Raw genomic sequence first — 115,343 nt, 5'->3', positions numbered from 1 at the left:
TGCGCACGGCCCAGCCCTCGGGCAGCCGGTGCGCGCCCAGGACGCCGTGCGGGTCGTAGGACCAGCCGTCGACGACGGCGGCCAGCGCGTCCTGGCTGACCTCCGAGCCGGCCGGCGTGGCGGCGGCCGGCACCGAGGTGCTCACCGGCGTCTGCCCGTCGGGCAGCGCCTCGACCAGCGCGGTCGAGGTGGGTTCGGGGGCCTCGTCGGGGGCCGCGGGCAGGTCGGTGACCTCGCTGGTGACCAGGTCGGCGGTGGTGACGTCGGCACCGGAGACCGCCGGGGCGGGCTCGACGGGCTCGGCCGACACCTCGGACCCGGCCGGCTGGGCGGTGTCAGCGCCCTCGGGGGAGACGTCCGGGGCCGCCGACTCGCTGCCGGCGGGCTCGGGGACGGTGTCCGGCGCGATCTCCGCGCCGGGCTCGGAGGCGGTGTCGGCAGGGGAGCTGCCGCCGGTGCCGGCGTGCTGGCCGTCGGCCGGGGCCTGCGGGGTGCTCGGCTCGGCCGGGTCCGGGCTCGGCGGCTCGGGCTGCGGTGCGGCCGGCGCTGCGGGGTTGCCCGGCTGCGCGATCGGGGCAGGGGCGACGACGGGGGTGGCGGTGACCTTCTTGGCCGCGGCCTTGCGGGTGCGCTTGGCCGGGGCGGCGGCGTCGGCCACCGTGCCCGGGGCGGCCGGGACCTTCTTGGCAGCGGCCTTGCGGGTGCGCTTGGCCGGGGCCGGCGGGGTGTCGGCCTCGCTGGCCGCGCGGACGGCCTCGGTGGTCTCCTCGACCCGGCGCATCAGCTCGTCGCGGCCGTCGGGCGCCTCGTTGGTCTCCGTGGTGGCGGCCTTCTTGGCCGGCCGGCGGGCGGCCTTCTTCGCCACCGCTGCGTCGGCCGCCGGTGCGCCGGCCGCCGGTGCGGCCTTCTTCGCCGCGCGCTTCGTGGCCTTCTTCGCCGGGGTGGGGGAGGAGTCGGCCTCGCTGGCCGCGCGCACCGCCTCGGTGGTCTCCTCGACCCGGCGCGTGAGCTCGGCCTTGTCGGCGGGCGCGGCGGGCGTCTCGGTCGGCGGCTGACCCGCGTCGTCGATGCTCATCGGTGGTCCTTCCAGGTACCTCTGGGTGTCCAGCTGATCGTCGGGTGCGGTCCTGCTGCGGAGCAGCAGGCTCCTGCGTCAGTCACCGGCGGTCAACCGGGACAGCGAGCTCAGCGGGATCATCAGCCAGTTCGGCCTGTTCCGCGCCTCGTACACACACTCGTACACGGCCTTGTCCGCCTCGAAGGCGCGCAACAGTGCCGAGTCACTGGACAGGGTGATGCCGCTGGCGGCCGAGTAACCGGCGCGGAACGCCTCCCGGTTGCGCTCGGCCCACTCCTGGGCGCGGTAGGCGCGCTGCTGGTCCTCCGGCTGCTCGACCAGCATGTGCCGCGAGGCGTAGTCGAAGGAGCGGAGCATCCCGGCGACGTCGCGCAGCGGGGTGTCCAGCTCGCGGCGGGAGACCAGCGGGCGGGCCGGCTCGCCCTCGAAGTCCAGCACGATCCAGCCGGAGGTGGTGCGCAGCACCTGACCGAGGTGGAGGTCGCCGTGGACCCGCTGGCGGACGACGGGCTCGTCGGTGGTGGCCACCGCGGCGTACAGCGCCCGCAGCGCCTCGGCGTGCTCGGCGAGACCGGGGACGATCGCCAGGGCCGCCTCGAGCCGCGTGCTCATCTGCTCGGCGACGGCGGTGTACCAGTCCCGGCCGGCGGTCTCGGTGGGCAGCACCCGGGCGAGGTCGGTGTGGACCGAGGCGGTCGCCTCACCCAGCCGCTCGCTCTCCCCGGCGAAGTCCCCGCCCACCTCGTCGGCGTGCAGGTCGGCCTCGGCGTAGAGGTCACGCACGCTGGAGGTGGCCAGCCGCCAGCCGTCGCTGGCGTTGGCCACGAAGGTCTGCAGCATCGCGACGGTGGACGGCTCCTGGCCGGGCTCGTCGATCTCGATGTGGCCCAGCAGCGGGGCGATGTGCTGGTTGTCGGTCTGGCGCAGCGCGTCGTGGATCTCCACGTCGGGGTTGAGCCCGGGCTCGAGCCGGCGGAACAGCTTGAGGATCGCGGACTCGCCGTAGACCAGCGAGGTGTTGCTCTGCTCGCCGGAGATGATGTCGCCGGGCACGCCCTCGGGGATGTAGGCCACCCCGGCCGGGTGGAAGTGCATCGGCCCGACCGTGGAGGCGGCCACGAGGTGGGTCAGCCACGGGACGGTGGCGTCGCGGTCGCGCATCGCGTCGTAGGCGTAGTTGGACCCCGAGGCGCTCGGGACGGCGCCGACGAAGGCCGACGACAGCTCCTCGGCCGGGGCGTTGCGCCACGACAGCGGGACCAGGTAGGTCTCGGTGGCCCCGTCGGTGTAGCTGACCCGGACGCGGTGGACGGACAGGGCCGGGTCGGACTGGTCGAGGAAGAAGCCCTCCTCGGTCACCCCGGCCCACTCACGGCCCTTGCTGCCGAACCACCGCTGACCGGGCATCCAGTCGGCGAGGATCTCGGTGAGCGCGCTCATTTGGTCTCCTCGCTGGCGCTCGTCGTCCGCACTCGCGGCGCTGCTGTGCACATGGATGGCCTCGCCAGCTCGCCCATCAGGCTTCTCCGTGCTTCGTGGTGGTGGTCGGGGCCTCGACGCCGAGTCCTCCGCTGCCGGCCGGGGCCTCGGTCGCGCCGACCACCCCGCTGTCGAGCAGGGACTGCGCCACGCTGCTGCTGACCGTGGTCTCCCAGCTGTCGTCCTCGGCGGCCGGGGCGGCGGGCTTGGACAGCTCGAACCAGTAGAAGCCGTGGCCGCTGAGGGTGAGCATGTAGGGCAGCACCCCGATCTGGGGGAACTGCACGCGCCCGGTCAGCTCGACCGGGGTGTAGCCCTCGAACCGCCGCAGGTCCAGCTCGACCGGCTGCGGGAAGCGGGACAGGTTGTTGACGCACAGCACCACGTCGTCGCCGAACTCGCGGACGAAGGACAGCACCGTGGGGTTGCGGGAGCTGATCTCGGCGTAGGTGCCCAGGCCGAAGGTCGGGTGCTGCTTGCGCACCGCGATCATCGTGCGGGTCCACTGCAGCAGCGAGTTGGTGTTGCGCAGCTGGCCCTCGACGTTGGTGACCTGGTAGCCGTACACCGGGTCGGCGATCAGCGGCAGGTGCATGCGCTGGGGGTCGGCGGTGGAGAACCCGCCGTTGCGGTCGGGGGTCCACTGCATCGGGGTGCGGACGCCGTCGCGGTCACCGAGCCAGATGTTGTCGCCCATGCCGATCTCGTCGCCGTAGTACATGACCGGCGAGCCGGGCAGCGACATCAGCAGCGCGGTGAACAGCTCGAGGGTGTCCAGGTCGTTGTCCAGCAGCGGGGCGAGCCGGCGGCGGATGCCGATGTTGGCCTTCATGCGGGGGTCCTGGGCGTACTCGCCCCACATGTAGTCGCGCTCCTCGTCGGTGACCATCTCCAGGGTCAGCTCGTCGTGGTTGCGCAGGAAGATGCCCCACTGGCAGTTGTCGGGGATGGCCGGCGTCTGCGCCATGATCTCCGAGATCGGGAAGCGCTGCTCCCGCCGGACGGCCATGAACAGCCGCGGCATCACCGGGAAGTGGAAGGCCATCTGGCACTCGTCGCCGTCCTCGCCGAAGTACTCGACGACGTCGGCCGGCCACTGGTTGGCCTCGCAGAGCATGACCTTGTCGGAGTAGTTCTCGTCGACGACCTTGCGGACGTGCTTGAGGAAGGCGTGGGTCTGCGGCAGGTTCTCGCCGTTGGTGCCCTCCTCCTCGAACAGGTAGGGGACGGCGTCGAGCCGGAAGCCGTCGATGCCCAGGTCCAGCCAGAAGCGCAGGGCGTCGATGATCGCCTCCTGCACCTTCGGGTTCTCGAAGTTCAGGTCGGGCTGGTGGCTGAAGAAGCGGTGCCAGAAGTACTGCTTGCGCACCGGGTCGAACGTCCAGTTCGAGCTCTCGGTGTCGACGAAGATGATCCGCGCGTCGGCGTACCGGGTGTCGTCGTCGGCCCACACGTAGAAGTCGCCGTAGGGGCCCTCGGGGTCGCTGCGGCTGGCCTGGAACCAGGGGTGCTGGTCCGAGGTGTGGTTCATGACGAAGTCGATGATCATCCGCATGCCACGGGCGTGGGTGGCCTCGATGAGCTCCTTGAAGTCGTCGATGTCGCCGAACTCCGGGAGGACCGCGGTGTAGTCGCTGACGTCGTAGCCACCGTCGCGCAGCGGCGAGGCGAAGAAGGGGGGCAGCCAGAGGCAGTCGACGCCGAGCCACTGCAGGTAGTCCAGCTTGCCGATCATGCCGCGCAGGTCACCGATGCCGTCGGCGTTGCTGTCGGCGAAGCCGCGGACCAGCACCTCGTAGAAGACGGCGCGCTTGAACCACTCGGGATCGCTGCCCGGTGCGGGCAGCGTCGACTGCTCGCCCGCGCCGGGGGTCGAGTGGGCAGGGACGGGGAGGCTCATGGGACTCGGTCCTCGTTCGTTGCTGGGGAAGCGGATCGGTGCGGCGACGGCGCCGGCCGGCGACTGGGGCCGGCGCCGTCGCGTGAGGACGTGAGTGTGTCAGCGGGTCACTGCGGGGCGACCACGGTGGGCAGGCTGCGGTGCACCGTGAACACGTGCGCCGGCTCCCGGTAGGGGTCCAGCTCCACGTAGTTGGTCTGGCCCCAGTCGTAGTGGGCGCCGGTGATCTCGTCGGTGACGGAGAACCGGTCCGACCAGTCCAGGCCCAGCGCGGGCATGTCCAGGGCCGTGGTGCCGATCTGGGTGTAGCTGCTGTTGAGCGACACGACGACCAGGACGGCGTCGTCCGAGCCCGGGTCGGTCTTGGAGAACACCAGCAGGTTCGGGTTGTCGACCGCGTGGAACCGCAGCGTGCGCAGCTGCTGCAGCGCCGGGTGGGCCCGGCGGATCTCGTTGAGCCGGCGCAGGTAGGGCGCCAGCGACCGCCCGGAGGCCTCGGCCGCGGCCCAGTCGCGGGGACGCAGCTGGAACTTCTCGGTGTCCAGGTACTCCTCGCTGCCCGGGCGCAGCCCGACGTGCTCGAAGAGCTCGTAGCCGGAGTAGACGCCCCAGGTGGGGCTCATCATCGCGGCCAGCGCAGCCCGGATCTTGAACATCGGCGGACCGCCGACCTGCAGCGTCTCGTGCAGGATGTCCGGGGTGTTGACGAAGAAGTTGGGCCGCATGTAGTGCGCGTTGGCGGCCAGCTCCTCGCCGTACTCCCGCAGCTCCCAGGCCTCGGTGCGCCAGGTGAAGTAGGTGTAGCTCTGGGTGAAGCCGACCCGGGCCAGCTGGTGCATCATCGCCGGCCGGGTGAAGGCCTCGGCGAGGAACAGCACGTCCGGGTCGGTCTTCTTGACCTCCCAGATCAGCCAGTGCCAGAAGTTCAGCGGCTTGGTGTGCGGGTTGTCCACGCGGAAGATGCGGACCCCGGCCTCGATCCATACCCGGATCACCCGCAGGCACTCGGCGTAGATGCCCTCGGGGTCGTTGTCGAAGTTGATCGGGTAGATGTCCTGGTACTTCTTCGGCGGGTTCTCCGCGTAGGCGATCGTGCCGTCGGGCTTGGTGGTGAACCACTCCGGGTGGCTGGTGACCCAGGGGTGGTCGGGCGTGGCCTGCAGCGCGAAGTCCAGCGCCACCTCCATGCCGAGGGCCTTGGTGCGCTCGACGAAGGCCACGAAGTCCTCCATCGTGCCCAGCTGCGGGTGGACGGCGTCGTGCCCGCCGTCCTCGCTGCCGATCGCCCATGGGGACCCGACGTCGTCGGGGTGCGCCACCAGGGTGTTGTTCTTGCCCTTGCGGTTGGTGTGGCCGATCGGGTGGATCGGCGGCAGGTAGACGACGTCGAAGCCCATGTCGGCGATGGCCGGCAGCCGCTCGGCGGCCTGGGCGAAGGTGCCGTGGGTGGGGGTGCCACCGACGACGGGGCCCTCGGATCGGGGGAAGAACTCGTACCAGGAGCCGTAGAGCGCCCGCGGCCGGTCGACGTAGAGCTCGTGGACCTGCGAGCCGGTGACCAGGCGCCGCACCGGGTGGGAGTGCAGCACCCCCTGCAGCGCCGGCGACAGCGCGGGGGCGATCCGGGCGGTGAGCTCGAGCGACTCGTCGCGCAGCGCGGCGGCCGCGGCGGTGAGGTCGGCGCGGTGCTCGAGGACGCCGGCGTGGTCCTCGGAGACGCCTGCGGCGACCTCCTCCAGCAGCCGGGCGCCGGTCTCGAGGTCGTTGGCGAGCTCCTCGGGACCCTGCCCCGCCGCGACCTTCACCTCGACGTCGTGGTGCCAGGTGCCCAGCGGGTCGTCCCAGGCCTCGACCTGGTAGGTCCACAGACCCTCGCGGTCGGGGACGACGGTCGCCGTCCACCGGTCGGGCTCGGGGCCGAACTTCGCCATCCGGGTGAGGACCGGGGTGGCGGACGCCCCCGGCTCGGCCGGTGGGGTGAGGACCACGGTGGCCGCGACGGCGTCATGGCCCTCGCGGAACACGGTGGCGGTGATCGGCAGGTGCTCCCCGACCACGGCGCGGGTCGAGAACGACCCGCACGACACGACGGGGGCGACATCAGAGATGCCGAGGCGGAGGTCAGCGCGGCCAGTCATCGGCGCAACGCTATCCAGATCAGGCCCTCCCCACACGTCGGCGGCCGACCGGCTCCACAGTGCGGGGGAGACGGACGCCCGGTGGACGTGACCGCCGTCTCTCCCACCGCCCTGTGCGGGCCGGTCCGGGGCTAGGGTCCGGCGCGTGCGAGCCCTCCGCCGTCTCACCGTCCGCGCCTCCCTGCCCGAGGCCCTGCTGCCGCTCTCGCAGCTTGTCACCAACCTGCGCTGGTCCTGGCACCCGGAGACCCGGGACCTGTTCGAGGCGCTGGACCCGCAGCTGTGGGACAGCTGCGGGGGCGACCCGGTCCGGGTGCTCGGCGAGGTCTCCGCCGAGCGGCTGGCCGCCCTCGCCGACGACCCGGCCTTCCTCGCCCGGCTGGAGTCGGTCACCACCGACCTGCGCACCTACCTGGAGGCGCCGCACTGGTACCAGTCGCTGGGGGAGGAGGCGCCGGCCACGGTGGCCTACTTCTCCGCGGAGTTCGGCATCACCGAGGTGCTGCCGCAGTACTCCGGCGGGCTGGGGATCCTGGCCGGTGACCACCTCAAGGCGGCCTCGGACCTCGGCGTCCCGCTGATCGGCGTCGGGCTGCTGTACCGGGCCGGCTACTTCACCCAGGGGCTGTCCGCCGACGGGTGGCAGCTGGAGCACTACCCCGCGCTGGACCCGCACGGGCTGCCGCTGAAGCTGCTGCGCGACGCCGAGGGCGCCGCGGTGGTCGTCACCGTGCCGCTGCCCGAGGCCCGCACCCTGGCCGCCCACGTCTGGCGGGCGCAGGTCGGGCGGGTGCAGCTGCTGCTGCTCGACAGCGACATCGAGGAGAACGCCCCGGCCGAGCGCGGGGTCACCGACCGGCTCTACGGCGGCGGCGAGGACCACCGGCTCCGCCAGGAGATGCTGCTGGGCATCGGGGGCGTGCGGGCGCTGCGGGCGTACTGCTCGCTGACCGGCACCCCGCAGCCGGAGGTGTTCCACGCCAACGAGGGCCATGCCGGCTTCCAGGGGCTGGAGCGGATCCGCGAGCTCACCGAGTCCCACGGGCTGACCTTCGCCGAGGCGCTGCAGGCGGTGCGCGCCGGCACCGTGTTCACCACCCACACGCCGGTGCCCGCGGGCATCGACCGTTTCCCGCGCGCGCTCATCGAGCGGTACTTCGCCGGCTTCGGCGTCCCGGTCGACCAGCTGCTGCCGCTGGGGGCCGAGCGCGACCCCGGCACCTTCAACATGGCGCACATGGGGCTGCGGCTGGGGCAGCGGGCCAACGGGGTCAGCGCCCTGCACGGCCACGTCAGCCGGGACATGTTCGGCGACCTGTGGCCCGGCTTCGACCCCGACGACGTCCCGATCGGCTCGATCACCAACGGCGTGCACGCCCCGACCTGGACGGCCCGCGAGCTGGTGGAGCTGGGCACCCAGACCGACGACCGGGACGACGCCGGGCCGGGGCCGGCGCACTTCGCCGGCGTCGACCGCATCCCGGCGCAGGAGCTGTGGGGCACCCGCCGGCTGCTGCGCGCCCGGCTGGTCGAGGAGGTCCGCCGCCGGGTGCGGGCCTCGGCGCTGTCCCGGGGGTCGACCGAGGCCGAGCTGGGCTGGACCGAGACGGTGTTCGACCCCGACGTGCTGACCGTGGGCTTCGCCCGCCGGGTGCCCTCCTACAAGCGGCTGACCCTCATGCTGCGCGACCCGGCGCGGCTGCGGGCCCTGCTCCTGGACGACGAGCGGCCGCTCCAGCTGGTGATCGCCGGCAAGAGCCACCCGGCCGACGACGGTGGCAAGCAGCTGATCCAGCAGATGGTGCGCTTCGCCGACGACCCGGCGGTCCGGCACCGGATCGTCTTCCTGCCCGACTACGACATCGGGATGGCCCGCCACCTGTACTGGGGCTGCGACGTCTGGCTGAACAACCCGCTGCGGCCGCTGGAGGCCTGCGGCACCTCGGGGATGAAGTCCGCGCTCAACGGCGGGCTGAACCTCTCCATCCGCGACGGCTGGTGGGACGAGTGGTTCGACGGCCAGAACGGCTGGGCGATCCCGACCGCCGACGGCGTGGCCGACCCCGAGCGCCGCGACGACGTCGAGGCGCAGGCGGTCTACGAGCTGCTGGAGCGCCAGGTGGTGCCCCGCTTCTACGAGCTCGGCGAGGACGGCGTCCCCTCCCGCTGGCTGGAGATGGTCCGGGCCACCCTGCGCGAGACCGGCCCGAAGGTGCTGGCCACCCGGATGGTCGGGGACTACGTGCGGACGCTGTACGTCCCGGCTGCCGGTGCCGCCCGGGCCATGGCGGCCGACGGGCACGCCGCGGCCCGCGAGCTGTCGGTCTGGCGCGCACGGCTGCTGGAGCACTGGTCCGGGGTGCGGGTCGGGCACGTGGAGGCGACCGGCGTGGGGGAGACCCCGGAGATCGGTGGCGGGATCGACCTGCGGGCCGAGGTCGACCTGCCCGGGCTCGCTCCGGCCGACGTGCTGGTCGAGGCCGTCCACGGACGGGTGGACGACGCCGACCGGCTGCACGCGGTGACCACCGTGCCGCTGCGGCACGAGGGCAGCGAGGGCTCCCGGCACTGGTTCACCGGCACCGTCCCGCTGACCCGGACCGGCCCGTTCGGCTACACGGTGCGCGTGCTGCCCCGCCACGAGCACCTCGCGGTACCGGCCGAAGTGGGCGTGGTCGTCACCGCCTGAGGAAGGACCCCCTCGCCCCCGCCACTCGCCGGCTAGTGGCGGGCCCCTGCGAGGGGGCCTGACCCTCGCCCCCGGCCCCGTCCAGTGGGTCGCCCCGGGCTCGCGAGGGTGAGGAGGACGGGGTCCTCCGGCTCGCGGCCGGCCCCTGCGGGGTCGAGGTGGACGGATGTGCGGACTGGTGACCAGCAGTGGTGACTCGAGAGCGCTCCGTGGCGTTCCGGGTGTGACGGGTGTGACCGCCGGTGCAGGTCGGGCGCGAGTGGCGCAGACAGCGGCGTGGCACGCCGACGCGCGGGCGCCGGATCGGGCCGGTGCTCATTAGGCTGGCCGTCATGCCCGACCGCTGTGAGGTGCTCCCCGGAGACTCTGTCGTCGCCCGCCGTGGCGGTGGCCTGCTGTGGGTCGACGCCCCGGGGTCGCCGGCGCTGGTCGCCGCCCTGCACGCCTGCCTGGGGGTGGCCGGTCCCGGCGCCGACCGGGTGCTGGCCGCCGTCGCCGGGCAGGTGTCCCGGCTCGCCGACGGCCCGGCGTCCTTCGCCCTGGTGCTCGCCGACACCTCCGGTGGCACCGGCGCCGGTGTCGCGCTGTGGTCGGGCAAGGGCCAGCCGGCCGTGGACGGGGTCCCGGTCTCCGGCTCCTCGGTCGACGGCTGCACCCTCGCCGCCGGCTTCTCCCTCGGCCAGACCCTCTACGTCGGTCCCGGCCAGCCCGCCGCCGCCATGCCGCCGGGCGTCGCCCTCGACCTGGTCGAGGGCACCGTGCCCGGCTCCGGCGCACTGCTGCAGCTCGCCGCCGCGGCGTCGTCCGCGGTCGTCGCGCCGCCGGCCGGCCCGCTGCCCAGCGGTGAGTCCTACACCGCCGGCTCCGACGCCGGGTTCGGCAGCTCCAGCCGCATCCCCAGCCAGGCCCCCGGTGGCGAGCAGACCGCGTTCTGGCGCCCCGAGCCGCCGGCCGCGCCGGTGCTGCGCTTCGACGACGGCATGGTCGTCACCGTCGACGAGGACCTGGTGCTCGGTCGCCGTCCCGACGGCCACGACCTGGTGACCAGCGGCAACGCCCGCCCGGTCCCGATCGCCGACACCCAGAACGTGCTCTCCTCCGCCCACGCCGCCATCCAGCGGTCCGGTCGCGAGGTCTCCCTGACCGACCTGGGCTCGCTCAACGGCACCCACGTCGCCGGCCCCGAGGCCACCGAGTGGACCCAGCTCGAGCCGGGCGTCCCGCACCCGCTCACCGACGGCGACCGGCTGCTCCTCGGCTGGACCGTCATCACCTTCGAGCAGACCCCCGAGTAGGCCCGAGGCTGCGCAGCAGGGCCCCGTTCCCGACCTCGGGAACGGGGCCCTGCTGCGTCCGGGCCCGGTCTCCGTCCGCAGTGCACGTGTTCCGTCCGCAGTGCACGCGTTGCACCACGTGCACTGCGGACGGAACGCGTGCGACGAGCCCGGCGGCCTACTCGGCGTGCGGGACCGGCGCCGGCGTCCTCAGCACCCGCAGGGCCCAGACCGACCGGCCGGGCAGCTGCGTCGCGCCCGGGGGCAGGGCGGTGGGCCGCGGGGGCAGGCCGGTGGCGTACTCGGTGGCCAGCGCCAGCTCGTAGCCGTCGCCCCAGGGCGCGCCGGGCAGGACGACGTCCACCGGCTCGGCGCCGGCGTGCAGCCAGATCAGCCAGGAGTCGTCGACGACCGGCCGGCCGCGCTGGTCACGCAGCCGCAGCCCGCGGCCGTCGAGGTACATGCCGACGGTCTGCAGCTCGTTGTCGAACCAGTCGTGGCTGGTCAGCTGCTCCCCGTTCGGGGCGAACCAGGCCAGGTCGCGGGTGCCGCCGGAGCCGGGGATCTCGCTGCCCTCGAAGAAGGCCTCCTGGCGCAGCACGGGGGAGTTGCGCCGCAACCCGACCGCATGGGAGACGAAGCTCCACAGGTCGGGGTCGATCGCGGCCCAGTCCAGCCAGGAGACCTCGTTGTCCTGGCAGTAGGCGTTGTTGTTGCCGCCCTGGGTGCGCCCCAGCTCGTCGCCGGCGGTGAGCATCGGGACACCGGTGGACAGCAGCAGCGTGGCCAGGTGGTTGCGCACCTGCCGCGCGCGCAGCTCCTGCACGCCCCTGTCGTCGCTGGGCCCCTCGACGCCGCAGTTCCAGTTCCGGTTGTGGCTCTCGCCGTCCCGGTTGTCCTCGCCGTTGGCCTCGTTGTGCTTGTCCTGGTAGGTGACCAGGTCCGCCATCGGGAAGCCGTCGTGGGCGGTGACGAAGTTGACCGAGGCGAACGGGCGCCGGCCGTCGGAGCGGTAGAGGTCGGAGGACCCGGTGAGCCGGTAGGCCAGGTCACGGACGCCGACCTTCGCGCCCGACCACACGTCGCGGACGGTGTCGCGGTACTTGCCGTTCCACTCCGTCCACGGCGGGGGGAAGTTGCCCACCTGGTAGCCGCCCTCGCCGATGTCCCAGGGCTCGGCGATCAGCTTGACGGTGCTCACCACCGGGTCCTGGTGGACGACGTCGAAGAAGGCCGACAGCCGGTCCACGTCGTGGAAGGAGCGGGCCAGGGCCGAGGCGAGGTCGAAGCGGAAGCCGTCGACGTGCATCTCGGTGACCCAGTAGCGCAGCGAGTCCATCAGCAGCGCCAGCACCGGGGGACGGCGGACGTCGAGGGTGTTCCCGCACCCGGTGTAGTCGGTGTACCGGGACGGGTCCTCACCGTTGAGCCGGTAGTAGCCGCCGTTGTCCAGGCCGCGGAAGGACAGCGTGGGCCCGGTGTGGTCGCCCTCGGCGGTGTGGTTGTAGACGACGTCGAGGATGACCTCGATGCCCGCGGCGTGCAGCGCCTTGACCATCGCCTTGAACTCGGTCACCTGGCCACCGCCGGAGCCCACCGAGCTGTAGGCGGCGTGCGGGGCGAAGTAGTTCAGGGTGTTGTAGCCCCAGTAGTTGGTCAGCCCGCGGCGCAGCAGGTGCGGCTCGCTGACGAAGGAGTGCACCGGCAGCAGCTCGACCGCGGTCACGCCGAGGGACACCAGGTGCTCGACGAACGCCGGGTGGGCGATCCCGGCGTAGGTGCCGCGCAGCGCCGGCGGCACGTCGGGGTGGGTCATCGTGGCGCCCTTGACGTGCACCTCGTAGACCACGGTGTCCGACCACGGGGTGCGCAGCAGGGTGTCGCCGTCCCAGGGGAACGAGTCGTGGATGACCACCCCGCGCGGGACGAACGGTGCGGAGTCGGTGGTGTTCGGCGACGCCGGGTCGCGCCGGTCGAACCCGAACAGGGCCTCGTCCAGGCGCAGCTCGCCGTCCACGGCGCGCGTGTAGGGGTCCAGCAGCAGCTTCGCCGGGTTGTAGCGGGCGCCCGAGGCCGGGTCGAAGTGCCCGTGCACCCGGTAGCCGTAGCGCTGGCCGGGCCCCACGCCGGGCAGCCGGCCGTGCCAGACCTGGTGGGTGGTCTCCTGCAGGCGCTGGCGGTGCTCGGTCCCGTCGGGGTCGAACAGGCACAGGTCGACCGCGCTCCCGCCGGCCGACCAGAGCGCGAAGTTGGTCCCCGTGCCGTCCCAGTGGGCCCCCAGCGGCGCCGGGACCCCGGGCCACACCTCCACCTGCCGGCCGGTCGTCGATGCGGTCACCCGGAGCATGGTGCCCGACTCGCACCGGACCCGGCGCCCGGAACACCCGGCGGGTTGGTTGGATGGGCGGTGTGTGGACACAACCGGTCGTCGAGGTCCGGGGCGTGGACGTCGTCCGAGGCACAGCGCACCTGTTGCGCGGGGTCGACTGGACCGTCCGGCCCGACGAACGGTGGGTGCTCCTGGGCCCCAACGGGGCGGGGAAGACCACGCTGCTGCAGCTCGTCGCCGCGCAGCTGCACCCCAGCGCGGGGGAGGTGTCGATCCTCGGGGAGACCCTGGGGGCGGTCGACGTCTTCGAGCTGCGGCCGCGGATCGGGCTGACCAGCGCCGCGCTGGCCCAGCGGATCGACCCCGCCGAGCGGGTCGGCGACGTCGTGGTCAGCGCCGGGTACGCCGTCGTCGGCCGCTGGCGGGAGCGCTACGACGTGCACGACCTGACCCGCGCCGCGCTGCTGATGCAGCAGTGGGGCGTGGCCCGGATGGCGCACCGGCCCTTCGGCACGCTGTCCGAGGGGGAGCGCAAGCGCGCCCAGATCGCCCGCGCGCTGATGACCGACCCGGAGCTGCTGCTGCTCGACGAGCCCGGCGCCGGGCTGGACCTTGGCGGCCGGGAGGACCTCGTGGCCCGGCTGTCGGACCTGGCGCGGGACACCCTCGCCCCGGCCCAGGTGCTGGTCACCCACCACGTGGAGGAGATCCCGCCCGGCTACACCCACGGCCTGCTGCTGCGCGGCGGCGAGGTGGTCTCGGCCGGCTCGATCGAGGAGGTGCTGACCGCGCCGCTGCTCTCCGACGCGTTCGGCATCCGGCTGGAGGTCCAGCGTGAGCGCGGCCGTTACAGCGCCCGGCGCGCTGCCTGACCCGGTCGGGTCCACCGCGGCACCGGGACGCCGCTCGCGCACGCCCGGCTGGGCCACCGTCCTGCTCGTCGTCGGCCTGGCCGTCCAGCTGGCCCCGCTGCTGCTGCTCGGGCACGTGCTCACCCAGGACGGCCCGGCCCACGTCGACAGCGCCTGGGTGCTGCTGCACCACGGCGACCCCGGCGTGGTCGGCGACGCGCTGCGGGAGCACTACCTGCTCGACCTGAGCCCGGTGCCCAACCTGCTCACCACCGGCCTGCTCGCCGCGCTGCTGCCGTTGCTGGGCCCGGACTGGGCGGAGAAGGCGGTGGTCGCCGGCTTCGTGCTGGCGCTGGTCCTCGGCCTCCGGTACGCGCTGCGCGGGGTGGACCGGCGGGCCGGCTGGCTCGCCGTGGCCGCACTGCCCTTCGCCGGCAGCCACCTGGTCGCCTACGGCTTCTACAACTTCGTCTGGGGCGTGGCCCTGTCGCTGATCGCGATGGGGGTGGCGCTGCGGGCGCGCGAGGGGTGGACGGCGGCGCGCACCGTCGCCCTCGCCCTGCTGCTGCTGCTCACCTGGTCCGCGCACCTGATGCCCGAGGTCGCCGCGGTCGGCGTGGTCGGCGCGCTGGCGGTGGGCAGGCTGCTGGCCTCCCGCCGGGAGGCCGGCTGGGGACCGGCGCTGCGCCGGCACGTGGCCGGGCCGGCGCTGGCGGTCGCCCCGACCGTGCTGCTCACCGGCTGGTACGTGGTCACCGGGGGCGGTGACCACGGCGAGGTCGTCGGCGGCCCCTCGCTGGTGCGGGTCGGCTGGCTGCTGTCGATGTACCGGCCGCTGGTCGTGGGCAGCTGGTGGGAGCTGCCGTCGGCGCTGCTGGTCGCCGGCACGCTGCTGGCCCTGCTCGTCGTCGCCGTGCGGCGGCGCGGTGCACCCGCGGACGGCGGCACCACCGACGCCGCGCTCGCCCGGTCCGACCGCGCCGTGCTGGGGCTGTCCACGGTGCTGGCCGCGCTGGCGGTGCTGGTGGTGCCCTCCCGGCTGGGGCAGGAGTACGGCTTCCTGCCCGACCGGCTGGCCTGGTTCCCGCCGCTGGTGCTGCTGCTGTTCTGCGCCACCCGGCTGCCCCGCCGGACGACGACGCACCGGCTGGTGGCCGGGCTGCTGGTGCTGGCCGCGACGGTCGCCGCGCTCGTGCGGCTGCCCACCCAGCTGGCCGACGAGCGCGCCGCCGACGAGCTGCTGTCGGTGGCCGCCGACATCCCGGCCGGGTCGACCTTCCTGGTGCTCCGGTTCGACGGGCACGAGGCGGCACTGGCCCCGCTGCCGCGCGCTCCCGACCCGCTGCGGCACGTCTCCAGCCGGCTGGCGATCGAGGCCGGCGCGGTCGACGTCGGGCACTACGAGGCGGCCTTCCCCTACTTCCAGGTGCGCTTCACCGCCGAGCCCGGGATCCGTGCCGCGATCGACCCGGAGCGCGAGGGGATCGAACGGGTGCCGCCCACCGTCGACCTCCCCGCCGCCGGCCGGGACCTGGACCACGTCGTGGTGGTGGGGCTGGACCGGGCCCCGGCCTGGGTACGATCGGACGACCGGACCTCGCGCGTGCTCGACGACCTCCGGGCCGGTTACGAGGAAGTGGCCGTCTCCGGACCGTCGGGGTACGCGTCGGTGTGGCGGTTGCGCGACACCGCGGTCGAGTAGTGCCCGCGCGGCACACTGCTCGTGGCCGGCGCCCGCGGTCCGCTGCCCGCTCCGGACCGCCTGGTCCGGGCCGCCGTCTCACCGCCCGCCCCGTCCCCGGGGTCGGCACGTCCCCTGGAGGAACCCTGTCCGAGTCGTCGAGCGCCCGTCGGGACGTCGCCGTGACCGGCGCCGGCCCGGCCGGTCCCCCCGCCGGTGTCTGAGGCCGGCCGCGGCCCGGGGCTGAGCGCCGCGGAGCGCGGGGCGACCGCCGTGGCACCGGACGCCGGGACCCCCGACGGCGCGGCCCGGGTCGGCCGCGGGGTGCTCGTCGCCGCCGTCCTGGCGGTGCTCGCCGGTGTGGTGCTGCGCTTCGTGGCGCCCCCGGCCCTGTGGCTGGACGAGGCGCAGAGCGTGGCCATCGCCCGCGGGGACCTCGACGGCCTGTTCACCGGGCTGGAGCAGGACGGCTCCCCGCCGCTGTACTACCTGCTGCTGCACGGCTGGATCGGGCTGTTCGGCGAGAGCGCCGGCTCGGTCCGCGCGCTGTCGGGGCTCTTCGGCGTGCTGGCGCTGCCGCTGGCCTGGGTGCTGGGCCGCCGGCTCGGTGGGCCCCGGGTGGCGCTGGCCTTCACCCTGCTGCTGGCCAGCTCGCCCTTCGCCATCCGCTACTCCAGCGAGACCCGCATGTACTCGCTGCTCGTGCTGCTGGCCCTGCTGGCGGCCGCGTCGGTCACCTGGGCGGTGTCCCGCCGGGGTCCGCTGCCGGTCCTGGCGGTCGGGCTGTCGTCGGCCGCGCTGCTGCTGACCCACTACTGGGCGGTGTACCTGCTGGTCGCCGCGGGGCTGGTCACGCTGGCCGCCCTGCGCGTGGACCGGGCCGCCGCCGTGCGCGTGCTGGCCGGGTTCGTGCTGGCCGGGCTGCTCTTCCTGCCCTGGGTGCCCACGCTGCGCTACCAGCTCGCGCACACCGGCACGCCCTGGGCCGCCGTCGGGGGGCTCGGCTCGATCACCACCGCGCTGGACGCCTGGCGCGGCGGGGTCGCGGTGCTGCCCCAGGTGCTCGGGCTCACCTTCGTCGTGCTGGCGGTCCTCGCCGTCGCCACCCGGCCCGCCGCCGACGGCGTCCGGCTGGGGCTGGCCCGCGGCCGTGGCCGCTGGGTGCTCGTGGCGCTCTCGCTGGGCACCCTGGTCGTGGCCGGGGTCGCCAGCCTGCTCACCGCCAGCGCGGTCTCCGGCCGGTACACCAGCGTCGCGCTGCCGGCCTTCCTCGCCCTGGTCGCCGTCGGCATCGTCGGGCTGCCCAGCCGCCGCACGGCCGCCGTGGTGCTCGCCGGCTGCGTGCTCGTCGGCCTGGGCCTGGCCGCCTCGTCGGCCCGCAACGACCGCACCCAGGCCGGCCAGGTGGCCCGGGCGCTGCAGGACGCCGCCCCGGGCGACACCGTGGTCTTCTGCCCCGACCAGCTCGGTCCCTCGGTCAGCCGGCTGGCCCCCGCCGGGCTGGACCTGGTCGTCTACCCCGACCTGCGGCCGGCCGACCGGGTCGACTGGGTCGACTACGCCGAGCGCAACGAGTCCGCCGACCCCGCGGCGGTGGCCGCGGAGCTGTCCGCCCGCGCCGGTGACGGCTCGGTCTGGCTGGTCACCAGCCGCGGCTACCGGGTGCCCTCGGACGAGGCGTGCGAGCAGGTGGGGGAGTCCCTCGAGGAGCTGCGGGGCGACGGCGGGCAGCTGCTGTTCGAGCCCCGCCGCGGCGCCGGTGAGGTCATGCGCCTCGAGCGGTTCCGCGCCCCGGTGCCGGCCGCCCCCTGAGCGGCTCGGTCGGTCCGGCCGGGTCCTAGGGTGCTGGGCATGGCAGCTGCGGAGTTCGTCACCCTGTCGGTCGCCGACGGCGTCGGCACCATCCGGCTGGACCGGCCGAAGGTCAACGCGATCGACGAGCAGCTGCACCTGGAGCTGCGCTCCGCCGCGCTGGAGGCCGGCGAGCGCGCCGACGTGCGGGCCGTCGTCCTGTACGGCGGTGAGCGGGTCTTCGCCGCCGGTGCCGACATCGCGGCGATGGCGCAGCTGGACGCCGGGCAGGTGGCCACCTGGGGCGCGGAGCTCACCGCGTCCTTCACGACCGTGGCGCGGCTGCCCAAGCCCACGATCGCCGCGGTCACCGGCTACGCGCTGGGCGGCGGGTACGAGCTGGCGCTGTGTGCCGACTTCCGGGTGCTGGGCGCCGGGGCCCGGGTGGGGCAGCCCGAGGTGCTGCTGGGGCTCATGCCCGGCGCCGGGGGCACCCAGCGGCTGGCCCGGCTGGTCGGCCCGGCGAAGGCCAAGGACCTGGTGTTCACCGGCCGGCAGGTCGGCGCGGTCGAGGCGGTGGAGATGGGCCTGGCCGACGCCGTCGTCCCCGACGCCGAGGTGTACCCGACCGCGGTCGCGATGGCCCAGAAGTTCGCCGCCGGGCCGCCGCTGGCACTGGCCGCGGCGAAGCGGGCCATCGACGAGGGGCTGGACGGCGACCTGGACACCGGGCTGGCGCTGGAGCAGCAGCTGTTCGCCGGGCTGTTCGGCACCGAGGACCAGCGCACGGGCATGGCCTCCTTCCTGACCGAGGGCCCGGGGCGGGCCACCTTCACCGGCCGCTGATGGGCGTCCCGCAGCGGCTGTCGTTCGTCACGCTGGGCGCCCGGGACGTCGGCCGGCTGCGCGCCTTCTACGCGGCGTGGGGCTGGCAGGAGCGGGACGGCGGCAGCAACGGCTTCGCCCAGTTCGACCTGGGCGGCGTCCGGCTGGCGCTGTTCCCGGTCGAGCAGCTGGCGGCCGAGGCCGCGCCCGAGGAGGCGCTGCCGGCGCCGGGTGCCTGGAGCGGCGTGACGCTGGCGGTGAACGTGGCGACCCGGGAGGACGTCGACGCGGTGATCGAGGTGGCGGTCGCGGCGGGCGCGCGGCTGGTCGCGGCCGCGGTCGACCGGGGGTGGGGCGGCCGCAGCGGGTACCTCGCCGACCCGGAGGGCACCCGCTGGGAGGTCGCCTGGCTGCCCGGGCTGGAGCTGTCGTGACCCCGCTGGGGGACCATGCCCCGGTGACCGCTGCCCGGCTGACCGCCTCCGACGTCGACCGCTCCGACCCCGGCGGACGGGCGTGGGTGGAGCGGGCGGTGGCCCTGGTCGAGGCCGACGCGCACCGGTCGGCCGACACCCACCTGCTGGTGCACCCGCTGCCCGTCGAGTGGGGGGTCGACCTCTACCTCAAGGACGAGTCGACCCACCCGACCGGCAGCCTCAAGCACCGGCTGGCCCGCTCGCTGTTCCTCTACGCGCTCTGCTCGGGGCAGCTGCACGAGGGCAGCACCGTGGTCGAGGCCTCCAGCGGCTCGACCGCGGTCAGCGAGGCCTACTTCGCCCGGATGCTCGGGCTGCCCTTCGTCGCGGTCATGCCGGCCACGACCAGTCCGGAGAAGATCGCGCTGATCGAGTTCCACGGCGGCCGCTGCCACCTGGTGCGCGACGCGGGCACCGTCTACGACGAGGCCCGCCGGATCGCCACCGACACCGGCGGGCACTACCTCGACCAGTTCACCAACGCCGAGCGGGCCACCGACTGGCGCGGCAACAACAACATCGCCGAGTCGGTCTTCGAGCAGATGGGCCGCGAGCGGCACCCGGTGCCCGAGTGGGTCGTCGTGGGCGCCGGCACCGGCGGCACGAGTGCCACCATCGGCCGCTACGTGCGCTACCGCCGGCTGCCCACCCGGCTGGCCGTCGTCGACCCGGAGGCCTCGGCCTTCTTCCCCGGCTGGCGGGACGCCGACCCGGCCACCACGGGCGCCGGGTCGCGGATCGAGGGCATCGGCCGTCCCCGGGTCGAGCCCTCGTTCGTCCCGACGATCGTCGACCGGATGATCCGCGTCCCCGACGCAGCCTCGCTCGCCGCCATGCGGCACCTGGAGCGGGTGACCGGGCGGCGGGCCGGCGCCTCGACCGGCACGAACCTGTGGGGCGCGTTCCGGCTGGTCGCCGAGATGGTCGCGGCGGGGCGCACCGGCAGCGTGGTGACCCTGCTCTGCGACGGCGGCGAGCGCTACGCCCGCACGTACTACGACGACGGCTGGGTGGCGGCCCAGGGGCTGGACCTGGTCCCGCACACCGCCGTCCTCGAGCACTTCGCCCGCACCGGGGAGTGGGTCGCCGACGGAGTGTGAGCCAGGTCGCTCCCCGTGCGTAGCCTCGGGACCGGACACGACCGACGAGCAGCCCGAGGAGGACGGCCGTGCACAGCGTGGTGCTGGTCAAGCAGGTCCCCGACCCGGCCGGTGAGCGCGAGCTGGACCGCCGCGACGCCACCGTCGCCCGGGACGCCGCCGACGCCGTCGTCGGCCCGCTGGACCTGCACGCCCTCGAGGCGGCGCTGACCCTGCGCGAGCGCGCCGGCGGCACGGTCACCGCGCTGACCGTCGGCCCCCCGCGCGCCGCCGGTGCGCTGCGCCACGCGCTGGCCACCGGCGCCGACCGGGCGGTGCACGTCGTCGACCCGGCGCTGCACGGCGCCTGCGCCCCGCAGACCAGCGCCGTCCTCGCCGCGGCGCTGCGCCGGGTCGGGTTCGACCTGGTGCTCTGCGGGGCGGCGTCCTCCGACGGGCGGCTCGGGGTGATGGCGGCGCTGCTGGGCGAGCGGCTGGGGGTGCCGCACCTGTCCGGCCTGCGCGCGCTCGCCGTGAGCGGGACGACGGTGACGGGGGAGCGGCAGACCGAGGACGGCTGGTGGGAGCTGGCGGCCGAGCTGCCGGCGGTCGTGTCCACCCACGCCCTGCCCGACCCGCCGCGGCGGCGGACCGTCGCCGGGATCCGGGCCGCCCAGCACCGGCCGGTGACCACGCTGACGCTGACCGACCTGGGCATCGACCCGGCGACCGTCGGCCTGGCCGCCGCCACCAGCCGGGTCGTCACCGCGGACGCCGGGCCCGCCCGCACCCCGGGGCGCACCGGCGACCCCGCGGAGCTCGTTCGCTTCCTGGCCGACCGTGCCCTCGTCTGAGGTGGCCGGCCCTGCGGAGGTCCTCGTCCTGGCCGAGCTCACCGCCAGTGGGGAGCCGACCCGGGCGACGCTGGAGGCGCTGACCGCGGCACGGGTCCTCGGCGCACCGGTCGCGGTCGTCCTGGGCGCCCCGGGGGCCGCCGCCGGTGCGGCCGCGGAGCTGGCCCGGTTCGGTGCCGGGCGGGTGCTGGCCGGGGAGTCCGCGGAGCTCGACGCCGCCCTGGTCGGGCCGCGGGTCGACGTGCTGGCCCGGCTGGTCGCCGACCGCGCGCCGGTCGCGGTCGTGGTGCCGGCCAGCGCCGAGGGCCGGGAGGTCGCCGCCCGGCTCGCGGTGCGCACCGGCAGCGGGTTCCTCACCGACGTCGTCGGGCTCGCCGCCGACGGCACCGCCACCCAGCTGGCCTTCGGCGGGACGACGGTGGTGCGGGCGCAGGTCACCACCGGGACCCCGGTGCACGCCTGGCGCCCCTCCTCGCTGACCCCGGTGCCCGCCCCGGTGGCCACCGTGGTCGAGCAGGTGCCGGTCGAGCTGTCGGCGACGGCGCGCGAGGCCCGCGTGGTGCGGCGGGTGGCCGGGCCCGTCGCCGGCCGGCCGGCGCTGACCGAGGCCTCGGTGGTGGTCGCGGTCGGCCGCGGGGTGACCACCGCCGCGGAGCTCGCCGCGGTCGAGGAGCTGGCCGACGCCCTCGGTGCGGCCATCGGTGCCACCCGGGCCGCGGTGGACGCCGGGGTCTGCCCGCCGTCGTGCCTGGTCGGGCAGTCCGGCGCCCGGGTGTCACCGCGGCTCTACGTCGCCGTCGGCATCTCCGGGGCGGCGCAGCACTGGTCGGGGGTGCGGGCCGCGCAGACCGTCGTCGCGGTGAACTCCGACCCCGACGCCCCGGTGTTCGCGCTGGCCGACTTCGGGGTGGTGGGCGACGTGGCCACCGTCGTCCCGGCGCTCACCGCGCAGATCACCGCCGCCCGGGGGTGAGCCCGAGCACCCTCGCCCATCGGGGGGTGGCCAGGACGGGAGGCGCGCCTACGCTGGTCGGGCCATGACCTACCTCGACCACGCGGCCACCACGCCGATGCTCCCCGTCGCGCTGGCGGCGATGACCGAGCAGCTGGCCCGGGTGGGGAACGCCTCCTCGCTGCACGCCAGTGGCCGCCAGGCCCGGCGGGTCGCCGAGCAGTCCCGCGAGCAGCTGGCCGCCGCACTGGGCGCCCGCCCCTCGGAGGTGCTGTTCACCGCCGGCGGCACCGAGGGCGACAACCTCGCCGTCAAGGGCCTGTACTGGGCGCGCCGGGCCGCCGACGACCGCCGCCGCCGGATCGTCACCAGCCCCGCCGAGCACCACGCCGTGCTCGACAGCGTCGAGTGGCTGGAGGCGCACGCCGGCGCCGAGGTCACCTGGCTGCCGGTCGACCCGACCGGCCGGGTCACCCCCGCGGCGCTCGCCGACGCCCTCGGCGACGGCTCGGACGTCGCCGTGGCCAGCGTCATGTGGGCCAACAACGAGATCGGCGCGGTCAGCGACGTGGCCGCCCTGGCCGCCGTCGCCCACGCCGTCGGCGTGCCGCTGCACACCGACGCGGTCCAGGCCGTGGGCCAGCTGCCGGTGGACTTCGCCGGCAGCGGCGTCGACGCCCTCACCCTCACCGGGCACAAGCTCGGCGGCCCGATGGGCGCCGGCGCGCTGCTGCTGCGCCGCGACGTCGAGTGCACCCCGCTGCTGCACGGCGGCGGCCAGGAGCGCGACGTCCGCTCCGGCACGCTGGACGTCGCCGCGATCGTCGGGCTGGCCGCGGCCGCCCGGGCCGCGGTCGACGACCGGGCCGAGCGCAGCGCGCGGGTGGCGGAGCTGCGCGACCGGCTGGTGGCCGGCGTGCTCGCCGAGGTCCCCGACGCGCAGCTCAACGGCCCCGCACTGGACGACGTCGTGGCCGGCGGGTCGGGGCGGCTGCCGGGCAACGCGCACCTGTCCTTCCCGGGTGCCGAGGGCGACGCGCTGCTGATGCTGCTCGACGCCCGCGGCATCGAGTGCTCCACCGGCTCGGCGTGCAGCGCCGGGGTCGCCCGGCCCAGCCACGTGCTGCTGGCCACCGGCGCCGACCCCGCGCGGGCGCGCAGCTCGCTGCGGATGAGCCTGGGCCACACCTCGACCGACGCCGACGTCGACGCGGTGCTCGCGGTGATCGCACCCGTCGTCGAGCGCGCCCGCCGGGCGGGTGCCCGGTGAGGGTCGTCGCCGCGATGAGCGGGGGAGTGGACTCCGCGGTCGCCGCCGCGCTGGCAGTCGAGGCCGGGCACGACGTGACCGGGGTGCACCTGGCGCTGTCCCCGGACCGCCAGCAGCTGCGCAGCGGCTCACGGGGCTGCTGCAGCGTGGAGGACTCCCACGACGCCCGCCGGGTGGCCGACGAGCTGGGCATCCCGTTCTACGTCTGGGACCTCGCCGACCGGTTCCGCGAGGACGTCGTCGAGGACTTCGTCGCCGAGTACGCCGCCGGCCGCACGCCCAACCCCTGCCTGCGCTGCAACGAGAAGATCAAGTTCTCCGCCGTGCTGGACCGGGCGCGGGCGCTGGGCTTCGACTCCGTCGTCACCGGCCACCACGCCCGGCTGGTCGACGGCGAGCTGCGCCGCTCGGTCGACACGGCCAAGGACCAGTCCTACGTGCTCGGCGTGCTCACGCGCCAGCAGTTGGCCCACGCGGTCTTCCCGCTGGGGGAGATGACCAAGGACCGGGTGCGCGAGATCGCCGCCGAGCGCGGCTTCGCGGTGGCCACCAAGCCCGACTCGCACGACATCTGCTTCATCTCCGACGGCGACACCCGCGGCTTCCTCGCCCGGCGGCTGGGTGAGCAGCCCGGCCCGGTGGTCGACGCCGCGACCGGGGCGACCGTGGGCACCCATGCCGGCGTCCACGGCTTCACCGTCGGCCAGCGCCGTGGCCTGGGCGTCACCGCCGGCGACCAGCGGCCGCGGTTCGTCCTCGGCATCGAGCCGGTCAGCCGCACGGTCACCATCGGCACCGCCGAGCAGGCCGAGGTCTCGGAGGTCGTCACCGCCGCGCCCAGCTGGACCGGCCCGGTGCCCGAGCTGCCCTTCCGCGGGCAGGTCCAGGTTCGCGCCCACGGGGCGGCGGTGCCCTGCGAGGTGACCGCGGCCGACGGTGGCGGCCTGCGGATCACGCTGGGGGAGCGGCAGCGCGGGGTGGCCCCGGGGCAGTCCGCAGTGCTCTACGCCCCCGACGCGCTGCGCGGTGACCGGGTGCTCGGCCAGGCGGCGGTCGCCGGCACCGCCTGACCCGGCTCAGGCGCGCCGGGTGCCGGACCGCGGCGGACCGGGCTGCGACGGCAGGCGGACCGGGGGCGCCTCGAGCAGGTCGGCGGCTCCACCCTGCTCCTGGCGGGTCCACGACGACCCCCTAGTCCCCGGAGCGTGGTCGTCGTTGCCGGCAGGTTAACGACAGTGGTCCATTCACAGCAGCCCCTTGGGCCACTCGCAGGGGGCGGTTAGCGTGCCGTGACGGATCGGTCCCGACCGGTCCACGCGCGCCCCGCCCTTCGGCGGAGCTCGTCAGCTCTGCGCAGCGGGCCGCCCTGGGGCCACCCTGCTGTCGCCTGTCCAGGAGGAATCTCCGTGCGCAGAACGCGCCTGTCCCTCGCAGCCCTGCTGATGGCGTCGTCCGCCGTCCTCGCGCTGCCCGCCGCCGCGTCGGCCGAGGTCGCGGCGGCGGCGGCGGCCGTCGTCCCGGACGTCCCCGTCCAGCTGATGACGTTCAACGACTTCCACGGCCGGATCAACCAGCCCGGGGGCAACGACGGCAAGGCGACGCTCCCCGGCGCCGACGGCGCCTACGGCACGGCCGACGACGAGAGCATCGCGGTCGGTGGCGCGGCGAGCCTGGCCGCCCACGTCGCCCGCACCCGCGAGCAGTTCGTCACCGACGGCGGCAGCGCCGACGGGTCGCTGCTCATCGGGCTCGGTGACCTGGTCGGCGCCTCGCCGTTCGAGTCCGCCGCCGTCCGCGACGAGTCGACCCTGGAGGTCATGAACGCCTTGGGCGTGGCCGTCTCCGTCGTCGGCAACCACGAGTTCGACCGCGGCACCGACGAGCTGCGGCGCATCTCCGGCGTCACCGACGGCGTCTCCACCGACGACGTCACGGCCTGCGAGGGCGTCGAGGTCGGCGTCACCGGCTGCTTCACCGACAGCACGGGCGAGCCCTTCGCCGGCACCGACTTCCCGTACCTGGCGGCCAACGTGGTCGACAAGGGCACCCGCGAGCCGATCCTCCCGCCCTACGCGGTGGTCGAGGCCGGCGGCGGCAGGTCCATCGCCTTCGTCGGCGTGGTCACCGACTCCACGCCGACGATCGTCTCCCCGACCGGGATCGCCGACGTCGACTTCCTCGACGAGGCCGAGTCGATCAACCGCTACGTCCCCGAGCTGCAGGCGCAGGGCGTCGAGGCGATCGTCGCGCTGGTCCACGAGGGCGGGGACAACACCGGGGAGGACGGTGCGGACCCGAACGGCTGCGACGAGCTCACCGGCTCCGTCGTCGACATCAACGCGGCCACCGATGCCGCGGTCGACCTGATCGTCAGTGCGCACAGCCACCAGGGCTACAACTGCATGCTCACCGACCCGGCGGGTCAGCCGCGGCTGGTCACGCAGGCCGAGTACTACGGCCGCATGATCACCGACGTCCGGCTGGTGCTGGACGGCGAGACCGGCGACGTCGACCGGCTCTGCGCGGACTACCGGGCGCAGAGCACCTACAACGTCCGCGACGCCGAGGACGCCGGGATCGCCGGCATCGTCGAGCACTGGACCGACCTGGCCGCCGAGGAGGGCGACCGGGTGGTCGGCTCCGCCACCGAGGCCATCGCGCGGCCCGGCGGTCTCGTCGACACCGACAACGACCCGAGCACCCCGCCGGTGTTCCGGGACGACCGCACGGCCGAGTCCGGCCTGGGCAACCTGGTCGCCCAGGCGCAGCTGGAGTCGGTGCAGGGCGACCCCGCCTACGGCGACCCGGTGATCGCGTTCATGAACCCCGGCGGGCTGCGGGCCGACATCGAGGCCGGCGACGTCACCTACGCCGACCTGTTCAACGTCCAGCCGTTCAGCAACACGGTCAACACGACCACGCTGACCGGTGCCGACGTCCGGGGCGTGCTGGAGCAGCAGTTCCAGCAGGTGTCGCCCGGCGCGACGACGGGGAACGGCCCGCGCAACAGCACCCTGCGCCTGGGCACCTCCGAGGGCCTCAGCTACCGCTACGACCTGAGCAAGCCCTACGGGCAGCGGATCGACCCCACGTCGATCACCGTCCTGGGCCAGCCCCTCGACCTGACCGCCGAGTACCGCGTGGCGGCCAACTCCTTCATCATCGGCGGCGGTGACGGCTTCACCGCCTTCACCAACGGCGACGAGCGCGGCATCGGGCCGGTCTCCGGCCCGGTCGACGTGGACAGCGCGGTCGCCTACTTCGAGACCAACTCCCCGGTCCCCGAGCCCGCTGCCGACCACGGGCAGGCGGCGACCTTCGACGCGCCGCCGCCGGCCGAGGGCCTGGACCAGGCCGTCGACCCGGTCGACCCGGTCGGTTCCGTGCCCGGGACCAGTGGTGCGCTCGGTGTCGCCGGTGCCGGCTTCGAGTGCCCGGTGCCCACCCCGCCGGGCGGCGAGGTGCCGCCCCCGGGTGGCCAGGTCCCGCCGCCGGTCGACCAGCCGGGCCCGCCCCCGGTCGAGCAGCCGGGCCCGCCGGTGCACCAGCCGGCACCGCCGGTGCACCAGCCCGCACCGCCGGTGCACCAGCCGGCCCCGCCGGTCGTGCACCCCGTCACGCAGCCGCGTCCGACGACCGGTGGTGGCGACCAGCTGGCCTACACCGGGGCCCCGGTCGGGTCGATGCTCGGCGTCGGTGGCGCCCTGCTGGCGGGCGGGGTCGCCCTGACGGCGGCGGGCTACCGTCGTCGCCGTGGCCTCGCCGACTGAAGAAGGACCTCGTCCTACTCACCCTTCGCAAGCTCAGGGTGAGCCTCTGAACCAGGCCGACGGGCCGGCCCCCGCAGTCTGGGGGCCGGCCTCCGGCGTCGGGTCGCTGCCCGGTACCGACCCGGTCGAGGCGGTGCGTCTGGTCGTCGGCGAGCTGCCGGAGCTCCCGCACCTGCCCGAGCTGCCCGGACGCGGCGCCGGTGCGGACATGCTGGGCCGGACGGCGGCGCTGCTGGTCGACATGGCGGTCGACCTCACGCCCGCCGGCTGGCGGCTCGTCCCGCGTCCGGGCAACGACCTGCGCCGGGCGCAGGAGATGCTCGACCGCGACCTCGACGCGCTCTTCGACGTCGCCGAGCGCTACGTGGGTCCGTTCAAGCTGCAGGTCGCCGGGCCGTGGACGCTGGCCGCCGGGCTCGAGCGCACCCGCGGCGACCGGGCCGTGGTCGACCCCGGTGCCCGACGCGACCTGGCCCAGTCGCTGGCCGAGGGCATCGCCGCGCACGTGACCGCCGTGTCCGCGCGGGTGCCGGGTGCCCGGGTCGTCGTCCAGCTCGACGAGCCGTCGGTCCCCGCCGTCCTGCAGGGCGGGCTCCCGACGATCAGCGGCTTCGGCAAGCTCTCCGCCGTCGAGTCGAACGTGGTCGAGGAGCAGCTCGCCGCACTGGTCGCCCGGGTTCCGGTGCCGGTAGCCGTGCACTGCTGCGCCAACCGGGCACCGCTGGACCTCTTCCGCGCCGCGGGCGCCGCCGGGCTCTCCTTCGACCTGGGCATGGTGCAGGACCTCGACGCCGTCGGGACCGCGGTCGAGGCCGGCACCCACCTGCTCCTCGGCGTCGTCCCCGGCACCGACACGACCCTGCCGGCGCCCAAGGCCACGGCCAGCCGGCTGCACGCCTGGTGGCGCGAGCTGGGCTTCCCCGCTGAGGACCTCCACTCCGCCGTCACGCTCACCCCGGCCTGCGGCCTGGCCGGCGCCAGCCCCGCCTACGCCCGCAAGGCGATGGCGCACGTCCGCGAGGCGGCCAGGTTCCTGCTCCCGGAGTGACCCTCATTCGAGGTGCCCGACCTCGCTGACCACTGGCGCGTTCCAGGTCGGAGCTCGCCGGCCCGTGGTCACCGCTGGGGCCGTCCGGCCGAGTGTCCGTCTCCCGGGAGGTCGATCCGGCCTGACGAGGACCTGTCAAGAGTGGCTGCACATCTGTGGACAGGTCTCTGACCTGGCCTTTCGTGTTGCCAGGACGTGTGTCGACCGGTACGGTTCGTACAGGTGTTCGAGTAGCGTCAGGGGGTGTCGTGAGCGAGTTGCGGTCGGCTCTCGACGCCCTGACGACGGAGGACCTGCACTCGCTGTCCGACGGTCAGGTGCTGAACCGGGCAGCTCTCCTGGCGCAGGTGGTCAACCGGGCCAGCGCCGAGCTGACGCGCACGGTGCGGCACGGAGAGCTGACGCAGGCCGCCGAGCACGACGGCATCAGGACGATGCGGTCGTGGCTGATCGGGCACGCCCGGCTGGCGCCCGCGGAGGCCTCGCGCATCGTGCGGTCAGGTCGCGCGTTGGAGCACTTCCCGGTGTTGGCGGCCGGGTTCGCCGACGGTGCGGTGACGGCGGCGCAGGTGGACGTGGTGGCGGCGAAGGTCGGGCCGGTGGAGCTGGCCAGGGCGGCCGAGCAGGGCATCGACCTGGCGCCGTTCGACGAGGCCTGGACGACCGTGGCGGCGGAGGCGTCGCACCAGACGCTGGTGGCGGCGGTGCAGGCGTTCGAGGCTGCGCTGGACCCGGACGGCACGGAGCCGGACCCGACCGAGGGACGCCGGCTGTCGATCGCCAGGCACGCCGATGGCAGCGTCACCGGCCGCTTCGACCTCGACGCGGTGGGCGGGGAGAAGGTGCAGGCCGCGATCGAGTCGATCGTGCAGGCCGGCCGCCCGAAGGGTGATGAGCGCACCCGCGCCCAGCAGAACGCCGACGCGCTCGTGCAGCTGTGCGACAACCAGCTGGCCACCGGTGACCTGCCGACGCTGCGCACGGTCAAGCCGCACGTCGTGGTGACCGTCGACCTGGAGGACCTGGTCGACCCCACCACCGGCCCGGACGCCGCGCGGACGGGCTTCGGCGCCACGCTGTCGGCAGCCCGGGCCCGCTGGGTGGCGTGCGACTCGACCATCACCCGGATCGTGCTCGGCCCCGACGGGCTCCCGCTGGACGTCGGCCGCACCCACCGGGTGGTCCCGCCACACCTGCGCCGGGCGGTCGAGCAGCGGGACCGGCACTGCGTGTTCGCCGGTTGTGGATCGCCGACGCACTGGTGCGACGTCCACCACCTCGTCGAGTGGGTCAACGGCGGGGAGACCAGCCTCGACAACTCGGCGTTGCTCTGCGAACGCCACCACACCAAGGTCCACCACGGGTTCCGCGTGCAACGCGACGACGCTGCGCCACCGGGGCATCGGTGGCGCACTTGGAGACCCGACGGCACCGAGATCCTGATCGGACCACCGCTGTAGCGGGCTACAGCTCGTCGCCGTCCCAGTCGGCGTCCAGGACGCGGGCGAGTGGAGTCACGTCGGGGTGCAGTCGCGCGCGTAGGCACTCGGCGTGCGTGAAGAACTGTTGCTCCGCTGCTCGGGCCCGGGCGTGCGCCAGCGCGCGACGACGATGAGCGCGCAGGGGTCGACCGGGCCGCCCTCGACCCCCCCACCGCAGAACGCGCACATCACCGACCTCGACACGGCGCGCATCGTCGCACCGGCGAGTAGCTCGCGGAGGCGGCAGACCCCGCGCGAGCGAACCGGGCTCGGGGTCCGGTTGGCTGTCGTACCTGCCGGATACCGTGCCCACCGTGACCAGCGCGGACCAGGTGGAGCAGGAAGCCGTCGGCGGACCCGACCAGCCCGCGGTCGAGGCCGCCGTCGACCGGAAGGACCTCACCGAGGTCCCCGACGACGCGCGCACCCGGCACCGCGACCTCGCCGAGGAGCTGGACCGGTACGCGTTCGCCTACTACGTGCAGGACGCGCCGCTGGTCAGCGACGGCCAGTACGACGAGCGGATGGCCGAGCTCAAGGAGCTGGAGGCCGCGCACCCGGCGCTGGTCACCCCCGACTCGCCGAGCCAGAAGGTCAACGGCGGGTTCGGTGCCACCTTCGCCCCGGTCACCCACCCCGAGCGCATGCAGAGCCTGGACAACGTCTTCAGCTCCGACGAGCTGTCGGCCTGGGCCGCCCGCGCCGAGCGGGACGGCGCCACCGGTGCCGGCTGGCTGTGCGAGCTGAAGGTCGACGGCCTGGCCATCGACCTGGTCTACGAGAACGGCCGGCTCACCGGCGCGGCCACCCGCGGCGACGGCGTCACCGGCGAGGACGTCACCGCCAACGTGCGCACCCTCGCCGTCGTCCCGCAGCAGCTCACCGGCGACGACGTCCCGGACTTCCTCGAAGTGCGGGGCGAGGTCTACTTCCCGGTCGCCGCGTTCGCCGAGGTCAACGCCGGGCTGGTCGAGGCCGGCAAGGCCCCGTTCGCCAACCCGCGCAACGCCGCCGCCGGCTCACTGCGGCAGAAGGACGCCCGCGAGACCGCCAAGCGCCCGCTGAGCATGGTCGTCCACGGCCTGGGCGCCCGCCGCGGCTTCGAGCCGGCCACCCAGTCCGCGGCCTACGAGCAGCTGGCGGCCTGGGGCCTGCCCACCAGCTCCCGCTACGAGGTGGTCGCGGACCTCCCCGCCGTCTGGGCCTACATCGAGCGCTACCGCGAGGCGCGGCACTCGGTCGAGCACGAGATCGACGGCGTCGTGGTCAAGGTCGACCAGGTCTCCCTGCAGCGCCGGCTGGGCTCCACCAGCCGCGCCCCGCGCTGGGCGATCGCCTTCAAGTACCCGCCGGAGGAGGCCACCACCAAGCTCCTCGACATCAAGGTCAACGTCGGCCGCACCGGCCGGGTGACGCCCTTCGCGTACATGGAGCCGGTCAAGGTCGCCGGCTCCACCGTGGGCCTGGCCACCCTGCACAACGCCAGCGAGGTCAAGCGCAAGGGCGTGCTGATCGGCGACACCGTCGTCATCCGCAAGGCCGGCGACGTGATCCCCGAGGTGCTCGGCCCGGTGGTCGCCGCCCGCGACGGGTCCGAGCACGAGTTCGTCTTCCCCACGCACTGCCCCGAGTGCGGCACGGAGCTGCGCCCGGAGAAGGAGGGCGACGCCGACATCCGGTGCCCCAACGCCCGGTCCTGCCCCGCCCAGCTGCGCGAGCGCGTCTTCCACGTCGCCGGCCGCGGCGCGTTCGACATCGAGGTGCTCGGCTACGAGGCGGCGATCGCCCTGCTCGCCGAGCACCTGCTCACCGACGAGGGCGACGTCTTCTCCCTCGACGAGGAGGCGCTGCGCCGCACCGCCTTCTTCACCAAGAAGGACGGCACGCTCTCCGCCAACGGCGGGCGGCTGCTGGCCAACCTGCAGACGCGCAAGGACGTGCCGCTGTGGCGGGTCCTGGTCGCGTTGTCCATCCGGCACGTCGGGCCCACCGCGGCACAGGCGCTGGCCCGGGAGTTCCGCTCCATCGACCGGCTGATGGCCGCGAGCCAGGAGGAGCTGGCCGCGGCCGAGGGCGTGGGCCCGACCATCGCCACCGCGGTCCGCGACTGGTTCGCCGTCGACTGGCACCGCGACGTGGTGGAGAAGTGGCGCCAGGCCGGCGTGCGGATGGCCGACGCCGACGTCGACGACGCCCCCGGACCGCTCACCGGCGTCACGGTCGTGGTCACCGGTTCGCTGCGCGACCACAGCCGTGACGAGGCCATCGCCGCCATCCAGGAGCGCGGCGGCAAGGTGACCAGCGGGGTGTCGAAGAAGACCGGCTTCGTCGTCGTCGGTGCCGACCCCGGCAGCAAGTACGACAAGGCCGTGCAGGTCAAGGCGCCGATCCTGGACGACGACGGCTTCACGGTCCTGCTGGACCAGGGGCCGGACGCCGCCCGGGAGGTCGCGACCATCGGCGACGGCACCGAACCGGCGGAGCCGGAGGTGGCTGCCGAGCCCACCCCGAAGCCGAAGCGGGCGCCGCGGTCGCGCACGAAGCCGCCCGCAGAGGCCGCCGAGCCGGACGCCGCCGAGCCGGTGAGTCAGGCCGACGAGCCCGCCGCGGACGAGCCGGCGCCGGAGGGCTGACGGCCCCGCTGCAGGGCCCGCCGCGAGCGTGTGAGCGGTGGGCGGCAGCGGGGTCCTCCCTCAGGCCGGTGGCAGCCGGGCGACGGTGGCGGCCAGGCCGGTGAGGTGGGCCAGCCGCAGCAGCTCCGACCGGCGGAACGCCGGACCGCCGGACCGGCCCAGCAGCACCGCGGTGCCGTCGGGGTCCAGCGGGGCGGCCATCATCTCCACGGCCATCTCCTGCCAGCGCAGCGGCACCCAGTCGGCGTCGCTGGGCAGCAGCAGGGGAGTGGTCAGCGGCAGCCAGGGCAGCGGCACGCCGTCCAGTGCGGGCGCGGCGTCGGAGGCGGCCAGCACGGTCAGGTCCGCCGACGTCCCGGCGAGCACCACCGCCCAGCCGCTGCGGAACACCCGGGGCAGCTCGGCGGCCAGCACCTTCGCCGTCCCGACCCCGGCCGGGGCGAGGGCCTCGAGCAGGTCGAGCTCGCGGTGGGTGTCCATCGGGCCGGCGAACGGGCGCAGCGACTCCACCTGGACGCCGGGCACGGCGGTCGCTGCGGTGATCAGGCTGTCGGCCACCCGGTCGAGGGGCAGCTCGACGACGATGTCGTCCACGGCCACGCCGTTGCCGCGCTCCAGGACGTCGACGGACACGATGTCGATCCCGGCGTCGCCGAGCGCGGTGGCGACGGCGCCGAGGGTGCCGGGCCGGTCGGGCACGACCAGCCGCAAGAGGTAGGACACGGATCTCCTCCGGGTGCGCCTGCTGAGCGGGCCGATCGGCGTCGATCGTGGACGGGAGGAGCCTCCCGCATCCGGGGGGCCTGTGGCGAACACCGGCGCGCGGCCGGGGCAGCGACCTGCCCCACGTACAGTTGACACGAGGTCTGCGGCGCAGGTCGCAGCAGCACGACGTCGACGAAGTGAGGTCCCCCAGCTTTGAGCAGCATCTCCCGGGACGACGTGGCGCACCTCGCCCGTCTGGCCCGTCTGGCGGTCACCGACGAGGAGCTGGACCGGTTCGCCGGGCAGCTGGACCAGGTGCTGGCCGCCGTGGCGCGGGTCGGTGAGGCCGCGGTGGCCGACGTGCCGCCGATGTCGCACGCCGTCCCGCTGACCAACGTGCTGCGCCCCGACGTGGTGACCCCGAGCCTGTCCCGCGACGTCGTGCTGGCCGGTGCCCCCGCCGCCGAGGACGACCGCTTCCGCGTGCCGCGCATCCTGGGGGACGCCGAGTGAGCAGCGCCGAGAACGACCCGCGAGCGAGCATCGCAGGGAGCGCCAGCGACCGAGGAGCGGAACGAGCGGGGAGTCGAGCAGTGGGCTCAGACCTGACGACCACCGACGTCGCGGGTCTGTCCCGGCTGCTCTCCGCCGGCGAGGTGAGCGCGGTCGAGGTGACCCGCGCGCACCTGGACCGCATCGCCGCCGAGGACGGCGCCCTGGGCGCCTACCTGCACGTCGAGGCCGAGGCTGCGCTCGCCGGTGCCACCGCGATCGACGAGGCCCGGGCCCGCGGCGACGAGCTGGGCCCGCTGGCCGGTGTGCCCGTGGCGCTCAAGGACCTCGTCGTCACCGAGGGCGTGCCGACCACCAGCGGCTCGAGGATCCTCGAGGGCTGGCGCCCGCCGTACAGCGCCACCCTCGCCACCCGGCTGGCCGAGGCCGGCACGGTCCTGCTGGGCAAGACCAACATGGACGAGTTCGCGATGGGCTCCTCCACCGAGAACTCCGCCTACCAGGTCACCCGCAACCCCTGGGACCGCGACCGGATCCCGGGCGGCTCGTCCGGCGGGTCGTCCGCCGCGGTCGCCGGGCACCTCGCGCCCTGGTCGATCGGCACCGACACCGGCGGCTCCATCCGCCAGCCGGCCGCCGTGACCGGGCTGGTCGGGCACAAGCCCACCTACGGCTCGGTGTCCCGCTACGGCCTCATCGCCTTCTCCTCCAGCCTCGACCAGGCCGGCCCGATGGCGCGCACGGTGCTCGACGCCGCGCTGATGCACGAGGTCATCGGCGGCCACGACCCGCGCGACTCCACCAGCATCGACAGCCCCCTCACCGGGCTGGCCGACGCCGCCCGGGCCGGTGCCGCGGGCGACCTGCGCGGCGTCCGGGTCGGCGTCGTCCGCGAGCTCGGCGGCGACGGGCACACCGAGGGCTACGAGGACGGCGTCCTGGCCCGCACCCGCGAGGCGGTCGAGCTGCTGGCCGGCCTGGGTGCCGAGGTCGTCGAGGTCTCCTGCCCGTCCTTCGACCTGGCGCTGCCGGCCTACTACCTGATCGCCCCCAGCGAGGCCTCGTCGAACCTGTCCCGCTACGAGGGCGTCCGGTTCGGCCTGCGGGTCGGCGACGACGGCAGCCACGACCTCGACGAGGTCATGGCCCTGACCCGCGAGCAGGGCTTCGGGCCCGAGGTCAAGCGGCGGATCATCCTGGGCACCTACGCGCTGTCCAGCGGGCTCTACGACGCCTACTACGCGCAGGCGCAGAAGGTGCGCACGCTGATCACCCGCGACTTCACCGCCGCCTTCACCGGCGTCGACGTGCTGGTCAGCCCCACCACCCCGACGGTCGCCTTCCCGATCGGCTCCCGCGTCGAGGACCCGATCGCGATGTACGCCGCCGACCTGTGCACCCTGCCGGCCAGCCTCGCCGGCCTGCCGGCCATCTCGGTGCCCAGCGGGCTGTCCGAGGGCCTGCCCGTCGGCTTCCAGGTCATGGCCCCCGCGCTCGCCGACGACCGCTGCTACCGGGTCGCCGCCGCACTCGAGGCCGCCCAGGACGCCGCCCGTGGGCACCGGCTCCTCGACGAGCTGCCCGCATGACCGGCCCGCTGAAGGCAGCCTGGGCCCTGGTCCTCTTCGTCGTCGTCGTCGGCATCGTCGGCTGGGCCACCAGCGGCCGCGCCGTCTTCGCCGTCTTCATCGTCCTCGGCGTGCTGACCGGCGGGGCGGCGCTCGTCGCCTTCCGCTCCACGCCGTCCGGCCCGTCCTCTGCTGAGGAGCGCAAGTGAGCACCGCTGACCGCCTCGTCGACTACGACGAGCTGCTGACCCGCTACGAGCCCGTCATCGGCCTGGAGACCCACGTCGAGCTGGGCACCGCCTCGAAGATGTTCTGCGGCTGCTCGACCACCTTCGGCGCCGAGCCCAACACCCAGACCTGCCCGGTGTGCCTGGGCATGCCCGGGTCGCTGCCGGTGGCCAACGCCGCCGCGGTGGAGTCGACCATCCAGATCGGCCTCGCGCTGGGCTGCAGCATCGCCAGCTGGTCGCGGTTCGCGCGGAAGAACTACTTCTACCCCGACATCCCCAAGGGCTACCAGACCAGCCAGTTCGACGAGCCGCTGTGCGTCGACGGGCACCTGGACGTCGAGGTGGACGGGAAGACCTACCGGGTCGAGGTCGAGCGGGTGCACCTGGAGGAGGACACCGGCAAGAACCTGCACGTCGGTGGCGCCACCGGCCGCATCCACGGCGCCGACCACTCGCTGGTCGACTTCAACCGGGCCGGCATTCCGCTGGTGGAGATCGTCACCCGCCCGGTGCCCGGCGCCGGCGCGCTTGCCCCCGAGGTGGCCCGCGCCTACGTCACCGAGCTGCGCGAGATCGTGCAGGCCCTCGGCGCCTCCGACGTCCGCATGGAGCAGGGCAGCCTGCGCTGCGACGTCAACATCTCGCTCAACCCCACCGGCGCCACGGAGCTCGGCACCCGCACCGAGACCAAGAACGTCAACTCGCTGCGCTCGGTCGAGCGGGCCGTGCGGTTCGAGATGCGCCGCCAGGCCGCCGTCCTCGACGAGGGCGGCCGCGTGGTGCAGGAGACGCGGCACTTCCACGAGGACACCGGCACCACCTCCTCCGGGCGCAGCAAGGAGGAGGCGACCGACTACCGGTACTTCCCCGAGCCCGACCTCGTGCCGCTGGCCCCCGACGCCGACTGGATCGAGACGCTGCGCGCCGGCCTGCCCGAGCTGCCGGCCGCCCGCCGGGCCCGGCTGCAGGAGGAGTGGGGCATCTCCGGCACCGAGATGACCTGGCTGGCCAACGCCGGTGCCCTGGGCCTGGTCGAGCAGACCGTCGCCGCCGGTGCAGCCCCGGGCGACGCCCGCAAGTGGTGGCTGGGCGACCTGGCCCGCCGCGCCAACGACACCGCCGTGGAGCTGGCCGAGCTGGCCGTCACCCCCGTGCAGGTGGCGCAGCTGTGCGGGCTGGTCAGCGCGGGCACGATCAACGACAAGCTCGCCCGGCAGGTGCTCGACGGCGTGCTGGCCGGCCAGGGCGACCCGGCGCAGGTCGTGGAGGCCCAGGGCCTGGCCGTGATGGGGGAGTCCGACGAGCTGGTGGCCGCGGTCGAGGCCGCGATCGCCGGCGCCCCCGACGTCATCGCCAAGGTGCAGTCGGGCAAGGTCGCCGCACTCGGCGCGCTCGTGGGTGCGGTCATGAAGACCACCCGCGGCAAGGCCGATGCCCCGACCGTGAAGCGGATGCTGGAGGAACGGGTGCTGGGCTCCTAGCCTGGCCCGGTGGCCCTGCCCACCGTCGTCCTGCGTCCGCTCACCCGGGCCGACCTCCCGCTGCTCGGCCGCTGGCTGGCCGAGCCGCTGGTGGCCCGGTGGTGGGCGCACGACAGCAGCCCGGAGGCGGTCGAGCGGGACTTCGGTCCCAGCCTCGACGGCGAGGACGTCACCGCGCTGTACGTCGGTGAGGTGGCCGGGCGGCCGGTCGGGCTGGTGCAGGTCTACCCGATCGAGGCCTACCCCGAGTACGTCGAGGAGCTGGCCCCGGTCTGCGAGGTGCCTCCCGGCGCGCTGAGCATCGACTACCTCCTCGGGGAACCCGACGCGCGGGGCCAGGGCATCGGGACGGCGCTGATCGCCGCGGCCGTGGCCCGGGGGTTCGCCGACCACCCGGGGGCCTCCGACGTGCTCGTGCCGGTGGCGGTGGGCAACGTCGCGTCCTGGCGGGCGCTGCAGCGAGCCGGGGCCACCTGGTACGCGGCCGGCGACATGACCCCGGACAACCCGGTCGACCCGCTCGATCACGTCGTCCACCGCTTCACCCGCCCGGCCCTCCCGTAGCGGCCGGCGGGCCCTCCTTCAGAGCGGGGAGCTGGCGCCGCCGGCCGGCGGCAGGATGCGCAGCACCCGGTCGTCGTCCTCGGCCGGGGTGCCGATGCCGTCCTCGTTGGACGTGGTGATCCACAGCGCCCCGTCGCCGCCGAGGACGACGGTGCGCAGCCGCCCGTACTGGCCCTGCAGGAACGGGGTCGGCTCGCCGACCGGGGCGCCGGTGCCGTCGAGCTCGACGACGTGCACCCGCTCCCCGTCCAGGGCGCCGAGGAAGACGTAGGGACCGGTGACGGCACAGCCGGCCAGGCCCGCGTCGGCCGCGGCGATCTCGATCACCGGGCCGGCGGTCGCGAGGTCCCGGCCGTCGGCCAGGACCTCCAGCTCGTCGGGGGCGTCGCCGTCGGGGTCGACGGCGAACACCGGGCTCACGCCGTCGGAGCACAGCGCGGTGACGTCGCGGTGCCCGCTGGTGAAGACCGGCCCGGCGCCCACCGGCTGGCCGAACACGTCGACGGCGAGCACCTTGCCGGCCAGGGACGCCGGGTCCGCGGCCAGCGCCGGGTCGCCGACGTCGCCGGTGCCCACGTACAGCGTGCCGTCGGCCCCGAACAGCAGCCCGCCGCCGTTGTGCTGCTCGCCGTGCGGGATGCCGGTCAGCACCGGGTTCGGGACGCCGCCCGCCGGGAAGCGGACCACCCGGTTGTCCGTGGCCGTGGACACGTAGGCGTAGTACAGGCCGTCCTCGGTGAACGTCGGCGAGATCGCCAGCCCGAGCAGGCCGCCGTCGCCGGCGGTGTCGATGCCCGGCACCGTCATCAGCTCGCGGGCGGGGGAGCGGTCGGGGAACACCTGCAGCAGCCGGCCGGTGTCCCGCTCCCCGACGACCGCCGTCCCGTCGGGGAGCACGACCAGCCCGGTGGGCACGGCCAGGTCGGTCGCGACCACGTTCGGGTCGCCCTCGGACTTCTCGCCGCCGGGGGAGCCGGGCGCGGGCGGTGCGGGGATGCTGTTGCCCTCCGGCGGCGGCGCCACCTGGGGCGGCTGCCCCTGCGGCAGCTCGCGGAACGGCCCGGCGGGTTCGTAGCCGTCCCCGCCGCAGCCGGCGAGCAGCAGGCAGCCCACCGCGACCGCGGCCAGCCGCCGGGCCCCGGGTGCCGTGCTCCGCCGTCCCACCGGCCCACAGTACGACGGGCGGCGCGCACCACCGGGTGCCCCGGCAGGTGGCGGGCGGCGTCCCCGCCTAGGGTCGGGAGCCGTGTCCGACGCACCCGCCGACCAGGCCCCCGCGCGCCCCGCCCCCGTCCTGGACCTCGGTCCCGAGGAGACGCTGCACGTCCTCGTCCCCTCCGGAGCGCTGGCCGAGGCGGTCGAGCAGCTGTCCCCGCGGGTGCGGGTGCACCGCTACGACCTCCGCGAGGGCCTGCCCACCGGGGAGGCCGCGCAGGCCCAGGTCCTCGTGCCGCGCGGGGAGCTGCCCGACGAGCTCCTCGACGCGCTGCCCCGGTTGCAGCTGGTCCAGCTGCGCAGCGCCGGTGCCGAGCTGTTCGCCGGGAAGCTGCCCGCGCGGGTGACGTTGTGCAACGCCCGCGGCGCGCACACCCCGGCCACCGCGGAGTGGGCGGTCACCGCGACGCTGGCCGCCCAGCGCGGCATCCCGCACTACGTCCGCGAGACCGACGCCGGCCGCTGGTCACCGGGCACGTTCGCCAGCCTGGTCGGGGCGCGGGTGCTCGTGGTCGGCGCCGGGGACATCGGCCGCACCATCGGGTCGATGATGGCCGGCTTCGACGTCGAGCTCACCTACGTCGCCCGGACCGCCCGCGAGGGCGTGCACGGCTTCGAGGAGCTGCCCGCACTGCTGCCCGACGCCGACGTCGTCGTGCTCATCGTGCCGGTGACCCCGCAGACCACCGGCATGGTCGACGCGACGTTCCTCGCGGCCATGAAGGACGGCGCCCTGCTGGTCAACGCCGCCCGTGGGGTGGTCGTGGACACCGACGCGCTGCTGGCCGAGCTGACCGCCGGGCGCCTGCGGGCGGCCCTAGACGTCACCGACCCCGAGCCGCTGCCCGAGGGCCACCCGCTGTGGACGGCGCCGGGCCTGCTGCTGACCCCGCACGTCGGCGGTGCCGTCCCCGACACCGAGGCCCGCGCCGCCGCCGCCGTCACCGACCAGCTCGAGCGGATCCTGGCGGGGGAGCCGCTGCAGAACGTCGTCACCGACTACTGACGAAGGACCCCCTCGCCCCCCACCACTCGCAGGCTCGTGGCGGGCCCCTGCGAGGGGGCCGCGGGGGCCGGCGGGGACGGGCTTCAGGAGGTGGGGGCCTCGGGGTCGGGGATGCGGCCGCCGGAGAGGGACGACAGCTGGGGGAGGTCGCGGGCGCGGAGCACCGGCAGCTTGACCTGGGTGCCGGCGGTGGTGACCAGCCACAGGTCCCGGCGCGGGCCGACCCGGATGCCGGACAGCTCCGACCACCCAACCGTGCGGGCACTGGTCAGTGAGCGCGCGGTCACCCCGGCGTCGGAGACGTCGACCCCGACCCGCACCACCCAGGCGGCCGCGGCGGCCGGCACGGCCATCAGGAGAAGCGCCCACAGCGTCACCCCCGCCAGCGGCAGGACGCAGGCGAACCCGATGACGACCGGCAGCAGCGCTGTCCGGCTCATGCGCAGACGAGCGACAGCCACACCGTGGATCTTCCCAGACCGTGGGACGGGGCGACCAGGCCCGTCATGGCCGCTCCGCACCGGCCTACCATCGCCGGTCGTGACGACCGTCGAGGACAGCCCGACCACCACCGACTCCGTCGACATCAAGCCGCGCAGCCGCGAGGTCACCGACGGGGACGCCAAGGCCCCGGCCCGGGCGATGCTCCGCGCCGTGGGGATGGGCGACGACGACTTCGCCAAGCCGCAGGTCGGCGTGGCCTCGTCGTGGAACGAGATCACCCCGTGCAACCTCTCGCTGGACCGGCTGGCCAAGTCCGCCAAGGAGGGCGTGCACGCCGCCGGCGGCTTCCCGCTGGAGTTCGGCACGATCTCGGTCTCCGACGGCATCTCCATGGGCCACGAGGGCATGCGCGCCTCGCTGGTCTCCCGCGAGGTGATCGCCGACTCCGTCGAGACCGTCGTGTTCGCCGAGCGGCTGGACGGCACCGTCCTGCTGGCCGGCTGCGACAAGTCGCTGCCCGGCATGCTGATGGCCGCCGCCCGCCTGGACCTGGCCAGCGTGTTCGTCTACTCCGGCTCGACGCTGCCGGGCAAGCTCGGCGACCGCGAGGACATGACGATCATCGACGTGTTCGAGGGCGTCGGCGCCTGCGCGGCCGGGAAGATCACCCGTGACGAGCTGACCGCGATCGAGAAGGCCGCCTGCCCCGGCATGGGCTCCTGCGGCGGCATGTACACCGCCAACACGATGGCCAGCGTCGCCGAGGCCCTCGGCATGGCGCTGCCCGGCAGCGCCGCCCCGCCGGCTCCGGACCGCCGCCGCGACGACATCGCCGTGCGGTCGGGCGAGGCCGTGGTCGAGCTGCTCCGCAAGGGCATCACCGCCCGGCAGATCATGACCAAGGAGGCGTTCGAGAACGCCATCACCGTGGCCATGGCCCTCGGTGGCTCCACCAACGTCGTCCTGCACCTGCTGGCGATCGCGCACGAGGCCGACGTCGACCTGACCCTCGACGACTTCAACCGGATCGGTGACCGGACGCCGCACCTGGCCGACGTGAAGCCTTTCGGCCGGTTCGTCATGACCGACGTCGACCGCATCGGCGGCGTCCCGGTGGTCATGCGCGCCCTGCTCGACGCCGGGCTGCTGCACGGCGACGCGCTCACCGTGACCGGGAAGACGCTGGCGGAGAACCTCGCCGAGCTGTCCCCGCCGGACCCCGACGGCGCGATCATCCACGCGATGGCCGACCCGATCCATCGCACGGGCGGGATCACGATCCTGCGCGGGTCGCTGGCACCGGAGGGGGCGGTCGTGAAGTCCGCCGGCTTCGACGCCGACGTCTTCGAGGGCACCGCCCGGGTCTTCGACGGCGAGCAGGGCGCCATGGACGCCGTCACCGAGGGCACCCTGAAGGCCAACGACGTCGTGGTCATCCGCTACGAGGGCCCCCGTGGCGGCCCGGGCATGCGCGAGATGCTCGCCGTCACCGGCGCCATCAAGGGCGCGGGGCTGGGCAAGGACGTGCTGCTGCTCACCGACGGCCGGTTCTCCGGCGGCACGACCGGTCTGTGCATCGGGCACATCGCCCCCGAGGCCGCCGACGGCGGACCGATCGCCTTCGTCCGGGACGGCGACCGCATCCGGCTCGACCTCACCGCCCGCACCATGGACCTGCTGGTCGACGAGGCCGAGCTCGCCACCCGCCGTGAGGGCTGGGCGCCGCCGGAGCCGCGCTACACCCGCGGCGTGCTCGCCAAGTACGCCAGGCTCGTCGGCTCGGCCGCCCAGGGCGCCATCACCAGCTGAGCGGTGACCAGCCCCAACGGGTGACCCGTCCCCCCGCACCCTGTGGTGCGGGGGGACATCGGTCGACAGTGCTGGGGTGGAGCCCACGCGTCGTCGGTCAGTGCCCGGGGAGCGGCGTGCCGCCCCGGCCACCGCCACCGACCAGGCGCGGCTGCGCCTGTCCGGGCGGCTGGTCCCGCAACTGGCCCTGGTCGCCGCCGCGCTCGCACTCCTCGCCGCGGCCCTGCTCGACGTCGACCTCCCGCCGGTCGCCGGCGCGGCCCTCGGCGGCTGCCTGGCGCTGACCGCCCTCCAGCGGTCCCTCGCCGCCCGGGTGCAGGCCCGCGAGTCCGCCCGGCTCCGCCGCAGCGAGGCGGTCCACCGCGCGCTGGCCACGGCCGAGGGCGACGTCGTCCTCACGCTGGACGGCGACCTGCGCATCCGGCAGGTCACCCCCGCCGTGCCCGGTCTGCCCGGCCGGCCGCTGACCGGGTGCGTGCCCGCCGAGGACGCCGCCGAGGTGCGCGCCCGGCTCCTCGGCCCGCAGCCCGCCGGCGCCCGGCACACCCTCCGGCTGCTGCCGGACACCGGCCTCCCGCGGGTGCTCGAGACCACGGTCAGCGACCTGCGCGCCGACCCCGACGTCCGGGCGCTGGTCGTGCGCGGCCGCGACGTCACCGCCCGCGACGACCGCGAGCGCGAGCTGTGCGCGCTGGCCTACACCGACCCGCTCACCGGCCTGCCCAACCGGGCGGCCCAGGAGCGGTCGGTGCACGAGGACCTGGCCGCCGGCACGGCCGGCCTGAGCCTCCTGCTGGTCGAGGTGCACGGGCTGCGGGCGGTGCACGAGGACGCCGGCCGCAGCGTCGTCGACGCTGCGCTGGTCGAGGTCGCCCGTCGGCTCCGTGCCACCGTGCGCGGCACCGACGAGGTGTCCCGCGTCGACGCCGAGCTGTTCGCCGTGCTGGCGTCGGGTACCCCCACCGAGGTCGGCCGGCTCGCCGCCCGCTGCCTGGCGGTCCTGGAGGCCCCGATCGTCACCGCGGCCGGCCTGGTCGACCTGTGCGCCGTCGTCGGGCTGGCCCCGCTGTCGCCCGGGCTGACCGCCGCGCAGGTCCAGGACCACGCCGAGCTCGCCCTCGCCGCCGCCCGGTCGGCCGGGACCGGCTCGGTGCACCGCCACCACCCCGAGCTCACCGCCGTCCGCGACCGCCGCGACCAGCTGCGCCACGACCTCGTCGGCGCCCGCGGCCGCGGGGAGCTCGAGCTCGCCTGGCTGCCGGTCGTCGACCTGACCGAGCGCCGGGTCGCCGGCGTCGAGGCGCTGATGCGCTGGCGGCACCCCGACCTCGGCGACGTCCCGCCGGAGGAGTTCCTGCCGGTGGCCGCCCGGGCCGGGCTGACCGTCGACCTGCAGCGCTGGGTGCTGCAGGAGGCCACCCGCGCGGTGGTCGGGCTGCCGCAGTCCGGGCCCGCGCTCCGCCTGGGCGTCAACGTCTCGGCCGCCCACCTGGCCGCCGGCACCCTGGTCGCCGACGTGACGCGGGCGCTGGCCGACAGCGGTCTGCCGCCCGAACGCCTGGTGGTCGAGCTCGCCGAGTCCGCACTGTCCGGGCCGCGGGTCCGCGACGACGTCTCCGCGCTCCGGCTGATGGGCGTGCACGTCGCCCTGGACGACGTCGGTCGCGGCGCGTCCTCGCTGGCGGACCTGGGCCGGCTGCCGGTCGACGTCCTCAAGCTCGACCGCACGCTGCTGGCCCGGATCGACCGGGACCCCTACGTGCGGGCCGTCTGCGCCGCGGTGGTCACCCTCGGCGCGACGCTGGGCGTCGACGTCGTCGCCGAGGGCGTGGAGACGGTCGGCCAGCTGGCCGTCCTGCACAACCTCGGCTGCGGCTTCGCCCAGGGTTTCCTGCTCTCCCGGCCGGTCGGGCTCATCGCGCTCACCGGGCTGCTGGAGGCCGACGGCGGCCGGTTGTGGCCCGGCGTGCCCGCGCCGCGGCCCGCTCCGGCGGACGGCACCGCTCCCGGTCCGGTGGCCCTCCTGTGAGCGGACCCGGCCGCCCGGTGCCGCGACGGCGGCGGACGGACGTCGTCGCGCCCCCGGTGCCCCCGCGTGCGTTCGTCGTCGGCGCCGCGCTGGCCCTCGGTGGCCTGCTGCTGCTCGGCGGCCCGGTCGCCGGGCGCCCGGTCACCGCCACCGAGGCCCTCGTGGCCGCGGTGCTGGTGCTGGTGGCGCTGGTGGCCGGCCTCGTGCCGGCGGCGCCGCCCGCCGGGCTGCCGGGACCCGGTGCCCACCTGCACGAGGACCGCACGAGCCAGCAGGAGCTGGAGCGGATGGCCTACAGCGACCACCTCACCGGGCTGCCCAACCGCGCCCGCCTGATGGCCGCCCTGGCCGGTGCGCGCAGCCGGGCCGCCCACGGGGAGCCGTGCACCGTGCTGCTGCTGGACCTCGACGGCTTCAAGGCGGTCAACGACATCGCCGGGCACGAGGCAGGGGACCTGCTGCTGGTCGAGGTCGCCGACCGGCTGCGGGTGACCGTGCGGGACGAGGACCTGGTCAGCCGGCTCGGTGGCGACGAGTTCGCCGTCGTGGTGCGCTCGGGCGTGGCCGAGGCCGCGGCGCTGGCGGAGCGGATCATCGCCGAGCTGGCCGACGTCCACCGGTCGGTGCCCACCGTCGGCACCGACCCCGACCTGGTCTTCGACGTCTCGTGCAGCATCGGCGTCGCCGAGCTGCAGCCCGCCGAGGAGGTGTCGGTGAGCCTGCGCGACGCCGACGTGGCGCTCCGCGCGGCCAAGGCCGCCGGCAAGGGCTGCGTCCGCCTGTACGGCGCGGCCGCCGACGGTGCGACCGTGCGGCGCAACCGGCTGGTCCGCGACCTGCCCGACGCGCTGGCCCACGGGCAGCTGCGGCTGGTCTACCAGCCCGTGGTCGGCACCGTCGAGCGCCGCGTCCTGGGCGTGGAGGCGCTGGTCCGCTGGGACCACCCGGTCCTGGGGGAGGTGTCGCCGTCGGAGTTCGTGCCGCTGGCCGAGGACGACGGCCTGGTCGTCCCGCTGCAGCGCTGGGTGCTCGACCAGGCCACCGCCGAGCTCGCCCGGCTGCTGGCGGAGGGGCGGGACCTGCAGCTGGGCGTCAACATCAGCGTCCGTCACCTGCGGTCGGGCAGCCTGGTGCGCGACGTGACCGCCGCGCTGGCCCGGGCCGGGCTGCCGGCCCGCCGGCTGATGCTGGAGGTCACCGAGTCGATGTTCATCGGCGAGATCGAGCGGGCCGGCGGGGACCTGCAGACCCTGCACGACATGGGCTGCGTCATCTCCCTGGACGACTTCGGCCGCGGCTACTCGACCTTCGCCCACCTGGCCCGGTTGCCGGTCGACGTGCTGAAGATGGACCGCGAGTTCCTGGCCGGGATCACCGACGACGCCCGCAGCGCCGCGCTGGTGCACAGCGTGATCGAGCTGGGCCGGCGGCTGTCCATCGACGTGGTCGCCGAGGGCGTGGAGACCCCCGGCCAGCTGGCCGCGCTGCGTGACCTGGGCTGCCGCTTCCTGCAGGGCCACCTGCTGGGCAGGCCGACGTGCCCGGCCGAGCTGGGTGCGGTGATCGACGCCTTCGACGAGCGGGTGCTCGACGCCCCGGCGCTCGGCCCCGCGCTCGCCGTCCCAGTGGGTGAGTGACCTCGTCCCATCCACTGGGACGGCCTGGTTGACGCGACCGCGCCGACAGGCGCACAGTGTCCTGGTGCCTCGCACTCGTCTGCTCGTAGCGATCCACTAGCGCGCCGGTCCACCCCGACCGACGCGCCACCCCTCCGTGCCAACGGCACGAGGGGTTTTTTGTTGGCCGGGCACCACCTGGCCGGCCAGCGACAGGCGTCCGCGCCAGCACCCCACCCGCGCCCAGGGAGATCGTCAGATGAGCACCACCGCCAGCACCGGCCGCACCTCCACCGCCCCCACCTCGCCCGCGCCGGGCGCCGGCCCGGCCCCGGCCGTGCCGACGACGCCCACGGACGCCGCCGCGCAGGCCACCCTCGGGGTCGAGACCACCGCCCGGACGATGGCCGAGTCCGCGTCCGAGCCGGCCACGGGCATCACCGGCGCGCAGAGCCTGGTCCGCTCGCTCGAGGCGGTCGGTGTCGACGTCGTCTTCGGCATCCCGGGCGGGGCGATCCTCCCGCTCTACGACCCGCTCTTCGACTCCGCGGTGCGCCACGTCCTCGTCCGCCACGAGCAGGGCGCCGGGCACGCCGCCACCGGGTACGCGCAGGCCACCGGCCGGGTCGGCGTCTGCATGGCGACCTCCGGCCCCGGTGCGACCAACCTGGTGACCCCGCTGGCCGACGCCTACATGGACTCCGTGCCCGTCGTGGCGATCACCGGTCAGGTGTCCAGCACGCTGATCGGCACCGACGGGTTCCAGGAGGCCGACATCCGCGGCATCACGATGCCGATCACCAAGCACAGCTTCCTGGTGACGTCGGCCGACGAGATCCCGCAGCGGATCGCCGAGGCCTTCCACCTGGCCAGCACCGGCCGGCCCGGCCCCGTGCTGGTCGACGTCCCCAAGGACGTCCTGCAGGCGACCACCGACTTCAGCTGGCCGCCGCGGATCGACCTGCCCGGCTACAAGCCCACCACCCGCCCGCACGGCAAGCAGGTCCGCGAGGCCGCCGCGCTCATCGCCGCCGCGCGCCAGCCGGTGCTCTACGTCGGCGGCGGCGTCCTCAAGGCCCACGCCACCGACGAGCTGGCCGAGCTGGCCGAGCTGACCGGTGCGCCGGTGGTCACCACGCTGATGGCCCGCGGCGCGTTCCCCGACAGCCACCCGCAGAACCTGGGCATGCCGGGCATGCACGGCACGGTCGCGGCCGTCACCGCCCTGCAGAAGGCCGACCTGCTGATCACCCTTGGCGCCCGCTTCGACGACCGGGTCACCGGCCAGCTGTCCAGCTTCGCCCCCGACGCGGCGGTCATCCACGCCGACATCGACCCGGCCGAGATCGGCAAGAACCGCCGCGCCGACGTCCCGATCGTGGGCGACGCCAAGGCCACCATCGCCGAGCTGGTCACCGCCGTGCGGGCCGAGCACGAGGCCGGGCGCACCCCGCAGCTGACTGCGTGGTGGGAGCAGCTGGAGGACTGGCGCACCCGCTACCCGCTGGGCTACGACCGGCCCGAGGACGGCATGCTCTCGCCGCAGTACGTGATCGAGCGCCTCGGGGCCATCGCCGGCCCGGACACGATCTACACCTCCGGCGTCGGCCAGCACCAGATGTGGGCCGCCCAGTTCATCAAGTACGAGAAGCCGGGCACCTGGCTCAACAGCGGGGGCCTGGGCACCATGGGCTACTCGGTGCCGGCCGCCATGGGCGCCAAGGTGGGCTGTCCGGACACCACGGTGTGGGCCATCGACGGCGACGGCTGCTTCCAGATGACCAACCAGGAGCTGGCCACCTGCGCCATCGAGGGCATCCCCATCAAGGTCGCCGTCATCAACAACGGCAACCTGGGCATGGTGCGCCAGTGGCAGACCCTGTTCTACGAGGGCCGCTACTCCAACACCCACCTGGCCACCCACGGCGCCAAGGACCCCGCCGCCCGGCAGGTCCGCATCCCGGACTTCGTGACCCTGGCCGAGGCGCTGGGCTGCGTCGGGCTGCGGTGCGAGACCGAGGACGACGTCGACGCGGTGATCGAGAAGGCCATGGCGATCACCGACCGGCCGGTGGTCATCGACTTCATCGTCGGCTCCGACGCCCAGGTGTGGCCGATGGTCGCCGCCGGGGCGAGCAACGACGCGATCATGGCCGCCCGGGGCCTGCGCCCCGACTTCGGCGGCGACCAGGTGTGAGGACCCTCGTGCCCCCCACCACTCGCAAGCTCGCGGCGGGCCCCTGCACGGGGGCCGAACTGCCTGATCGGAAGAGGTCCGTCTGATGCCACGGCACACGTTGTCCGTCCTGGTCGAGAACAAGTCCGGTGTGCTGGCCCGGGTGTCGGCGCTCTTCAGCCGGCGCGGGTTCAACATCGAGTCCCTCGCCGTCGGCCCGACCGAGAACCCCGACCTGTCCCGGATGACGATCGTCGCCGAGGCGGAGTCCGCGCCGCTGGAGCAGATCACCAAGCAGCTGAACAAGCTCATCGAGGTGATCAAGATCGTCGAGCTGGACGGCGAGGCGTCGGTGGAGCGGGAGCTGCTGCTGGTCAAGGTGCGTGCACCGCTGACCGACCGCGCCACCGTCCTGCAGACCGCCGAGCTGTTCCGGGCCCGGGTGGTCGACGTCAACACCGACACCGTCACCATCGAGGCGACCGGGACGCCGGAGAAGCTGCGGGCACTGCTGGCGGTGCTCGCGCCGCTGGGCATCAAGGAGATGGCCCAGTCCGGCACGGTCGCGCTCGGCCGGGGTCCGCGGTCGATGAGCGGTTCTGGCAGCCTGCGTCCCGTCGACCAGCGCTCCGCGTGACCCCACCCGCCTGAACCACCCCCTGAACCGGGCCGGCCACCGCCGGCCCACCCACCGATCCAAGGAGTGCATCACCGCATGGCCGCCGAGATCTTCTACGACGCCGACGCCGACCTCTCGATCATCCAGGGGCGCACGGTCGCCGTCCTGGGCTACGGCAGCCAGGGCCACGCCCACGCGCTGTCGCTGCGCGACTCCGGCGTCGACGTCCGCGTCGGCCTGCCCGAGGGGTCCAAGAGCCGGGCCAAGGCCGAGGCCGAGGGCCTGCGCGTCGTGACCCCGGCCGAGGCGTCCGCCGAGGCCGACCTGATCATGATCCTGGCGCCGGACCACGTGCAGCGCTCGCTGTACGCCGAGTCCGTCGAGCCCAACCTGCAGGACGGCGACGCGCTGTTCTTCGGCCACGGCTTCAACATCCGCTTCGGCTACATCAAGCCCCCGGCCGGCGTGGACGTCGCCATGGTCGCCCCCAAGGGCCCCGGCCACCTCGTGCGCCGCGAGTTCAGCGACGGCAAGGGCGTGCCCTGCCTCATCGCCGTCGAGCAGGACGCCTCCGGCTCCGCCCAGGCCCTCGCGCTGTCCTACGCCAAGGCCATCGGCGGCTCCCGCGCCGGCGTCATCAAGACGACGTTCGCCGAGGAGACCGAGACCGACCTCTTCGGCGAGCAGGCCGTGCTGTGCGGCGGCATGTCCGCCCTGGTGACCGCCGGCTTCGAGACCCTCACCGAGGCCGGCTACCAGCCCGAGATCGCCTACTTCGAGTGCCTGCACGAGCTCAAGCTGATCGTCGACCTCATGTACGAGGGCGGCATCGCCAAGCAGCGCTGGTCGGTCTCCGACACCGCCGAGTACGGCGACTACACCTCCGGCCCGAAGGTGATCGACGCCCGCGTCAAGGAGTCGATGAAGGACGTCCTCACCGCCATCCAGGACGGCTCGTGGGCCGCGGCCTTCATCGCCGACCAGGACGCCGGCGCGCCGGACTTCACGGCCAAGCGGGCCGCCGCCGAGGCGCACCCGATCGAGGCCACCGGCCGCGAGCTGCGCGGCCTGATGAGCTGGGTCAGCGCCAGCGACGACTACACCGGTACCGCCGCCCGCTGACGAAGTCGGAGGACCCCGTCCTCCCCGCCCTGAGCACGCTCAGGGCGGGACCCGGGACGGGGCCGAGCAGCCCCCGCAGCCGTGTGCTGCGGGGGCTGTCGTCGTTCAGCGGGGGGCCAGGGCCCGGCGCTGGCGGTGGATGGCGAAGTACGCGGCCGAGGGCCGCAGCAGGAGCAGCACGGCCATCGCCACGGTGCCCAGGAAGAGCAGCAGGAAGAGGACGATCCCGCCCGCCCCGCCGCCCTCGGGGGCGGTGGCCGCGCCGACGACCGCGAGGAGCAGCAGCACCGCGGTGACGGCGACCGCGATCCAGGCCCCCACCAGCAGCAGCACGCGGCTGCGCCCACGCAGTGCCAGGAAGCTGCCCCAGACCATCACCACGGCCCACACCAGGGCGACGACGCCGAACACCACCAGGACGGCCCGGAAGCCGTCGACCTCGGAGGACCCCAACGTGCCCTCGAGCGAGGGGTCGGTGTCCTCGACGGCGTCGAGGAAGTCGTCGGCGTAGGCGCCACCGATCACGAACAGCAGCGCGGTGAGCAGACCGAGGACGCCGTAGAGCAGGCCGAGCACCGCCGAGGTGATCACCGTGCCCGGTCGGCCCGGCACGGCCGGCTGCCCGGGGCCGCCGTGGGCGACGGGCTGGCCGTAGGGGGACTGCCCGTACTGCGGGCCCTGTCCGTACGGGGCCTGACCCCAGGGTGCCTGGCCGTAGGGGGACTGGCCGTACTGCGGTGCCTGGCCGTAGGGGGAGCCGTACTGCTGCCCGTAGGACTGCTGGTCGTACGGGGGCTGCTGCCCGTACGGGGGCGTCTGCACGCCGGTCCCTGAGCCGTGCTGCGGCGTCCCCCAGGACCCCTGGTCCTGCTCGGGCGACGCCCAGGACGAGTGGGGGCCCGCCGCCGTCGCCCCGGCAGCGGCCGCCGTGGCGCCGGCCGCGGGGGCGTCGTCCACCCCGCCCCGGTCCACCGCACCGGTGTCCTCCGCCGGGTGCTGAGCGCCCTCCGTGCCGGAGGGGTCCGGCTGCTGCCGGCCCTGGGCGTCGTCCCGGTCGTTGCTCATGGTCTCCTCCGCACGGGGCCGGTCGTCCCGGCGCTGCGCCGTCAGCTTGACCGTGCGTCGGGAGGCGGGCAAGCACGCCGGGCGGCGGTTCCCCCGGGAGGGCCACCACGGCGGCCGTCCACCCAGTGGGACCGGTGGGCACCGGCGCCCCGCGGGAGGTCCCGCCTCCCTAGGCTGTGGACCCGTGACAGCCACTCAGCCGGGGTCCGTGCCCGTCGTCCTCATCGCCGAAGAGCTCGCACCCAGCGTGCTGGAGGTGCTCGGCGACGACGTCGAGATCCGCCACGTCGACGGCGCCGACCGGGCCGCGCTGCTCCCGGCGCTGGCCGAGGCCTCCGCGGTGCTCATCCGGTCGGCCACCCAGATCGACGCCGAGGCGCTGGCCGCCGCACCGGACCTCAAGGTCGTCGCCCGCGCCGGGATCGGCCTGGACAACGTCGACGTCCCCGCCGCCACCGAGCGCGGGGTGCTGGTGGTCAACGCCCCCACCTCGAACATCGTCAGCGCCGCCGAGCACGCCATCGCCCTGATGCTGGCCGCCGCCCGGCACATCCCCGCCGCGGACGCCTCGCTGCGCGAGGGGACGTGGGCGCGGTCGAAGTTCACCGGCGTGGAGGTCACCGAGAAGACCGTCGGCGTCGTCGGCCTGGGCCGGATCGGTGTCCTGGTCGCCCAGCGGCTGGCCGCCTTCGGCGTCACGCTCATCGCCTACGACCCCTACATCCAGGCCGGCCGCGCCGCCCAGCTCGGCGTCCGGCTGGTCTCCCTGGACGAGCTGCTGCGGGAGTCGGACTTCATCACCGTCCACCTGCCCAAGACCCCGGAGACCCTGGGGCTCATCGGCGCCGAGGAGCTCGCCGCCACCAAGCGCGGCGTGATCATCGTCAACGCCGCCCGGGGCGGGCTGGTCGACGAGGCCGCCCTGGCCGAGGCGCTGCAGTCGGGCCAGGTCGGGGCCGCGGGCATCGACGTCTACGCCAAGGAGCCCTGCACCGACTCACCGCTGTTCGGGCTGCCCAACGTCGTGGTCACCCCGCACCTGGGCGCCTCCACCACCGAGGCCCAGGACAAGGCCGGCACCGCGGTCGCCCGCAGCGTCCGGCTGGCCCTGCAGGGGGAGTTCGTGCCCGACGCGGTCAACGTCCAGGCCGGCGGGGTCGTCGCCGAGGACGTGCGCCCGGGGCTGCCGCTGGCGGAGAAGCTCGGCCGGGTCTTCACCGCCGTCGCCGGCGGGCTGGCCCAGTCGGTGCACGTCGAGGTGCAGGGCAAGATCGCCGAGTTCGACGTCTCGGTCGTCCAGCTGGCCGTGCTGCGCGGCGTGTTCGCCGACGTCGTCTCCGAGCCGGTCACCTACGTCAACGCCCCCCTCCTGGCCGAGCAGCGCGGGCTGGACGTGAGCCTGTCCAGCAACACCGAGAGCCCGCACTACCGCAACCTGATCAGCGTCCGCGGCGCCATGGCCAACGGCGCCGAGGTCACCGTGTCGGGCACGCTCTACGGCAAGAACCAGGTGCCCAAGCTGACCGAGGTCGGCGGCTTCGAGATCGACCTCACCGCCGACGGCTACCTGCTCTTCTTCGTCTACGCCGACCGCCCCGGTGTGGTCGGCACGGTCGGTGCGGCCCTGGGGGAGGCCGGCGTGAACATCGCCGGCGCCCAGGTCAGCCGGACGACGCAGGGCGGGGAGGCGCTGATGGCCGTCACCGTCGACAGCCCGGTCAGCGGCGAGCTGCTCGACCAGATCGGTGCCCGCATCGGCGCGCGGCAGGCCCAGACCGCCGACCTCAGCCCGCTGTGACCCCCGCCTGACCTGACCCACCGGTCGGCCCCGCCGACCCCGCAGCACACCGAGGCCGCGTCGTCCCCTGGACGGCGCGGCCTCGCTGTGTACTCGTCGGGGGCACGACACCCGGCCGCCACCTCCCGGCCACCGCCGCGGTGGTTGAGAGCTGGTGCAACGTGTCGTCTGCGTCGCGGCGTTGCTCCGTTCGCCCGCACCACGCCGCTCGTGTGACCGGGGACACCGGGAGGAGACACAGCCGTGTCACGGACTCGGCAGGTGCCGATCACAGCTGGTGTCGACTGGGCCATCCGGCCTATGGCCGTTGGCCATCGCAACGGCAACCGTCTGTCATGAGTGCCTCACGGACCAGTGAGGGTCATCTCGTCCAGGTGTCTCGTCGACAGGGGTGCACGTGAGTCCCAGAAGTACTCAGTCCAACCGGGCAGGGCGTCGACACGCCCTGTCCCGCTCGGGGATCGTCGTCGTGACGGCCGCTCTGGTCACCACCGGCGGCCTCGGCAGCGCGCTGGCCGCCCCGGCCGGCGTGGCCCAGCGGGTCGCCGGACAGCCGGCGGCCATCGACCTGACCCCGGCCCAGCTGGACCAGGTCAGGTCCCAGCTGGCAGACCGGGCTGACTCCACGAGGCTGGCGGGGCTCCCGGACAGCGGTCCGGCGTCCTTCTTCCTCCGGATCGACACGCCCTCCACCTCCCAGGTCTACGCCGACGCGCTGGCCACGGGCGGGCAGGCGGAGGCCGCCGACGCGGCCCGCTCCGCGCAGCCCGCGGTCGAGGCCGCCGCCGACGACGTGGTGTCGGAGCTGCCCGCGGTCGCCTCCGGCGCCGAGGTGCTCTACACCGCCTCCACCGTGGTCTCCGGTGTGGCGGTCTCCGCGGACGCCGCCGACTACGAGGCCCTGCGCACCCTGCCCGGCGTGACGGCGGTGCTGCCGATCACGCCCAAGGAGATCAGCAACACCGGTGCCGCCGCGGTGGTCCGGGCCGTCGACGCCTGGGAGTCCCTGGGCAACACCGGCAAGGACGTGTCGATCGGCATCATCGACACCGGCATCGACTACACCCACGCCGACTTCGGCGGCAGCGGCGACGTCGCACAGTTCGACGCCCTGCAGGCCGCGGAGAAGGCGCCCGCGCCGGGGGTCTTCCCCAGCGCCAAGGTCGTCGGCGGTCACGACTTCGTCGGTGACGACTACAACGCCGACCCGTCCAGCGACGCCTACCAGCCCGTCGCGCACCCCGACGAGAACCCCCTGGACTGCAACGGGCACGGCACGCACGTCGCCGGCTCCTCCGCCGGCTACGGCGTCAACGCCGACGGCAGCACCTACACCGGCACCTACGGCGCGGGCTTCGACGCCGGCGCCCTGAAGATCGGCCCGGGCATGGCGCCCGACGCCTCCCTCTACGCCCTGAAGGTCTTCGGCTGCGAGGGTTCGACCGACGTCACCATCAAGGCCCTCGAGTGGGCCATGGACCCCAACGGCGACGGGTCGATCGACGACCACCTCGACGTCGTGAACCTGTCCCTGGGGTCGGACTACGGGCTGGCCGACGACGCCGACGCCATGGTCGCCGACGAGGCGATGGCGCACGGCATGCTCGTCGTCCTGGCCGCCGGCAACGCCGGTGACGCCTACGACATCGGTGGTTCGCCGGGCAACGCCCCGCGCGGCATCGGCGTCGCCGCCTCCAACGACGGCTACGGCGTCTTCGACGGCTGGCGGGTCGACTCGCCCGCGGGCGTCATCGACGGCGTGCGCCCGGGCCTGCGGTCGCTCGCCTACGAGGGCACCGGTGACGTCACCGGCCCGCTGGTGCTGCCGCCGGCCGGTCACGAGGACGGCTGCACCCTGCCCGCCGGGTACGCGGTGCCCGCCGGCTCGGTCCAGCTCTTCCTCGCCGACGGCTTCGCCGACTGCGGCTCGGTCGGCAAGGGCACGAACGCGGTCAGGGCCGGCGCGGCCGGGTTCATGATCGTCGGGGACGACGACCTGCTGGAGACCGGCATCACCGGTGTCGCGCAGATCCCGGGCATCCTCGTCACCGGGACCGACGGCGAGGCGGTCATCGGCGCGGTCTCGGCCGGCCAGACCGTCACCGTCACCTTCGGTGACAGCCTCAAGGACGCCTCCGTCTTCACCGCGCCCGAGCAGGTCGACCTGCTCGCCTCGTTCTCCTCGCGGGGCACGCGGCAGGCCAACGGCCTCAAGCCGGACGTCTCCGCACCCGGCGTGACGTTGTTCTCCGCCGCCGTCGGCACCGGTGACCAGGGTGTCAGCGAGTCCGGCACCTCGATGGCCACACCGACCACCGCCGGGGTCACCGCACTGGTCCGTGCGGCCCACCCGGAGTGGACGACGGAGGAGGTCAAGGCCGACCTGATGAACACCGCCGGCCACGACGTCCACACCGCCGACGGCACGGTCTACGGACCCAACCGCCAGGGCGCCGGCCGCATCGACGCCAAGGCCGCCCTGGACAACCAGGTGCTCGCCTACGCCGAGGCCGGTACCGGTGTCGTGTCGGCGTCCTTCGGGGTCGTGGAGGTGGCGGCCGAGCGGGTCCAGGCCACCAAGGTCATCACGGTGGCCAACAAGGGCACCAGCGCGGCCGTCTACCGGGTGGCCTACCAGGCGCTCGTCGAGCAGCCCGGCGTGCGCTACTCGCTGTCGGCGCAGCGCGTGACCGTGCCCCCGGGGCAGACCCGCACGGTGACCGTCACCATGACCGCCTCGCAGGACGAGCTGCGCAAGGTCGCCGACCCGACCGTGGTGGTCGACGACGGCCGCCAGTTCGTCGGTGAGGCCAGCGGTCGCGTCGTCCTGTCGCCGATCAACAAGAAGGGCGTGGACCTGCGCGTCCCGGTGCACAGCAACGCCAAGCCCGCGTCGACGCTGTCGGCGTCGGCGTCCGGCGACGGCTCGACCATCACCCTGACCGGTGGCGGCGTGGCCAACGGCGAGGCGTACGAGCCCAGCTCCTACACCTCCCTGGTCGACGCCTTCGAGCAGCTCGGCACCAGCCCGGAGATGCCCCGGTGCTCGACCACGCCGGCACCGGACTGCTACAAGTCCGAGCTGGAGCGGTCGGTCGACCTGGCCTCCGTGGGCGTCGCCTCCGACGTCCGGGCCTTCGCCGACGACCCGGGGCTGTACGTCGCCGTCGCCGCGCACGGGACCTACACCTCGCCGGAGACGGCGGTGAACTACGGGGTCTACATCGACGCCACCGGCGACGGGCAGTGGGACTACCAGGTCACCACCACGCGCATCGCCGACTACGACGTGGCCCTGGTCGTGATCACCGACCGCAACTACGACCTGCTGCCCAGCAACGACGCTCCTTACATCGGTGCGTTGAACCTGGTCGACGGGCTCGTGGACACCAACGCCCTGGACAACGACGTCCAGGTGATGGGCGTGCCGCTGTCGGCCATGCCGCTGGTGCAGGGCCGGATCTCCTTCGGCGTCCAGTCGATCAGCGCCTACGGCACGGTCGACGACCTGGGCACCGGGTCGGGGGAGGCCGGGACGGAGCTCAGCACGCCGATGAGCTTCGACCCGCTGGCGCCCGGGCTCTCGTTCACCGGACCGGGCGGTGACCCGGCACTCCTGCTGCCGGCCACCGGCGGGACCACGATCACCGTGACGCAGGACCCGGTGTCCTACGCCGCTGACGTGGCCGTGGGCGGGACCAAGGGGGCGCTGGTCGTCCTCCCGCACAACGACTCGGCCACCGGCCGGGCCCAGTCGGTGCCGGTCGCACCGGCGGCGACGGCGGTGAGCGCACCGCCGGCCGGCTGACCTCCGGCACCACCGCACGACCCGGACGCCCTCCGCAGCACGACGCGGGGGGCGTCCGGCGTGTGCGGGTGCGCGGTCCGGTACTGGCGCCCACTAACCTCTGGCCTCATGCGCCTGGCAGTGGTACCTGGAGACGGCATCGGTCCCGAGGTGGTGGCCGAGGGCCTCAAGGTCCTGGGCGCGGTCGCCCCGGACGTCGAGGCGACCCCCTACGACCTGGGGGCGGCGAGGTGGCAGCGCACCGGTGAGCTGCTGCCGGACTCCGTGCTGGAGGAGCTGCGCGGCCACGACGCGATCCTGCTCGGCGCGGTGGGCGACCCCTCGGTGCCCAGCGGCATCCTCGAGCGCGGGCTGCTGCTCAAGCTGCGCTTCGAGCTCGACCACCACGTGAACCTGCGCCCGGCCCGGCTCTTCGACGGCGTGCGCAGTCCGCTGGCCGCGCCCGGCGAGATCGACATGCTCTGCATCCGCGAGGGCACCGAGGGCCCCTACGTCGGCAACGGCGGCGTGCTGCGGCGGGACACCCCGCACGAGGTGGCCACCGAGGTCAGCCTCAACACCGCCTTCGGCGTGGAGCGCGTGGTGCGCTACGCCTTCGAACGGGCGCTGGCCCGCCCCCGCCGCCACCTGACGCTGATCCACAAGACCAACGTGCTCACCCACGCCGGGTCGCTGTGGTCGCGCACGGTCGAGGAGGTGTCCACGGAGTTCCCCGAGGTCACCGTGGCCTACTCCCACGTCGACGCCGCGGCGATGTTCTTCATCACCGACCCGGGCCGCTACGACGTCATCGTCACCGACAACCTCTTCGGCGACATCGTCACCGACGTGGCCGCCGCCGTGACCGGTGGCATCGGCCTGGCCGCCAGCGGGAACCTCGACGTCTCGGGCACCAACCCGAGCATGTTCGAGCCGGTGCACGGCTCGGCCCCCGACATCGCCGGCACCGGCGTCGCCGACCCCACGGCCACCGTGCTGTCGGTCGGCCTGCTGCTGGAGCACCTCGGCCGGCCGGAGCTGGCCAAGAAGGTCAACGCCGCGGTCGCCTTCGACCTGTCCACCCGCGACCCGAAGGCGACGATCCGCACCGCCGAGGTCGGCGACCGCCTGGCCGCGCTCGCCGGCTGACGGAGACGAAGGGCCCCCGCTGCCCCCCACCACGAGCGAGCTCGCGGCGGGGCCCGGCAGCGGGGCGTGGAACGGGGCGTCCCGCACAGTGGACGCCCCGTTCCACTCACCGGCCCGGGCGTGCTGTACTGGCCGTGATGCACACCACCGGCTCGATCATCGTCTAGCGCGCAGTCAGCACCACCGACTGCGCGCCCACCTCCCGTGCCCCGGGGGGTTTTTTCATGTCCGGGCCCGAACCGAACCCACCGGGAGACACCGTGGCCGACCAGCCCGCCACCACTCCGACCGTCGACGCCACCGGCTTCCACGGCGCCGACGCACGCTCCGCCGTCACCGACTTCCACGTCTTCGACACGACGCTGCGCGACGGCGCCCAGCGCGAGGGCGTGAGCTACTCCGTGGCCGACAAGCTCGCCGTCGCCCGGCTGCTGGACGAGATCGGGGTGGGGTTCATCGAGGGCGGCTGGCCCGGCGCCCTGCCCAAGGACACCGAGTTCTTCGCCCGCGCGCGCACCGAGCTGCAGCTGCGGCACGCCCAGCTGGTCGCCTTCGGTGCCACCCGCAAGGCCGGGGTCGCGGTCGCCGAGGACCCGCAGGTGCAGGCGCTGCTGGACGCGGGGACCCCGGTGGTCTGCCTGGTCGCCAAGTCCGACGTCCGGCACGTGCGGGAGGCGCTGCGCACCACGCCGGAGGAGAACCTGGCCATGGTCGCCGACACCGTCGCCCACCTGGTGGCCCACGGCCGGCGGGTGTTCGTCGACTGCGAGCACTTCTTCGACGGCCACGCCGCCGACCCCGACTACGGCGTGCAGGTGCTCCAGACGGCGTTCGCCGCGGGTGCGGAGGTGGGCGTCATGTGCGACACCAACGGCGGGATGCTGCCGATGGGCCTGGGCCGGGTGGTCGCCGACGTGCGCGCCCGCACCACCGGGAAGCTCGGCATCCACTGCCAGGACGACACCGGGTGCGCGGTGGCCAACAGCCTCGCCGCGGTCGAGGCCGGCGTCACGCACGTGCAGGGCACCGCCAACGGCTACGGCGAGCGGGCCGGCAACGCCGACACCTTCGCCCTGATCGGCAACCTGGTCACCAAGATGGGCCTGCCGGTCGTGCCCGCCGAGTGCCTGCCCGAGCTCAAGCGGGTCAGCCACGCCATCGCCGAGCTGGCCAACATCGCCCCCGACGACCACCAGCCCTTCGTCGGCGCCTCGGCCTTCGCGCACAAGGCGGGGCTGCACGCCAGCGCGATCAAGGTCGACCCCGAGCTGTACAACCACCTCGACCCCGCCGTGGTCGGCAACGACATGCGCATCCTGGTCACCGAGATGGCCGGGCGGGCCTCGGTCGAGCTCAAGGGCCGCGAGCTCGGCGTGGACGTCACCGGGCAGGGCGACGCGATCGGCCGGGTCGTCGACCAGGTCAAGGTGCTCGAGGCCGAGGGGTGGTCCTTCGAGGCCGCCGACGCCTCCTTCGAGCTGCTGTTGCGCGCCGAGCTGCCGGACGCCCCCGCGCCGCTGTTCCAGCTGGAGAGCTGGCGGGCCTCGGTCGAGCACGCGGCCACCGGTGCGGTGGTCAGCGAGGCCACGGTCAAGGTGCACCTGCCCAACGCCGACGGGACGACGGAGCGGGTCATCATGACCGCGGAGGGCAACGGCCCGGTCAACGCCCTGGACAACGCGCTGCGCCAGGCGCTGGTCGGCCGCCACCCGCACCTGGCCGGGGTCTCCCTGGCCGACTACAAGGTGCGCATCCTGGGCTGGAAGGGCGGCACCAGCGCCACCACCCGGGTGCTGGTCGACACCACCGACGGCGCGGGGGAGTGGACCACCGTCGGGGTGCACGACAACATCGTCGAGGCCTCCTGGCGGGCCCTGGTCGACGCGCTCACATACGCGGTGCGCCACCGCTCGTCGGGCACCCGGGACTGAGGGCGCCGGCGTGACCGCGCGGCGTTCGGCGACGGTGGTCGGCGGGGGGATCGCCGGGCTCGCTGCCGCGGTCTCCCTGCTGGGGGCCGGGTGGCGGGTGCAGGTGCTGGAGCGGTCCACGGCGTTCGACGAGGTGGGCGCCGGGCTGGCGGTCACCCGCAACGGGATGGCCGCCCTCGACGGCCTCGGGGTGGGGGAGCAGGTGCGCGCCGCCGGGCACCTGACCCGGGCGGCCGGCACCCGCGACCAGCACGGCCGGTGGCTGCTGCAGCTCCCGGGCAGCACCGACCCCGGGGCGCCGACCGTCGCCTGGGGAGTGCACCGGCAGCGGCTGCACGGGGCGCTGCTCGGTGCAGCAGCGGCGGCCGACCTGGTGACCGGCGCCCGCGTCACCGGGCTGGTGCCCGGTGCGCCGGACGGTGCGCCGGCCGTGGTCACCTGGACCGACGACGACGGGGAGCACACCGTCACCACCGACCTCGTGGTCGCCGCCGACGGCATCCGCAGCGCCGTCCGAGGGGTGCTCTTCCCCGAGGTCGCCCTCCGCTACAGCGGCTGGACGAGCTGGCGTGCGGTGGTGGACGACGACAGCACCCTCGAGGAGGGGTTCGCCCCGTCGTGGGGGCCGGCGGCCGAGTTCGGCGCCCTGCGGATCAGCGGCAGCGAGCTCTACTGGTACGGCTACGTCCGTCATCCCGAGCGGACGCCCCTCGCTGACGAGCTGGCCGCGGCGGTCGAGCTGTTCTCCGGCTGGTCGGCCGACGTCCGGGCGGTCGTGGCGGCCACCGACCCGGCCCGACTGCTCCGCCACGACGTGCACCACCTGCCGCGCGGGCTGCCCGGCTACGCGCGCGGGCGCACGGTCCTCGTCGGCGACGCCGCGCACGCGATGCTCCCGACGATGGGCCAGGGCGCCAACTCCTCGCTCGAGGACGGGGTCTGCGTGGGCCGGCTCATCGGGGAGCCGGTCGCCGCAGGGGCCCCGCTGGCCGCCGCGCTGACCGCCTTCGACCGGGCCCGCCGTCCGCGGTGCCGGCAGATGGCCCGTCGGTCGGCGCTCACCGCCCGCTTCGGTGCCCACGTGCCGGGCGGGCTGCCGCAGGTGCTCCGCAACGCCGCCCTCCGGGCGGTGCCGGCCGGACCGGCCGCGGCAGCGGGTGCAGCAGTGCTGCGCTGGGAGCCACCGGTCAGCCCAGCGGGGTGACCGTGCTGGCCAGCAGGCAGAACTCGTTGCCCTCGGGGTCGGCCAGCACGTGCCAGGTCATCTGCTCGGTCAGCGGGCCCTGACCGACGTCGACCGGGGTGGCGCCCAGGGCCAGCAGCCGCTGCAGCTCCTCGGCCTGGGAGCGGTCGGTGGCGTTGAGGTCCAGGTGCAGCCGGCGCCGGCCCGGCGTCGGGTCGGGGACCAGGACGAAGGCGACGGTCGGCACCGGGCCCTTGTCGCCCTGACCGGGCGGGCCGATCTCGGTGTAGCCGTCGTCGGCGGTCTCGACCACCTCGAACCCCAGCACCTCGCACCACCAGGCAGCCAGCTCGGCCGGGTGCGGGCTGTTGACGGTGATCGCGGTGATCCGGGCGGCCATGGGGCACCGTAGCGCCGTCGCGCGGGACCCGCCGGAGCGGCGACTAACCTCTGGACGTGCGCATCGTCCGCTTCGCCCACCCAGCCGGCATGTCCTTCGGGGTCCTCGACGGGGACGGCCAGGTCGCCCAGATCGAGGGCCACCCCTTCGGCCAGATCTCCTTCACCGGGCAGCGGTTCGCTGCCGCCGACGTCCGGCTGCTCTCCCCGATCCTCCCGAGCAAGGTCGTGTGCGTCGGCAAGAACTACGCCGACCACGTCCAGGAGATGAACACCGGCGAGGCGCCGAAGGAGCCACTGGTCTTCCTCAAGCCCTCCACCTCGGTGATCGGCCCCGGTGACGCCATCCGCATCCCGCCGGGCAGCACCAACGTCCACCACGAGGTCGAGCTCGCCGTCGTCATCGGCGCCCGCGGCGCCCGGCAGGTCACCCCGGAGCAGGCCACGGCCAGCGTCTTCGGCTACACGATCGGCAACGACGTGACCGAGCGGGACATGCAGCGCTCCGACGGGCAGTGGACCCGGGCGAAGGGCTTCGACTCCTTCTGCCCGCTGGGTCCCTGGATCGAGACCGACCTGGCCGGCGTCGGCAAGGACCCGGCCGACCTGGCGGTCACCTGCACCGTGGACGGCGAGCTGCGCCAGTCCGGCCGCACCAGCCAGCTGCTGTTCTCGGTCCCGACGATCATCAGCCACATCTCCCAGGTGATGACCCTGCTGCCCGGCGACGTGGTGCTCACCGGCACCCCGGCCGGGGTGGGCCCGATCCGTCCCGGCCAGCGCGTCGAGTGCTCGATCGAGGGCCTGGGCACGCTGACCAGCACCGTCGCCGGCGCCGACCCGACCTCCACGGCCGGTACCCGGTGACCGCCCCCGTGCGCACCCGCTTCTGCCCGTCGCCGACCGGCACCGTCCACGTCGGCGTGATGCGGGCGGCGCTCTACAACTGGGCCTACGCCCGGCACACCGGCGGCCAGTTCGTCGTCCGGATCGAGGACACCGACCCGGCCCGCAACACCCCGGAGTCCGAGCGGCACCTGCTGGACTGCCTGCGCTGGCTGGGCCTGGACTGGGACGAGGGCCCCGAGGTGGGTGGCCCGCACGGGCCGTACCGGCAGTCCGAGCGCAGCGGGGTCTACCGCGACGTCGTCGCCCGGCTGCTGGAGGCCGGGCACGCCTACGAGTCCTTCTCCACCACCGAGGAGGTCGACGCCCGTCGTCGGGCCGCCGGGCAGGACCCCAAGCTCGGCTACGACAACGCCGACCGGACGACGACCGACGCCCAGCGGGCCGCGTTCCTGGCCGAGGGCCGGGAGGCGGTCGTCCGGCTGCGGATGCCCGACACCGACCTGACCTGGGTGGACCACGTGCGCGGGGAGGTCCGCTTCGCCGCCGGCGCGGTCCCCGACTTCGCCCTCGTCCGGGGCAACGGGACGCCGCTGTACACGCTGGTCAACCCGGTCGACGACGCGCTGATGGGCATCACCGACGTGCTGCGCGGTGAGGACCTGCTGTCCTCCACGCCCCGCCAGCTCGCCCTCTACGCGGCCCTCACCGACATCGGTGTCGCCAGTGGGACGCCGCGCTTCGGGCACCTGCCCCTGGTCATGGGGGAGGGGAACAAGAAGCTGTCCAAGCGCGACCCGCAGTCGAACTTCGACGTCTACCGGGACCGTGGCTTCCTCCCCGAGGGCCTGGTCAACTACCTGGCGCTGCTGGGCTGGTCGATCGCCGACGACCGGGACGTGTTCTCGCCCGCGGAGATGGCCGCCGCCTTCGACGTCGACAGCGTCAACGCCAACTCCGCCCGCTTCGACCTGAAGAAGGCCGAGGCGATCAACGCCACGCACCTGCGGGCGCTGCCGGTCGAGGACTTCCTCACCCGGGTCACCCCGTTCCTGGCCGGTGCCGGGCTGGTCGCCGACCCGCCCACGGCCGAGCAGTCCCGGGTGCTCGCCGCGATCGCGCCGCTGGCGCAGGAGCGGATGATCGTGCTCTCCGACGCCGTCGGGCTGCTGGGCTTCCTGTTCACCGACGAGGTCGAGATCGAGCCGGCCGCCGCGGACAAGCAGCTGGGTGCCGGCGCCGGCGAGGTGCTCGACGCCGCCACCGTGGCCCTGCAGGCGCTGCCGGAGTGGACCACCGAGGCGATCGAGACCGCGCTCAAGGACGCCCTCGTCGAGGGGCTGGGGCGCAAGCCGCGGCAGGCCTTCGGTCCGGTCCGGGTCGCGGTCAGCGGCCGCACGGTGTCCCCGCCGCTGTACGAGTCGATGGAGCTGCTCGGCCGGGAGCGCACGCTCGCCCGGCTGGCGGCCGCCCGCACGGCCGCCACCGGATGAGCGCCGGCGGCTGGGGCGGGCCGCCGCCCGAGCCCTCCTACACGGGGCCGCCGCCGACCGGCCGGTACGGGGCACCGCCCCAGGTGCCGGTCGGCCCGCCGCCGTGGCTGCAGCCGGCCCCGTACCCGTTCCCCGGGTACGGGCCGGTGCCTGCACCGGTGCGGCCGCCACGGCCGGTGACCCCGCCGGGAGCGCCGCCGCACGCCGTCCGGCAGCCCTTCGAGCTGCTCATGCGCGCCCGTGACTGGGCCTGGTGGCGCCCGCTGCTGGGCCTGCTGTTGTTCACCGTCGTGTACCTGGTGGCCAGCCTCGCGGTGCTGCTGGTGTCGGCGGTGACCGGGCTGGTGCCGGACCTGGCGCTGCTGGAGGTCACCGACCCCGCCGTCCTGCTGGTCACGAACATCTCGCTGATCGTGGCCATCCCGATCGTCTGGCTGTGCTGGTACGTGACGCACGGGATGCGGATCGGCTGGTCGTCGTCGGTGCTGGGGAGGCTGCGCTGGCGGCTGCTGCTGCCCTGGACCTGGCGGGCCCTGCTCACGCTCGGCGTGGCCGTGGTGCTGGGCCTGGTCATCGGTCTGGTGGCCACCGACGTCGAGGTGACCGGTGTCACCGACTCCTTCGGCTGGCTGCTGCTGGTCGTGCTGCTCACCACCCCGCTGCAGGCCGCCGCCGAGGAGTACGTGTTCCGCGGGTACCTCGCCCAGGCCATCGCCGGCTGGGTCGGCAGACCGCGCGCCGGGGCGGTCGTGGCCGCCGTGGTGACCGCGGCGCTGTTCTCCGCCGCGCACCTCCCCCCGGACTTCGAGACGTTCCTCTACCGCTTCGCGATCGGGCTGGCCTTCTCCGCCGTCGTCTGGCTGACCGGCGGGCTCGAGGCGGCGATCGTCCTGCACGCGGTGAACAACGTGGTGATCTTCCTGCTGGCCGGTGTGCTCGGTGAGCAGGTCGCCTCCGCCGACCCCGGGGGTGCGATCGGCTGGCTGACCACGCTGCTCGGGATCGCCGGCATGGCCGGCTTCGTGGCCGCGGTCGCGCTGGCCCGCGGACGGCTCCGGACCGAGCTGCTCAGCGACGCGCTGGAGCTGCCGCCGGTGCCCGCCGGCCCGGCCTGGGGCCAGTCGGCCCCCTGGTGGGGGCCGCCGGCCCCGGCTCCGTGGGGGCAGCCGGCCTGGGGGCCGGCTCCGCCGCCCTGGGGCGCGCCCCAGGCGGGCTGGGCGCACCCGGGTGGACCGGGCTGGGGGCCACCGGCGGGACCGGGCTGGGGACAGCCGTACGGGCCCGGCTGGGGGCAGCCGTCGGCACCGGGCTGGGGGCCGTCCGGCGGGACCCAGCCGGGGCCCGACCGGCCGCAGGACTGGGCCCGGCCGCCGGCCCCGTGACGCGCCGCAGGGGGGTGGGTGGAACCCCCCTGCGGGCATCGGGTACAGTTCTCTCCCGGCGCCGAAAGGTGCTGAACGGCCTTTGGGGTATGGGGTAATTGGCAGCCCGACGGTTTCTGGTTCCGTTAGTCTAGGTTCGAGTCCTGGTACCCCAGCGAGGAAGCACCACCTCCTCAGCACCACCGCACGACAGCACCACGAGCACCATCCGGTAAGATCAGCACCACAGCGTCACCTTCTGGGGCCCCGTCGTCTAGCGGCCCAGGACGCCGCCCTCTCACGGCGGTAGCGAGGGTTCGAATCCCTTCGGGGCTACAACGCGCAGAGCCCCCGACCCACCAGGGTCGGGGGCTCTGGTCGTCTCCGGGCCCGTCCCGCCGGCCCCGATCCGTTCGGTGGGCCGTCGCCGTGGGGCGGTGCCATCATGAGCACCGCACCGGCGAGGGTGACCCGCGTCACCGTCGTCCGCCGAGTGGGTGGGCCTCGTGGCGCTGCTCACACACGGTCACCTTTTCGGTGACCAACGAAGTGGTCGGACGATCGTGCGGTGTTAGCGTCCCCGTTGCTGATCACCGCGCCGCACCACCGTGCCCCGCCCTGAACGGCAGGCAGGGACCGGCGCCGGCCAACGGCCCGGTCCGTCATCGTGACCTGGAGGGAACCCTGGTGGTCCTCGCTGCAGACGAGACACTGCGTCTCGATGCGAACGCCGTCGACTACACGCTCGTCGTCGCCTACTTCGCGGTCGTCATGCTCATCGGATTCGCCGCCCGCCGGCGGGTGTCCGACAGCCTCGACTTCTTCCTGTCCGGCCGGTCGCTGCCCGCATGGGTGACCGGTCTGGCCTTCATCTCGGCCAACCTCGGCGCCGTCGAGATCATCGGCATGTCGGCCAACGGTGCCCAGTTCGGCATGGCCACGTTCCACTACTTCTGGATCGGCGCCGTCCCGGCGATGCTCTTCCTGGGCGTCGTGATGATGCCCTTCTACTACGGCTCGAAGGTCCGCAGCGTCCCGGAGTTCATGCGCCGCCGCTTCGGCACCGGTGCCCACCTGGTCAACGCGCTGAGCTTCGCGATCGCCCAGGTGCTGATCGCCGGCATCAACCTGTACCTGCTGGCCAACATCGTCAACGCCCTGCTGGGCTGGCCGCTGTGGGTCTCGCTGATCCTGGCCGCGGTCATCGTCCTGAGCTACATCACCCTGGGCGGGTTGTCGGCGGCCATCTACAACGAGGTGCTGCAGTTCTTCGTCATCGTCGCGGCGCTGCTGCCGCTGACCCTGATCGGCCTCCACCGCGTCGGTGGTGTCGGCGGTCTGGTCGACGCCGTCCGCGGCAGCGGCAACGAGGGCGACCTCAGCTCCTGGCCCGGCACGGACCTCACCGGCATCGACAACCCGGTCCTGTCCGTCATCGGCCTGGTGTTCGGCCTGGGCTTCGTGCTGTCCTTCGGCTACTGGACGACCAACTTCGTCGAGGTCCAGCGGGCGATGGCGACCAAGTCGATGTCCGCGGCGCGCAGCGCCCCGATCATCGGTGCGTTCCCGAAGATGTTCATCCCGTTCATCGTCATCGTGCCGGGCATGATCGCCGCGGTCCTGGTCAACGACGTCACCAGCGCCAAGGCGGCGGCCGACCCGGACTTCGACTACAACAACTCGATCCTGCTGCTGATCCGCGACGTGCTGCCCAACGGCCTGCTCGGGGTGGCGATCGCCGGTCTGCTGGCCTCGTTCATGGCCGGCATGGCGGCCAACATCTCCGCCTTCAACACCGTCTTCAGCTACGACCTGTGGCAGCAGTACGTGAAGAAGGACCGGCCGGACGAGTACTACCTGAAGGTCGGCCGGCTGGCGACGGTCGGGGCGACCGTGATCGCGATCTTCACCGCGCTCATCGCCGCCGGTTACAGCAACCTGATGGACTACCTGCAGACGCTGTTCGGCTTCTTCAACGCCCCGCTGTTCGCCACGTTCATCCTGGGCATGTTCTGGAAGCGGATGACGCCGACCGCCGGCTGGACGGGCCTGGTCTCCGGCACCCTGGGCGCCGTCGTCGTCGCCGTCCTGAGCGAGGACTCCCTCGGGGGCCTGTCGACCGGTGTGCTGCCGCTGAGCGGTCAGGGGGCCAGCTTCGTGGCCGCTGCCACCGCGTTCGTCGTCGACATCGTGGTCAGCGTCGCCGTCAGCATGGTGACCCGCCCCAAGCCGGTCTCCGAGCTCGCCGGGCTGGTGTACTCCGAGACGCCCAAGGAGACGCGCACCGACCCCGAGGCGCACCTGCTGCCCTGGTACTCCTCGCCCACCAAGCTGGCCGGCATCGCCCTGGTGCTGGTCGTCGTCCTGAACCTGATCTTCCGCTGACCGTCGCCAGCGTCCCCGAGAGGAGCAGCACATGAGCACCGCATCGCACGCCTCCGACGCCGCGGGCAAGAGCGCGGCGTCCGGACAGAAGCACACGGCGGGCGCCTACGACGTCCGCACCGTGATCGCCGGCCTGATCGGCTTCTACGGCATCGTGCTGACGGTCGTCGGCATCGTCGACGACAGCGAGGCCGACCGGGCCAAGACCGGTGACGTGAACGCCAACCTGTGGGCGGGGATCGTCATGATCGTCGTCGCCCTGGTGTTCGTCGCCTGGCTGAAGCTCCGCCCGGTCGTCGTCGACCCGGCCGCGCTGGAGAAGCAGGCCGGCGAGGGCACCAGCGACGGCTCGGACCTGCCGGAGCACTGAGCCGGTACGACAGCGGCCCCGCACCCGGACCGGGTGCGGGGCCGCTGTCGTCTCACCGGGGCGGGAGCACCGTCACCGGTACGCGCTGCACGAGGGTGTTGGCCATGCCCTGCCGGTTCCACTCCTGCGCCACCGGCTGGGTCTCCCCAGTGGCGTCGGTGGCGCGCACCAGCAGCTCGGCCGTGCCGGGCTCGGTGGACCACTCGTGCGACCAGGCCCGCCACGCGAAGGGGTGCGCCTCGTCGGCCGGCGCCAGCACCGCGTCGGTCCAGGAGGTACCACCGTCGGTGCTCACCTCGACCCGGGTGACCGGCGCCCGGCCCGACCAGGCCCGCCCGGTCAGCGTCACCGGACCGGCCGGGACGAACCGCTCCCGGGTCATGAAGTCCGGCCAGCCGGGCGGGCTCATCAGCGCGCGCGGGCGGATCCGGGTCACCGGCTCGCCGGGGTCGCCGGCCTCGGTGGCGACCCGGTAGGCGACGGCGTTCTGGTAGCCGGTGAAGGGCTCGGTGAGCACCTCGATGCGGGTCAGCCACTTCACGTGGGCCATGCCGTACCAGCCCGGCACCACCAGCCGCACCGGTGCGCCGTGCTGCGGCGGCAGGGGGGCGCCGTTCATCGACCAGGCCAGCATCGTCTCCGGGCGCAGCGCCTCGGCGACCGGGAGCCCGCGGGCGTAGTCCTGCTCCACCCCGCGCTCCACGCCGTGGTCGGCGCCGGTGAACACCACGTCGACGGCGTCGGGGGAGATCCCGGCCTCGGTCAGCAGCGGGGCCAGCGGGGTGCCGCCCCACTCCGCGGTGCCGACCGCCTCGAGCAGCCAGGGCTGGCTGACCGGCCGCGGGGTGAACCGGGCGCGGCCGTTGCCGGCGCACTCGAGCAGCACCCGCGCCGAGGCGCCGCTGCGGGCCTGCAGGTCGGCCAGGGTGAGCCGCAGCGGCCGCTCGACGGCGCCGGTGACCTCCAGTGCCCAGGTGGCCGGGTCGAGCGCAGGGATGTCGAAGTGGGTGAGCACGTAGTGCAGCCCCGGCGGGGTCAGGTCCCAGCGCAGGGCCTCCAGCGGCAGGCCGTGGTTGCGGGTGGCCAGCGCCAGCTCGTCGAGCCCGACCCCCTCGCCCTCCGCAGCGACCCGCGCCCGGCCCCGGTACGTCTCCGTCTCGGTCATGGCAGCAGTGTGGCCCAACGGACCGGGGCCCTCCCACCGCGTCGCGCCCTGCTCCTGCGGTCTTCCCCCCGCTGTTGCGTCGCTGCAGGGACGCAACAGCGGGGGGAGGACCGCGAGAGCAGCCGCCTGTCGCGCGGTCCGGCGCGGTGTGCGGGAGGTGGGTTCAGCGGGCCGCGCGGGAGATGGAGACCGCGGCGTCCAGGACGGCGGCGACCACCTCGGGCCCGGGACGGCGGCCGACCCGCTCGACCGGACCGGAGATCGACACCGCGCCGAGCACGCCACCGGCCCCGTCGCGCACCGGCGCGGACAGCGAGGCGACCCCGGGCTCGCGCTCGGCGACGCTGTGCGCCCAGCCGCGGCGCCGGACGTCGAGCAGGGTCCGGGCGGTGAAGCTCGCCGCGGGCAGCAGCGGGGTCACCTCGTCGGCGGGGGCGAAGGCGAGCAGCGCGTGCGCCGCGGAGCCCGCGGTGAGCGGCAGCCGGGCGCCCACCGGGACGGTGTCGCGCAGCCCGCTGCTGCGCTCGGCGGCGGCGATGCAGACCCGGCTGCCGCCGTCGCGCACGTAGAACTGGGCGCTCTCCCCGGTGACGTCGCGCAGTGCGGCCAGCGGCCGGGCGGAGACCTCGGCGAGGTCGGCGCCGCCCCGGCCGAGCTCGGACAGCGCCGGGCCCGGTGCCCAGGTGCCGGCGGAGGTGCGGCGCAGCAGCCGGTGGCCCTCCAGCGCCGTGGCCAGCCGGTGGGCCGTCGCGCGGGGCAGCTCGGTGCGCGTGACCAGCTCGGCGAGGCTGGCCGGTTCGTCGGCCACCGCGCGGAGGATGGCCACTGCTTTGTCCAGGACGGCAACGGGGTTAGGCTGTACCACGTACTGATACTCGCATCCCACTCTGTGAGATGACAAGCGAGTGACACCCCGAGCACGTCGCAACGAGGAGGACCGGTGGGCCAGACCCTGGCGCAGAAGGTGTACGAGGAGCACGTCGTCCGGCGGACCGAGGGCGAGCCCGACCTGCTGTACATCGACCTCCACCTCGTGCACGAGGTGACCAGCCCGCAGGCCTTCGACGGGCTGCGGGCCGCGGGGCGCACCGTCCGCCGTCCCGACCTGACCATGGCGACCGAGGACCACAACGTCCCGACGCTGGACATCCTCAGCCCGATCGCGGACCCGGTCAGCCGCGCGCAGGTCGACGCGCTGCGCCGCAACGCCGCCGAGTTCGGCATCCGGCTGGCACCCATGGGCGACCGCGACCAGGGCATCGTGCACGTCATCGGCCCGCAGCTGGGGCTCACCCAGCCGGGCATGACCATCGTGTGCGGCGACAGCCACACCTCCACGCACGGCGCCTTCGGCGCGCTGGCCTTCGGCATCGGCACCAGCGAGGTCGAGCACGTGCTGGCCACCCAGACGCTGCCGCAGTACCCGGCCAAGCAGATGTCGGTGACCGTCGACGGCGAGCTGCCCCCGGGCGTGAGCGCCAAGGACGTCATCCTCGCCGTCATCGCCGAGATCGGCACCGGCGGTGGCCAGGGTCACGTCATCGAGTACCGCGGCAGCGCGATCGAGGCGCTGTCGATGGAGGCCCGGATGACGATCTGCAACATGTCGATCGAGGCCGGTGCCCGCGCCGGGCTCATCGCCCCCGACCAGACCACCTTCGACTACCTCGCCGGGCGCCCGCACGCCCCGCAGGGTGCGGACTGGGACGCCGCGGTCGCGCACTGGTCGACGCTGCGCACCGACGACGACGCCGTCTTCGACCGGGAGGTGCGCATCGACGCCGCCTCGCTCACCCCCTACGTCACCTGGGGCACCAACCCCGGCCAGGGGCTGCCGATCGGCGCCAGCGTGCCCGACCCGGCCGGCATCGCCGACGAGAGCGACCGGCTGGCCGCCGAGTCCGCGCTGGAGTACATGGGCCTGACCGCCGGCACCCCGCTGCGGGACATCTCCGTCGACACCGTCTTCCTCGGTTCCTGCACCAACGGCCGGATCGAGGACCTGCGGGTCGCCGCCGCCCTGCTCAAGGGCAAGAAGGTCGACGCCGAGACCCGCATGCTCGTCGTCCCCGGGTCGGTGGCGGTGAAGTTGCAGGCCGAGGCCGAGGGCCTGGACCAGGTCTTCACCGAGGCCGGCGCGGAGTGGCGCGGTGCGGGCTGCTCGATGTGCCTGGGCATGAACCCCGACCAGCTCAAGCCCGGCGAGCGCTCGGCCTCGACCAGCAACCGCAACTTCCAGGGCCGGCAGGGCAAGGGCGGGCGCACCCACCTGGTGTCCCCGGCCGTGGCCGCCGCCACCGCGCTGACCGGGAAGCTCACCGCCCCGGCCGACCTCGAGACCGCTGGAGTCTGACGATGGACGCGTTCACCACGCACACCGGCACCGCCGCCCCGCTGCGGCGCAGCAACGTCGACACCGACCAGATCATCCCGGCCGAGTACCTCAAGCGGATCACCCGCACCGGGTTCGAGGACGGGCTGTTCGTGGCCTGGCGGAAGAACGAGCCGGACTTCGTGCTCAACCAGCCGCAGTACGCGAACGCCTCGATCCTGGTCGCCGGCCCGGACTTCGGCACCGGCTCCTCCCGCGAGCACGCCAACTGGGCGCTGCTGGACGGCGGGTTCCGGGTGGTCATCAGCTCCCGGTTCGCCGACATCTTCCGCAACAACTCGACCAAGGCCGGGCTGCTCACCGTCGTCCTGCCCGAGGCCGACGTCGAGGCGCTGTGGGCCGCGGTCGAGGCGGACCCGGCGCTGCCGGTGACCGTGGACCTGCAGACCGAGCAGGTCACCTACGGCAGCACCACCGTGCCGTTCACGATCGACCCGTACACCCGCTGGCGGCTGCTGGAGGGCCTGGACGACGTGGGGCTGACCGAGCGGCACCTCGACGACATCACCGCCTTCGAGTCCCGCCGTCCGGCCTGGAAGCCGGCGTCGCTGCCGGCCCTGCCCACCCGCTGACCTCGGGCCAGACGGTGATCAGGTCACCTGGTCACCGTCTGGCCCACCTCAGCAGCGTCGGTGCGGGAGGACAGCCGTCGGTGAGGTGGGACGCCCGGCGTCGGCGCGGGACGGCGTCCGGGCCGGCCGAGCTCAACGCGGGGCGGAGGGGTCGGCGGAGAAGTCGCGGTAGTAGTCGGCGACGAGCCCGTCGGTCTCCTCGTCGGGCCGCCCGCCCAGCGCCCACACGCTGCCCTTGGCCGCCGGCGGGTGCAGCGCCGCGGCGCCGGCGTGCCAGCGCACGCCCAGGGCCAGCAGCACCGAGGGGATCGCACCGCCCTGGCTGCAGACCAGGGCCGGGCCGGCGCCGTCGTCGACGGCCAGCAGCTCCTCGACCAGGTCCAGGCCGGCCTGCGGGTCGAGGGCGAAGTGCTCCTCGCCGAGCTCGGGGGCCTCGCCCACCGGCAGCCCGAGCGCCTCGGCCAGCGGCGCGAGGGTCTCCCGGCAGCGCACCGGGGGCGCGGTGAGCAGCCGGGCAGGGGCGAAGACGGGCAGCAGTGCCGCCAGCCGGGCGGCCTGGTCGCGGCCGCGGCGGTCCAGCGGGCGCTCGGCGTCCGGGCCGTCCCAGGACGACCGGTCGCCGGCCGAGGCGTGCCGCACCAGCAGCACCCGCGGCGCCCGCGGCACGTCGGTGCGCGCCAGGTCGACCAGCACCGCCCGGTCGTGGTCGTGGCTGACCTGCGCCACGGCCTCGGGCACCGGCAGCCAGCGCAGCTCGTCGACCTCGTCGTTGGGCACGAACTCCCCGCCGACGACCTGCATCACCCAGTAGTCGACCCGCTTGGGGCCGTGCCGGTGCACGTAACGGGTCTGCACGCTGCGCCGCCCCACCACGACGTCCAGGCCGGTCTCCTCGACGACCTCGCGGACGGCGGCGGCCAGCGCGTGCTCCCCGGCGTCCAGCTTGCCCTTGGGCAGCGACCAGTCGTCGTACTTGTGCCGGTGCACCAGCGCGGTCTCCAGCACCCCGCCCTCGTCCAGGCGCCACAGCGCCCCCCCGGCAGCCGGGATCAGCCGAGTCTCCTCAGCCAGCGTTCTCACCCCGGGCGGCGAGCAGCTCGGCCTGGGAGTCCCGCCCGCCGGTGTGCGTCCAGGTCGCGTCGGCGGACAGCTCCCAGCTGCGGACGTCGGGGGCCATGTCCAGGTCGAACACCCGCTGCAGCTGGCGCTGGGCGGCGGCGTCGTTGACCCGCAGCAGCACCTCCACCCGGCGGTCCAGGTTGCGGTGCATGAGGTCGGAGCTGCCCAGCCACCACTCCGGCGTCCCGTCGTTGGCGAAGGCGACCACCCGCGAGTGCTCCAGGAACCGGCCGACGATCGAGCGCGCCCGGATGTTCTCGCTGAGCCCCGGCACCCCCGGGCGCAGCGCGCAGATGCCGCGGATCAGCAGCTCGACGGGCACCCCGGCGCGCGAGGCCTCGTAGAGGGCGTCGATGAGCTGCTCGTCGACGAGGGAGTTCACCTTGATCCGGATGCCGGACGGGCGGCCCTCGGCGGCGTGCCGGGCCTCCCGACGGATCTTCTCCAGCAGCCCGTTGCGGATCCCGTGCGGGGCCACCATCAGCGAGCGGTAGGTGGTCTGCCGGGAGTAGCCCGTGAGGGTGTTGAACAGGTCGGTGAGGTCGGCGCCGACCCGGGCGTCGGCAGTGAGGACGCCGAGGTCCTCGTAGACCCGGGCGGTCTTGGGGTTGTAGTTGCCGGTGCCGATGTGGCAGTAGCGGCGCAGCACGCCGTTCTCCATCCGCACCACCAGCGCGGTCTTGCAGTGGGTCTTCAGGCCCACCAGGCCGTAGACGACGTGGCAGCCGGCGCGCTCCAGCGAGCGGGCCCAGCTGATGTTGGCCTCCTCGTCGAAGCGGGCCTTGATCTCCACCAGCACCACGACCTGCTTGCCGGCCTGCGCCGCCTCGATCAGCGCCTGCACGATCGGGGAGTCACCCGAGGTGCGGTACAGCGTCTGCTTGATCGCCAGCACGTGCGGGTCGGCGGCGGCCTGCTCGATGAACCGCTGCACGCTGGTGGCGAAGGAGTCGTAGGGGTGGTGCAGCAGGACGTCGCCCTCGCGCAGGGTGGCGAACACGCTCTTGGGCGTCTCGCCGTCGCTCAGCCGCGGGTGGGTGGCCGGGACGAACGGGTCGTCCTTGAGCTCGGGCCGGTCGAGGTCGTAGAGGGCCATCAGCGCGCCCAGGTCCAGCGGGCCGGGGACGGAGACGACGTCGGCGCTGCTGATCTCCAGCTCCGACACCAGGACCTCGAGGATCTGCGGGTCCATGGTGTCGGTGACCTCCAGCCGCACCGCCGGGCCGAACCGCCGCCGGGCGAGCTCGCGCTCCAGGGCCTGCAGGAGGTCCTCGTCGCGGTCCTCCTCGACCTCCAGGTCGGCGTTGCGGGTCACCCGGAACAGGTGGTGGTCCAGCACGTCCAGGCCGGGGAACAGCGCGCTCAGGTGGGCGGCGATGAGCTCCTCCAGCAGCAGGAACACCGCGGTCTCGCCGACCGGGCCGACCGGGATGAACCGGGGCACGTTGTTGGGCACCTTGAGCCGGGCGAACTTGGGCGCACCGGTCTCGGGGTCGCGCACGGAGACGGCGAGGTTCAGCGACAGTCCGCTGATGTAGGGGAAGGGGTGCGCCGGGTCGACCGCGAGCGGGGTGAGCACCGGGAAGACCTGGTCGCGGAAGTACTCCCGCAGCCGCATCGCGTCGGCGTCGTCGAGGTCGGACCAGCCCACGATCCGGATGCCGTGCTCGGCCAGCTGCGGGACGACGTCGGTGTTGAACACCGCGGCGTGCCGGTGCACCAGGTCACGGGTGCGGTCGGTCACCCGGGTCAGCTGCTCGCGGATGGTGAGGCCGTCGGGGGAGCGGACGGCCAGGCCCGTGCTCTGCCGGCGCTTGAGCCCGGCGATGCGGACCATGAAGAACTCGTCGAGGTTGCTGGCGAAGATCGAGAGGAACTTGACCCGCTCCAGCAGGGGGGCGTCGGGGTCCTCGGCCAGTTCCAGCACCCGGGAGTTGAAGTCCAGCCAGGACAGCTCTCGGTTGAGGAAACGATCGGCGGGCAGCGGGGAGGGAGCGGCGGGCACGGGTGGATCCTGCCTCACCCCGGTGACCAGGGAGTGGCGGCCAGGAGTCGGGTGGTCCGGGGGCCCACGCCCAGGGCCCTGGCCGCCTCCAGGTCGGCGGCGGTGTCGACGTCGCGGCGCAGCCCCGGCCACTCACCGCCCAGCGCCACCGCCCCGCCCGCGGCGTGCGCGGCGGCCGACCCGGGCCCGAAGCGCGGCTCCAGCCCGCCCGCCGCGGCGCACAGCAGCGTCGTCCCGGTGCCCTCGGCGTCGGCGACGAAGCCGCGCCCGCTCACCCCGGCCAGGGCCTCGGTGAGCTCGGCCGGGCGCAGCGCCGGCAGGTCCGAGCTCATCGCCGCGACCGCCCCCGCCCCGGCGACCCGGGCGGCGGCCGCGCCGTGGGCGAGCGCGGCGTTCAGCCCGCGGTCGGGGGTGTCGGGGACCGTCCGTGCCCCCAGCGACCGCACCAGGTCCCCGACCCCCGGGTCGTCGGTCACCACGAGCACCCCGGCCACCGCCGGACTGGCCAGGGCCGCGGCCACGGTGTCGGCCAGCATCGCCAGCACCAGCTCCCGGTGCCGGGCGGGGGCGTCGTCGCCGAAGCGGCCGGTCAGCGGCGCCAGCCGGGTCTTGGCGCGGCTCAGCAGCTTGGCGGGGACGACGAGGGACCACGGCTGCACCCCCCGATGTGAGCACACCCCGGCGCAGCGCGGACCGGCCGGTGTGGTGGTCTGCTCCCGCAGCACCCGTCCCCGGCCCAGGAGCCCACCTGATGAGCAGCAGCCCCGAGCAGACCGCCGAGGTGGCCGCGGCCGCCGCCTCCTACCTGGAGTCGTGGCTGGAGCTGCAGCGCCGCAAGCTCCGCGTCCCGGGCGTGCAGGCCGCCGTCCGGGTGGGTGGCCGGCTGGTGCTGGACACCGCCCTCGGCGTCGCCGACGTGGACACCGGCGCGCCGCTGACACCCGGGCACCTGTTCCGGATCGCGTCGCACTCCAAGACCTTCACCGCCACCGCCGTCCTGCAGCTGGTCGAGGCCGGCCGGATGCGGCTGGACGACCCGATCGCCGCGCACGTGCCCGCGCTGGCCGGGACGCCGCTGGCGCCGGTCACCGTCCGCGAGCTGCTCGGCCACCAGGGCGGCGTGATCCGGGACGGCGGCGACAACGACCACTGGCAGCTGCTGCAGCCCTTCCCCGACGAGGCGCTGTTGCTGCAGATCGCCACCGCCGAGGGCGCGGTGTTCGACCGCAACGAGCACTTCAAGTACTCCAACATCGGCTACTCGCTGCTCGGCCTGGCCATCGAGGCCGTCACCGGCACCGGGTACGCCGCGCACGTGCAGGCCGCGGTGGTCGACCGGCTGGGCCTGGCCGACACCGGCCCGGAGTGGGACGCCGCCCGGGCGGGGGAGTACGCCGCCGGGCACACCGGACTGCTGGACGGCGAGGACGTCCGGCTCACGATCCCGCACGTCGACACCCGGGCGATGGCCGCCGCGACCGGCTTCTACGCCACCGCCCGCGACCTCACCGCCTTCGGTGCCGCGCACACCACCGGCGACTCCTCGCTGCTCACCGAGGCGAGCAAGCGGCTGATGCGCCGGCCGGAGTCGGTCGTCGAGGCGCACGGCAAGCCGGCGCGGCACTACGGGCTCGGGATGGACCTGCGCACCTCCGGCGACCGCACGCTGGTCGGGCACAGCGGCGGCTACCCCGGCCACATCACCCGCACCTGGATCGACCCGGACGCCCAGGTGGTCGTCAGCGTGCTCACCAACGCCGTCGACGGCCCCGCCGACGCCCTCGCCCGCGGGCTGTTCGCCCTGCTCGACCTGGCGCTGGCCGCGCCCGGCGGCCCGCAGCCGCCCACCGCGGAACTGGCCCGGCACACCGGCCGGTTCGTCAACCTCTGGGGCGTCACCGACGTCGCGCTGCTGGGCGGGCGGCTGGTGCTGCTGCACCCCGGCGCGCTCGAGCCGGCCGAGGACTTCCTGGAGCTGACCCTGGAGGCCCCGGGTGTGCTGCGCCAGGAGGCGGTGGCCGGGTTCGGCTCGGCCGGGGAGCCGGTCACCTACGACTGGGCCTCGGACGGCACGGCGGCGTCGGTCCGGCTCGGCGGCATCACCGCGTGGCCGGAGGAGGTCTTCCGCGCCCGGCGCGCCGCCCAGGTGGCCGGGTGAGCGGCCTGCTGCTGCGCCGGGCCCGGCTGGACGGCGCGGTGCACGACGTCCGGGTGGACGGCGGACGGGTCACCGCGATCGGCGCGGACCTGCCCGCCGCCGGCCAGGTGATCGACCTCGACGGCGCCGTCCTGCTGCCCGGGCTGGTCGACGCGCACGTGCACCTGGAGCAGTGGGCGGCGGCGCGGCAGCGGGTCGACGTCTCGGCCGCGCGCTCGGCCGCCGAGGCCGCCGCGCTGGTGGCCGCCGCGCCGCACGGCCCCGGGGACGCCGTGGTCGTCGGCCAGGGCTTCCGGGACGCGCTCTGGCCGGAGCCGGCCCACGCCGCGGTGCTGGACGCCGCGCTGCCCGGTGTGCCCGTCGTGCTGGTCAGCGGCGACCTGCACACCGCCTGGTGCAGCACCACCGCCGCGCGGCTGCTCGGGGTGGGCGACCCGACCGGCGTCGTCCGGGAGCACGAGGCGATGGAGGTCTTCGCCCGCGCCGGCGGGGCCGACCCGGCCGTGGTCGACCGCTGGGTCCTCGACGCCGCCGCCGCGGCCGCCGCCCGCGGGGTCACCGCCGTCACCGACTTCGAGTACGGCGACCTGGTGGCCGCGTGGGCCCGCCGGGCCGCGCTGGCACCCGGCGGCCCGCCGCTGCGGGTGCGCACCGCGGTCTGGGTCGACCGGCTGGAGGCCACGATCGCCGCCGGGCTGCGCAGCGGCGACCCGCTGCCCGGCGTGACCGACGCGGTGGCCGTTGACCGGCTGCGGGTCGGCCCGCTCAAGGTCTTCGTCGACGGGTCGCTGGGCACCCGCACCGCCTTCTGCTCCTCTCCCTACCCCGGCGCCACCGGGCCGGGGGCGCACGGTCTGCTGCGCACCCCGGCCGACGAGCTGGCGGGTCTGCTCCGCCGGGCCGCGGACGCCGGTCTCGACCGGGCCGTGCACGCCATCGGCGACCGGGCGGTGGCCACCGCCCTCGACGGGTTCGCCGCCGCCGGGGTCACCGGGCGGGTCGAGCACGCCCAGCAGGTGCACGACGCCGACCTGCCGCGCTTCGCCGCGCTCGGGGTGGTCGCCAGCGTGCAGCCCCGGCACGCCGTCGACGACCGGGACGCCGCCGACCTGCACTGGGCCGGCGCCACCGCCCGCGCCTTCCCCTACCGGGCACTGGCCGACGCCGGTGCCGAGCTGGTGCTGGGCTCCGACGCCCCGGTCGCCGCCCTGGACCCCTGGGACGGGATCGCCGCCGCCGTGCACCGGTCGCTGGACGCCCGGTCCGCCTGGCACCCCGAGCAGCACCTGGACCTCGACGTCGCGCTGGCCGCGGCCAGTGGCGGCCGCCGCGCGGTGCGGGTCGGCGACGTCGCGGACCTGGTCGTGGTGGCCGAGCCGCCGGCGGTGGTGCTGGCCCGGGACGGCGCCGCGGGCCTGCGGTCGACCGAGGTGCTCGCCACCCTGGTCGGGGGCCGCACCACCCACCGGTCGGCCGCACTGGCCTGAGCGCACCCGGGGGCGCGTGCGCGCCGCCCGGGCCCGGGGGGCACGATCAGGCGCGGGTCGGGGAGCGGCCCGACCGAGGGGAGAGGTGCCCGATGCCGCAGGACGAGTCGCCCGCCGGGGCCGGGGACACCCGCCGCCCACCGCGCCGGCAGACCCGCCGCCCGGTGCCCTTCGCGCTCGCCCTGTGCGTGGCCGTCGTGTACCCGGTCGCGTCGCTCGTGTTCTCCCTGCGCTACCGGCACGCCGAGCGGATCCCGCCCACCGGCGGGGTGCTGCTGGTGGCCAACCACGTCTCGGTGCTCGACCCGCTGGCCTCCGCCCGGCTGGTCTGGGACGCCGGGCGGGTCCCGCACTTCCTGGCCAAGGACGCCCTGTTCACCGGGCTGGCCGGCACCATCCTGCGCGGGGCCGGGCAGATCCCGGTCTCCCGTGGCACCAGCGCGGCCCGCTCCTCGGTGCACGCGGCGAAGGCCGCGCTCGACGCCGGTGACGTCGTGGTCATCTACCCGGAGGGCTCGGTCACCCGCGACCCCGACTGGTGGCCGATGCAGGCCCGCTCGGGGGTCGCCCGGCTGGCGCTGACCACCGACGTCACGGTGCTGCCGGTCGCCCAGTGGGGGCCGCAGCGGGTGCACGACTACCACGCCAAGCGGCTGCACCTGCGGCTGCGGGCGCCGGCCGAGTACCTGGTCGGCGAGCCCGTCGACCTGTCCGCCCAGCGCGCCGCGGTGCGCGCCGGTGAGCCCCTGTCGGGCGAGCTGCTGCGTGAGGTGACCGACCTGCTGATGACCCGCGTCCGTGACCAGCTCGGCGAACTGCGCGGCGAGCAGCCGCCGACGACCTTCCACCCGCGCCCGGCCGGCCGCGACCTGCCCGGGGCAGCGGCGTGACCCGCGCCGCGGTGCTGGGCGCCGGCTCCTGGGGCACCACCTTCGCCAAGGTCCTGGCCGACGCCGGGTGCAGCGTCACCCTGCACGCCCGCCGTCCCGAGCTGGTCACCGCGATCCAGGCCGGCCGGGAGAACACCGAGTACCTGCCCGGTGTCCGGCTGCCCGACGCCGTCCGGGCGACCGCCGACGCCGCCGACGCCCTCGACGGCGCCGACGTCGTCGTCCTGGCCGTGCCCAGCCAGACGCTGCGGGCCAACCTCACCGGCTGGGCGCCGCTGCTGCCGGCCGAGGCCTCGCTGCTGTCGCTGATGAAGGGCGTCGAGCTCGGGACGACGAAGCGGATGAGCGAGGTGATCTGCGAGGTCACCGGCGCCGGTGCGGACCGGGTGGCCGCGCTGTCCGGGCCGAACCTGGCCCGGGAGATCGCCGAGGAGCAGCCCTCGGCCACCGTGATCGCCTGCACCGACACCGCCCGCGCCGAGACCCTCCAGGCCGCCTGCCACACCCGCTACTTCCGCCCGTACACCAACGCCGACCTGGTGGGCTGCGAGCTGGGCGGGGCGGTCAAGAACGTCATCGCGCTGGCCTGCGGGGTCGCCGAGGGGCTGGGCTACGGCGACAACACCCGGGCCTCGCTGATCACCCGCGGCCTGGCCGAGACCGCCCGGCTGGGCATGGCGCTGGGCGCGGACCCCACCACCTTCGCCGGGCTGGCCGGGCTCGGTGACCTGGTGGCCACCTGCTCCTCCCCGCTCTCGCGCAACCGCACGTTCGGCGAGCACCTGGGCCAGGGCATGTCGGTGGCCCAGGTCGAGCAGATCACCCGGCAGACCGCCGAGGGCGTGAAGAGCTGCCGGTCGGTGCTGGACCTGGCCCGGGCGCACGGGGTCGACGTCCCGATCACCGAGGCCGTCGTCCGGGTCTGCCACGAGGGCGAGTCGGCCGGGCAGATGGTGCGGGAGATGATGTCCCGCGAGGCGAAGCCCGAGTAGGGCCGCCGCACCGAGGAGGACCACGTGAGCACTGCCGACGACCTGAGCCGCTTCGGCGACGGGACCCGCCTGGCCCACGCCGGCGACGAGCCGGTCGTGCCGGGCACGCCGCTGCGGCCCTCGCCGGTGTTCGCCGCCCCGTACCACCTGGGCGACCAGCCGCCGGGGGCGAACGGAGCCGACTCCTACGCCCGGGCCGACAACCCGACGCTGCGGGTCTTCGAGCGGGCGGTCGGCGAGCTCGACGGCGGCGACTGCCTGTCCTTCGCCACCGGCATGGCCGCGATCAGCTCCGCGGTGCTCGCGCTGGCCTCCGCCGGCGACCGGGTGGTGCTGCCCTCGGACGGCTACTACGCCAGCCGGGTGCTCGGCCGCGACGAGCTCGAGCGGCTGGGCCTGACCGTCGAGCTGGTGCCCACCCTGGAGATCGAGGCCGTCGCCGCCCGCGGTGACCTCGACGGCGCCCGGCTGGTGATGCTGGAGACCCCGAGCAACCCCCAGCTCGACGTCTGCGACATCGCCGCCGTCGCCCGGGCCACCCAGGCCGCCGGGGCCGTGCTGGTCGTCGACAACACCACGGCCACCCCGATCGGGCAGCGGCCGCTGGAGCTCGGCGCCGACGTCGTCGTCGCCGCGGACACCAAGGCGCTCACCGGGCACAGCGACGTCCTGCTCGGGCACGTCAGCACCGCGCGGACGGAGGAGGGCCGCGAGCTGTACGCCCGGGTCGCGGCGTGGCGGAAGACCACCGGCAACCCGCCCGGGCCGTTCGAGGCGTGGCTGGCGCACCGCTCGATGGGCACCCTGGACCTGCGGCTGGCCCGGCAGGCGGCCAACGCCGCGGCGCTGGTCGAGGTGCTGGCCGCCTCGCCGGCGGTGCGCGGGGTGCGCTGGCCCGGCCGCCCCGGCGACCCGTCGTACGCCCTCGCCAGCCGGCAGATGCTGCGGCACAACGGGGTCGTCTCCGCCGAGCTCGCCGACGCCGATGCCGTCGCCGCGTTCGTCCAGGCCAGCCGGTTCTTCTTCGCCGCCACCAGCTTCGGCGGCCTGCACACCACGATCGACCGGCGCGCGCAGTGGGGCGGGGACGCCGTCCCGGGCGGGTTCGTGCGCTTCTCCTGTGGCATCGAGGACACCGCCGACCTGGTCGCCGACCTCGAGCAGGCCCTGGCCGGGCTGCCGGACCTGCGCGGCTGAGCGTCCCGGGGGCCGGGTGCGGCGCGCTCGACTAGGGTCGGTGGCGATGACCGGGCAGGCACCGTGACCCCCCGGTGGGGGCCCGCCGCCGCGGCGGCGCTGCTGCTGCTCGCCGGCCCGGTCCTGGCCGGGTGCTCGGCCTCCGGCGCGGAGCCGCCCGCGGCGAGCGGCACGTCGTCTGCGGCACTGCCGACCGACGGCGCCGGCCTCGAGCCGCTGCTGCTGGACGAGGTCCCCTCGGGGCGGCCGCGGGTGCCCGACGACGAGCTGCAGCCGCCGGCGGGGGAGAAGACCATCGACGACGTCGCCCGCTACGGCGACGACGCCCAGCACCAGGAGGACGTGCTGGGCCAGTACGGCTACCAGCGCGGCTGGGAGCGGTTCTGGCGGTCGGGTGACGAGCTCACCAGCGTCTTCCTCGACCAGTTCACCGACGCCGGGGGCGCCTCGTCCTACGCGGTCGACCTGGCCGGCAACGACGCGGAGTACTACGGCGGCACCCTGGACGACGACCCCACCGGCCTGCCCGAGGACTGCACGCTGCTGCTGCGCACGACCCCGGCGCCCGAGCTGGGCATGGCCGGGCCGGCCGCGTTCACCTGGTGCCCCGCCGGGCCGTTCACCGTGTCCGTGGCCTCGGTCGCCGCCGATGTCCAGGCCGCCCGGGCCGAGGTGCTCGCGGTCACCCGCAGCCAGCTGGACCGGCTGCCCCCTTCCTGACGAAGGACCCCCGTGCCCCCCGCCACTCGCAGGCTCGCGGCGGGTCCCTGCACGGGGGCCGGGACTACTCGGCGGGTGCGGGGACCGGTTCGACGTAGGGCAGGGCGCCGGCGATGACCGGGCTCAGGGCCGTCGGGATGGCGCTGTCGCTGGTCGAGGGCACCCGCACCTCGACCGGCACAATGCGGTCGACCGTCGTCCACACGAAGAAGGCCGGGTCGGTGGTGTCGACGAACCACTCGACGCCGGAGACGGCGAAGGTCTGCGGCCCGCCCACCACGAAGCCGGCCGGCGGCGCGACGCCGCAGACCAGCACCACCGGCGGCTCGCCCCAGGCGTAGGCGTTCAAGGTGTCGGAGTCGACCTGCCGGGAGGTCTCCCCGGCGACCTCCAGCGGCAGCTGGCTCATGAGCACCGGGCAGGCGAGCTCCGCGGCCGGGGTGACGTCGGGGGTGTCGACCGGCACCGGCGGCAGGTTGCCCCGCGGGCCTGTGGTCGCTCCCGAGATGTCGGCGGGACCGCCGTCCGCGTCGTCGGCCTCGTCCCGGCCCAGCACGTTGACCAGCACGAGCAGCACGACGACCAGCGGCACCAGCACCGCCGTGGACAGCACGGCGGCGCGGCGCAGCGGGTCGGCCGGCGGCCGCCCGGGGGTCTGGCCGGCCGGGACGTCGGCGGCGGGCGTGCTCAGGGGCTCAGATGTTGACGACGGGGCAGGTCAGCGTGCGGGTGATCCCGTCCACCGACTGCACGCGGGCCACGACCAGCCGGCCGAGCTCGTCGACGCTGTTGGCCTCGGCCCGCACGATGACGTCGTAGGGGCCGGTGACGTCCTCGGCCTTGGTCACGCCGGCGATCTCGCCGATGCTCGCGGCGACCGCGGCTGCCTTGCCGACTTCGGTCTGGATCAGGATGTAGGCGTGGACCACGACGTGACCTTCCTCGGGCAGTGCGGTGACGACGACCGTCACTGGCTCGACCTGCCCGCCGAGCAGCGGACAGACCGGCAACGTACCGCAGCCCCGTGGGGCGCCCGGTGACTCGTCCCCGGCCGCTGATCCCGCGGCCCGACGCCGCCGACAGCGTCGGCGTCGTCGGGGAGTTCGGCCTCATCGCCCGGGTGGTCGCCCGCTCGGGCACCGCGGCGCTGGCCGAGGTGGGCCCCGGCGACGACGCCGCGGTCGTCCGCACCCCCGACGGGCGGGTGGTGGCCTGCACCGACGTCCTGGTGGAGGGCCGGCACTTCCGCCGCGACTGGTCCTCGGGGGAGGACGTCGGGCACAAGGCCGCCGCCGCCAACCTCGCCGACGTCGCCGCGATGGGCGCGGTCCCCACCGCGCTGCTGGTCGGGCTGGCCTGCCCCGCGGGCACCCCGGCCGCATGGCTGGAGGACGTCGCCTCCGGCATGGCCGAGGAGTGCGAGCGCTTCGGTGCCGCCGTGGTCGGCGGTGACACCTCGGCCAGCGCCCCCGACAGCTCGGCCGTCGTGCTGTCGGTGACGGCGCTGGGCGACCTGCAGGGCCGGGTGCCGGTGCTGCGCAGCGGTGCCCGGCCCGGGGACGTCGTCGCCGTCGCCGGCCGGCTGGGCTGGTCGGCGTGCGGGCTGGCCGTGCTGCGTCGCGGCTTCCACTCACCGATCGCCGCGGTCTCCGCCCACCGCCGTCCCACGCCGCCCTACGCGGCCGGGCCGGCGGCGGCCGACGCCGGGGCCACCTCGATGTGCGACACCAGCGACGGGCTGCTGGCCGACGCCGGGCACCTGGCCGCCGACAGCGGCGTGCTCCTCGACCTGGACCGCGCCGCGCTCGCCGCGGGCTTCCTGGACCCGGTGGGGCCGCTGGCGCAGGTCGCCGCCGCCCTCGGCGGGGACCCGATGGCCTGGGTGCTCACCGGCGGGGAGGACCACGCCCTGGTGGCCACCTTCCCGGCGGAGGCGGAGCTCCCGGCAGGATGGACGACGATCGGCACCGTGAGCGCGGTCCCGGCCGGCGGGGAGCCCGGCGTCCGGGTGGACGGGGTGCCCGCCGCGCGGGTCGCCGAGGACCTGGGGGAGGGGACCGGCCATGTCCACTTCGGCTGAGCGGGGGGTGACCCTGCGGCAGGTCGGCTACGCCGACCCGGTGGCCCAGCACCTCATCGAACGGGTGCAGCAGGAGTACGTGGTCCGCTACGGCGGGCGCGACGAGGCGGTCGTCGACCCGGCCGAGTTCTCCCCGCCACGGGGGCTGTTCCTGGTGGCCGAGGTCGACGGCGTGCCCGCCGGCTGCGGCGGCTGGCGGGCGCACCGCGCCGGCGAGGGGGCCGCGGAGCTCAAGCGGATGTACGTGGAGCCGGACTTCCGGCGGCGCGGGCTGTCGCGGGTCCTGCTGGCCGAGCTGGAGCGCACCGCCGCCGCGGCCGGCCACACCCGGCTGGTGCTCAACTCCGGCGACCGGCAGCCCGAGGCGCTGGCGCTCTACGCCCGCGAGGGCTACGCGCCGGTCCCCGGGTACGGCGTCTACGCCGACTCGCCCGACGCGGTGTTCCTGGGCAAGGACCTGGTCCCGGACGGGACGGCGGTGGAGGACTCGTGGGCGTCGTGACGGTGTCGGCGCCGTTCGGCTGCGGCGGGGCGGAGATCGCCCCGGCCGTCGCCGAGGCGCTCGGCCTGCCCTTCCACGACCGGGTCATCCCCGCGCAGGTGGCCGGACGGCTCGGGGTGCCCGTCGCCGAGGCCGAGGCCAACGACGAGACGATCACCCGCGGGCTGTGGCGGCTGGTCAGCTCGCTGGGCACCATGCCCGACCCGGTGGGCGGCGTGCTGCCCACCTCGTCGCTCCCGGACGAGCGCGCCTACCGCCAGCAGACCGAGCGGGTGCTGGGCGAGATCGCCGCAGGTCCCGGGGGAGTGGTGCTGGGCCGGGCGGCGGCGATGGTCCTGCGCGACCGGCCCGGCGTGCTGCACGTGCGGCTCGACGGCCCGCCGGAGCGCCGGCTGGCCGCCGCGGTGGCGCACTCGGGCCGGCCCGAGGCCGAGGTCCGGCGTGACCGGGACGCCGCCGACGCCGGCCGGGTCGCCTACGTCCGGCACTTCTACCGCGCCGACCCGGCCGACGCCCGGCACTACCACCTGGTGGTGGACAGCACCGTCGTCCCGCACGACACGGTCGTGGGGCTGGTGGTCACCGCGGCCCGGGCGCTGGGCATCGGCACGACCTGAGGCACACGCCGGAGACCCCGGAGGTCGCTGACCTCCGGGGTCTCCGGACCCGCCGGGGCGGGGATGGTGCTGAGGCGCTGGCAGTCAGCGCCCGGGTTCAGACCCGGGCGACCTTGCCGGCGCGGATACAGGACGTGCAGGCGTTGATGCGCTTCCGGCCACCGCCGGTGAGCGCAGCCCGCACGGACTGGATGTTCGGGTTCCAACGGCGCGGCGTCCGGCGGTGCGAGTGGGACACCGCCATGCCGAAACCGGGCCCCTTGCCACACACGTCGCACACGGCAGCCACGGTGATCACTCCCAGAAGATTGGTTGAGCTGAAGTCGGTTCGCGGTGCTCGCCGGGTGCCCGAGGGCACGGTCCAGCTCGGCACACGCCTGGCTCACTGTAGACGGTCGCCGGGGCGGGTGTCGGACCGCCCCGGTCCGGAGCGCCCCGCACCGGGCGCCGGACCTGCGGTCGGGGAGTCCTGTCGGCCGTCGGCGGTACCCTCCCGGACGTGCTCGAGGCGCTGGACGAGGCCGCGGTCGGCCGGTGGAGCCGCGCCGTGGTCGACACCCTTGCCCAGGCCCGGGGCCGGCTCGACGAGCTCAACGTCTTCCCGGTCCCCGACGGCGACACCGGCACCAACCTGCTGATGACCGCCGAGGCCGGGCACGCCGCCCTGGAGGCGGCCGCCGGTGCCGAGTCGGCCTGGACCGTGCTGGCCCGCGGTGCGGTCCTCGGCGCCCGGGGCAACTCCGGCGCGATCCTGGCCCAGCTGCTGCGCGGGCTGGCCGACGGCCTCGCCGGCGCCGCCCGCGTCGACGGGCGCGTGCTGGCCGAGGCGCTGTCGGCGGCCTCCCGCACCGCGTACACCGCGGTCGCCGACCCCGAGGAGGGCACCTTCCTCACCGTCGCCCGGGCCGGCGCGGAGGCCGCCGAGGCCGCGGTGTCCGGCGGCCGGGCGCTGCTGGCCGACGTCGTCCGGGCCGCCGCCGACGGCGCGCTCACCGCCCTGCAGGCAACGCCCGGCCAGCTGGCCGCCCTCCGCGACGCCGGGGTCGTCGACGCCGGCGGCGCGGGCTGGTGTCTGGTGCTCGACGCCCTGGTCGGCACGGTCACCGGCACCGCGCCGACCCGGGCCCCGCTGGGCCGCCGCCCCCTCCGGGACCGCGGCGTGCCCAGCCCGGCCCCCGCCGCGCCGGCGCCCGGGCCGGGCAGCGAGGTGCAGTTCCTGCTGGCCGACTCCGACGAGGCCGCGGTGGCGCGGCTGCGCGCCCGGCTCGCCGAGCTGGGCGACTGCCTGGTCGTGGTCGGGGTCGACACCCCCGGCGGCCGGGAGTGGAACGTGCACGTGCACGTGGCCGACGTGGGCGCCGCGGTCGAGGCCGGCATCGAGGCCGGGCGGCCGCACCGGATCTCGGTCACCGCACTGGCACCGGTCCGGGCGCCGGTCGCGGCCGCGGGCACCCGGGCGTCGGTGGCGCTCACCTGTTCCGCCGGCCTGGCCGACCTGTTCGCCGGCGAGGGGGTCGTGGTGCTCACGGCGCCGGTGGGCGAGCTCACCGAGGACGCCGTGCTGGCCGCGGTGCTGGGCACCGGTGCCGCGCAGGTCGTCGTGCTGCCCAACCACGCCGAGGTCACCGCGGTCACCGCCCGCGCCGCCGAGCGCGCCCGCGAGGACGGCCGCGACGTCGTCGTCGTCCCGACCCGGTCGGCGGTGCAGGGGCTGGCTGCCCTCGCCGTCACCGACCCGGCGCGCCGCTTCGGCGACGACGTGGTCGCCATGGCCGAGGCCGCCGCCGCCACCCGCTGGGCCGAGGTGACCGTTGCCGAGCACGACGCGCTCACCTCCGCCGGTCGCTGCGCCGCCGGCGACGTGCTGGGCAGCGCCGAGGGCGACGTGGTGGTCATCGGCGCCGACCCGGCCGCCGTGGCCCGCGACCTGCTCGACCGGCTGCTGTCGGCCGGCGGGGAGATGGTCACCGTGGTGGTGGGGGAGGACCCCGCGCTGGGCGACGCGGTCTGCGCCCACCTGGCCGCGGTGCACCCCACCGTCGACGTCGTGCGGTACGCCGGCGGTGCCGGGGCGGTGCCCCTGCTGGCCGGGGTGGAGTGACATGGCCATGACCATGGGCACCCCGCTCACCCGCGTGCTGGGCCCGAAGACGGCCAAGGTGATGGCCGAGCAGCTGTCCCTGCACACCGTCCGCGACCTGCTGCGCCACTACCCGCGGCGCTACGCCCGGCGCGGGGAGATGACCCGGCTCGACGGCCTGGAGGTCGGCGACCGGGTGACCGTGCTGGCCCAGGTCAAGAGCGTGAACACCCGGCGGATGCAGCAGCGCCGCGGCACCCTCACCGAGGTCACCGTCGGCGACGGCGCGGGCAGCATGCGGCTGGTCTTCTTCAACAACCGGCACGCCCACCTCGACGTCGGCGAGTGGGGGCTGTTCGCCGGCACGGTGGGGCTGTGGCGGGGGGAGAAGCAGTTCACCCACCCCGACTGCCACATCATCACCGGGGACGACGACGACTGGGCGCGGGCGATGGTGCCGCTGTACCCGGCGAGCAAGGACGTCTCCAGCTGGGTGGTGCAGAAGTCGGTCAAGCTGCTGATGGACGACCCGAGGTCGCTGGAGCAGATGCTCGAGGACCCGATCCCCGCAGCGGTCCGCGAGCGCCACGCGCTGGTCGACCTCCCCACCGCGCTGCGGCAGAAGCACCGCCCGGAGAGCCAGGAGCAGGTCGACGAGGCCGACGAGCGGCTGAAGTGGGACGAGGCGCTGGTCCTGCAGGCCACCCTCGCCGCCCGCCGCCGGGCCGCGGCCCTGGAGCCCGGCATCGCCCGGCCGCGCCGCAGCGGCGGCCTGCTGGACGCCGTCGACGCGGCCCTCCCGTTCTCCCTCACCGACGGTCAGCGCGAGGTCGGCGAGGAGCTGGCCGCCGAGCTCGGGCGCGAGCAGCCGATGAACCGGCTGCTGCAGGGCGAGGTGGGCTCGGGCAAGACCGTCGTGGCGCTGCGGGCGATGGCCCAGGTCGTCGACGCCGGCGGGCAGGCCGCGCTGCTGGCCCCCACCGAGGTCCTCGCCGCCCAGCACGCCCGCAGCCTGGCCGCGATCCTCGGCCCGCTGGGCCGGGCCGGTGAGGTGGACGGCGACGCGTCCGGCACCCGGGTGCAGCTGCTCACCGGGTCGCAGAAGGCCGCCGTCCGCCGGCAGGCCCGGGCCGCGGTCGCCGACGGCAGCGCCGGCATCGTCGTCGGCACCCACGCGCTGCTGCAGGAGGGCGTGGAGTTCGCCGACCTGGGGCTGGTCGTGGTGGACGAGCAGCACCGCTTCGGCGTCGAGCAGCGTGACGCGCTGCGCGCCAAGGGCAACCGCCCGCCGCACGTGCTCGTCATGACCGCCACCCCGATCCCGCGCACCGTGGCGATGACCGTCTACGGCGACCTGGAGACCTCCACGCTGCGCCAGCTGCCCGCCGGTCGCGGCGGGGTCTCCAGCTCCGTCGTCCCGGTGGGGGAGAAGCCGGCCTGGCTCGACCGCGCCTGGGCCCGGGTCCGCGAGGAGGTCGCCGCCGGCCGGCAGGCCTACGTCGTCTGCCCGCGGATCGGCGACCTCGACGACGGCGGCAAGGGCGACGACGGCCCGGACGGCGCCGACGGCGCCCCGCCGCCGGAGGAGAAGGCCGGCACGAGCGACAAGCGCCCACCGCTGGCGGTGCTCGACGTCGCCGAGGCCCTGCGCGCCGGACCGCTGTCGGCGCTGCGGGTCGAGGTGCTGCACGGCCGGATGACGCCGGAGGACAAGGAGGCCCGGATGCGGGCCTTCGCCGCTGCCGACGTCGACGTCCTGGTCGCCACGACCGTGGTCGAGGTCGGCGTCGACGTGCCGAACGCCACCGTCATGGTCGTGATGGACGCCGACCGGTTCGGGGTCAGCCAGCTGCACCAGCTGCGCGGCCGGGTGGCCCGGGGGAAGCACGCCGGGCTGTGCCTGCTGGTCAGCGAGGCGCCCAGCAGCTCGGCCACCGGGCAGCGGCTGGCCGCGGTCGCCTCGACCACCGACGGCTTCGCCCTGGCCCGGCTGGACCTGGAGACCCGGCGGGAGGGCGACGTCCTCGGCGCCGCCCAGTCCGGCCGCCGCTCCGGGGTGCGGCTGCTCTCCCTCGTCGACGACGAGGCGCTCATCGCCGAGGCGCGCGCCGAGGCGACCGCGCTGGTCGAGCAGGGCCGCGGCCTGGCCGACCACCCCGAGCTCGCCGCGGCGGTCGCCGCGATGAGCCTGGACGAGCGCGCCGACTACCTCGAGAAGGCGTGAGGGAGGACCCCCTGCCCCCCGGCCCCGTCCCGAGGCTCGCCCCGAGCCTGCGAGGGGATGAGGAGGATGGGGTCCTCCGACTCGCGGCGGGACCCTGCAGGGGGCCGGAGAACATCAGCAGGAAGAGGCGGACCGCATGACCCGACTGATCTCCGGCGTGGCCGGCGGGCGCACGCTCAAGGTGCCGCGCACCGGGGTGCGGCCCACCGGCGACCGCGCGCGGGAGGGCCTGTTCAACTCCCTGGGCTCCCTGCTGGACCTCGAGGGCGCCCGGGTGCTGGACCTGTACGCCGGCACCGGCGCCCTGGGGCTGGAGGCGCTGTCGCGCGGGGCGACCGAGGCCGTGTTCGTCGAGAACGGCGGCGGCGTGCTGCCGGTGCTGCGCGACAACATCGGCGTGGTCAAGCTGCCCGGGGCGGTCGTGCTGCCCGGCAGCGTGCCGACCGTGGTGTCCGGCCGGGCGGGCGCGGCCTTCGACCTGGTGTTCGCCGACCCGCCCTATGCGACCCCCCTCGAGGAGGTGCTGGGCGTCCTGCGGGCGCTGGTCGCCGGGGACTGGCTGGCCCCCGACGCCGTGGTCGTGGTCGAGCGCTCCGCCCGCGAGCAGGCCTTCGAGTGGCCGACACCCCTGGAGGGGGTCCGCGATCGGCGGTACGGGGAGGCCGTGCTCCGGTACGGTCGCTTCCCGTGAGGCGTGCGGTGTGTCCCGGCTCCTTCGACCCGGTCACCAACGGCCATGTCGACGTGATCACGCGCGCCGCCGCCCTGTACGACGAGCTGGTCGTGGCCGTGCTGGTCAACCCCGGCAAGGCGGGCCTGTTCGACGTCGACGAGCGCATGGAGCTGCTGCGCCTGGCGGTGGAGGCGTGCCCGAACGTGACCGTCACCAGCTTCGAGGGGCTGCTGGTCGACTGGTGCCGCAGCCACGACGTGCCGGTGATCGTCAAGGGCCTGCGCGCCGTCGGTGACTTCGAGTACGAGCTGCAGATGGCCCAGATGAACCGCGAGCTGGCCGGGATCGAGACGCTCTTCGTGCCCACCGCACCCCAGGTGGGGCACCTGTCCTCCAGCCTGGTCAAGCAGATCGCCCGCTTCGGCGGCGACGTGTCCTCGCTGGTGCCCCGGCCGGTCGACGACCGGCTGGTGGCCCGGTTCGCCGAGGGGGAGCAGTCGTGACCGAGGTCGTGTACCGGCTGTACGAGACCGTCGACGAGCTGACCACCGTCATCGAGAACGCCCGCAGCGTGCCGATGTCGGCCTCCTGCATGGTGCCGCGCGACCACCTGCTGGACCTGCTCGACGACCTGCGGGAGAACCTGCCCGACGAGGTGCAGCAGGCCGGCGCCATCGTCGAGCAGCGCACCGAGATCCTGCAGCAGGCCCAGGCCGAGGCCGAGCGCCTCACCGGCCGCACGCGCAGCGAGAGCGAGCAGGTGGTCGCCACCGCCCGCCGGCAGCGCGAGGAGCTGATCGGCACCGCCCGGCGCCAGCGCGACGAGGTGCTCGCCCAGGCCCAGGCGCAGGCCGACGACCTGCTGCGGCAGGCCGAGGCCGAGGCGGAGGCGATCATCGCCGAGGCCCGCCAGCTGCACGAGCAGCTGCTCGCCGACGCCCACGAGCAGCACGCCGAGCTGGTCGCCGCCGGCCAGGCCGAGCACGAGCGGCTGATCGCCGAGACCGAGGTGTACCGCAGCGCCGTCGACCGGGCCGACGAGCTGGGCGCCCAGACCGCCGCCGAGGTGGCCCGGATGCGGCTGGAGGTCGACGAGTACGTCGACACCCGGCTCGCCGACTTCGGGAACACGCTGGCGCACATGACCCGTTCTGTGGAGAAGGCGCGCACGAACCTGCGGCAAGCCTGACCGAGGGCGGCACCCAGCCGTCCCCGACCTGCGGCCACCGTGATGCGGCAGCTCGCGGACACCGGTACCCGCTGACCACCTCGCCGTCCTGAGGACGGCGCGACGGCGTCGGGTAGTCTCTTCCCCTGTCCGGCTGTTGCCGTGCCGCGTGCCTTCCCTGCGCGGTGCCCCGCGCCGGCGAACCCACCGACGATGACGACGAGTACTGACATGCCTGCTGCTCCCTCGCCCGCCCGCGGCGCCGCGTCCTCCGACGCCCGGCGCCCCCCTGGCGACCCCGTCGACGCCACCCCCGACACGACCCCCCGCTCCGCCGCCGACAAGGCGCGGGACAAGGCCTGGAAGATCGACCTCCGCGAGCTCGGCCGCCGCGCCGGCTCGATGCGCGAGTGGGACAAGACCATCCCCGCCCAGCCCGGCTGGGGCGTGGAGATGATCGGCGTCCCCGAGAACGCCCCGGTCCACCTGCGACTGCGCCTGGAGTCGGTGATGGAGGGCGTGCTCGTCTCCGGTCAGGTGGAGCTCCCGGTCACCGGCCAGTGCGCGCGCTGCCTGGACCCGCTGGAGGACACGCTCACCCTCGACGTCCAGGAGCTGTACGCCTACTCCGGCAGCACCACCGAGGCCACCAGCGAGGAGGACGAGGTGCGCCGCATCGACGGCGAGTCCCTCGACCTGGCCCCGCTGGTCCGGGACACCGTCGTCCTGACCCTGCCGCTGTCCCCGACCTGCACGCCCGACTGCGCAGGTCTGTGCGTGGACTGCGGCGAGCGGCTCGACGACCTGCCGGCCGACCACTCGCACGAGGTCATCGACCCCCGGTGGGCCGGGCTCGCCGCCCGTCTCGCCGACCCCGACACCACCGACAGCGCGGATCGACCCCAGCCGGGGTCCGCCAGCCGCACCAACCCAGAGGAGAACTGACGTGGCCGTTCCGAAGAGGAAGATGTCCCGGTCCAACACCCGGGCCCGTCGGTCGCAGTGGAAGGCCACTGCCCCCACGCTCGCGCCCTGCCCGAACCCGGCCTGCCGCGAGCTCAAGCCGCCGCACCAGGCGTGCCCGACCTGCGGTCAGCACGACGGTCGTCAGGTCCTCGCGGTCTGAGCCGGAGCTCCTCCAGCGTGGCGCAGTCGACCACCGCACCGGCGTCCCCGGCACCGGGCGCCCCTTCCGGGGGCTCCCGGGCCGGGCACGCCGGTGGTCGCGCGTCCGGGGACGGCGAGCACCTGGGTCGTGCCGCCGCCTGGCTCACCGACGCCCTGGGCGTCGAGCTCCCCGCTGACCTGCTCCAGCTGGCGCTGACCCACCGGTCCTACGCCTACGAGCACGGCGGCCTGCCCACCAACGAGCGCCTGGAGTTCCTCGGCGACTCGGTGCTGGGGCTGGTCGTCACCGACGAGCTCTACCGCAGCCACCCCGACCTGCCCGAGGGGCAGCTGGCGAAGCTGCGCGCCTCGGTGGTGAACATGACCTCGCTGGCCCGCGTCGCGCGGGCCCTCGGCGAGGGCGGCATCGGCCCGCACCTGCTGCTGGGTCGCGGCGAGCAGGCCACCGGCGGCCGGGAGAAGGACTCGATCCTCGCCGACGCCCTCGAGGCGCTGCTGGGCGCGGTCCACCTGGGCCAGGGCCTGGACACCGCCTCGGTGATCGTGCACCGGCTGTTCGACCCGCTGCTGGCCGAGTCCGCCACCCGCGGCGCCGGCCTGGACTGGAAGACCAGCCTGCAGGAGCTCGGTGCCTCCCTCGGCCTCGGTGCCCCGGTGTACGACGTGGCCGACGAGGGCCCCGACCACGCCAAGACCTTCACCGCCGACGTCCTGCTCGCCGGGCAGGTACGGGGCTCGGGCCGCGGCCGCACCAAGAAGGCCGCCGAGCAGGAGGCCGCCGAGGCCGCCTGGCGGGCACTGTCCGCCGTGCCCGACCCGGCCGCGCCTGCCGACGGCGGACCGACGGCGGGCTGAGCCGTGCCCGAGCTGCCCGAGGTCGAGGTCGTCCGGCGCGGTCTGGCGCAGTGGGTCACCGGCCGCACCATCGCCGAGGTCGAGGTGCGTCACCCGCGTGCGGTCCGGCGCCACCTGGAGGGCGCTGAGCACTTCGTCGCCGCCCTGACCGGGCGCACCTTCACCGCGACCCACCGGCGCGGCAAGTACCTGTGGCTGCCGCTGGCCGAGGCCGACGGCACCGCGTCGGACCGCGCGCTCGTCGCCCACCTGGGCATGAGCGGCCAGCTGCTGGTCGAGAAGCCCGACGAGCCCGACGAGGTGCACCTGCGGGCGCGCTTCCGCTTCACCGACGGCGGGCGCGAGCTGCGCTTCGTCGACCAGCGGACCTTCGGCGGCCTGGCCGTGGAGGACGCCCCGGGCGGGGACGACGTCCCGCCGCGGCTGGCGCACATCGCCATCGACCCGCTGGACCCCGGCTTCGACGTCGACGCGTTCAGCGCGGCTCTGCGCCGCCGGCACACCGAGGTCAAGCGCGCCCTGCTCGACCAGACGCTGATCGGCGGCGTCGGCAACATCTACGCCGACGAGTCGCTGTGGCGGGCCCGGCTGCACGGTGCCCGGCCCACCGACGCGCTGACCCGCGCCCAGGTCGTCGACCTGCTCGAGGGCATCCGCGACGTGCTGGGGGAGAGCCTGGCCCAGGGCGGGACGTCGTTCGACTCCCTCTACGTCGACGTCAACGGGCAGAGCGGCTACTTCTCCCGGCACCTGGCCGTCTACGGGCAGCTCGACCGGCCGTGCCCGCGCTGCGGCACGCCGATCCGCCGCGAGGCGTTCATGAACCGCTCCAGCTACTCGTGCCCGCAGTGCCAGCCCCGGCCGCGGGCCCGGCGCTCGTGAGCGCCGTCCGGGTGGTCGCCCTGGTCTCCGGGCACGTCCAGGGTGTCGGGTACCGCTGGTCGGCGCGGCAGGCCGCGACCGCCCGCGGTCTGGCCGGCTCGGCAACCAACCTCCCCGACGGGCGGGTCGAGGTCGTCCTGGAGGGACCCGAGGACGACGTCCGCGCGGTGCTGGCCGAGCTCGCCGGCCCGCGCGCGCCCGGGTCGGTCACCGGCGTCGAGACCCGGGACGAGCCGGTACGGGCGGTGACCGGCTTCACCGTGGGGTGACGAAGACGACATCTGCTCGACACGGTGAGGTCCCTCCGGTGCCGTTGACCCAGGTCGAGACGGGTGTCACCCTGAGGTCGTCAGCCCGCGCAGACCGCTCCGGCGGTGCGCCGGGACCCCTTCTGCAGTGAGAGGCCGCGCAGCCATGGCCAAGGCCCTGTTCGGTTCCGTCGTCGCCCCGCACGAGATGCGCATGGCCGCCGAGAACGCCGCACTGCGCGCCCAGGTCCGCCGCCTGGAGGCCCAGCTGGCCGTCCTGCGCGACGAGCGCGACGCCGTCATCGCCCGCGAGCTGCTGAACATGGCCGACGACTCGGCCTCCTCCGTCCTCGCCTGAACAAGTCGAAGGACCCCCTCGCCCCCCACACCTCACTCCGTTCGGCGCGGGGCCCTGCGAGGGGGCCGGTGAGCCGGTTCCGTCAGTGCTCGTAGCTAGGGTCGCTGCGTGCACCTGTCCAGCCTGACGCTCAAGGGCTTCAAGTCCTTCGCGTCGCCGACGACGCTGCGGCTGGAGCCGGGCATCACCGCCGTCGTGGGGCCCAACGGCTCGGGCAAGTCGAACGTCGTCGACGCCATCGCCTGGGTGCTGGGCGAGCAGGGCGCGAAGAGCCTGCGCGGCGGCAAGATGGAGGACGTCATCTTCGCCGGCACCGCCGGCCGCCAGGCCCTCGGCCGGGCCGAGGTGACCCTCACGATCGACAACGCCGACGGCGCGCTGCCGATCGAGTACACCGAGGTGTCGATCACCCGCCGCATGTACCGCTCCGGGGAGAGCGAGTACGAGATCAACGGCGACAAGGTGCGCCTGCTCGACGTCCAGGAGCTGCTCAGCGACTCCGGCATCGGCCGTGAGATGCACGTCATCGTCGGGCAGGGGCAGCTCGACGCGGTGCTGTCGGGCCGCCCGGAGGACCGCCGCGCCTTCGTCGAGGAGGCCGCCGGGGTCCTCAAGCACCGCAAGCGCAAGGAGAAGGCGCTCCGCAAGCTCGACGCGATGCAGGCCAACCTCGACCGGCTGGGCGACCTCACCTCGGAGCTGCGCCGCCAGCTCAAGCCGCTGGGCCGGCAGGCCGAGGTGGCCCGCCGGGCCGCCGGCGTCCAGGCCGACCTGCGCGACGCCCGGCTGCGGTTGCTCGCCGACGACCTCGTCGGCCTGCGCGACGCCCTGGACGCCGACATCGCCGACGAGACCGCCGCCCGCGCCCGCCGGGCCACCGTGGAGGCGGCGCTCGGGGTGGCCGCCCGCTCCGAGTCGGCGCTGGAGCGGCAGCTGTCCGCCGACGCCCCGGTCCTCGCCGCCGCCCAGGAGAGCTGGTACCGGCTGTCCACCCTGGCCGAGCGGTTCCGCGGCGTCGGGCAGCTGGCCGCCGAGCGGCACCGGCACCTGGCCGCCGCGCCGCCGGCCGCTCCCGGTGGCCGCGACCCCGAGCAGCTCGACGCCGAGGCCGACCGGATCGAGACCACCGAGCAGGAGCTGGCCGCCTCGCTGGCCGCCGAGCGGGAACGGCTGGCCACCGCGGTCGCCGTCCGCACCGACGTCGAGGCCGCGCTCACCGACGCCGAGCGCGCGCTGGTCGCCGCCGCCCGGGCCCTCGCCGACCGCCGCGAGCAGCTGGCCCGGCTCTCCGGCCAGGTCGCCGCCGGGCGGTCGCGCGCCGCGGCGGGGGCTGCGGAGATCGAGCGGCTGGCCGTCGCCGCGACCGAGGCCGCCGACCGCGCCCAGGTCGCCGAGGAGCGGCTGGCCGCCCGGCGCGACCAGCTCGACACCGACGCCGGCGGCGACGAGGACCTCTCGGCCGCGCACACCGCCGCCCGCGCCGCGCACACCGCCGCCGTCGCGGCGGTCACCGAGCTCATCGCCGCCGAGCGGGCCGCCGAACGCGACCGGGCCGGCTGGCAGGCCCGCCGGGACGCCCTGGCGCTCGGGCTCGCCCCCGCCGACGGAGCGGCAGCCGTGCTGGCCTCCGGGCTGCCCGGGGTGGTCGGGCCGGTGCCCGACCGGCTGACCGTCACCCCCGGCGCCGAGGTGGCGCTGGCCGCGGCCCTGGGCGGGCTCGCCGACGCCGTCGTCGTCTCCGGGGTCGCCGAGGCCGCCGAGGTGCTCGCCCACCTGGCCGGGACCGACGGCGGGCGCGCCGGGCTGCTGGTCACCGGCGGGCTCCCACCGGTGTCCCGCGACGGCTGGCCCGAGCTGCCCGACGGCGCCCGCTGGGCCCTCGACCTCGTCACGGCGCCCGCCGAGCTGGGCCCGGCGCTGGCCCGGGCGCTGGAGCGGGTGGCCGTCGTGGCCGACCTGCCGGCGGCCGTCGCGCTGGTCGGCGTCCACCCGCGGGTGCGGGCGGTCACCCGGGGCGGCGACCTGCTGGGGGCGGACTGGTCGGTGGGCGGCCAGGCCAACGCCCCCTCCGGGCTGGAGGTGCGCGCCCGGGTCGAGGAGGCCGCGGCCGGGCTCGAACAGGCCGCGGCCACCGCTGCCCGACTGGCCGAGGAGCTCGCCGAGGCCCGGGAGGTCGCCACCGCCCGGTCCGCCGACGTCGACACCGCACTGACCGCCCGCCAGGCCTCCGACCGCGCCCGGTCCGCCGCCGCCGCGGAGCTCGCCGAGCTCGGTGCGGCGGCCCGCTCCGCCCTCGCCGAGGCCGAGCGGCTCGACGCCGCCCGGGTGCGGGCCGAGCAGGCGCGGGAGCAGGCACTCACCGGGCTGGGCGAGCTGGAGGAGCGGCTGGCCGCCGCCGAGGCCGCCCCGGTGGCGGAGGAGCCCTCGACCGAGGCCCGCGACCGGCTGCGCGCCGAGGCCGCCGCCGCCCGCCAGGCCGAGACCGAGGCCCGGCTGGCCGTGCGCACCGCCGAGGAGCGGGCCCGGTCGCTGGCCGGCCGCGCCGAGTCGCTGCGCCGCCAGGCCCGGCAGGAGCGGGCGGCCCGCGAGCGCGCCGCTGCCGCCCGGGTCGCCCGCGAGCGCGGTGCCCGGGTGGCCGCCGCCGTCCATGCGGGTGCCGAGGAGGCGCTGACCCACCTCGGGACGTCGCTGGCCCGCGCCGCCGCCGAGCGGGACGCGCTGGCCGAGGCCCGAACCGGGCGGGAGGCCGAGCTGCTGGTCGTCCGCGCCCGGGTGCGGGAGCACACCGGCGAGCTCGACCGGCTCACCGACGAGGTGCACCGCGACGAGGTCGCCCGCGCCGAGCAGCGGCTGCGGATCGAGGCGCTGGAGGCCCGCGCCGCCGAGGAGTACGGCGTCGACCTGCCGACCCTGCTCGCCGAGTACGGGCCGGCCGCGCCGGTGGCGCCCACCCAGGCCCAGCTCGCCGCGGCCGAGGCGGCGGGGGAGCCCGAGCCGCAGCCGGTGCCCTACGACCGGGCCACCCAGGAGCAGCGCGCCTCTCGCGCCGAGCGCGACTTGGCCGCCCTCGGCAAGGTCAACCCGCTGGCGCTGGAGGAGTTCGCGGCGCTGGAGGAGCGGCACACCTTCCTGGCCACCCAGCTCGAGGACCTGAAGAACACCCGCCGCGACCTGCTCACCGTGGTCCGCGAGGTGGACGCCCGCATCCACGAGGTGTTCGCCGAGGCCTTCGCCGACACCCAGCGCGAGTTCGAGACGGTCTTCGCCACCCTGTTCCCGGGCGGCGAGGGCCGGATCTTCCTCACCGACCCCGAGGACCTGCTCACCACCGGCGTCGAGATCGAGGCGCGCCCCCCGGGCAAGAAGGTCAAGCGGCTGTCGCTGCTGTCCGGCGGCGAGCGCTCGCTGACCGCGGTGGCGCTGCTGGTCGCCATCTTCCGCGCCCGGCCCTCGCCGTTCTACGTGCTCGACGAGGTCGAGGCAGCCCTCGACGACGTCAACCTCGGCCGGCTGCTCACCCTCGTCGAGCAGCTGCGGGACACCTCGCAGCTGATCGTCATCACCCACCAGAAGCGCACGATGGAGATCGCCGACGCCCTCTACGGGGTGAGCATGCGCGGCGACGGCATCACCGGCGTCATCAGCCAGCGCCTCCGCGAGCTCGAGACCGCCTGACGAAGGACCCCTCGCCCCCGCGACACGCTCCGTGCGCCGGGGGCCCAGGCGAAGGGCCGCACAGCGGGCCATGGTCGCGAACATGGCCACCGGGTCAGCGGGGGGTGACCGACAGGTCGACCTGCAGGGGGTGGTGGTCGGAGACCGCCGACCCGTCCAGGACCCGGGCCGCGGTCACGGTCACGCCCGGTGGCACCCACACCTGGTCGATCCGCACCCGGGGGCGCCGCACCGGGTGGGTGCAGCCCTGCCCCCGGTGCAGCGACAGCCGCCGTGACTGGTCGCCGCGGTCGGGGGCGGCGGTCCAGGCGTCGGTGAGCCGGGCGCGCAGCGGTGCCAGCTCCGGTGCCCGGGCGTCGGCGTTGAGGTCACCCACCACGACGCCGTCCGACCCGGCCAGCTCGGCGAGCGCCGCGGCCTGGGCGGCGCGGTCAGCCCGCGACCGGTTGGCCAGGTGGGTGGTCGTGACCGCCAGCGCACCGCCGTCGACCTGCACCACCGCGCGCAGGGCGGTGCGTGGCTCCCCGGAGCCGGGCAGCCGGTGCACCTGGGCGTCCAGCAGCGGCAGCCGGGACAGCAGCGCGTTGCCGTACTGCCGCCGTCCCGGGCCGTCGGCCGGCTCGTCCAGGGAGGCGGCGAAGGCCAGCTCGCGGCCCAGCGCCCCGGCCAGCGCCCGTGCTTGGTCGGCGTGCTCGCTGCGGGCGCCGAAGTGCCGGTCGACCTCCTGCAGGCAGAGCAGGTCGGCGTCGGTGGCCGCCAGCAGCCGGGTCAGCCGGTCCAGGTCGTGCCGGCCGTCGACGCCCACGCCGTGGTGGACGTTGAAGGTCACCAGCCGGAGCCGGTTCACGACAGGCGGGTGTCCAGCACCTGGGTGAACCGGGGCGCGCCGTCGTCGTCGCGGCTGGTGGCCCACAGCAGGAACCGGGCGTTGCGGCCTTCCAGCACCAGCTCGCCGAGCTCGTTGCCGAAGAACGGGCCGGCCTGCTTGGCCCACCGCAGCTCGCTGGGCTCCACCCGGGCCAGCCGGCGCAGCCCGCCGGTCAGCGCCTGCGCCCAGCGGCTCCAGCCGACCTTGAACCCGATCTCGATCGCGTGCGGCGCCGAGTTGTGCAGCGGCGAGACGGTCAGCTGGTGCACCCGGGTGTCCAGGGCCCCGGGGTTGACCAGCTCGGCGGCGTAGGCGTGGTGGACGTCGCCGGAGAGCACCAGCGCCGTGGCCGGCGGGCGACCCAGCTCGCCGCGGCCCAGCCGCACCATCAGCGCGCCGAGCCGCTCGAAGGACTGCCCGAACGCCGCCCAGTGCTCCAGGTCCGCGGCCTGCCGGAGCTTCTCCGCCAGCCGGCCCAGCGGCTTCCCCGCGTGCCGCACCGACAGCGTCTCGTTCCACCGCTCCAGGTCGTGCACCGAGTGCGGCAGCAGCCAGGGCAGCGACGTCCCGATCAGCACGTGCTCGACGCCGTCCTCCACCGACCGGGCGACGGCGGCCTCGACCCAGTCGAACTCCTCGTCGTCGAGGATCTTCCGGTCGTCCTCGGTGAGCACCCGGCCCGCCCGGCTGTCGACCATGATCAGCCGCGCTGTGCCCCAGTGCCGGACGTAGCTCCAGCGCACCGTGTGCGGCTCGGTGTCGGCGACACGGGCCATCTCGTCCAGCAGCGGGCCGGCGTCCTCGTCGGGTGCGGCCAGGATCGCCTGCCAGGCGTCGTTCTCGGCCAGCTCGTTGGGCGAGAGGTTGCCCAGGTGCTGGTAGACCCAGTAGCTGACCAGCCCGCCGGAGATGCGCCGCTGCCACCAGTCCTGACCGGTGGTCTCCTCGCGCCAGGCGGCCGAGGTGTTCCAGTCGTCGATCATCTCGTGGTCGTCGAAGACCATCGAGGCCGGCACGGTCGACAGCAGCCAGCGCACCTGCGGGTCGCCCCAGGACTCCAGGTAGAGCCGGGAGTACTCCTCGAAGTCGGCGACCTGCGGGCCGGGCGGCACGTCGAGGTCACGGCGCGCGGCCAGCCAGTCCCGCGTCGCCGGGGTGATCTCGTCGGCGTAGACCTGGTCGCCCAGCAGCACCAGGGCGTCGGGCCACTGGTCCTCGGACACGGCGGCCAGCCGGCGGGCGTAGCTGTCGAGGGCGTCCGGCGGGATGCCGTCCCGGACGTCGACGGTCGTGGGGGTCGCGTACCGGCAGGACCCGAACGCCAGCCGGAAGGCGCCGTCGCCGCCGGTGGTGCGGATCCGGCTGGGCGGGAAGACCGAGCGCGCCGGCGGCCAGACCTGCGCGCCGTCCAGGTGCACCTGGTACGGGGTGACGCTGCCGGGCTCCAGGCCCTCGACGACCACGAGGGCGTAGTGGTGGCCGTTGACGCAGAAGGTGCGGGCCCGGTGGCCGAGCACCTCGACCTCGCACGCGCGGTCGGTCTCCACCCACAGGGTGGCCGACACCGGGTCGACATGGCGCAGGAGCGGACCCAGCAGCAGGAGCGGGCGGGTGCCGGCGGTCTCGGGCATGGACACAGCCTGCCCCATCATGCTGGGAGACTGTGGTCATGGAGTTCGTGCTGATCGCTGTCGCGATCCTCGTCGTCGCCCTCGTGCTGGGGGCGAGCCTGCTCGTCGGCCGCGGCCGGCGCACCACCCGGCTCGACACCGACGCTGCGGCGGGCACCACGCTGACCCGTCCCCGGCCCCCGGTCACGACCGCCGACCCGGCCGCCCAGGCCGGTGCGACCGCGGTGGACCCGACCTCGCTGGCCGAGGCGCCGGCCCCGACGGTCGACCTGCCGCCGGCCCAGCCCGAGCCCGGTCTGGTCTTCGACACCCCGCCGCCCTCGGCCGGCCGGCTGGTGCGGCTGCGCTCCCGGCTGGCCCGCTCGCAGTCCTCGCTGGGCCGTGGCCTGCTCACCGTGCTGTCCCGGGAGAAGCTGACCGAGGACGACTGGGAGGAGGTCGAGGAGACCCTGCTGGCCGCCGACGTCGGCCTGGCCGCCACCACCGAGATCGTGCAGCGGCTGCGCACGCAGACCCTGGTGCTGGCCACCGCCTCGGGCACCCAGCTGCGCGACCTGGTCGTGCGCGAGCTCACCGCCGTCCTGGGCCCGGACCTGGACCGCACGCTGGCCACCGAGCAGCTCGACCGCCCCGCCGTCGTCCTGGTCGTCGGGGTCAACGGCGCCGGCAAGACCACGACGGTCGGCAAGATCGCCCGCGCGCTGGTCGGTGACGGCCGCAGCGTCGTCCTCGGTGCCGCCGACACCTTCCGCGCCGCGGCCGCCGACCAGCTGGAGACCTGGGGCGAGCGGGTCGGCGTGCTCACCGTGCGCGGCCGCGAGGGCGGCGACCCGGCGTCGGTCGCCTACGAGGCGGTGCGCACCGGCATCGACGCCGGGGTCGACACGGTGCTCGTCGACACCGCCGGCCGGCTGCACACCAAGTCCGGGCTGATGGACGAGCTGGGCAAGGTCAAGCGGGTCGTGGAGAAGCTCGGTCCGGTCGACGAGGTGCTGCTGGTCCTCGACGCCACCACGGGCCAGAACGGCGTGGTGCAGGCCCGGGTGTTCACCGAGGCCGTCACCGTGACCGGTGTGGTGCTCACCAAGCTCGACGGCACCGCCAAGGGGGGCATCGTCGTCGCGGTGCAGCGCGAGCTGGGCATCCCGGTGAAGCTGGTCGGCCTGGGCGAGGGCCCCGACGACCTGGCGCCCTTCGAGCCCGAGGCCTTCGCCGAGGCGCTCGTCGGGAACGTCTGACCCGGATCCCCGTAGGGGGACCTCAGCCGTCCTGCGGGGCGACCCGCAGGACGAGCAGGGCGACGTCGTCGTCCGCCTCGGGCGCGAGCCGGCGCAGCAGCTCGTCGGCGAGGACGTCGACGGGCGCGCCGGCCAGTTCGGTGGCGGCGGCGACGAGCCGGCCCAGCCCCTCGTCGAGGTCGGAGTCGCGGCGCTCGACGAGGCCGTCGGTGTACAGCACGAGCGTGTCACCGGGGAACAGCGGCAGCACGTGGTCGGTGCGCCGGGCGTCGGGGTCGACGCCCAGCAGCAGGTTCCGCGGCCGCTCGAGCAGCAGCGGCGAGCCGGCGGCCGGCACCAGCAGCGGCGGTGGGTGCCCGGCGTTGGACCAGCGCAGCGACCGCTCCCCGTTGGTCGCCTGGACCGGGTCCTGCTCGACCCGGGCCAGCACCGCGGTGGCCAGGGTGGGGATCTGCAGGTCGTGCACCGCGCGGTCGAGGGCGCCCAGCACGCCGGCCGGTCGGCCGTCGATGGCGTGGGCGATGCCGCGCAGCAGGTTGCGCAGCTGTGCCATCCCCGCCGCGGCGGTGCGGTCGTGCCCGGTCACGTCCCCGACCACCAGGGTCGTGGCGCCGTCGCGGGAGACGAAGGCGTCGTACCAGTCGCCGCCGACCTGGGCCTCCTGGGCGGCGGGCCGGTAGCGCACCGCGATGGTCAGGTGGTCCGGTTGCGGCGGATCGGTCAGCAGCGACCGCTGCAGGCTCTCCGCGAGGCTGCGGGTGGCGCTGGCGCGGCGTCGCTCGTCCTCCAGCCGGGTGACCCGGTCGACGGCCTGGGCGCACTGGGCCGCGTAGGCCTCCAGCACCTGGACGTCGTCGTCGTCCATCGGCCGGGGGGCGGCCCAGCCGACCGTCCACGAGCCGAGCAGCCGCCCGCCGGCCCGCAGCGGCAGCGCCGCCCAGGCGCGCACGCCGGGGAGGGGGGCCGCCGTCCCGGTGCCGACCGCGTCGGCCGTCAGCACCCGGCGGCCGGTGGCGGCGACCGCCATCGGCAGCGGGGACCCGGCCGGCAGGACGCCGGTGTGCAGGCCGGTGTCGCCGTCCTGGGCCAGCCGCAGGTCCCCGCTGCCGGGCACCAGCAGGGCCACCGCCGCGGTGTCGGCGTGCAGCGCCTCGCGGCCGTGGGCGAACAGCAGCTCCAGCAGCTCCGGGACGCTCTCGGCGGCGGCCAGCGCGGAGACCGTGGTCGCCAGGCCGGCCAGGGCGCGGGCGGTCCGCTGCTCCCGCTCGACGCTGGCCCGCAGGTCCAGGTTGGCCTGCTCCAGCTCGCGGGTGCGGGCGTAGAGGTCGGACTCCACCTGCTCGACCCGGTCCTGCCCCCGGGCGGCCTCCTGCTGGGCCTCGTCGCGGGCCGTGACGTAGTCGGTGACGTCGTCCGAGCGGTGCAGCAGCAGCACGACCCGGCCCTCGGCGTCGGTGATCGGCACGTTGCGCGGCGCCCAGAAGCGCTCCTCGTAGGTGCCGTCGGGCATCGGGATGTCGTACTTCTGGATGGGCATCGTGACCGGCCGGCCGGTGTCCCGGGCCAGGGCCAGGGAGGCGCCCAGGTTGGCGATCCCGTCGGCGGCCGGGTCGTCGGGGTTGGGCGGGAAGACGTCGAACAGGTGCCGCCCGACCGTGTCGGCGAGGGTGGTCGCCGTGGCGGTCAGCCGCGCCTCGTTGGCCGAGACGATGACCAGGTCCGGGGTGAGCAGCAGGAACGGGGCCGGAGCGGCGTGGAAGACCCGCGCCCAGTCCGGCACGGGGAGCCCGGTGCCCCCGTCGTCCGACGGGTCCTGCTCGACCACGGTGTCGCCTGCCGTCCTGTTCGTCCTGTTCGTCCGGTGCGCCGCGGTCGCGGCGCTCTGCAGTGGTACCCGGCGGGTGCGCTCGGGGCAACGTGGCCGCCGACACCGACCCGCCCGGCGGTGGGCCGGGGCCCCTCAGCCGACCGTGCGGGGGTCGAACCCGAAGGGCAGCTCGAGCCGGTGGGCGGCCAGCAGCTCCCGGTCGGCGAGCAGCTCACGGGTCGCGCCGTCGGCGACGACGACCCCGCCGTCCAGCACGACCGAGCGCGGGCACAGCTGCAGGGCGTAGGGCAGGTCGTGGGTGACCATCAGCAGCGTCACCGGCAGCTGCTCCAGGACCTCGGCCAGCTCGCGGCGCCCGGCCGGGTCGAGGTTGCTGCTGGGCTCGTCGAGCACGAGCACCTCCGGCTGCATCGACAGCACGGTGGCCACCGCGACCCGGCGGCGCTGGCCGAACGACAGGTGGTGCGGCGGCCGGGTGTGCGCGTCGGCCATGTCGACGGCGGCGAGCGCGTCGGCGACCCGGCGGGCCACCTCGGGCTCGGGCAGGCCCAGGTTGCGGGGGCCGAAGGCGACGTCCTCGCCGACGGTGGGCATGAACAGCTGGTCGTCGGGGTCCTGGAACACGATGCCCACCCGGCGGCGGACCTCCTGCAGGGTGCGGTCCTCGACCGGCAGGCCGGCGACCTCCACCCGGCCGCGCCCGCCGCGCAGGATGCCGTTGAGGTGCATCACCAGCGTGGTCTTGCCCGCCCCGTTGGGCCCCAGCAGCGCCACCCGCTCACCGGGCTCCAGCCGCAGGTCGACGCCGAACAGCGCCTGGTGGCCGTCGGGGTAGGCGAACGCCAGGTCGTCGACGAGCAGCGACGGCGGGGGAGGGCTCACCCCAGCAGTGAACCCGCCGCCAGGACCGCGCCCGCAGCCAGGGGGAGGCTCAGCGCGGCCGCCCAGGACCGGCCGCCGACCACCGCGACCGGTCCGGTGGGCAGCCGGCCGGTGTAGCCGCGGGACAGCATCGCCAGGTGCACCCGCTCGCCGCGCTCGTAGGACCGGATGAACAGCGACCCGGCGGCCGGACCGAGCACCTTGAGCGCACCGACCCGACGGGCCCGGAAGCCCCGGGACTCCCGGGCGACCTTCATCCGGGCCAGCTCGCCGCCGACGACGTCGGCGTACCGGATCATGAAGGTGAGGATCTGCACCAGCACCGAGGGCAGCCGCAGCCGGTCCAGCCCGCGCAGCAGGGCCCGGGGGTCGGTGGTGGCGGCGAGCAGGGTCGCGGCCAGCACCGACAGCGTGGCCTTGGCCAGGATGCTGCCCCCGGCGGCCAGCCCGTTCTCCGACAGCGACAGGCCCAGCACCTCCACGCGCGGTCCGCGGGAGACGAAGGGCAGCAGGGCGGCGAAGAGGACGAAGGGCACCTCGACGACCAGCCCCCGCACGATCCGGCCGGGCCGGATCCGGGCGAGGGCGGCGACGCCGAGCAGCAGGAGCAGGAACCCCACGTAGGCCGCCGGCGCCCAGCCGGCGTGCACCGGCGTCAGCACCACCACGAGGGCGAAGGCCAGGACGGCGACGAGCTTGGTGTGCGGCTCCAGGCGGTGGACCGGGCTGTGCCCGGGGACGTACATCGCCGAGATGCCACCGCCGCCCGTGCCGTGCCCGGCCCCCACCTCAGTGCGTCCCGGTGGTGGTGTCGGCGGGCTCTGCCGTCGACCGACGCCGGAGCACGAGGGTGAGACCGCCGGCCAGCACCAGCACCATGAGCACACCGGTCACCCCGGCCAGGCCGCCGGACAGCCGCTCGTCGTCCACGCCGGAGGCCTGGTAGTCGGCCAGCGGGGAGCCGGCGGCGGCGCTGTCGCGCGCGGTGTCGCCGAAGCCCTGCTCCTCGGCGGTCGCCTCGAGCCCGTCGGGGGAGGAACTGGCGTAGTACGAGCCGACCCCGGCGATCAGCAGGGCGAGGACCACCCCGATCAGCACGAACGTGCGGGTGCGGGTCATCGGGCGTCGACCGGAGCGCTGGTGGGCGCGCTGACCGGGGCCACGGTGTTCGGGGCGACCGGACGGCCCGCGGACTCGGGTCGGGGCGCGAGCGCCGTGGCCCGCTGCAGGTGGCGGGCGCCGCGGACCAGGTCCGGGCGCACGGCGAGCACCGCACCGAGGACGGCCACGCTGATGGCGGCCTCGCCGAGACCGATGAGCAGGTGCACCCCGCCCATCGCGGCGGCGACCGAGGCCACCGACACGTCGGCGACGCCGCCGAGGCCGAACAGGCCGACGAAGACCAGCGCGGCGGCCGGCACGGAGAGGAAGGCGCCGACGCCGGCGGCGGCCAGCAGCCCGGTCCGGGTGGCCGGGAGCAGCGCACGCAGCAGCCGGAACGCGCCGTAGCCGACCCCGACGGCGACCAGGCCCATGAGGCCCACGTTGGTGCCCAGCGCGGTCAGCCCGCCGTCGGCGAAGACCAGCGCCTGGACCATCAGGACGACGGTCATGCACAGCGCCGCCGTCCACGGGCCGACCAGGACCGCGGTCAGCGCCCCGCCGATCAGGTGGCCGCTGGTGCCGTAGGCGACCGGGAAGTTCATCATCTGGACCGCGAAGACGAAGGCGGCGGTGAGGCCGGCCATCGGGGCGGTGCGCTCGTCGAGCTCACGGCGGGCGCCGCGCAGCGCGAGGGCCACGCCGGCGGCGGCGACGGCCGCGGTGCCGGCGGTGGTGGCGGCGTCGAGGTAGCCATCGGGGACGTGCACGCGGGACCTCCGGACCTGGGTGGCTGCAGGAGCTGGGCCCGCAACGCTCGGGGCGACCTTATTGCACAGCATTGGCAACTGCACATGCCTGGCAAGAAGGCCCGGTGAACGGGCGGTGACGTGACCCGGCCCACGACGGGCCGTGCGCACGGGGGTGTGAGGGGCGTCGGCAACACGACTGGAACACACGAGACCGACACGCGACCGCGAGTTCACGGTCGCGAAACACGTCGACGCCGTCCCCGGAAACACGGTGTCGGCACCGTCTTCCTGGAACCGCCCCCCGGGGCGGCGTTCGTCCCCCGAGGTCCCTCGGGTCCCCGCTTGCGGCCCCTGGCCGACGACACCCTCAGGAGGTTGCCGTGGTCAACACCGGCGACACCGCCTGGATCCTCACCAGCGCCGCGCTCGTGCTGCTGATGACCCCAGGCCTCGCGCTCTTCTACGGCGGCATGGTCCGCGCGAAGAGCGTGCTGAACATGATGATGATGAGCTTCGGGGCGCTGGCGCTCATCAGCGTGCTCTGGGTGCTCTACGGCTACTCGTTCGCCTTCGGCGACGACGCCGGCCTCGGGCTGATCGGTGACCCGAACCAGTACCTCGGCCTCAAGGGCCTGATGGAGGACACCACCAGCGAGGCCGGCGGCCTGCCGGCCATGGCCTTCGTCGGCTTCCAGGCCGTCTTCGCCGTGATCACCGTCGCGCTGATCTCCGGCGCCATCGCCGACCGGGCCAAGTTCAGCGCCTGGATGGTCTTCACCGGCATCTGGGCCTCGGTCGTCTACTTCCCGGTCGCCCACTGGGTCTTCGACTTCGACAACGACGACACCGGTCACGTCGGCGGCTGGATCGCCAACGACCTCGGCGCCCTGGACTTCGCCGGTGGCACCGCGGTGCACATCAACGCCGGTGCCGCGGGCCTCGCGCTCGCCCTGGTGCTCGGCAAGCGCCGTGGCTTCGGCCGCGACCCGATGCGCCCGCACAACCTGCCGCTGGTGATGCTCGGCGCCGGGCTGCTGTGGTTCGGCTGGTTCGGCTTCAACGCCGGCTCCGCCCTGGCCGCGAACAACACCGCCGCCGTCGCCTGGGTCAACACGCTGGTCGCCACCGGTGCCGCCGTGCTGGCCTGGCTGCTGGTGGAGAAGATCCGCGACGGCCACTCCACCTCCCTGGGCGGCGCCTCCGGCGTCGTCGCCGGCCTGGTGGCCATCACCCCGGCCTGTGCCGCGGTCTCGCCGATCGGCGCCATCGTCATCGGGCTGATCGCCGGTGCGCTCTGCGCCCTGGCCGTCGGGCTGAAGTTCAAGCTGGGCTACGACGACTCGCTCGACGTCGTCGGCGTCCACCTCGTCGGTGGCCTGGTCGGCACCATCCTGATCGGCTTCCTGGCCACCACGGACGCGCCGGCCGGTGCCGAGAGCGTCTTCTACGGCGGCAGCTTCGACCAGCTGTGGAAGCAGCTGATCGGGGCGGTGGCCGTGCTCGCCTACTCCTTCGTCCTGACCTACGTCATCGGCTTCGCCATCCAGAAGACGATGGGCTTCCGCCTCTCCGAGGAGGACGAGGTCACCGGCATCGACACCGTCGAGCATGCTGAGAGCGCCTACGACTTCGTCTCCCTCGGGGGCGGCAGTGGTTCGGCGACCCTGACCGGCCAGGCGCGTGCCGAGGCCCGCAACACCGAAGGAGCGACCCGCGCATGAAGCTGATCACCGCGATCGTCAAGCCGTTCAAGCTCGACGACGTCAAGAACGCCCTGGAGCTGATCGGCATCGCCGGTCTCACCGTGAGCGAGGTCCAGGGCTTCGGCCGCCAGCGCGGCCACACCGAGGTCTACCGCGGTGCGGAGTACCAGGTGGACTTCGTCCCCAAGGTCCGCATCGAGGTCGTCGTCAGCGAGACAGACGCCGCACGCGTCGTCGACGCGGTCGTCGAGTCCGCCTCCACCGGCCAGATCGGTGACGGCAAGGTGTGGGTCACGACGATCGACGAGATCGTCCGGGTCCGCACCGGTGAGCGCGGCGCCGACGCCCTCTGAGGCGCAGCGCCGTGACGCCCCGCGCGCTCGAGCGCGCGCGGTGACCTGACGTCGGCCGGGGTGGTGGGGGAGACCCGCCGCCCCGGCCGACGCCGTTCCGCCGTCGGACTCCCGGAAGGTGCCCGTGCTCGACACCGCAGCCCTGCCCGCCCTGCCCCGCGTCGAGCGGGTCCGGGTGGTCGACGACTGGCTCGCCGGCCTGCTGGCCGAGGCCCTCGCCGGCACCCCGCGCCCCGACCGACGGCGCGGCGGCCCGTCGGGCGAGCCGGCCTCGACCGGCGTCGCCCTGGTGGCCGTGGGCAGCCTCGGCCGCCGGGAGCTGCCGCCGCACGGCGACCTGGACCTGGTGCTGGTGCACGACGGTCGGCCCGAGGTCGCCGCGCTCGCCGACGCGCTCTGGTACCCCGTCTGGGACGCCGGGCTGCGCCTGGACCACTCGGTGCGGACCGTGTCCGAGGCGGTCTCGGTGGCCGCCGAGGACGTCAAGGCCGGGCTCGGTCTGCTCGACGCCCGGCACCTGGCCGGCGACCCGGCGGTCACCGCGGGGCTGCGCACCGCCACCCTCGCGTCCTGGCGGCAGCACGCCGGCCGGCTGCTGCCCCAGCTGCGCGACCTCCGCCGGGCCCGCGGCCGACAGGTCGGCGAGCTGGGCTTCCTGCTCGAGCCGGACCTCAAGGAGGCCTACGGCGGGCTCCGCGAGGGGCAGGTGCTGCGGGCGCTGGCCGCCGCCCAGCTGGCCGACGAGGCGCCGGCCGACGCGGGGGAGGCCTACGCGTTCCTGCTCGACGTCCGCGACGCCCTGCGCGCGAGCACCGGCCGGGCCAACGACGCGCTGGTGCGCCAGGAGCAGGCGCCGGTGGCCCGCGCGCTGGGCCTGGTCACCGACGGCGTCCCCGACGACGACCTGCTGCTGCGCCGGGTCAGCCTGGCCGGACGGCGGCTGGCCTTCGTCGCCGACGAGACCTGGCGCCGGGTCGACACCGCCCTGGTGCGCCGCCCCCGCGCCCGCTACCGCCGGGTGCGCCGCGAGCCGCTGGCCGAGGGGCTGGTCCGCCAGGGCGACGAGGTCGTGCTGGCCCGCGACGCCCGGCCGGCGGCCGACCCCGGCCTGGTCCTGCGCGGCGCCGCCGCCGCGGCCCGGGCGGACCTGCTGCTGTCGCCGTACACGCTCAAGGTGCTGGCCGTGCACGCCCCGCCGCTGCCCGAGCCCTGGCCGCCGGAGGTGCGCTGGTCGTTCCTGCGCCTGCTGGCCAGCGGGCGCAGCGCCGTCCCGGTGCTGGAGCAGCTGGACCAGGAGGGGCTGCTGGTCCGGATGCTGCCGGAGTGGGACCGGGTGCGGTCGCTGCCGCAGCGCCACCCCTGGCACCGGTTCACCGTCGACCGCCACCTCGTCGAGGCCGCCGCCGCGGCCTCCGAGCTCACCCGGGACGTCGACCGGCCCGACCTGCTGCTGGTCGGCGCGCTGCTGCACGACATCGGCAAGGGCTGGCCCGGCGACCACACCGACGTCGGCATGGTCGTCGTCGCCGAGATGGCCGCCCGGATGGGGTTCAGCCCCGCCGACGTCGCGACGCTGGCGGCGATGGTCGAGCACCACCTGCTGCTGCCCGACGTCGCCACCCGCCGCGACCTCGACGACCCCAAGACCGTCGACCGGGTGGTGGAGGCGATCGGGTCCGACCCGGCGCTGCTGCAGCTGCTGCACGCCCTGGCCCAGGCCGACGGGGCGGCGACCAGCACGTCGGCCTGGTCACCGTGGAAGGCGCACCTGGTCGCCGCGCTCGTCGCCCGGGTCGCGGCCCGGCTGGGCAGCGCCCCGGCGCCCGAGCCGGTCCTGGAGCCCACCGCGCCGCAGGTGACCGCGCCCGCGCCGGAGCTGGAAGGCCACACCGAGCCGGTGACGGTCGGCGTCGAGGACGTCCTCGACGGCCAGCAGGTCACCATCGGCGCCCCCGACCGGCCGGGGCTGTTCAGCCTCTGCGCCGGCGTGCTGGCGCTCAACCAGCTCGACGTGCGGGCGGCCCGGGTCAGCGTCGCAGAGGGCCACGGCACGCTGGTCTTCGCCGTGCGGCCGCGCTTCGGGCGGGCACCGGTGCCGGAGATCCTCGCCGACGGCGTGCGCGCGGCGCTGGAGGGCACCCTGCCGCTGGCCGAGCGGCTGCGCCAGCGCGAGCGCGACTACAGCCAGGACGCCGCAGGTGGCCGCCCGCCGCGGATCTCCTGGTTCGACGCCGAGGCGACCGGCGTCACCGGGCTGGTCGAGGTGCGCGCCACCGACCGTGCCGGGCTGCTGCACCGGCTCACCGCCGCCCTGGCCGAGGCCGGCCTGGACGTCACCTCCGCCACGGTCGAGACCCTCGGCGGGGACGCCGTCGACGCCTTCTACGTCAGCGACCCGGCCGGGACGGCGATCGACCCCACGCAGCGCCGGCACGCCGAGCGGGCACTGGTGGCCGCCGCCGGTGGGGACGCCCCGGACCCGGCCGGCCGGTAGCAGGACCCCCGGCCCGCGGGCGGGCGCGACACGCGGGCCGGGGGTTGGCGCGTCCTGTCGTACCCCCGTGGCACGTTGCAGGGGCCGGACGACGACCGGCGCCGAGACGAGAGGGGACGCCATGAGCGACCTGCAGACCCTGCCCTGCCCGACCTGCGGCGAGGACACCGACTTCGAGCAGCCCACCTGCGTCGACGGACACACCGCCGACGGCAGCGCCTGCCCCGACTGGGCCTGCACCGACTGCGGCACCGCGCTGGTCATCGGGTGGTCGGCCACCCCGCGCACCGAGATCGGTCACCGCGCCGCCTGAGGCAGGACCCTCCGCCCCGGCCGGGGGCTCGTGCCGAGCTCGCGCGGCACGAGGAGGACGGGGGCGTCCTCGCGGCGGGCCCCTGCACCGGGGCCGCGACCGGCTGCCCCGGTCGGGGAGCCGCGGGCGGCTGCGCCGGTCCGGAGGCCATTACCCTGGACTCAGGTGGCGTGACGGCCCCGGGGTGGCCCCGGGAGCCCGAGCCGGTCCGCCGGCCCCACGGGGCCGCAGCCGGCTGCACGCCCGAGTGCTGTGAGGACGTGCTGTGTTCGAGACCCTCTCCGACCGTCTGGACAAGGTCTTCACCGGTCTGCGCGGCAAGGGCCGGCTCTCCGACGAGGACATCGACGCCACCGCGCGCGAGATCCGGATCGCCCTGCTCGAGGCCGACGTCGCGCTGCCCGTCGTCCGCTCGTTCATCGCCTCGGTCAAGGAGCGCGCCCGCGGTGCGGAGGTCTCCGGCGCGCTGAACCCGGCGCAGCAGATGATCAAGATCGTCAACGAGGAGCTCGTCGACATCCTGGGCGGGGAGACCCGCCGCATCCGCTACGCCAAGCAGTCGCCGACGGTGATCATGCTGGCCGGCCTGCAGGGTGCCGGCAAGACCACGCTGGCCGGCAAGCTCGGCCGCTGGCTCAAGGCGCAGGGGCACACCCCGCTGCTGGTGGCGTGTGACCTGCAGCGGCCCAACGCGGTGCAGCAGCTGTCCGTGGTCGCCGGCCAGGCCGGCGTCGACGTCTTCGCCCCGGCGCCGGGCAACGGCGTGGGCGACCCGATCGCCGTGGCGCGGGACTCTATCGAGCACGCCCGGCGTACCCTGCACGACGTCGTCGTCGTCGACACCGCCGGCCGGCTGGGCATCGACGCCGAGCTGATGGCCCAGGCCGCCGGCATCCGGGACGCGGTCTCACCCGACGAGACGCTGTTCGTCGTCGACGCGATGATCGGCCAGGACGCCGTGAACACGGCGCTGGCCTTCCAGGACGGCGTCGGCTTCTCCGGTGTCGTGCTGACCAAGCTCGACGGCGACGCCCGCGGTGGCGCCGCGCTGTCGGTCCGCCACGTCACCGGCCAGCCGATCATGTTCGCCTCGACCGGCGAGAAGCTGGCCGACTTCGACGTCTTCCACCCCGAGCGGATGGCCTCGCGCATCCTCGGCATGGGCGACGTGCTGACCCTCATCGAGCAGGCCGAGCAGGCCTTCGACGCCGACCAGGCCGAGAAGATGGCCGGCAAGCTGGCCAGCCGTGAGGGCTTCACCCTCGAGGACTTCCTCGAGCAGATGCTGGCCATCCGCAAGATGGGCCCGATCGCGAACCTGCTCGGCATGCTGCCCGGCGCCGGGCAGATGAAGGAGCAGCTCAAGCAGGTCGACGACCGCGACCTGGACCGCACCGCGGCGATCATCCGGTCGATGACCCCGGCCGAGCGGGTCACCCCGAAGATCATCAACGCCTCGCGGCGGGTGCGCATCGCCAACGGCTCCGGCGTCAGCGTCACCGACGTCAACCAGCTGCTGGAGCGCTTCGGCCAGGCCCAGAAGATGATGGGCCAGATGGCCGGCAGCATGGGCATGCCCGGCATGGGCCCGATGTCGAAGAAGGCCCGCGGCCGTCAGCAGCAGGCCGCCGCCTCCCGCGGCAAGGGCAAGAAGGGCAAGGGCGGCGCCAAGAAGGCCCCGGCCCGCCGCGCCATCGGTGCCCCCGGCGCCATGGGCGGCGCCGGCTTCCCCGGGCAGCTCCCCGGCGGGATGCCCGGTGGCCTGCCGGGCCTGCCCCCGGGCCAGGCGCTGCCGGACCTGAGCAAGCTGGACTTCAGCCAGTTCAAGGACCAGGGCCGCTGAGTCGGTGACCGCCCCCGCGCTGCACCAGGCTCCCGCACTGCACCTGGCCGGCGTCGTCCTCCCCGAGGGCGAGCACCGCGACCTCTGGGTCACCGGCGGGCGGTTCACCTTCGAGCGCGTGCCGGGTGCGGAGACGGTCAGCCGGGGCGGCTACCTGCTGCCCGGCCTGGTCGACGCGCACTGCCACGTGGGCATCGCGCTCGGCGGTGCCCACGTGACCGACCTGGCCGGGCTGCGCGAGCAGGCGCTGGTCGAGCGGGCCGCCGGGGTGCTCGCGCTGCGCGACTGCGGGTCGCCGGTCGACACCCGGGCCCTCGACGACCTCGACGACCTGCCGCGGATCGTGCGGGCCGGCCGGCACCTGGCCGCCACCCGCCGGTACATCCCCGAGCTCGCGCTCGAGCTCGAGCCGGCCGACCTGGTCGAGCAGGTGCGCGTGCAGGCCCGGGCCGGCGACGGCTGGGTCAAGCTGGTGGGGGACTGGATCGACCGCGGCATCGGCGACCTGGCCCCCGAGTGGCCCGACGACGTGGTGGCCGCAGCGGTCGCCGCCGCGCACGAGGAGGGTGCCCGGGTCACCGCGCACACCTTCGGCACCGACGCCCTGCCCGCGCTCATCGCCGCCGGCATCGACTGCATCGAGCACGGCACCGGGCTGACCGAGGAGCTGGTGGGGGAGATGGCGGCGCGCGGCACCGCCGTCGTCCCGACGTTGGTCAACGTGGAGAACTTCCCCGGCTTCGCCGCGGCGGGGGAGCGCAAGTTCCCGGCGTACGCCTCCACGATGCGGCGGCTCCACGCCGGGTCGGGTGCGGTGGTGCGGGCCGCGTACGAGGCCGGGGTCCCGGTCTTCGCCGGCACCGACGCCGGCGGCGGCATCGAGCACGGCGTCATCGCCACCGAGATCCGGGCGCTGCACACCGCCGGGCTGCCCGCCGAGGCCGCGCTGGCCGCCGGGTCGTGGGCCGCGCGGGAGTGGCTGGGCCTGCCCGGCATCGTCGAGGGGGCGCCGGCCGACCTCGTCGTCTACGAGGCCGACCCGCGGCGGGACCTGGACACGCTGGCCCGGCCGCAGCGGACGGTGCTGCGCGGCGTCGTCGTCGCCTGAGCCCGTCGTGGGCGGGCGTGCCCGTCGCGGACGGGCGTCCCTGTCGCGGACGGCCGGGCGCTGGTTGACTGCTGCGATGGTGTCGCCACTGCCCGAGCCGGAGCCCCTGATCGACCCGACCACGCCCATCCCGGACGACCCGGGTGAGCTGCTGCCCGACGCACCGGAGCCGCTGCCCCCGGCACCGGTCGAGCCGACGCCCGGCGACCCGGGCGGTGACCCCGGCGGCGTGCCCGAACCGGCCTGAGCGCGGCGTCCCCGGGCGGCCCGGCAAACCCGTGGACGCACGTCCCGGGCCGCCTGGGAGACTCCACCCGTGCTCCTTCGGATGTCCTCCCTGTTCCTGCGCACCCTGCGCGACGACCCGGCCGACGCCGAGGTCCCCAGCCACCGCCTGCTCGCCCGCGGCGGCTACATCCGGCGTGCCGCGCCGGGGGGCTTCACCTGGCTGCCGCTGGGCTGGCGGGTGTTCCGGAACGTCGAGCGCATCGTCCGCGAGGAGATGGACGCGATGGGCGCGCAGGAGGTGCACTTCCCCGCGCTGCTGCCGCGTGAGCCCTACGAGGCGACCGGCCGCTGGACCGAGTACGGCGACAACCTCTTCCGCCTCAAGGACCGCCGGGGCAACGACTTCCTGCTCGGCCCCACGCACGAGGAGATGTTCACGCTCCTGGTGAAGGACCTCTACGGCTCCTACAAGGACCTGCCGGTCTCGCTCTACCAGATCCAGACCAAGTACCGGGACGAGGCGCGGCCCCGCGCCGGGCTGTTCCGCGGCCGCGAGTTCACCATGAAGGACAGCTACTCCTTCGACGTGGACGACGCCGGCCTGGACGCCTCCTACGCCGCGCACCGCGCCGCCTACATCCGGATCTTCGACCGGCTCGGGCTGGAGTACGTGATCGTCTCGGCGATGTCCGGTGCGATGGGCGGGTCCAGGAGCGAGGAGTTCCTGCACCCGACGTCGATCGGCGAGGACACCTTCGTCCGCTCGGCCGGCGGGTACGCGGCCAACGTCGAGGCCGTGCGCACCGTCGTCCCGGAGTCGATCCCGTTCGACGGGCTGCCCGCGGCCCACGTCGAGGACACCCCCGACACCCCGACCATCGCCTCGCTGGTCGCGGTGGCGAACGAGCGGTTCCCCGACGCCGGGTACACCGCCGCGCACACGCTGAAGAACGTCGTGGTCACCCTCGTGCACCCCGACGGCACGCGGGAGCCGCTGGTCATCGGCCTGCCCGGTGACCGCGAGGTCGACGCCAAGCGGCTCGAGGCCCAGGTCGCCCCGGCCGAGATCGACGTCTTCACCGACTTCGCCGCGCACCCCGCGCTGGTCAAGGGCTACATCGGGCCGCAGGTGCTCGGCGCCGACAGCGACTCGGGCATCCGCTACCTGGTCGACCCCCGCGTCGTCCCCGGCTCCCGCTGGATCACCGGCGCCAACGAGCCCGGCACGCACGTCTTCGACCTCGTCGCCGGCCGGGACTTCACCTGGGACGGCGTGATCGAGGCCGCCGAGGTGCTCGCCGGCGACCCCGCCCCGGACGGCTCCGGTCCGCTGGAGCTGGCCCGTGGCGTGG

The 115,343-nt window shown here is 75.0% G+C and carries 96 protein-coding genes and 2 tRNA genes (2 of these 98 cut by a window edge); 72 read left to right on the top strand and 26 right to left on the bottom strand.

Annotated features, from left to right (window positions below):
- The 4 genes from glgB to O2W14_RS11935 all read right to left on the bottom strand — a co-directional run.
- On the bottom strand, positions 1 to 1,075 hold the 5' portion of the coding sequence (gene glgB, locus O2W14_RS11950; protein ID WP_269176319.1) for a 1,4-alpha-glucan branching protein GlgB. 2,192 nt of this gene lie to the left of the window's left edge; the window shows 1,075 of its 3,267 coding nt (coding positions 1-1,075); its start codon is at positions 1,073 to 1,075; its stop codon lies off the left edge, out of view.
- A gap of 78 nt (positions 1,076 to 1,153) precedes the next feature.
- Positions 1,154 to 2,518, bottom strand: a complete 1,365-nt coding sequence (locus O2W14_RS11945; RefSeq protein WP_269176318.1) for a maltokinase N-terminal cap-like domain-containing protein — start codon at positions 2,516 to 2,518, stop codon at positions 1,154 to 1,156.
- Positions 2,519 to 2,594: 76 nt separating this feature from the next.
- Entirely contained in the window at positions 2,595 to 4,457 is a 1,863-nt protein-coding gene (treS, locus tag O2W14_RS11940) for a maltose alpha-D-glucosyltransferase (protein WP_269176317.1), read from the bottom strand.
- A 107-nt stretch (positions 4,458 to 4,564) separates the two neighbouring features.
- Entirely contained in the window at positions 4,565 to 6,595 is a 2,031-nt protein-coding gene (locus O2W14_RS11935; protein WP_269176316.1) for an alpha-1,4-glucan--maltose-1-phosphate maltosyltransferase, read from the bottom strand.
- 145 nt (positions 6,596 to 6,740) lie between these two features.
- Between O2W14_RS11935 and glgP the strand changes: the two genes are divergently transcribed.
- Positions 6,741 to 9,284 carry an alpha-glucan family phosphorylase gene (glgP, locus tag O2W14_RS11930; protein ID WP_269176315.1) on the top strand — a complete coding sequence of 848 codons (2,544 nt, stop codon included), beginning with the start codon at positions 6,741 to 6,743 and terminating at the stop codon, positions 9,282 to 9,284.
- A 332-nt stretch (positions 9,285 to 9,616) separates the two neighbouring features.
- Entirely contained in the window at positions 9,617 to 10,579 is a 963-nt protein-coding gene (locus O2W14_RS11925; protein WP_269176314.1) for an FHA domain-containing protein, read from the top strand.
- 157 nt (positions 10,580 to 10,736) lie between these two features.
- Here O2W14_RS11925 and glgX read toward each other — a convergent pair whose 3' ends face one another.
- Positions 10,737 to 12,896 carry a glycogen debranching protein GlgX gene (gene glgX / locus O2W14_RS11920; RefSeq protein ID WP_269176313.1) on the bottom strand — a complete coding sequence of 720 codons (2,160 nt, stop codon included), beginning with the start codon at positions 12,894 to 12,896 and terminating at the stop codon, positions 10,737 to 10,739.
- Positions 12,897 to 13,000: 104 nt separating this feature from the next.
- Here glgX and O2W14_RS11915 point away from each other — a divergent pair, with 104 nt between their 5' ends.
- From O2W14_RS11915 to O2W14_RS11855, 13 genes are all read left to right on the top strand, one after another.
- On the top strand, positions 13,001 to 13,759 hold the full coding sequence (locus tag O2W14_RS11915; protein ID WP_269176312.1) for an ABC transporter ATP-binding protein: 759 nt from the start codon (positions 13,001 to 13,003) through the stop codon (positions 13,757 to 13,759).
- Entirely contained in the window at positions 13,722 to 15,440 is a 1,719-nt protein-coding gene (locus O2W14_RS11910; protein ID WP_269176311.1) for a hypothetical protein, read from the top strand. The genes O2W14_RS11915 and O2W14_RS11910 overlap by 38 nt, the downstream gene beginning before the upstream one ends.
- Positions 15,441 to 15,635: 195 nt before the next feature.
- Positions 15,636 to 17,231, top strand: coding sequence for a glycosyltransferase family 39 protein (locus O2W14_RS11905; RefSeq protein ID WP_269176310.1), 1,596 nt, complete (start codon positions 15,636 to 15,638; stop codon positions 17,229 to 17,231).
- Between the two features lie 39 nt (positions 17,232 to 17,270).
- A complete protein-coding gene (locus O2W14_RS11900; RefSeq protein ID WP_269176309.1) occupies positions 17,271 to 18,056 on the top strand; it encodes an enoyl-CoA hydratase/isomerase family protein in 786 nt (261 codons plus the stop codon).
- A complete protein-coding gene (locus O2W14_RS11895; protein ID WP_269176308.1) occupies positions 18,056 to 18,469 on the top strand; it encodes a VOC family protein in 414 nt (137 codons plus the stop codon). The genes O2W14_RS11900 and O2W14_RS11895 overlap by 1 nt, the downstream gene beginning before the upstream one ends.
- A 23-nt stretch (positions 18,470 to 18,492) precedes the next feature.
- A complete protein-coding gene (locus tag O2W14_RS11890; protein WP_269176307.1) occupies positions 18,493 to 19,611 on the top strand; it encodes a PLP-dependent cysteine synthase family protein in 1,119 nt (372 codons plus the stop codon).
- A gap of 68 nt (positions 19,612 to 19,679) precedes the next feature.
- A complete protein-coding gene (locus O2W14_RS11885) occupies positions 19,680 to 20,444 on the top strand; it encodes an electron transfer flavoprotein subunit beta/FixA family protein (protein WP_269176306.1) in 765 nt (254 codons plus the stop codon).
- Position 20,445: 1 nt separating this feature from the next.
- A complete protein-coding gene (locus tag O2W14_RS11880) occupies positions 20,446 to 21,417 on the top strand; it encodes an electron transfer flavoprotein subunit alpha/FixB family protein (RefSeq protein ID WP_269176305.1) in 972 nt (323 codons plus the stop codon).
- Between the two features lie 64 nt (positions 21,418 to 21,481).
- Complete coding sequence (locus O2W14_RS11875) at positions 21,482 to 22,666, top strand: cysteine desulfurase family protein (RefSeq protein WP_269176304.1); 1,185 nt, start codon at positions 21,482 to 21,484, stop codon at positions 22,664 to 22,666.
- Complete coding sequence (gene mnmA / locus O2W14_RS11870; protein WP_269176303.1) at positions 22,663 to 23,736, top strand: tRNA 2-thiouridine(34) synthase MnmA; 1,074 nt, start codon at positions 22,663 to 22,665, stop codon at positions 23,734 to 23,736. The genes O2W14_RS11875 and mnmA overlap by 4 nt, the downstream gene beginning before the upstream one ends.
- A gap of 336 nt (positions 23,737 to 24,072) precedes the next feature.
- Positions 24,073 to 26,436, top strand: coding sequence for a bifunctional metallophosphatase/5'-nucleotidase (locus O2W14_RS11865; RefSeq protein ID WP_269176302.1), 2,364 nt, complete (start codon positions 24,073 to 24,075; stop codon positions 26,434 to 26,436).
- Positions 26,420 to 27,484 (top strand): methionine synthase, encoded by a 1,065-nt coding sequence (locus O2W14_RS11860; RefSeq protein ID WP_269176301.1) that lies wholly within the window; start codon positions 26,420 to 26,422, stop codon positions 27,482 to 27,484. The genes O2W14_RS11865 and O2W14_RS11860 overlap by 17 nt, the downstream gene beginning before the upstream one ends.
- 248 nt (positions 27,485 to 27,732) lie before the next feature.
- Positions 27,733 to 28,944: an HNH endonuclease signature motif containing protein gene (locus tag O2W14_RS11855; protein ID WP_269176300.1), complete on the top strand. Its 1,212-nt coding sequence runs from the start codon at positions 27,733 to 27,735 to the stop codon at positions 28,942 to 28,944.
- Between the two features lie 54 nt (positions 28,945 to 28,998).
- Here O2W14_RS11855 and O2W14_RS11850 read toward each other — a convergent pair whose 3' ends face one another.
- The gene (locus O2W14_RS11850; protein WP_269176299.1) at positions 28,999 to 29,169 is read right to left on the bottom strand and encodes a hypothetical protein; all 171 of its coding nucleotides are present in this window, start codon (positions 29,167 to 29,169) and stop codon (positions 28,999 to 29,001) included.
- 110 nt (positions 29,170 to 29,279) lie between these two features.
- Here O2W14_RS11850 and ligA point away from each other — a divergent pair, with 110 nt between their 5' ends.
- Complete coding sequence (ligA, locus tag O2W14_RS11845) at positions 29,280 to 31,598, top strand: NAD-dependent DNA ligase LigA (RefSeq protein WP_269176298.1); 2,319 nt, start codon at positions 29,280 to 29,282, stop codon at positions 31,596 to 31,598.
- A 60-nt stretch (positions 31,599 to 31,658) separates the two neighbouring features.
- On the opposite strand, the gene O2W14_RS11840 is transcribed toward ligA, so the two are convergent.
- Positions 31,659 to 32,321, bottom strand: coding sequence for an ACT domain-containing protein (locus tag O2W14_RS11840; protein WP_269176297.1), 663 nt, complete (start codon positions 32,319 to 32,321; stop codon positions 31,659 to 31,661).
- Between the two features lie 195 nt (positions 32,322 to 32,516).
- On the opposite strand from O2W14_RS11840, the gene gatC reads away from it, so the two are divergent.
- From gatC to O2W14_RS11815, 5 genes are all read left to right on the top strand, one after another.
- On the top strand, positions 32,517 to 32,816 hold the full coding sequence (gatC, locus tag O2W14_RS11835) for an Asp-tRNA(Asn)/Glu-tRNA(Gln) amidotransferase subunit GatC (RefSeq protein ID WP_269176296.1): 300 nt from the start codon (positions 32,517 to 32,519) through the stop codon (positions 32,814 to 32,816).
- An 80-nt stretch (positions 32,817 to 32,896) separates the two neighbouring features.
- A complete protein-coding gene (gene gatA / locus O2W14_RS11830; protein ID WP_269176295.1) occupies positions 32,897 to 34,405 on the top strand; it encodes an Asp-tRNA(Asn)/Glu-tRNA(Gln) amidotransferase subunit GatA in 1,509 nt (502 codons plus the stop codon).
- Positions 34,402 to 34,593 (top strand): hypothetical protein, encoded by a 192-nt coding sequence (locus O2W14_RS11825; RefSeq protein ID WP_269176294.1) that lies wholly within the window; start codon positions 34,402 to 34,404, stop codon positions 34,591 to 34,593. Before gatA ends, O2W14_RS11825 begins: the two co-directional genes overlap by 4 nt.
- Positions 34,590 to 36,095 carry an Asp-tRNA(Asn)/Glu-tRNA(Gln) amidotransferase subunit GatB gene (gene gatB, locus O2W14_RS11820; RefSeq protein WP_269176293.1) on the top strand — a complete coding sequence of 502 codons (1,506 nt, stop codon included), beginning with the start codon at positions 34,590 to 34,592 and terminating at the stop codon, positions 36,093 to 36,095. Before O2W14_RS11825 ends, gatB begins: the two co-directional genes overlap by 4 nt.
- A 9-nt stretch (positions 36,096 to 36,104) precedes the next feature.
- Complete coding sequence (locus O2W14_RS11815; protein WP_269176292.1) at positions 36,105 to 36,659, top strand: GNAT family N-acetyltransferase; 555 nt, start codon at positions 36,105 to 36,107, stop codon at positions 36,657 to 36,659.
- 18 nt (positions 36,660 to 36,677) lie between these two features.
- On the opposite strand, the gene O2W14_RS11810 is transcribed toward O2W14_RS11815, so the two are convergent.
- Complete coding sequence (locus tag O2W14_RS11810; RefSeq protein ID WP_269176291.1) at positions 36,678 to 37,823, bottom strand: PQQ-dependent sugar dehydrogenase; 1,146 nt, start codon at positions 37,821 to 37,823, stop codon at positions 36,678 to 36,680.
- Positions 37,824 to 37,905: 82 nt separating this feature from the next.
- On the opposite strand from O2W14_RS11810, the gene O2W14_RS11805 reads away from it, so the two are divergent.
- Positions 37,906 to 38,880, top strand: a complete 975-nt coding sequence (locus O2W14_RS11805) for a 2-hydroxyacid dehydrogenase (RefSeq protein WP_269176290.1) — start codon at positions 37,906 to 37,908, stop codon at positions 38,878 to 38,880.
- 83 nt (positions 38,881 to 38,963) lie between these two features.
- On the opposite strand, the gene O2W14_RS11800 is transcribed toward O2W14_RS11805, so the two are convergent.
- Positions 38,964 to 39,320: a PH domain-containing protein gene (locus O2W14_RS11800; protein ID WP_269176289.1), complete on the bottom strand. Its 357-nt coding sequence runs from the start codon at positions 39,318 to 39,320 to the stop codon at positions 38,964 to 38,966.
- Positions 39,321 to 39,420: 100 nt separating this feature from the next.
- Between O2W14_RS11800 and ilvD the strand changes: the two genes are divergently transcribed.
- The 6 genes from ilvD to ilvC all read left to right on the top strand — a co-directional run bounded on the left by ilvD (position 39,421) and on the right by ilvC (position 48,695).
- A complete protein-coding gene (gene ilvD, locus O2W14_RS11795) occupies positions 39,421 to 41,133 on the top strand; it encodes a dihydroxy-acid dehydratase (protein ID WP_269176288.1) in 1,713 nt (570 codons plus the stop codon).
- Between the two features lie 100 nt (positions 41,134 to 41,233).
- A complete protein-coding gene (locus tag O2W14_RS11790) occupies positions 41,234 to 43,162 on the top strand; it encodes a putative bifunctional diguanylate cyclase/phosphodiesterase (RefSeq protein WP_269176287.1) in 1,929 nt (642 codons plus the stop codon).
- Positions 43,163 to 43,218: 56 nt separating this feature from the next.
- Positions 43,219 to 44,799, top strand: a complete 1,581-nt coding sequence (locus tag O2W14_RS11785) for a putative bifunctional diguanylate cyclase/phosphodiesterase (protein WP_269176286.1) — start codon at positions 43,219 to 43,221, stop codon at positions 44,797 to 44,799.
- A gap of 238 nt (positions 44,800 to 45,037) precedes the next feature.
- A complete protein-coding gene (locus O2W14_RS11780; protein ID WP_269176285.1) occupies positions 45,038 to 46,975 on the top strand; it encodes an acetolactate synthase large subunit in 1,938 nt (645 codons plus the stop codon).
- A gap of 85 nt (positions 46,976 to 47,060) precedes the next feature.
- Positions 47,061 to 47,591 carry an acetolactate synthase small subunit gene (ilvN, locus tag O2W14_RS11775; RefSeq protein WP_269176284.1) on the top strand — a complete coding sequence of 177 codons (531 nt, stop codon included), beginning with the start codon at positions 47,061 to 47,063 and terminating at the stop codon, positions 47,589 to 47,591.
- 78 nt (positions 47,592 to 47,669) lie between these two features.
- Positions 47,670 to 48,695: a ketol-acid reductoisomerase gene (ilvC, locus tag O2W14_RS11770; RefSeq protein WP_269176283.1), complete on the top strand. Its 1,026-nt coding sequence runs from the start codon at positions 47,670 to 47,672 to the stop codon at positions 48,693 to 48,695.
- A 105-nt stretch (positions 48,696 to 48,800) separates the two neighbouring features.
- Here the strand turns inward: ilvC and O2W14_RS11765 are convergent, their stop codons facing one another.
- On the bottom strand, positions 48,801 to 49,760 hold the full coding sequence (locus O2W14_RS11765; protein WP_269176282.1) for a hypothetical protein: 960 nt from the start codon (positions 49,758 to 49,760) through the stop codon (positions 48,801 to 48,803).
- Between the two features lie 184 nt (positions 49,761 to 49,944).
- Between O2W14_RS11765 and serA the strand changes: the two genes are divergently transcribed.
- The 5 genes from serA (at position 49,945) to O2W14_RS11740 (ending at position 59,629) form a co-directional block, all read left to right on the top strand.
- Positions 49,945 to 51,558 (top strand): phosphoglycerate dehydrogenase, encoded by a 1,614-nt coding sequence (serA, locus tag O2W14_RS11760; RefSeq protein ID WP_269176281.1) that lies wholly within the window; start codon positions 49,945 to 49,947, stop codon positions 51,556 to 51,558.
- Between the two features lie 469 nt (positions 51,559 to 52,027).
- The gene (locus tag O2W14_RS11755) at positions 52,028 to 55,366 is read left to right on the top strand and encodes a S8 family serine peptidase (protein ID WP_269176280.1); all 3,339 of its coding nucleotides are present in this window, start codon (positions 52,028 to 52,030) and stop codon (positions 55,364 to 55,366) included.
- A 108-nt stretch (positions 55,367 to 55,474) separates the two neighbouring features.
- Positions 55,475 to 56,494, top strand: a complete 1,020-nt coding sequence (locus tag O2W14_RS11750; protein WP_269176279.1) for a 3-isopropylmalate dehydrogenase — start codon at positions 55,475 to 55,477, stop codon at positions 56,492 to 56,494.
- Between the two features lie 260 nt (positions 56,495 to 56,754).
- On the top strand, positions 56,755 to 58,425 hold the full coding sequence (gene cimA, locus O2W14_RS11745; protein WP_269176278.1) for a citramalate synthase: 1,671 nt from the start codon (positions 56,755 to 56,757) through the stop codon (positions 58,423 to 58,425).
- 10 nt (positions 58,426 to 58,435) lie between these two features.
- Entirely contained in the window at positions 58,436 to 59,629 is a 1,194-nt protein-coding gene (locus O2W14_RS11740; RefSeq protein WP_269176277.1) for an FAD-dependent monooxygenase, read from the top strand.
- On the opposite strand, the gene O2W14_RS11735 is transcribed toward O2W14_RS11740, so the two are convergent.
- Entirely contained in the window at positions 59,613 to 60,008 is a 396-nt protein-coding gene (locus O2W14_RS11735; protein WP_269176276.1) for a VOC family protein, read from the bottom strand. The genes O2W14_RS11740 and O2W14_RS11735 overlap by 17 nt on opposite strands.
- Before the next feature lie 56 nt (positions 60,009 to 60,064).
- Between O2W14_RS11735 and O2W14_RS11730 the strand changes: the two genes are divergently transcribed.
- The 7 genes from O2W14_RS11730 (at position 60,065) to O2W14_RS11700 (ending at position 66,462) form a co-directional block, all read left to right on the top strand.
- A complete protein-coding gene (locus O2W14_RS11730) occupies positions 60,065 to 60,874 on the top strand; it encodes a fumarylacetoacetate hydrolase family protein (RefSeq protein WP_269176275.1) in 810 nt (269 codons plus the stop codon).
- Positions 60,871 to 62,346, top strand: a complete 1,476-nt coding sequence (gene gltX / locus O2W14_RS11725; protein ID WP_269176274.1) for a glutamate--tRNA ligase — start codon at positions 60,871 to 60,873, stop codon at positions 62,344 to 62,346. The genes O2W14_RS11730 and gltX overlap by 4 nt, the downstream gene beginning before the upstream one ends.
- A gap of 176 nt (positions 62,347 to 62,522) precedes the next feature.
- Positions 62,523 to 63,728 carry a CPBP family intramembrane glutamic endopeptidase gene (locus tag O2W14_RS11720; protein WP_269176273.1) on the top strand — a complete coding sequence of 402 codons (1,206 nt, stop codon included), beginning with the start codon at positions 62,523 to 62,525 and terminating at the stop codon, positions 63,726 to 63,728.
- A gap of 83 nt (positions 63,729 to 63,811) precedes the next feature.
- Positions 63,812 to 63,883 (top strand) — tRNA-Gln (locus O2W14_RS11715).
- An 87-nt stretch (positions 63,884 to 63,970) separates the two neighbouring features.
- Positions 63,971 to 64,043 (top strand) — tRNA-Glu (locus O2W14_RS11710).
- A gap of 351 nt (positions 64,044 to 64,394) precedes the next feature.
- A complete protein-coding gene (locus tag O2W14_RS11705; protein ID WP_269176272.1) occupies positions 64,395 to 66,092 on the top strand; it encodes a sodium:solute symporter family protein in 1,698 nt (565 codons plus the stop codon).
- Positions 66,093 to 66,123: 31 nt separating this feature from the next.
- Positions 66,124 to 66,462 (top strand): hypothetical protein, encoded by a 339-nt coding sequence (locus O2W14_RS11700; protein WP_269176271.1) that lies wholly within the window; start codon positions 66,124 to 66,126, stop codon positions 66,460 to 66,462.
- 52 nt (positions 66,463 to 66,514) lie between these two features.
- Here O2W14_RS11700 and O2W14_RS11695 read toward each other — a convergent pair whose 3' ends face one another.
- Together O2W14_RS11695 and O2W14_RS11690 are read right to left on the bottom strand one after the other, a co-directional pair.
- A complete protein-coding gene (locus O2W14_RS11695) occupies positions 66,515 to 67,627 on the bottom strand; it encodes a sulfite oxidase (RefSeq protein ID WP_269176270.1) in 1,113 nt (370 codons plus the stop codon).
- A gap of 163 nt (positions 67,628 to 67,790) precedes the next feature.
- Positions 67,791 to 68,453 carry an IclR family transcriptional regulator gene (locus O2W14_RS11690; protein ID WP_269176269.1) on the bottom strand — a complete coding sequence of 221 codons (663 nt, stop codon included), beginning with the start codon at positions 68,451 to 68,453 and terminating at the stop codon, positions 67,791 to 67,793.
- A gap of 114 nt (positions 68,454 to 68,567) precedes the next feature.
- Here O2W14_RS11690 and leuC point away from each other — a divergent pair, with 114 nt between their 5' ends.
- Together leuC and leuD are read left to right on the top strand one after the other, a co-directional pair.
- A complete protein-coding gene (gene leuC / locus O2W14_RS11685; RefSeq protein ID WP_269176268.1) occupies positions 68,568 to 69,980 on the top strand; it encodes a 3-isopropylmalate dehydratase large subunit in 1,413 nt (470 codons plus the stop codon).
- 2 nt (positions 69,981 to 69,982) lie between these two features.
- Positions 69,983 to 70,591, top strand: coding sequence for a 3-isopropylmalate dehydratase small subunit (gene leuD, locus O2W14_RS11680; RefSeq protein WP_269176267.1), 609 nt, complete (start codon positions 69,983 to 69,985; stop codon positions 70,589 to 70,591).
- A gap of 132 nt (positions 70,592 to 70,723) precedes the next feature.
- Here leuD and O2W14_RS11675 read toward each other — a convergent pair whose 3' ends face one another.
- Genes O2W14_RS11675 through cofC form a run of 3 tightly spaced genes read right to left on the bottom strand, consistent with a single transcriptional unit; the run spans position 70,724 to position 74,374 of the window.
- Positions 70,724 to 71,671 carry an NUDIX hydrolase gene (locus O2W14_RS11675; protein WP_269176266.1) on the bottom strand — a complete coding sequence of 316 codons (948 nt, stop codon included), beginning with the start codon at positions 71,669 to 71,671 and terminating at the stop codon, positions 70,724 to 70,726.
- Positions 71,655 to 73,715, bottom strand: a complete 2,061-nt coding sequence (locus tag O2W14_RS11670) for an RNA degradosome polyphosphate kinase (protein ID WP_269176265.1) — start codon at positions 73,713 to 73,715, stop codon at positions 71,655 to 71,657. The genes O2W14_RS11675 and O2W14_RS11670 overlap by 17 nt, the downstream gene beginning before the upstream one ends.
- Before the next feature lie 14 nt (positions 73,716 to 73,729).
- Entirely contained in the window at positions 73,730 to 74,374 is a 645-nt protein-coding gene (gene cofC, locus O2W14_RS11665; protein ID WP_269176264.1) for a 2-phospho-L-lactate guanylyltransferase, read from the bottom strand.
- 92 nt (positions 74,375 to 74,466) lie between these two features.
- On the opposite strand from cofC, the gene O2W14_RS11660 reads away from it, so the two are divergent.
- From O2W14_RS11660 to O2W14_RS11635, 6 genes are all read left to right on the top strand, one after another.
- On the top strand, positions 74,467 to 75,873 hold the full coding sequence (locus tag O2W14_RS11660; RefSeq protein ID WP_269176263.1) for a serine hydrolase domain-containing protein: 1,407 nt from the start codon (positions 74,467 to 74,469) through the stop codon (positions 75,871 to 75,873).
- Positions 75,870 to 77,360: an amidohydrolase gene (locus O2W14_RS11655; RefSeq protein WP_269176262.1), complete on the top strand. Its 1,491-nt coding sequence runs from the start codon at positions 75,870 to 75,872 to the stop codon at positions 77,358 to 77,360. Before O2W14_RS11660 ends, O2W14_RS11655 begins: the two co-directional genes overlap by 4 nt.
- A gap of 92 nt (positions 77,361 to 77,452) precedes the next feature.
- Positions 77,453 to 78,250, top strand: coding sequence for a lysophospholipid acyltransferase family protein (locus tag O2W14_RS11650; protein WP_269176261.1), 798 nt, complete (start codon positions 77,453 to 77,455; stop codon positions 78,248 to 78,250).
- Positions 78,247 to 79,242 carry an NAD(P)H-dependent glycerol-3-phosphate dehydrogenase gene (locus tag O2W14_RS11645; protein WP_269176260.1) on the top strand — a complete coding sequence of 332 codons (996 nt, stop codon included), beginning with the start codon at positions 78,247 to 78,249 and terminating at the stop codon, positions 79,240 to 79,242. Before O2W14_RS11650 ends, O2W14_RS11645 begins: the two co-directional genes overlap by 4 nt.
- Positions 79,243 to 79,266: 24 nt before the next feature.
- Positions 79,267 to 80,439, top strand: coding sequence for a cystathionine gamma-lyase (locus O2W14_RS11640; RefSeq protein WP_269176259.1), 1,173 nt, complete (start codon positions 79,267 to 79,269; stop codon positions 80,437 to 80,439).
- 63 nt (positions 80,440 to 80,502) lie between these two features.
- On the top strand, positions 80,503 to 81,159 hold the full coding sequence (locus O2W14_RS11635; protein WP_269176258.1) for a hypothetical protein: 657 nt from the start codon (positions 80,503 to 80,505) through the stop codon (positions 81,157 to 81,159).
- 64 nt (positions 81,160 to 81,223) lie between these two features.
- On the opposite strand, the gene O2W14_RS11630 is transcribed toward O2W14_RS11635, so the two are convergent.
- Both O2W14_RS11630 and O2W14_RS11625 read right to left on the bottom strand, forming a co-directional pair.
- Positions 81,224 to 81,772, bottom strand: coding sequence for a DUF3515 family protein (locus O2W14_RS11630; RefSeq protein ID WP_269176257.1), 549 nt, complete (start codon positions 81,770 to 81,772; stop codon positions 81,224 to 81,226).
- An 82-nt stretch (positions 81,773 to 81,854) separates the two neighbouring features.
- Positions 81,855 to 82,130, bottom strand: coding sequence for an Lrp/AsnC ligand binding domain-containing protein (locus tag O2W14_RS11625; RefSeq protein WP_269176256.1), 276 nt, complete (start codon positions 82,128 to 82,130; stop codon positions 81,855 to 81,857).
- Positions 82,131 to 82,183: 53 nt separating this feature from the next.
- On the opposite strand from O2W14_RS11625, the gene O2W14_RS11620 reads away from it, so the two are divergent.
- From O2W14_RS11620 to O2W14_RS11610, 3 genes are read left to right on the top strand one after another with little or no spacing between them, the layout of a single operon-like run.
- Positions 82,184 to 83,239, top strand: a complete 1,056-nt coding sequence (locus O2W14_RS11620; RefSeq protein ID WP_269176255.1) for a thiamine-phosphate kinase — start codon at positions 82,184 to 82,186, stop codon at positions 83,237 to 83,239.
- Positions 83,223 to 83,741 carry a GNAT family N-acetyltransferase gene (locus tag O2W14_RS11615; RefSeq protein ID WP_269176254.1) on the top strand — a complete coding sequence of 173 codons (519 nt, stop codon included), beginning with the start codon at positions 83,223 to 83,225 and terminating at the stop codon, positions 83,739 to 83,741. The genes O2W14_RS11620 and O2W14_RS11615 overlap by 17 nt, the downstream gene beginning before the upstream one ends.
- Positions 83,729 to 84,358 (top strand): cytidylate kinase-like family protein, encoded by a 630-nt coding sequence (locus O2W14_RS11610; protein ID WP_269176253.1) that lies wholly within the window; start codon positions 83,729 to 83,731, stop codon positions 84,356 to 84,358. Before O2W14_RS11615 ends, O2W14_RS11610 begins: the two co-directional genes overlap by 13 nt.
- A gap of 97 nt (positions 84,359 to 84,455) precedes the next feature.
- Here the strand turns inward: O2W14_RS11610 and rpmB are convergent, their stop codons facing one another.
- On the bottom strand, positions 84,456 to 84,656 hold the full coding sequence (gene rpmB, locus O2W14_RS11605; RefSeq protein ID WP_442928837.1) for a 50S ribosomal protein L28: 201 nt from the start codon (positions 84,654 to 84,656) through the stop codon (positions 84,456 to 84,458).
- A gap of 201 nt (positions 84,657 to 84,857) precedes the next feature.
- Here rpmB and O2W14_RS11600 point away from each other — a divergent pair, with 201 nt between their 5' ends.
- The 12 genes from O2W14_RS11600 to smc all read left to right on the top strand — a co-directional run bounded on the left by O2W14_RS11600 (position 84,858) and on the right by smc (position 97,649).
- Positions 84,858 to 86,459: a DAK2 domain-containing protein gene (locus O2W14_RS11600; RefSeq protein WP_269176252.1), complete on the top strand. Its 1,602-nt coding sequence runs from the start codon at positions 84,858 to 84,860 to the stop codon at positions 86,457 to 86,459.
- A gap of 1 nt (position 86,460) precedes the next feature.
- Positions 86,461 to 88,662 carry an ATP-dependent DNA helicase RecG gene (gene recG / locus O2W14_RS11595; RefSeq protein WP_269176251.1) on the top strand — a complete coding sequence of 734 codons (2,202 nt, stop codon included), beginning with the start codon at positions 86,461 to 86,463 and terminating at the stop codon, positions 88,660 to 88,662.
- A gap of 136 nt (positions 88,663 to 88,798) precedes the next feature.
- Entirely contained in the window at positions 88,799 to 89,353 is a 555-nt protein-coding gene (gene rsmD / locus O2W14_RS11590) for a 16S rRNA (guanine(966)-N(2))-methyltransferase RsmD (protein WP_269176250.1), read from the top strand.
- Entirely contained in the window at positions 89,350 to 89,838 is a 489-nt protein-coding gene (coaD, locus tag O2W14_RS11585) for a pantetheine-phosphate adenylyltransferase (RefSeq protein WP_269176249.1), read from the top strand. Before rsmD ends, coaD begins: the two co-directional genes overlap by 4 nt.
- Positions 89,835 to 90,524 carry a hypothetical protein gene (locus tag O2W14_RS11580; RefSeq protein WP_269176248.1) on the top strand — a complete coding sequence of 230 codons (690 nt, stop codon included), beginning with the start codon at positions 89,835 to 89,837 and terminating at the stop codon, positions 90,522 to 90,524. Before coaD ends, O2W14_RS11580 begins: the two co-directional genes overlap by 4 nt.
- Before the next feature lie 210 nt (positions 90,525 to 90,734).
- A complete protein-coding gene (locus O2W14_RS11575) occupies positions 90,735 to 91,448 on the top strand; it encodes a YceD family protein (RefSeq protein WP_269176247.1) in 714 nt (237 codons plus the stop codon).
- A 1-nt stretch (position 91,449) separates the two neighbouring features.
- Positions 91,450 to 91,629: a 50S ribosomal protein L32 gene (gene rpmF / locus O2W14_RS11570; protein ID WP_269176246.1), complete on the top strand. Its 180-nt coding sequence runs from the start codon at positions 91,450 to 91,452 to the stop codon at positions 91,627 to 91,629.
- 17 nt (positions 91,630 to 91,646) lie between these two features.
- On the top strand, positions 91,647 to 92,486 hold the full coding sequence (rnc, locus tag O2W14_RS11565; RefSeq protein WP_269176245.1) for a ribonuclease III: 840 nt from the start codon (positions 91,647 to 91,649) through the stop codon (positions 92,484 to 92,486).
- 3 nt (positions 92,487 to 92,489) lie between these two features.
- Positions 92,490 to 93,368 (top strand): bifunctional DNA-formamidopyrimidine glycosylase/DNA-(apurinic or apyrimidinic site) lyase, encoded by an 879-nt coding sequence (gene mutM / locus O2W14_RS11560; protein WP_269176244.1) that lies wholly within the window; start codon positions 92,490 to 92,492, stop codon positions 93,366 to 93,368.
- Positions 93,365 to 93,637 carry an acylphosphatase gene (locus tag O2W14_RS11555; protein WP_269176243.1) on the top strand — a complete coding sequence of 91 codons (273 nt, stop codon included), beginning with the start codon at positions 93,365 to 93,367 and terminating at the stop codon, positions 93,635 to 93,637. The genes mutM and O2W14_RS11555 overlap by 4 nt, the downstream gene beginning before the upstream one ends.
- A gap of 145 nt (positions 93,638 to 93,782) precedes the next feature.
- Positions 93,783 to 93,974 (top strand): hypothetical protein, encoded by a 192-nt coding sequence (locus O2W14_RS11550; RefSeq protein WP_269176242.1) that lies wholly within the window; start codon positions 93,783 to 93,785, stop codon positions 93,972 to 93,974.
- 108 nt (positions 93,975 to 94,082) lie between these two features.
- Entirely contained in the window at positions 94,083 to 97,649 is a 3,567-nt protein-coding gene (gene smc / locus O2W14_RS11545; protein ID WP_269176241.1) for a chromosome segregation protein SMC, read from the top strand.
- Between the two features lie 94 nt (positions 97,650 to 97,743).
- Here the strand turns inward: smc and O2W14_RS11540 are convergent, their stop codons facing one another.
- Together O2W14_RS11540 and O2W14_RS11535 are read right to left on the bottom strand one after the other, a co-directional pair.
- Entirely contained in the window at positions 97,744 to 98,496 is a 753-nt protein-coding gene (locus O2W14_RS11540; RefSeq protein ID WP_269176240.1) for an endonuclease/exonuclease/phosphatase family protein, read from the bottom strand.
- Positions 98,493 to 100,148: an alkaline phosphatase D family protein gene (locus tag O2W14_RS11535; protein ID WP_269176239.1), complete on the bottom strand. Its 1,656-nt coding sequence runs from the start codon at positions 100,146 to 100,148 to the stop codon at positions 98,493 to 98,495. The genes O2W14_RS11540 and O2W14_RS11535 overlap by 4 nt, the downstream gene beginning before the upstream one ends.
- 38 nt (positions 100,149 to 100,186) lie before the next feature.
- Here O2W14_RS11535 and ftsY point away from each other — a divergent pair, with 38 nt between their 5' ends.
- On the top strand, positions 100,187 to 101,386 hold the full coding sequence (ftsY, locus tag O2W14_RS11530) for a signal recognition particle-docking protein FtsY (protein WP_269176238.1): 1,200 nt from the start codon (positions 100,187 to 100,189) through the stop codon (positions 101,384 to 101,386).
- Positions 101,387 to 101,408: 22 nt separating this feature from the next.
- On the opposite strand, the gene O2W14_RS11525 is transcribed toward ftsY, so the two are convergent.
- The 5 genes from O2W14_RS11525 to O2W14_RS11505 form a co-directional block, all read right to left on the bottom strand.
- On the bottom strand, positions 101,409 to 103,211 hold the full coding sequence (locus O2W14_RS11525; RefSeq protein ID WP_269176237.1) for a SpoIIE family protein phosphatase: 1,803 nt from the start codon (positions 103,209 to 103,211) through the stop codon (positions 101,409 to 101,411).
- A gap of 135 nt (positions 103,212 to 103,346) precedes the next feature.
- Complete coding sequence (locus O2W14_RS11520; protein WP_269176236.1) at positions 103,347 to 104,096, bottom strand: energy-coupling factor ABC transporter ATP-binding protein; 750 nt, start codon at positions 104,094 to 104,096, stop codon at positions 103,347 to 103,349.
- On the bottom strand, positions 104,093 to 104,842 hold the full coding sequence (gene cbiQ / locus O2W14_RS11515; protein ID WP_269176235.1) for a cobalt ECF transporter T component CbiQ: 750 nt from the start codon (positions 104,840 to 104,842) through the stop codon (positions 104,093 to 104,095). Before cbiQ ends, O2W14_RS11520 begins: the two co-directional genes overlap by 4 nt.
- Positions 104,843 to 104,885: 43 nt before the next feature.
- Positions 104,886 to 105,215: a PDGLE domain-containing protein gene (locus tag O2W14_RS11510; protein WP_269176234.1), complete on the bottom strand. Its 330-nt coding sequence runs from the start codon at positions 105,213 to 105,215 to the stop codon at positions 104,886 to 104,888.
- The gene (locus O2W14_RS11505) at positions 105,212 to 105,967 is read right to left on the bottom strand and encodes an energy-coupling factor ABC transporter permease (RefSeq protein ID WP_269176233.1); all 756 of its coding nucleotides are present in this window, start codon (positions 105,965 to 105,967) and stop codon (positions 105,212 to 105,214) included. Before O2W14_RS11505 ends, O2W14_RS11510 begins: the two co-directional genes overlap by 4 nt.
- 362 nt (positions 105,968 to 106,329) lie before the next feature.
- On the opposite strand from O2W14_RS11505, the gene O2W14_RS11500 reads away from it, so the two are divergent.
- From O2W14_RS11500 to O2W14_RS11465, 8 genes are all read left to right on the top strand, one after another.
- The gene (locus O2W14_RS11500; protein ID WP_269176232.1) at positions 106,330 to 107,670 is read left to right on the top strand and encodes an ammonium transporter; all 1,341 of its coding nucleotides are present in this window, start codon (positions 106,330 to 106,332) and stop codon (positions 107,668 to 107,670) included.
- Complete coding sequence (locus O2W14_RS11495) at positions 107,667 to 108,005, top strand: P-II family nitrogen regulator (protein ID WP_163612145.1); 339 nt, start codon at positions 107,667 to 107,669, stop codon at positions 108,003 to 108,005. The genes O2W14_RS11500 and O2W14_RS11495 overlap by 4 nt, the downstream gene beginning before the upstream one ends.
- 124 nt (positions 108,006 to 108,129) lie before the next feature.
- Positions 108,130 to 110,499, top strand: a complete 2,370-nt coding sequence (locus O2W14_RS11490; protein WP_269176231.1) for a [protein-PII] uridylyltransferase — start codon at positions 108,130 to 108,132, stop codon at positions 110,497 to 110,499.
- 121 nt (positions 110,500 to 110,620) lie between these two features.
- Entirely contained in the window at positions 110,621 to 110,812 is a 192-nt protein-coding gene (locus O2W14_RS11485; protein WP_269176230.1) for a hypothetical protein, read from the top strand.
- A gap of 265 nt (positions 110,813 to 111,077) precedes the next feature.
- Positions 111,078 to 112,655, top strand: coding sequence for a signal recognition particle protein (ffh, locus tag O2W14_RS11480; RefSeq protein ID WP_269176229.1), 1,578 nt, complete (start codon positions 111,078 to 111,080; stop codon positions 112,653 to 112,655).
- A gap of 4 nt (positions 112,656 to 112,659) precedes the next feature.
- Positions 112,660 to 113,763: an amidohydrolase family protein gene (locus O2W14_RS11475; protein ID WP_269176228.1), complete on the top strand. Its 1,104-nt coding sequence runs from the start codon at positions 112,660 to 112,662 to the stop codon at positions 113,761 to 113,763.
- A 76-nt stretch (positions 113,764 to 113,839) separates the two neighbouring features.
- Positions 113,840 to 114,010: a hypothetical protein gene (locus O2W14_RS11470; protein WP_269176227.1), complete on the top strand. Its 171-nt coding sequence runs from the start codon at positions 113,840 to 113,842 to the stop codon at positions 114,008 to 114,010.
- Positions 114,011 to 114,091: 81 nt separating this feature from the next.
- A protein-coding gene (locus tag O2W14_RS11465) for a proline--tRNA ligase (RefSeq protein ID WP_269176226.1) crosses the window boundary here: on the top strand, positions 114,092 to 115,343 show its 5' portion. The gene runs 485 nt beyond the window's last position; only the first 1,252 of its 1,737 coding nucleotides appear in the window; its start codon is at positions 114,092 to 114,094; its stop codon lies off the right edge, out of view.

Source organism: Modestobacter sp. VKM Ac-2986 (assembly GCF_026967795.1).
Taxonomy (GTDB): domain Bacteria; phylum Actinomycetota; class Actinomycetes; order Mycobacteriales; family Geodermatophilaceae; genus Modestobacter.
This window is presented reverse-complemented; position numbering and strand designations above follow the sequence as displayed.

What these genes read in the sequence shown, in the direction of transcription:
- O2W14_RS11945 (WP_269176318.1), bottom strand. Translation starts at nt 2,518, where the DNA reads ATGAGCGCGCTCACCGAGATCCTCGCCGACTGGATGCCCGGTCAGCGG.
- treS (WP_269176317.1), bottom strand. Translation starts at nt 4,457, where the DNA reads ATGAGCCTCCCCGTCCCTGCCCACTCGACCCCCGGCGCGGGCGAGCAG.
- O2W14_RS11935 (WP_269176316.1), bottom strand. Translation starts at nt 6,595, where the DNA reads ATGACTGGCCGCGCTGACCTCCGCCTCGGCATCTCTGATGTCGCCCCC.
- O2W14_RS11925 (WP_269176314.1), top strand. Translation starts at nt 9,617, where the DNA reads ATGCCCGACCGCTGTGAGGTGCTCCCCGGAGACTCTGTCGTCGCCCGC.
- O2W14_RS11900 (WP_269176309.1), top strand. Translation starts at nt 17,271, where the DNA reads ATGGCAGCTGCGGAGTTCGTCACCCTGTCGGTCGCCGACGGCGTCGGC.
- O2W14_RS11895 (WP_269176308.1), top strand. Translation starts at nt 18,056, where the DNA reads ATGGGCGTCCCGCAGCGGCTGTCGTTCGTCACGCTGGGCGCCCGGGAC.
- O2W14_RS11875 (WP_269176304.1), top strand. Translation starts at nt 21,482, where the DNA reads ATGACCTACCTCGACCACGCGGCCACCACGCCGATGCTCCCCGTCGCG.
- O2W14_RS11825 (WP_269176294.1), top strand. Translation starts at nt 34,402, where the DNA reads ATGACCGGCCCGCTGAAGGCAGCCTGGGCCCTGGTCCTCTTCGTCGTC.
- O2W14_RS11800 (WP_269176289.1), bottom strand. Translation starts at nt 39,320, where the DNA reads ATGAGCCGGACAGCGCTGCTGCCGGTCGTCATCGGGTTCGCCTGCGTC.
- O2W14_RS11780 (WP_269176285.1), top strand. Translation starts at nt 45,038, where the DNA reads ATGAGCACCACCGCCAGCACCGGCCGCACCTCCACCGCCCCCACCTCG.
- ilvN (WP_269176284.1), top strand. Translation starts at nt 47,061, where the DNA reads ATGCCACGGCACACGTTGTCCGTCCTGGTCGAGAACAAGTCCGGTGTG.
- ilvC (WP_269176283.1), top strand. Translation starts at nt 47,670, where the DNA reads ATGGCCGCCGAGATCTTCTACGACGCCGACGCCGACCTCTCGATCATC.
- O2W14_RS11765 (WP_269176282.1), bottom strand. Translation starts at nt 49,760, where the DNA reads ATGAGCAACGACCGGGACGACGCCCAGGGCCGGCAGCAGCCGGACCCC.
- O2W14_RS11750 (WP_269176279.1), top strand. Translation starts at nt 55,475, where the DNA reads ATGCGCCTGGCAGTGGTACCTGGAGACGGCATCGGTCCCGAGGTGGTG.
- O2W14_RS11735 (WP_269176276.1), bottom strand. Translation starts at nt 60,008, where the DNA reads ATGGCCGCCCGGATCACCGCGATCACCGTCAACAGCCCGCACCCGGCC.
- O2W14_RS11700 (WP_269176271.1), top strand. Translation starts at nt 66,124, where the DNA reads ATGAGCACCGCATCGCACGCCTCCGACGCCGCGGGCAAGAGCGCGGCG.
- O2W14_RS11695 (WP_269176270.1), bottom strand. Translation starts at nt 67,627, where the DNA reads ATGACCGAGACGGAGACGTACCGGGGCCGGGCGCGGGTCGCTGCGGAG.
- leuD (WP_269176267.1), top strand. Translation starts at nt 69,983, where the DNA reads ATGGACGCGTTCACCACGCACACCGGCACCGCCGCCCCGCTGCGGCGC.
- O2W14_RS11660 (WP_269176263.1), top strand. Translation starts at nt 74,467, where the DNA reads ATGAGCAGCAGCCCCGAGCAGACCGCCGAGGTGGCCGCGGCCGCCGCC.
- O2W14_RS11650 (WP_269176261.1), top strand. Translation starts at nt 77,453, where the DNA reads ATGCCGCAGGACGAGTCGCCCGCCGGGGCCGGGGACACCCGCCGCCCA.
- O2W14_RS11615 (WP_269176254.1), top strand. Translation starts at nt 83,223, where the DNA reads ATGTCCACTTCGGCTGAGCGGGGGGTGACCCTGCGGCAGGTCGGCTAC.
- recG (WP_269176251.1), top strand. Translation starts at nt 86,461, where the DNA reads ATGGCCATGACCATGGGCACCCCGCTCACCCGCGTGCTGGGCCCGAAG.
- rsmD (WP_269176250.1), top strand. Translation starts at nt 88,799, where the DNA reads ATGACCCGACTGATCTCCGGCGTGGCCGGCGGGCGCACGCTCAAGGTG.
- O2W14_RS11575 (WP_269176247.1), top strand. Translation starts at nt 90,735, where the DNA reads ATGCCTGCTGCTCCCTCGCCCGCCCGCGGCGCCGCGTCCTCCGACGCC.
- O2W14_RS11550 (WP_269176242.1), top strand. Translation starts at nt 93,783, where the DNA reads ATGGCCAAGGCCCTGTTCGGTTCCGTCGTCGCCCCGCACGAGATGCGC.
- O2W14_RS11535 (WP_269176239.1), bottom strand. Translation starts at nt 100,148, where the DNA reads ATGCCCGAGACCGCCGGCACCCGCCCGCTCCTGCTGCTGGGTCCGCTC.
- ftsY (WP_269176238.1), top strand. Translation starts at nt 100,187, where the DNA reads ATGGAGTTCGTGCTGATCGCTGTCGCGATCCTCGTCGTCGCCCTCGTG.
- cbiQ (WP_269176235.1), bottom strand. Translation starts at nt 104,842, where the DNA reads ATGTACGTCCCCGGGCACAGCCCGGTCCACCGCCTGGAGCCGCACACC.
- O2W14_RS11510 (WP_269176234.1), bottom strand. Translation starts at nt 105,215, where the DNA reads ATGACCCGCACCCGCACGTTCGTGCTGATCGGGGTGGTCCTCGCCCTG.
- O2W14_RS11495 (WP_163612145.1), top strand. Translation starts at nt 107,667, where the DNA reads ATGAAGCTGATCACCGCGATCGTCAAGCCGTTCAAGCTCGACGACGTC.
- O2W14_RS11485 (WP_269176230.1), top strand. Translation starts at nt 110,621, where the DNA reads ATGAGCGACCTGCAGACCCTGCCCTGCCCGACCTGCGGCGAGGACACC.
- O2W14_RS11470 (WP_269176227.1), top strand. Translation starts at nt 113,840, where the DNA reads ATGGTGTCGCCACTGCCCGAGCCGGAGCCCCTGATCGACCCGACCACG.